The 112,975-nt window shown below is 70.5% G+C and carries 110 protein-coding genes, 1 tRNA gene and 2 pseudogenes (2 of these 113 cut by a window edge); 64 read left to right on the top strand and 49 right to left on the bottom strand.

All coding sequences use genetic code 11. The annotated features are described in order from the left end of the window. On the bottom strand, positions 1–1,194 hold the 5' portion of the coding sequence (locus tag ELY19_RS10350) for a succinic semialdehyde dehydrogenase (RefSeq protein ID WP_126196115.1). It extends 387 nt beyond the left edge of the window; the window shows 1,194 of its 1,581 coding nt (coding positions 1–1,194); the start codon lies at positions 1,192–1,194; the stop codon falls past the left edge of the window. A gap of 45 nt (positions 1,195–1,239) precedes the next feature. Here ELY19_RS10350 and ELY19_RS10345 point away from each other — a divergent pair, with 45 nt between their 5' ends. Continuing rightward, positions 1,240–2,259, top strand: coding sequence for an LLM class F420-dependent oxidoreductase (locus ELY19_RS10345; RefSeq protein WP_126196114.1), 1,020 nt, complete (start codon positions 1,240–1,242; stop codon positions 2,257–2,259). A 3-nt stretch (positions 2,260–2,262) separates the two neighbouring features. Here ELY19_RS10345 and ELY19_RS10340 read toward each other — a convergent pair whose 3' ends face one another. From ELY19_RS10340 to ELY19_RS10330, 3 genes are read right to left on the bottom strand one after another with little or no spacing between them, the layout of a single operon-like run. Beyond that, positions 2,263–2,949 (bottom strand): hypothetical protein, encoded by a 687-nt coding sequence (locus tag ELY19_RS10340; RefSeq protein ID WP_126196113.1) that lies wholly within the window; start codon positions 2,947–2,949, stop codon positions 2,263–2,265. A gap of 10 nt (positions 2,950–2,959) precedes the next feature. Further along, positions 2,960–3,457, bottom strand: coding sequence for a pyridoxamine 5'-phosphate oxidase family protein (locus ELY19_RS10335; RefSeq protein ID WP_126196112.1), 498 nt, complete (start codon positions 3,455–3,457; stop codon positions 2,960–2,962). A gap of 4 nt (positions 3,458–3,461) precedes the next feature. Next, positions 3,462–4,565: an NAD(P)H-dependent flavin oxidoreductase gene (locus tag ELY19_RS10330; RefSeq protein ID WP_126196111.1), complete on the bottom strand. Its 1,104-nt coding sequence runs from the start codon at positions 4,563–4,565 to the stop codon at positions 3,462–3,464. Between the two features lie 118 nt (positions 4,566–4,683). Here ELY19_RS10330 and ELY19_RS10325 point away from each other — a divergent pair, with 118 nt between their 5' ends. Beyond that, positions 4,684–5,478 carry a crotonase/enoyl-CoA hydratase family protein gene (locus ELY19_RS10325; protein ID WP_126196110.1) on the top strand — a complete coding sequence of 265 codons (795 nt, stop codon included), beginning with the start codon at positions 4,684–4,686 and terminating at the stop codon, positions 5,476–5,478. A 76-nt stretch (positions 5,479–5,554) separates the two neighbouring features. Here the strand turns inward: ELY19_RS10325 and ELY19_RS10320 are convergent, their stop codons facing one another. Continuing rightward, positions 5,555–7,108 carry an AMP-binding protein gene (locus ELY19_RS10320; RefSeq protein ID WP_126196109.1) on the bottom strand — a complete coding sequence of 518 codons (1,554 nt, stop codon included), beginning with the start codon at positions 7,106–7,108 and terminating at the stop codon, positions 5,555–5,557. A 161-nt stretch (positions 7,109–7,269) separates the two neighbouring features. Here ELY19_RS10320 and ELY19_RS10315 point away from each other — a divergent pair, with 161 nt between their 5' ends. The 3 genes from ELY19_RS10315 to ELY19_RS10305 are packed head-to-tail and all read left to right on the top strand — an operon-like array spanning position 7,270 to position 10,447. Continuing rightward, a complete protein-coding gene (locus tag ELY19_RS10315; RefSeq protein ID WP_126198785.1) occupies positions 7,270–8,199 on the top strand; it encodes a Zn-ribbon domain-containing OB-fold protein in 930 nt (309 codons plus the stop codon). Then, positions 8,196–9,275 carry a thiolase family protein gene (locus ELY19_RS10310; RefSeq protein ID WP_126196108.1) on the top strand — a complete coding sequence of 360 codons (1,080 nt, stop codon included), beginning with the start codon at positions 8,196–8,198 and terminating at the stop codon, positions 9,273–9,275. The genes ELY19_RS10315 and ELY19_RS10310 overlap by 4 nt, the downstream gene beginning before the upstream one ends. Next, positions 9,275–10,447 carry a thiolase family protein gene (locus ELY19_RS10305; RefSeq protein WP_126196107.1) on the top strand — a complete coding sequence of 391 codons (1,173 nt, stop codon included), beginning with the start codon at positions 9,275–9,277 and terminating at the stop codon, positions 10,445–10,447. Before ELY19_RS10310 ends, ELY19_RS10305 begins: the two co-directional genes overlap by 1 nt. Positions 10,448–10,460: 13 nt before the next feature. On the opposite strand, the gene ELY19_RS10300 is transcribed toward ELY19_RS10305, so the two are convergent. Together ELY19_RS10300 and ELY19_RS10295 are read right to left on the bottom strand one after the other, a co-directional pair. After that, positions 10,461–11,666 carry an MFS transporter gene (locus ELY19_RS10300; RefSeq protein ID WP_227966729.1) on the bottom strand — a complete coding sequence of 402 codons (1,206 nt, stop codon included), beginning with the start codon at positions 11,664–11,666 and terminating at the stop codon, positions 10,461–10,463. Positions 11,667–11,943: 277 nt separating this feature from the next. Then, complete coding sequence (locus ELY19_RS10295; RefSeq protein WP_126196106.1) at positions 11,944–13,167, bottom strand: cytochrome P450; 1,224 nt, start codon at positions 13,165–13,167, stop codon at positions 11,944–11,946. A gap of 247 nt (positions 13,168–13,414) precedes the next feature. Here ELY19_RS10295 and ELY19_RS10290 point away from each other — a divergent pair, with 247 nt between their 5' ends. Together ELY19_RS10290 and ELY19_RS10285 are read left to right on the top strand one after the other, a co-directional pair. Further along, a complete protein-coding gene (locus ELY19_RS10290) occupies positions 13,415–14,575 on the top strand; it encodes a steroid 3-ketoacyl-CoA thiolase (RefSeq protein WP_126196105.1) in 1,161 nt (386 codons plus the stop codon). Positions 14,576–14,579: 4 nt separating this feature from the next. Further along, the gene (locus ELY19_RS10285) at positions 14,580–15,566 is read left to right on the top strand and encodes an NAD-dependent epimerase/dehydratase family protein (RefSeq protein ID WP_126196104.1); all 987 of its coding nucleotides are present in this window, start codon (positions 14,580–14,582) and stop codon (positions 15,564–15,566) included. Between the two features lie 89 nt (positions 15,567–15,655). Here ELY19_RS10285 and ELY19_RS10280 read toward each other — a convergent pair whose 3' ends face one another. After that, positions 15,656–16,561 (bottom strand): SDR family oxidoreductase, encoded by a 906-nt coding sequence (locus ELY19_RS10280; RefSeq protein WP_126196103.1) that lies wholly within the window; start codon positions 16,559–16,561, stop codon positions 15,656–15,658. Positions 16,562–16,588: 27 nt separating this feature from the next. Beyond that, positions 16,589–17,407, bottom strand: coding sequence for an SDR family oxidoreductase (locus ELY19_RS10275; RefSeq protein WP_126196102.1), 819 nt, complete (start codon positions 17,405–17,407; stop codon positions 16,589–16,591). Positions 17,408–17,512: 105 nt separating this feature from the next. On the opposite strand from ELY19_RS10275, the gene ELY19_RS10270 reads away from it, so the two are divergent. Genes ELY19_RS10270 through ELY19_RS10255 form a run of 4 tightly spaced genes read left to right on the top strand, consistent with a single transcriptional unit; the run spans position 17,513 to position 21,016 of the window. Beyond that, on the top strand, positions 17,513–18,346 hold the full coding sequence (locus tag ELY19_RS10270; RefSeq protein WP_126196101.1) for an enoyl-CoA hydratase family protein: 834 nt from the start codon (positions 17,513–17,515) through the stop codon (positions 18,344–18,346). Next, entirely contained in the window at positions 18,343–19,221 is an 879-nt protein-coding gene (locus tag ELY19_RS10265; RefSeq protein ID WP_126196100.1) for a CoA transferase subunit A, read from the top strand. Before ELY19_RS10270 ends, ELY19_RS10265 begins: the two co-directional genes overlap by 4 nt. Further along, positions 19,218–19,961, top strand: coding sequence for a CoA-transferase subunit beta (locus tag ELY19_RS10260; RefSeq protein ID WP_126196099.1), 744 nt, complete (start codon positions 19,218–19,220; stop codon positions 19,959–19,961). The genes ELY19_RS10265 and ELY19_RS10260 overlap by 4 nt, the downstream gene beginning before the upstream one ends. Beyond that, positions 19,958–21,016, top strand: coding sequence for an NAD(P)H-dependent flavin oxidoreductase (locus tag ELY19_RS10255; RefSeq protein ID WP_126196098.1), 1,059 nt, complete (start codon positions 19,958–19,960; stop codon positions 21,014–21,016). Before ELY19_RS10260 ends, ELY19_RS10255 begins: the two co-directional genes overlap by 4 nt. A gap of 96 nt (positions 21,017–21,112) precedes the next feature. Here ELY19_RS10255 and ELY19_RS10250 read toward each other — a convergent pair whose 3' ends face one another. Continuing rightward, positions 21,113–21,805, bottom strand: coding sequence for an MspA family porin (locus ELY19_RS10250; protein ID WP_227966726.1), 693 nt, complete (start codon positions 21,803–21,805; stop codon positions 21,113–21,115). A gap of 363 nt (positions 21,806–22,168) precedes the next feature. Here ELY19_RS10250 and ELY19_RS10245 point away from each other — a divergent pair, with 363 nt between their 5' ends. Further along, positions 22,169–22,864, top strand: a complete 696-nt coding sequence (locus tag ELY19_RS10245; protein WP_164711575.1) for a response regulator transcription factor — start codon at positions 22,169–22,171, stop codon at positions 22,862–22,864. Here the strand turns inward: ELY19_RS10245 and ELY19_RS10240 are convergent. From ELY19_RS10240 to ELY19_RS10225, 4 genes are read right to left on the bottom strand one after another with little or no spacing between them, the layout of a single operon-like run. Then, on the bottom strand, positions 22,861–24,024 hold the full coding sequence (locus ELY19_RS10240; protein ID WP_126196096.1) for an acetyl-CoA C-acetyltransferase: 1,164 nt from the start codon (positions 24,022–24,024) through the stop codon (positions 22,861–22,863). The two genes, ELY19_RS10245 and ELY19_RS10240, sit on opposite strands and share 4 nt — an antisense overlap. Next, positions 24,021–24,626, bottom strand: coding sequence for a TetR/AcrR family transcriptional regulator (locus ELY19_RS10235; protein ID WP_126196095.1), 606 nt, complete (start codon positions 24,624–24,626; stop codon positions 24,021–24,023). The genes ELY19_RS10240 and ELY19_RS10235 overlap by 4 nt, the downstream gene beginning before the upstream one ends. Positions 24,627–24,676: 50 nt before the next feature. Next, positions 24,677–25,465 (bottom strand): SDR family oxidoreductase, encoded by a 789-nt coding sequence (locus ELY19_RS10230; RefSeq protein ID WP_126196094.1) that lies wholly within the window; start codon positions 25,463–25,465, stop codon positions 24,677–24,679. Then, positions 25,462–26,622, bottom strand: a complete 1,161-nt coding sequence (locus ELY19_RS10225; protein WP_126196093.1) for an acyl-CoA dehydrogenase family protein — start codon at positions 26,620–26,622, stop codon at positions 25,462–25,464. Before ELY19_RS10225 ends, ELY19_RS10230 begins: the two co-directional genes overlap by 4 nt. A 113-nt stretch (positions 26,623–26,735) precedes the next feature. On the opposite strand from ELY19_RS10225, the gene ELY19_RS10220 reads away from it, so the two are divergent. From ELY19_RS10220 to ELY19_RS10195, 6 genes are all read left to right on the top strand, one after another. Then, entirely contained in the window at positions 26,736–28,265 is a 1,530-nt protein-coding gene (locus ELY19_RS10220) for a FadD3 family acyl-CoA ligase (RefSeq protein ID WP_126196092.1), read from the top strand. After that, positions 28,262–29,164 carry an enoyl-CoA hydratase gene (locus ELY19_RS10215; protein ID WP_126196091.1) on the top strand — a complete coding sequence of 301 codons (903 nt, stop codon included), beginning with the start codon at positions 28,262–28,264 and terminating at the stop codon, positions 29,162–29,164. Before ELY19_RS10220 ends, ELY19_RS10215 begins: the two co-directional genes overlap by 4 nt. After that, positions 29,164–30,324, top strand: a complete 1,161-nt coding sequence (locus tag ELY19_RS10210) for an acyl-CoA dehydrogenase family protein (RefSeq protein WP_126196090.1) — start codon at positions 29,164–29,166, stop codon at positions 30,322–30,324. The genes ELY19_RS10215 and ELY19_RS10210 overlap by 1 nt, the downstream gene beginning before the upstream one ends. Beyond that, complete coding sequence (locus ELY19_RS10205) at positions 30,321–31,334, top strand: acyl-CoA dehydrogenase family protein (RefSeq protein ID WP_126196089.1); 1,014 nt, start codon at positions 30,321–30,323, stop codon at positions 31,332–31,334. Before ELY19_RS10210 ends, ELY19_RS10205 begins: the two co-directional genes overlap by 4 nt. Further along, complete coding sequence (locus tag ELY19_RS10200) at positions 31,331–32,371, top strand: acyl-CoA dehydrogenase family protein (protein WP_126196088.1); 1,041 nt, start codon at positions 31,331–31,333, stop codon at positions 32,369–32,371. Before ELY19_RS10205 ends, ELY19_RS10200 begins: the two co-directional genes overlap by 4 nt. A gap of 69 nt (positions 32,372–32,440) precedes the next feature. Beyond that, positions 32,441–33,355: an SAM-dependent methyltransferase gene (locus tag ELY19_RS10195; RefSeq protein ID WP_126196087.1), complete on the top strand. Its 915-nt coding sequence runs from the start codon at positions 32,441–32,443 to the stop codon at positions 33,353–33,355. Positions 33,356–33,362: 7 nt separating this feature from the next. On the opposite strand, the gene ELY19_RS10190 is transcribed toward ELY19_RS10195, so the two are convergent. Next, a complete protein-coding gene (locus ELY19_RS10190; RefSeq protein WP_126196086.1) occupies positions 33,363–33,926 on the bottom strand; it encodes a peroxidase-related enzyme in 564 nt (187 codons plus the stop codon). 342 nt (positions 33,927–34,268) lie between these two features. Between ELY19_RS10190 and ELY19_RS10185 the strand changes: the two genes are divergently transcribed. Then, positions 34,269–34,748: a hypothetical protein gene (locus tag ELY19_RS10185; RefSeq protein ID WP_126196085.1), complete on the top strand. Its 480-nt coding sequence runs from the start codon at positions 34,269–34,271 to the stop codon at positions 34,746–34,748. A 4-nt stretch (positions 34,749–34,752) separates the two neighbouring features. Here ELY19_RS10185 and hsaB read toward each other — a convergent pair whose 3' ends face one another. From hsaB to hsaA, 4 genes are all read right to left on the bottom strand, one after another. Continuing rightward, entirely contained in the window at positions 34,753–35,325 is a 573-nt protein-coding gene (gene hsaB / locus ELY19_RS10180; RefSeq protein WP_126196084.1) for a 3-hydroxy-9,10-secoandrosta-1,3,5(10)-triene-9,17-dione monooxygenase reductase subunit, read from the bottom strand. Continuing rightward, positions 35,325–36,230, bottom strand: coding sequence for an iron-dependent extradiol dioxygenase HsaC (gene hsaC / locus ELY19_RS10175; RefSeq protein WP_126196083.1), 906 nt, complete (start codon positions 36,228–36,230; stop codon positions 35,325–35,327). The genes hsaB and hsaC overlap by 1 nt, the downstream gene beginning before the upstream one ends. Positions 36,231–36,247: 17 nt before the next feature. After that, positions 36,248–37,051: a 4,5:9,10-diseco-3-hydroxy-5,9,17-trioxoandrosta-1(10),2-diene-4-oate hydrolase gene (gene hsaD, locus ELY19_RS10170; RefSeq protein WP_227967312.1), complete on the bottom strand. Its 804-nt coding sequence runs from the start codon at positions 37,049–37,051 to the stop codon at positions 36,248–36,250. A 95-nt stretch (positions 37,052–37,146) separates the two neighbouring features. Further along, on the bottom strand, positions 37,147–38,322 hold the full coding sequence (hsaA, locus tag ELY19_RS10165) for a 3-hydroxy-9,10-secoandrosta-1,3,5(10)-triene-9,17-dione monooxygenase oxygenase subunit (protein WP_126196081.1): 1,176 nt from the start codon (positions 38,320–38,322) through the stop codon (positions 37,147–37,149). A gap of 158 nt (positions 38,323–38,480) precedes the next feature. Here hsaA and ELY19_RS10160 point away from each other — a divergent pair, with 158 nt between their 5' ends. From ELY19_RS10160 to chsH3, 7 genes are all read left to right on the top strand, one after another. Then, a complete protein-coding gene (locus ELY19_RS10160) occupies positions 38,481–39,944 on the top strand; it encodes an FAD-dependent oxidoreductase (RefSeq protein ID WP_126196080.1) in 1,464 nt (487 codons plus the stop codon). Between the two features lie 234 nt (positions 39,945–40,178). After that, positions 40,179–40,622: a hypothetical protein gene (locus ELY19_RS23615; protein ID WP_197716011.1), complete on the top strand. Its 444-nt coding sequence runs from the start codon at positions 40,179–40,181 to the stop codon at positions 40,620–40,622. Positions 40,623–40,794: 172 nt separating this feature from the next. Further along, positions 40,795–42,516, top strand: coding sequence for a 3-oxosteroid 1-dehydrogenase (kstD, locus tag ELY19_RS10150; RefSeq protein WP_126196079.1), 1,722 nt, complete (start codon positions 40,795–40,797; stop codon positions 42,514–42,516). After that, complete coding sequence (locus ELY19_RS10145) at positions 42,513–43,694, top strand: 3-ketosteroid-9-alpha-monooxygenase, oxygenase component (RefSeq protein WP_126196078.1); 1,182 nt, start codon at positions 42,513–42,515, stop codon at positions 43,692–43,694. Before kstD ends, ELY19_RS10145 begins: the two co-directional genes overlap by 4 nt. Before the next feature lie 4 nt (positions 43,695–43,698). Next, positions 43,699–44,037: a hypothetical protein gene (locus tag ELY19_RS10140; RefSeq protein ID WP_197716010.1), complete on the top strand. Its 339-nt coding sequence runs from the start codon at positions 43,699–43,701 to the stop codon at positions 44,035–44,037. Beyond that, the gene (locus tag ELY19_RS10135) at positions 44,034–45,122 is read left to right on the top strand and encodes a ferredoxin--NADP reductase (protein WP_126196077.1); all 1,089 of its coding nucleotides are present in this window, start codon (positions 44,034–44,036) and stop codon (positions 45,120–45,122) included. The genes ELY19_RS10140 and ELY19_RS10135 overlap by 4 nt, the downstream gene beginning before the upstream one ends. Before the next feature lie 30 nt (positions 45,123–45,152). Further along, complete coding sequence (gene chsH3 / locus ELY19_RS10130) at positions 45,153–46,010, top strand: enoyl-CoA hydratase ChsH3 (RefSeq protein WP_126196076.1); 858 nt, start codon at positions 45,153–45,155, stop codon at positions 46,008–46,010. Positions 46,011–46,048: 38 nt separating this feature from the next. Here chsH3 and ELY19_RS10125 read toward each other — a convergent pair whose 3' ends face one another. Together ELY19_RS10125 and ELY19_RS10120 are read right to left on the bottom strand one after the other, a co-directional pair. Further along, positions 46,049–46,465 (bottom strand): nuclear transport factor 2 family protein, encoded by a 417-nt coding sequence (locus tag ELY19_RS10125; RefSeq protein WP_126196075.1) that lies wholly within the window; start codon positions 46,463–46,465, stop codon positions 46,049–46,051. A 10-nt stretch (positions 46,466–46,475) separates the two neighbouring features. After that, complete coding sequence (locus tag ELY19_RS10120; protein WP_126196074.1) at positions 46,476–47,342, bottom strand: TIGR03619 family F420-dependent LLM class oxidoreductase; 867 nt, start codon at positions 47,340–47,342, stop codon at positions 46,476–46,478. A 99-nt stretch (positions 47,343–47,441) separates the two neighbouring features. Between ELY19_RS10120 and ELY19_RS10115 the strand changes: the two genes are divergently transcribed. From ELY19_RS10115 to ELY19_RS10095, 5 genes are read left to right on the top strand one after another with little or no spacing between them, the layout of a single operon-like run. Next, complete coding sequence (locus ELY19_RS10115) at positions 47,442–49,721, top strand: acyl-CoA dehydrogenase family protein (protein ID WP_126196073.1); 2,280 nt, start codon at positions 47,442–47,444, stop codon at positions 49,719–49,721. Continuing rightward, positions 49,718–50,722 carry a bifunctional MaoC family dehydratase N-terminal/OB-fold nucleic acid binding domain-containing protein gene (locus ELY19_RS10110; protein WP_126196072.1) on the top strand — a complete coding sequence of 335 codons (1,005 nt, stop codon included), beginning with the start codon at positions 49,718–49,720 and terminating at the stop codon, positions 50,720–50,722. Before ELY19_RS10115 ends, ELY19_RS10110 begins: the two co-directional genes overlap by 4 nt. Before the next feature lie 58 nt (positions 50,723–50,780). Further along, positions 50,781–51,197 carry a MaoC family dehydratase gene (locus tag ELY19_RS10105; RefSeq protein WP_126196071.1) on the top strand — a complete coding sequence of 139 codons (417 nt, stop codon included), beginning with the start codon at positions 50,781–50,783 and terminating at the stop codon, positions 51,195–51,197. Further along, positions 51,194–52,366, top strand: a complete 1,173-nt coding sequence (locus ELY19_RS10100) for a lipid-transfer protein (RefSeq protein ID WP_126196070.1) — start codon at positions 51,194–51,196, stop codon at positions 52,364–52,366. The genes ELY19_RS10105 and ELY19_RS10100 overlap by 4 nt, the downstream gene beginning before the upstream one ends. Before the next feature lie 3 nt (positions 52,367–52,369). Further along, positions 52,370–52,996 (top strand): PaaI family thioesterase, encoded by a 627-nt coding sequence (locus tag ELY19_RS10095; protein WP_126196069.1) that lies wholly within the window; start codon positions 52,370–52,372, stop codon positions 52,994–52,996. A gap of 64 nt (positions 52,997–53,060) precedes the next feature. Here the strand turns inward: ELY19_RS10095 and ELY19_RS10090 are convergent, their stop codons facing one another. Together ELY19_RS10090 and ELY19_RS10085 are read right to left on the bottom strand one after the other, a co-directional pair. After that, on the bottom strand, positions 53,061–53,798 hold the full coding sequence (locus ELY19_RS10090) for a hypothetical protein (RefSeq protein WP_126196068.1): 738 nt from the start codon (positions 53,796–53,798) through the stop codon (positions 53,061–53,063). Positions 53,799–53,957: 159 nt separating this feature from the next. Next, positions 53,958–54,440 (bottom strand): SgcJ/EcaC family oxidoreductase, encoded by a 483-nt coding sequence (locus ELY19_RS10085; RefSeq protein ID WP_126196067.1) that lies wholly within the window; start codon positions 54,438–54,440, stop codon positions 53,958–53,960. Positions 54,441–54,715: 275 nt separating this feature from the next. Here ELY19_RS10085 and ELY19_RS10080 point away from each other — a divergent pair, with 275 nt between their 5' ends. The 6 genes from ELY19_RS10080 (at position 54,716) to ELY19_RS10055 (ending at position 58,037) form a co-directional block, all read left to right on the top strand. Next, on the top strand, positions 54,716–55,636 hold the full coding sequence (locus tag ELY19_RS10080; RefSeq protein ID WP_126196066.1) for an SPFH domain-containing protein: 921 nt from the start codon (positions 54,716–54,718) through the stop codon (positions 55,634–55,636). Beyond that, on the top strand, positions 55,636–55,911 hold the full coding sequence (locus tag ELY19_RS10075) for a type II toxin-antitoxin system antitoxin (protein WP_126196065.1): 276 nt from the start codon (positions 55,636–55,638) through the stop codon (positions 55,909–55,911). The genes ELY19_RS10080 and ELY19_RS10075 overlap by 1 nt, the downstream gene beginning before the upstream one ends. A 66-nt stretch (positions 55,912–55,977) precedes the next feature. Beyond that, a complete protein-coding gene (locus ELY19_RS10070) occupies positions 55,978–56,967 on the top strand; it encodes an ABC transporter substrate-binding protein (protein ID WP_126196064.1) in 990 nt (329 codons plus the stop codon). 67 nt (positions 56,968–57,034) lie between these two features. Next, positions 57,035–57,394, top strand: a complete 360-nt coding sequence (locus ELY19_RS10065; protein ID WP_126196063.1) for a hypothetical protein — start codon at positions 57,035–57,037, stop codon at positions 57,392–57,394. Next, entirely contained in the window at positions 57,391–57,891 is a 501-nt protein-coding gene (locus ELY19_RS10060) for a DinB family protein (protein ID WP_126196062.1), read from the top strand. The genes ELY19_RS10065 and ELY19_RS10060 overlap by 4 nt, the downstream gene beginning before the upstream one ends. A gap of 70 nt (positions 57,892–57,961) precedes the next feature. Then, positions 57,962–58,037 (top strand) — tRNA-Thr (locus ELY19_RS10055). 23 nt (positions 58,038–58,060) lie between these two features. Here ELY19_RS10055 and ELY19_RS10050 read toward each other — a convergent pair. Genes ELY19_RS10050 through ELY19_RS10040 form a run of 3 tightly spaced genes read right to left on the bottom strand, consistent with a single transcriptional unit; the run spans position 58,061 to position 60,044 of the window. Further along, positions 58,061–58,435, bottom strand: coding sequence for an inorganic pyrophosphatase (locus ELY19_RS10050; protein ID WP_126196061.1), 375 nt, complete (start codon positions 58,433–58,435; stop codon positions 58,061–58,063). 34 nt (positions 58,436–58,469) lie between these two features. Next, the gene (locus ELY19_RS10045) at positions 58,470–59,048 is read right to left on the bottom strand and encodes a hypothetical protein (protein WP_126196060.1); all 579 of its coding nucleotides are present in this window, start codon (positions 59,046–59,048) and stop codon (positions 58,470–58,472) included. Between the two features lie 30 nt (positions 59,049–59,078). Then, positions 59,079–60,044 carry an arsenic resistance protein gene (locus ELY19_RS10040; RefSeq protein ID WP_126196059.1) on the bottom strand — a complete coding sequence of 322 codons (966 nt, stop codon included), beginning with the start codon at positions 60,042–60,044 and terminating at the stop codon, positions 59,079–59,081. Between the two features lie 43 nt (positions 60,045–60,087). Between ELY19_RS10040 and ELY19_RS10035 the strand changes: the two genes are divergently transcribed. The 3 genes from ELY19_RS10035 to ELY19_RS10025 all read left to right on the top strand — a co-directional run bounded on the left by ELY19_RS10035 (position 60,088) and on the right by ELY19_RS10025 (position 64,655). Beyond that, positions 60,088–61,323 (top strand): PucR family transcriptional regulator, encoded by a 1,236-nt coding sequence (locus ELY19_RS10035; RefSeq protein ID WP_126196058.1) that lies wholly within the window; start codon positions 60,088–60,090, stop codon positions 61,321–61,323. 118 nt (positions 61,324–61,441) lie between these two features. Beyond that, entirely contained in the window at positions 61,442–62,935 is a 1,494-nt protein-coding gene (locus ELY19_RS10030; RefSeq protein WP_126196057.1) for a flavin-containing monooxygenase, read from the top strand. A gap of 82 nt (positions 62,936–63,017) precedes the next feature. Continuing rightward, positions 63,018–64,655 (top strand): serine/threonine-protein kinase, encoded by a 1,638-nt coding sequence (locus ELY19_RS10025; protein ID WP_126196056.1) that lies wholly within the window; start codon positions 63,018–63,020, stop codon positions 64,653–64,655. Positions 64,656–64,752: 97 nt separating this feature from the next. On the opposite strand, the gene ELY19_RS10020 is transcribed toward ELY19_RS10025, so the two are convergent. Continuing rightward, positions 64,753–65,973: a DNA polymerase III subunit delta' gene (locus ELY19_RS10020; protein ID WP_126196055.1), complete on the bottom strand. Its 1,221-nt coding sequence runs from the start codon at positions 65,971–65,973 to the stop codon at positions 64,753–64,755. 52 nt (positions 65,974–66,025) lie between these two features. On the opposite strand from ELY19_RS10020, the gene ELY19_RS10015 reads away from it, so the two are divergent. Beyond that, complete coding sequence (locus ELY19_RS10015; protein ID WP_227966723.1) at positions 66,026–67,555, top strand: adenylate/guanylate cyclase domain-containing protein; 1,530 nt, start codon at positions 66,026–66,028, stop codon at positions 67,553–67,555. Here ELY19_RS10015 and topA read toward each other — a convergent pair whose 3' ends face one another. The 3 genes from topA to ELY19_RS10000 form a co-directional block, all read right to left on the bottom strand. Next, positions 67,556–70,510 carry a type I DNA topoisomerase gene (gene topA / locus ELY19_RS10010; protein WP_126196054.1) on the bottom strand — a complete coding sequence of 985 codons (2,955 nt, stop codon included), beginning with the start codon at positions 70,508–70,510 and terminating at the stop codon, positions 67,556–67,558. Between the two features lie 171 nt (positions 70,511–70,681). Further along, complete coding sequence (locus ELY19_RS10005) at positions 70,682–71,260, bottom strand: hypothetical protein (RefSeq protein WP_126196053.1); 579 nt, start codon at positions 71,258–71,260, stop codon at positions 70,682–70,684. Positions 71,261–71,394: 134 nt separating this feature from the next. Then, positions 71,395–71,598 carry a cold-shock protein gene (locus ELY19_RS10000; protein WP_068523077.1) on the bottom strand — a complete coding sequence of 68 codons (204 nt, stop codon included), beginning with the start codon at positions 71,596–71,598 and terminating at the stop codon, positions 71,395–71,397. Positions 71,599–71,967: 369 nt separating this feature from the next. Between ELY19_RS10000 and sftH the strand changes: the two genes are divergently transcribed. Further along, positions 71,968–74,283 (top strand): DNA 3'-5' helicase SftH, encoded by a 2,316-nt coding sequence (gene sftH, locus ELY19_RS09995; protein WP_518166001.1) that lies wholly within the window; start codon positions 71,968–71,970, stop codon positions 74,281–74,283. 1 nt (position 74,284) lies between these two features. Here the strand turns inward: sftH and ELY19_RS09990 are convergent, their stop codons facing one another. After that, positions 74,285–74,614: a TfoX/Sxy family protein gene (locus ELY19_RS09990; protein ID WP_126196052.1), complete on the bottom strand. Its 330-nt coding sequence runs from the start codon at positions 74,612–74,614 to the stop codon at positions 74,285–74,287. A gap of 69 nt (positions 74,615–74,683) precedes the next feature. Here ELY19_RS09990 and ELY19_RS09985 point away from each other — a divergent pair, with 69 nt between their 5' ends. Both ELY19_RS09985 and ELY19_RS09980 read left to right on the top strand, forming a co-directional pair. Next, positions 74,684–75,178: a tetratricopeptide repeat protein gene (locus ELY19_RS09985; RefSeq protein ID WP_126196051.1), complete on the top strand. Its 495-nt coding sequence runs from the start codon at positions 74,684–74,686 to the stop codon at positions 75,176–75,178. A gap of 138 nt (positions 75,179–75,316) precedes the next feature. Further along, positions 75,317–78,868, top strand: a complete 3,552-nt coding sequence (locus tag ELY19_RS09980) for an ATP-binding cassette domain-containing protein (RefSeq protein ID WP_197716009.1) — start codon at positions 75,317–75,319, stop codon at positions 78,866–78,868. Positions 78,869–78,874: 6 nt separating this feature from the next. Here ELY19_RS09980 and ELY19_RS09975 read toward each other — a convergent pair whose 3' ends face one another. Genes ELY19_RS09975 through ELY19_RS09950 form a run of 6 tightly spaced genes read right to left on the bottom strand, consistent with a single transcriptional unit; the run spans position 78,875 to position 81,389 of the window. Next, positions 78,875–79,270: an Rv3654c family TadE-like protein gene (locus tag ELY19_RS09975; RefSeq protein WP_232015608.1), complete on the bottom strand. Its 396-nt coding sequence runs from the start codon at positions 79,268–79,270 to the stop codon at positions 78,875–78,877. Continuing rightward, the gene (locus ELY19_RS09970) at positions 79,267–79,539 is read right to left on the bottom strand and encodes a TadE family type IV pilus minor pilin (RefSeq protein WP_227966715.1); all 273 of its coding nucleotides are present in this window, start codon (positions 79,537–79,539) and stop codon (positions 79,267–79,269) included. The genes ELY19_RS09975 and ELY19_RS09970 overlap by 4 nt, the downstream gene beginning before the upstream one ends. Before the next feature lie 59 nt (positions 79,540–79,598). Next, positions 79,599–79,793 (bottom strand): DUF4244 domain-containing protein, encoded by a 195-nt coding sequence (locus tag ELY19_RS09965; RefSeq protein ID WP_126196049.1) that lies wholly within the window; start codon positions 79,791–79,793, stop codon positions 79,599–79,601. A 23-nt stretch (positions 79,794–79,816) separates the two neighbouring features. Then, a complete protein-coding gene (locus ELY19_RS09960) occupies positions 79,817–80,419 on the bottom strand; it encodes a type II secretion system F family protein (protein ID WP_126196048.1) in 603 nt (200 codons plus the stop codon). Next, positions 80,416–81,216: a type II secretion system F family protein gene (locus ELY19_RS09955; RefSeq protein ID WP_126196047.1), complete on the bottom strand. Its 801-nt coding sequence runs from the start codon at positions 81,214–81,216 to the stop codon at positions 80,416–80,418. Before ELY19_RS09955 ends, ELY19_RS09960 begins: the two co-directional genes overlap by 4 nt. Further along, positions 81,213–81,389, bottom strand: coding sequence for a hypothetical protein (locus ELY19_RS09950; protein ID WP_197716008.1), 177 nt, complete (start codon positions 81,387–81,389; stop codon positions 81,213–81,215). Before ELY19_RS09950 ends, ELY19_RS09955 begins: the two co-directional genes overlap by 4 nt. Before the next feature lie 127 nt (positions 81,390–81,516). On the opposite strand from ELY19_RS09950, the gene ELY19_RS09945 reads away from it, so the two are divergent. The 6 genes from ELY19_RS09945 to ELY19_RS09920 all read left to right on the top strand — a co-directional run bounded on the left by ELY19_RS09945 (position 81,517) and on the right by ELY19_RS09920 (position 88,320). Beyond that, entirely contained in the window at positions 81,517–82,308 is a 792-nt protein-coding gene (locus ELY19_RS09945; RefSeq protein ID WP_126196046.1) for a hypothetical protein, read from the top strand. A gap of 61 nt (positions 82,309–82,369) precedes the next feature. Next, complete coding sequence (locus ELY19_RS09940; RefSeq protein WP_126196045.1) at positions 82,370–83,632, top strand: helix-turn-helix domain-containing protein; 1,263 nt, start codon at positions 82,370–82,372, stop codon at positions 83,630–83,632. 33 nt (positions 83,633–83,665) lie between these two features. Further along, positions 83,666–84,913: a tyrosine-type recombinase/integrase gene (locus tag ELY19_RS09935; RefSeq protein WP_126196044.1), complete on the top strand. Its 1,248-nt coding sequence runs from the start codon at positions 83,666–83,668 to the stop codon at positions 84,911–84,913. Next, a complete protein-coding gene (locus ELY19_RS23805) occupies positions 84,906–87,359 on the top strand; it encodes a tyrosine-type recombinase/integrase (protein ID WP_227966713.1) in 2,454 nt (817 codons plus the stop codon). Before ELY19_RS09935 ends, ELY19_RS23805 begins: the two co-directional genes overlap by 8 nt. Continuing rightward, complete coding sequence (locus tag ELY19_RS23465; protein WP_164711574.1) at positions 87,356–87,781, top strand: DUF6262 family protein; 426 nt, start codon at positions 87,356–87,358, stop codon at positions 87,779–87,781. Before ELY19_RS23805 ends, ELY19_RS23465 begins: the two co-directional genes overlap by 4 nt. Before the next feature lie 206 nt (positions 87,782–87,987). Continuing rightward, on the top strand, positions 87,988–88,320 hold the full coding sequence (locus ELY19_RS09920; protein WP_126196043.1) for a hypothetical protein: 333 nt from the start codon (positions 87,988–87,990) through the stop codon (positions 88,318–88,320). A gap of 44 nt (positions 88,321–88,364) precedes the next feature. On the opposite strand, the gene ELY19_RS09915 is transcribed toward ELY19_RS09920, so the two are convergent. Beyond that, positions 88,365–88,751, bottom strand: coding sequence for a hypothetical protein (locus tag ELY19_RS09915; protein ID WP_126196042.1), 387 nt, complete (start codon positions 88,749–88,751; stop codon positions 88,365–88,367). A 260-nt stretch (positions 88,752–89,011) separates the two neighbouring features. Here ELY19_RS09915 and ELY19_RS09910 point away from each other — a divergent pair. The 3 genes and pseudogenes from ELY19_RS09910 to istB form a co-directional block, all read left to right on the top strand. Next, a pseudogene (locus ELY19_RS09910) lies at positions 89,012–89,831 on the top strand (APC family permease); the annotation flags it as partial. Between the two features lie 141 nt (positions 89,832–89,972). Continuing rightward, positions 89,973–91,730, top strand: coding sequence for an IS21 family transposase (gene istA, locus ELY19_RS09905; RefSeq protein ID WP_227967292.1), 1,758 nt, complete (start codon positions 89,973–89,975; stop codon positions 91,728–91,730). Beyond that, a complete protein-coding gene (istB, locus tag ELY19_RS09900; RefSeq protein ID WP_068526535.1) occupies positions 91,727–92,554 on the top strand; it encodes an IS21-like element helper ATPase IstB in 828 nt (275 codons plus the stop codon). The genes istA and istB overlap by 4 nt, the downstream gene beginning before the upstream one ends. Here istB and ELY19_RS09895 read toward each other — a convergent pair. Then, on the bottom strand, positions 92,551–92,802 hold the full coding sequence (locus ELY19_RS09895; RefSeq protein WP_126195759.1) for a hypothetical protein: 252 nt from the start codon (positions 92,800–92,802) through the stop codon (positions 92,551–92,553). The two genes, istB and ELY19_RS09895, sit on opposite strands and share 4 nt — an antisense overlap. Before the next feature lie 88 nt (positions 92,803–92,890). Here ELY19_RS09895 and ELY19_RS23800 point away from each other — a divergent pair. Then, a pseudogene (locus ELY19_RS23800) lies at positions 92,891–93,172 on the top strand (amino acid permease); the annotation flags it as partial. Between the two features lie 83 nt (positions 93,173–93,255). Further along, a complete protein-coding gene (locus tag ELY19_RS09885; RefSeq protein ID WP_126196041.1) occupies positions 93,256–93,588 on the top strand; it encodes an Rv3488 family transcriptional regulator in 333 nt (110 codons plus the stop codon). Between the two features lie 37 nt (positions 93,589–93,625). On the opposite strand, the gene ELY19_RS09880 is transcribed toward ELY19_RS09885, so the two are convergent. Continuing rightward, positions 93,626–94,360: a hypothetical protein gene (locus ELY19_RS09880; protein ID WP_126196040.1), complete on the bottom strand. Its 735-nt coding sequence runs from the start codon at positions 94,358–94,360 to the stop codon at positions 93,626–93,628. Positions 94,361–94,403: 43 nt separating this feature from the next. On the opposite strand from ELY19_RS09880, the gene ELY19_RS09875 reads away from it, so the two are divergent. Both ELY19_RS09875 and ELY19_RS09870 read left to right on the top strand, forming a co-directional pair. Then, positions 94,404–94,838, top strand: a complete 435-nt coding sequence (locus ELY19_RS09875; RefSeq protein ID WP_227966711.1) for an ArsR/SmtB family transcription factor — start codon at positions 94,404–94,406, stop codon at positions 94,836–94,838. Between the two features lie 210 nt (positions 94,839–95,048). Continuing rightward, positions 95,049–95,792, top strand: a complete 744-nt coding sequence (locus ELY19_RS09870; RefSeq protein ID WP_227966709.1) for a VIT1/CCC1 transporter family protein — start codon at positions 95,049–95,051, stop codon at positions 95,790–95,792. A gap of 38 nt (positions 95,793–95,830) precedes the next feature. Here the strand turns inward: ELY19_RS09870 and ELY19_RS09865 are convergent, their stop codons facing one another. The 3 genes from ELY19_RS09865 to ssd form a co-directional block, all read right to left on the bottom strand. Further along, positions 95,831–96,316 (bottom strand): hypothetical protein, encoded by a 486-nt coding sequence (locus ELY19_RS09865; protein ID WP_126196039.1) that lies wholly within the window; start codon positions 96,314–96,316, stop codon positions 95,831–95,833. 179 nt (positions 96,317–96,495) lie between these two features. Next, positions 96,496–97,593, bottom strand: a complete 1,098-nt coding sequence (locus tag ELY19_RS09860; RefSeq protein ID WP_227966702.1) for a TadA family conjugal transfer-associated ATPase — start codon at positions 97,591–97,593, stop codon at positions 96,496–96,498. Then, entirely contained in the window at positions 97,590–98,690 is a 1,101-nt protein-coding gene (gene ssd / locus ELY19_RS09855; RefSeq protein WP_126196038.1) for a septum site-determining protein Ssd, read from the bottom strand. The genes ELY19_RS09860 and ssd overlap by 4 nt, the downstream gene beginning before the upstream one ends. A 148-nt stretch (positions 98,691–98,838) precedes the next feature. Between ssd and ELY19_RS09850 the strand changes: the two genes are divergently transcribed. After that, positions 98,839–99,660 carry an HAD family hydrolase gene (locus ELY19_RS09850; RefSeq protein ID WP_126196037.1) on the top strand — a complete coding sequence of 274 codons (822 nt, stop codon included), beginning with the start codon at positions 98,839–98,841 and terminating at the stop codon, positions 99,658–99,660. A gap of 431 nt (positions 99,661–100,091) precedes the next feature. Here the strand turns inward: ELY19_RS09850 and ELY19_RS09845 are convergent, their stop codons facing one another. Genes ELY19_RS09845 through ELY19_RS09825 form a run of 5 tightly spaced genes read right to left on the bottom strand, consistent with a single transcriptional unit; the run spans position 100,092 to position 106,146 of the window. Then, positions 100,092–100,829, bottom strand: a complete 738-nt coding sequence (locus ELY19_RS09845; protein ID WP_126196036.1) for a Fic family protein — start codon at positions 100,827–100,829, stop codon at positions 100,092–100,094. Between the two features lie 39 nt (positions 100,830–100,868). Further along, complete coding sequence (locus ELY19_RS09840; protein WP_126196035.1) at positions 100,869–102,647, bottom strand: dipeptide ABC transporter ATP-binding protein; 1,779 nt, start codon at positions 102,645–102,647, stop codon at positions 100,869–100,871. Beyond that, a complete protein-coding gene (locus tag ELY19_RS09835; protein WP_126196034.1) occupies positions 102,647–103,597 on the bottom strand; it encodes an ABC transporter permease in 951 nt (316 codons plus the stop codon). Before ELY19_RS09835 ends, ELY19_RS09840 begins: the two co-directional genes overlap by 1 nt. Further along, positions 103,590–104,516, bottom strand: a complete 927-nt coding sequence (locus ELY19_RS09830) for an ABC transporter permease (protein WP_068742362.1) — start codon at positions 104,514–104,516, stop codon at positions 103,590–103,592. Before ELY19_RS09830 ends, ELY19_RS09835 begins: the two co-directional genes overlap by 8 nt. 4 nt (positions 104,517–104,520) lie before the next feature. Next, positions 104,521–106,146, bottom strand: a complete 1,626-nt coding sequence (locus tag ELY19_RS09825; protein WP_227967308.1) for a peptide ABC transporter substrate-binding protein — start codon at positions 106,144–106,146, stop codon at positions 104,521–104,523. Between the two features lie 237 nt (positions 106,147–106,383). Between ELY19_RS09825 and acs the strand changes: the two genes are divergently transcribed. The 4 genes from acs to ELY19_RS09805 are packed head-to-tail and all read left to right on the top strand — an operon-like array spanning position 106,384 to position 111,025. Next, positions 106,384–108,330: an acetate--CoA ligase gene (gene acs / locus ELY19_RS09820; RefSeq protein WP_126196033.1), complete on the top strand. Its 1,947-nt coding sequence runs from the start codon at positions 106,384–106,386 to the stop codon at positions 108,328–108,330. A 46-nt stretch (positions 108,331–108,376) separates the two neighbouring features. Continuing rightward, positions 108,377–109,237 (top strand): ABC transporter permease, encoded by an 861-nt coding sequence (locus ELY19_RS09815; RefSeq protein ID WP_126196032.1) that lies wholly within the window; start codon positions 108,377–108,379, stop codon positions 109,235–109,237. After that, positions 109,230–110,069, top strand: a complete 840-nt coding sequence (locus ELY19_RS09810; RefSeq protein WP_227966699.1) for an ABC transporter permease — start codon at positions 109,230–109,232, stop codon at positions 110,067–110,069. The genes ELY19_RS09815 and ELY19_RS09810 overlap by 8 nt, the downstream gene beginning before the upstream one ends. Continuing rightward, the gene (locus tag ELY19_RS09805; protein WP_126196031.1) at positions 110,066–111,025 is read left to right on the top strand and encodes an ABC transporter ATP-binding protein; all 960 of its coding nucleotides are present in this window, start codon (positions 110,066–110,068) and stop codon (positions 111,023–111,025) included. The genes ELY19_RS09810 and ELY19_RS09805 overlap by 4 nt, the downstream gene beginning before the upstream one ends. Here the strand turns inward: ELY19_RS09805 and ELY19_RS09800 are convergent. Beyond that, positions 110,998–111,522, bottom strand: coding sequence for a nuclear transport factor 2 family protein (locus tag ELY19_RS09800; RefSeq protein ID WP_126196030.1), 525 nt, complete (start codon positions 111,520–111,522; stop codon positions 110,998–111,000). The genes ELY19_RS09805 and ELY19_RS09800 overlap by 28 nt on opposite strands. Before the next feature lie 45 nt (positions 111,523–111,567). Here ELY19_RS09800 and mug point away from each other — a divergent pair, with 45 nt between their 5' ends. Together mug and ELY19_RS09790 are read left to right on the top strand one after the other, a co-directional pair. Further along, positions 111,568–112,146: a G/U mismatch-specific DNA glycosylase gene (mug, locus tag ELY19_RS09795; protein WP_126196029.1), complete on the top strand. Its 579-nt coding sequence runs from the start codon at positions 111,568–111,570 to the stop codon at positions 112,144–112,146. Between the two features lie 563 nt (positions 112,147–112,709). Continuing rightward, positions 112,710–112,975, top strand: the 5' end (the start) of a protein-coding gene (locus ELY19_RS09790; protein ID WP_126196028.1) for a hypothetical protein. It continues 6,754 nt past the right edge of the window; only the first 266 of its 7,020 coding nucleotides appear in the window; its start codon is at positions 112,710–112,712; its stop codon lies off the right edge, out of view.

Here is a 112,975-nt window from a genome sequence, read left to right as displayed (position 1 = left end):
ACCGAAGGTCTCGGCGGAGGCGAGGTGCATGTCCGGAGTGACATCGGTGAGGATCGTCGGCGCGTAGAACGCCGGCCCGATGTCGGTGCGCTCACGGCCGCCGCACAGCACCGTGGCGCCCTTGGCCCGCGCGTCCTCGACGTGGGCGGCGACGCGGCGCAGCTGGTCGGGCGAGGCGAGCGAGCCCATGTCCGGCTCGAAGTCGTAGGTCGCGCCCAGCTTGAGCGCGCCGGCGGCGGCGACGAACCGGCGGGAGAACTCGTCGTAGATCTTCTCGTGGACGTACATCCGCTCGATGTGCATGCAGGCCTGACCGGCGTTGGCGAAGACCGCGAAGATCGCCGACGGGACGGCCTCATCGAGATCGACGTCATCGAGGACGATCATCGGGTTCTTCCCGCCCAGTTCGAGACTGCAACCGATGAGGTTGCGGCCGGCCCGCTCGCCGACCGTGACACCCGTGGCGCTGGAACCCGTGAACATCACGAAGTCCGACTCGTCGATCAGCGCGGGGCCGACGTCCGGCCCCTGCCCGCAGACCACCTGGAACAGCCCGTCCGGTGCGCCGGCGCGGCGCAGCAGCTCGACGCCGTACAGCGCGGCGAGCGCGGTCTTGTTGTCGGGCTTGAGGACCACGCCGTTGCCGGCGATGAGGGCGGGGATCGCGTCCGACAGGGCCATCGCGAACGGGAAGTTCCACGGCGCGATGACGCCGATGACGCCCTTGGGGCGGTGCAGCTCCACGGAGTTGCTCACCACGGGGACCGGGCCGCCGCGGCGGCGCGAGCGGAGCAGCTTGGGTGCGGACTTGAGGTAGTGACTGATCACCATCGGGACGTCGCAGGACTCCTCGAACGCCATCCGCCGGTTCTTCCCGGTGCCGCTCTGGATGAGGTCGACGAGCAGCTCGTTGTTCTCGAGGATCAGCTCGTGCAGGCGCCGGAACACGGCGAGACGCTCCTCGAGGGGCCGCTGCGCCCACTGTCGCTGCGCCTCCCGCGCGGTGGCGAAGGCCGCGACCACGTCGCTCGGCGTGGACTGCGGGAGGGTGCCGATGGCCGCGCCGGTGAAGACCTCGGTCATGGTGAACGGTTCGCGGGTGCCGTCGGCCACCACCAGCGCGGTGAGGCGCTCGATCAGCTCGTCGGTGACGCGCGCGGGCAGGGTGCTGTCGATCTGCGTGGGCGAAGCCATACCGAACTGTAACCCAAACTCTAGAACTTGTTCTAGATTCGGGTCATGGTCAACGATCTCAATCTGGGCATCAACCTCGGCTACTGGACCCGTGGGCCGGAGGACCACACCGCGGCGGTGATCGCCGCCGACGACCTCGGCTACGACTACGTCTTCACCGCCGAGGCCTACGGCTCCGACGCCTTCTCGACGTTGGCCTGGTACGGATCCCGCACCAAGCGGATCAAACTGGGCACCGCCGTGGCGCAGATCCCCGCGCGCACCCCCACGGCGACCGCCATGCACGCCCTCACGATCGACGGCCTCTCCGGCGGCCGCATGGTGCTCGGCCTGGGCGCCTCCGGGCCACAGGTCGCCGAGGGCTGGTACGGGAACCCGTTCGCCAAGCCGCTCGCCCGGACGCGCGAGTACGTCGACATCGTGCGGCAGGTGATCGCCCGGGAGGAGCCGGTCACCAGCGCCGGCCCGCACTACCCGCTGCCGCTGCCCGGGGGGACGGGCCTCGGCAAGCCGCTCAAGTCCATCGCCCTGCCCGTGCGGCCGCGGATCCCGATCTTCCTCGGCGCGGAGGGGCCGAAGAACGTCGCGCTGTCGACGGAGATCGCCGACGGCTGGCTGCCGCTGTTCGTCGATCCGCAGCAGGTCGAGTCGGTCTTCGGCGACTCCCTCGCGGGTCGTTCCCCGGACTTCGAGATCGCCGCGACCGTGTCGGTGATCGTCTCCGACGACCTCGACGCCGCGCTCACGCAGGCGAAGGTCCCGCTGGCCTTCTACATCGGCGGGATGGGCCACAAGTCGACGAACTTCCACCTGGACCTCATCGGCCGGCTCGGCTTCGCCGACGCCGCGGTCGAAGTCCAGGAGAAGTTCCTCGCGGGCGACCGCGCGGGCGCCATCGCCGCCGTCCCGGATGAGCTCGCCGACTCCATCGCCCTGCTCGGCCCGATCGACCGGATCACCGAGCGCCTCGCGCTGTGGCGGGAATCCCCCGTCACGACGGTCCTGTTCAGCGGCGTCCGCGAGGAGTCATCACTGCGCGCGCTGGCCGAGGCGGCCCGGGGCTGAGCATCACCGTCGACCGAAAGTGAAGGCGAGGTCCCAGGGATCGGCGTCCCACCGGCTGATCGCCTCGATCATCACGGTCGGGGCGGTCGCCACGGTCTCGGGGTTCGACGGCGCGCTGATCGTGGCGGTCCGGTCCCACTCGTCGACGTAGGGGGCCCAGAGATCGGACTCCCGCGGTGGCGGCGCGGTCTCGACCACGGTGACGAAGACACCGGGCTCGGCGCCGGCGGGAAGCACCGCGAACAGGCAGAAGGGCTCGCGCTGCGCGTCCCGCGCACCCCGCTCGACGACGAGGTACTCGTCGGTCGCGGCACAGTGCTCGACGGCCCGGGTCAGCACCTCCCGGAAGTCCTCGAAGGTCGAGCGGGAGGCCCGCTTCTCCGGCGCGAGGGCGACGGACTGCGCCTCCATCGTCAGGCTCCCGTCCTCGGCGCGGAGCGGGACGCGGGGCCGGACGAGCAGCGCACCGTCGGCCTCGGACAGCCGCGCGGCTTCGCGGTACCGGCCCTCCCTCCGCGAGACGCGGCCGATCCGGCCCGTCGCCTGGACCTCGCGGAGCCAGCTGTCGTCGGGCACCGACCAGAGGCGCGAGGCGCCGTCGCCCGACCAGGTACGTACGAGCCCCCCGACACAGGGGCTGATCTCGACGAAGCCCGCGGCGTCGTCGTTCCGCGCAGGTGATCCGGGCATCGTCCGCCCCCTACAGGTACGCGGCGGTGCTTCCGCCGACCGGCAGCTCGGGCATCCCGAGCTTGCGGTGATCCCAGGAGCGCACGCGGTCGCCGCGCAGCCGCACGGCGACCCGCTTCTTCATCATCTCGTCGATGGCGGGCTTGAGCTCGTCGGAGTACGGCCCGAAGTAGCGCTCGTAGACCTGCTCGCAGACCGCGCGGACCGTCGCCTCGTCCTCGACGATCTCGGCGGTGCCCTCTATGGTGACGCCACGCAGCTGGTCGTACGAGTGCCCGGCCTCGATCGAGGCGCTCATCACCGGGTTACGGCGCAGGTTCACGACCTTCTGCGATTTGGCCTTGGTCTCGATCCACAGGTCGCCGTCGATGACGGCGTACCACATGGCGACGAGGTGCGGCGCTCCGCTCGCACCGAGGGTGGCGATGGTGGCGGTGCGGCTGCGCTCGAGGAAGTCCGCGATCTCCGCCTCGGTCATCTGGATCTGGCCGCGCTGGTTGGTTCCCATGGGGTCAGCGTGCCAGGTTCAGGCGGTCGACGGCATCCTCGAACTCGCCGACCAGCTCGGCCATGATCTCCGCGACGGGCCGGACCGCGTTCATCCGGCCCACGATCTGGCCGACCGGCATCGCGACGACGGAGGGATCACCCGAGGCGTGGATCCGGCTGTGCGCCTCCCCCACCAGCAGGTTCTGCAGGGGCATGGGCAGGGCCGACGGTGCGCCGGGCTGCTCCCAGGCCTCCGTCCACCGGGTCTTGAGCAGGCGGGCGGGCTTGCCGGAGAAGATGCGGGTGCGCACGGTGTCGGCGCTCGTCGCGGCGACCAGCGCGTCCTGCATGGTCTGCGATTTCGTGTGCGTCTCGAGGTACTCGGTGGTGGTGAGCCAGTACGACCCCATCCACACCCCCTCGGCGCCGAGGGTCAGCGCCGCGGCGATCTGCCGGCCGGAACCGATGCCGCCCGCGGCGACGACGGTCGCATCGTCGCCCACCTCGTCCACGATCTCCGGCAGGAGCACCATCGACCCGATCTCGCCGGTGTGACCACCGGCCTCGTAGCCCTGCGCGATGACGATGTCGACGCCGTTGTCGACGTGGGAGCGGGCGTGCTTGGCGCGGCCGGCGAGCGCGGCGACCTTGACGCCGTGCTCGTGCGCGGCGTCGATGACGTCCTTCGGCGGCGAGCCGAGAGCGTTGGCGATCAATGCGATCCGGTGTCCCAGCGCGACGTCGACGTGCGAGCGGGCCACCGAGTGCAGCCAGCCGAGCACGCCCGCGCCCTCGGCGCCGTCGGGCAGCTCCGGCACCCCGAGTTCCCGGAGGGTCCGCTCGACGAACGCCCGGTGCTCCTCGGGGATGAGCTGCGTGAGGTCGCCCGCGGTGCCCTCGGTGGGCACCTTGTTCGGCATGACGACGTCCACGCCGTAGGGCCGGCCGTCGGTGTTGGCGTCCATCCAGTCGAGGACGGCGTCGAGCTCGCCGGGGTCGTTGAACCGGACGCAACCGAGCACGCCGAGGCCGCCGGCCCGGGAGACCGCCGCGGCCACGTGTTCCGACGGGGTGAAGGCGATGACCGGGTACTGGATGCCCAGGTCCTCGCACAGGGGTGTGCGCATGAAACCTCCTGAAGAGTTCTTTCCTCCAAACTAGAACCTGTTACTGTTTCTCGGAAGCGGATTCCCGCATTTGCCGATCCTCGCTCGGAGGAAGGGCACGACCGAAGGAGCATCCGGCATGACAGACGCCCCGCACGCCCTCGTCGAGCAGCGCGGCCACACGCTGCTCATCACCATGAACCGGCCGGAGCGCAAGAACGCCCTCACCGGCGAGATGCTGCAGATCCTCAGCGACGCCTGGGATCGCATCGACGCCGACCCCGAGATCCGCAGCGCGGTGCTCACCGGCGCGGGCGGCGCCTTCTGCGCCGGCGCGGACCTGAAGAACATGGCGAAGTCCAACCCGGGCGAGGCGATGAAGGAGGGCAGCGCCTTCGACCCGGCCAGGATCCCCGGCCTCATCAAGGGCCGCCGCCCCGGCAAGCCGCTCATCGCCGCCGTCGAGGGTGCCGCGATCGCCGGCGGAACCGAGATCCTGCAGGGCACCGATATCCGCGTCGCGGGCGAGAGCGCGAGATTCGGCGTCTCCGAGGCGAAGTGGAGCCTGTATCCGATGGGCGGCTCCGCCGTCCGGCTGCCGCGCCAGATCCCCTACACCGTGGCTGCCGACCTGCTGCTCACCGGTCGGCACATCACGGCCGCCGAGGCCAAGGAGTACGGGCTGATCGGGCACGTCGTGCCCGACGGCGACGCGCTGGCCAAGGCCCTGGAGCTGGCCGAGCTGATCAACGCGAACGGCCCCCTCGCCGTCCAGGCGATGCTGCGCACCATGCGCGCCACCGAGGGCATGCACGAGGAGGAGGCCTTCGCCATCGACGCGAAGGAGGGCCTGCCCGTCTTCCTCTCCCGCGACGCCAAGGAGGGCCCGCGCGCCTTCGCCGAGAAACGCACCCCCGTCTTCGAGGGCCGCTGACCCTGCAATTGAACACCGTTTCTGTTCGCCCCGACCTGCGGTTTCTCCGAACAGAAACGGTGTTCAATCGGGACGACTAGGCGTACTGGGCGCGGAGGGCCTTCTTGTCCGGCTTGCCGAGGGGGCTGACGGGGATGGACTCGACGAGATCGACGGTCTTCGGGGTGTAGACGGCGCCCTTCCGGTCGCGGACCAGGTCGCGCAGCTCCTCGACGTCGACCGTCGCACCGGCGCGCGGCACCACGACGGCCTTGACCGCCTCGCCCCACTTCTCGTCGGGTACGCCGATCACGGCCACGGACGCGACGGACGGGTGCGTCGAGATCACGTCCTCGACCTCGCGCGGGAAGACGTTGAAGCCGCCCGTGACCACCATGTCCTTCTTCCGGTCGACGATGTAGAGGTAGCCCTCGTCGTCGAACCGCCCCACGTCGCCCGTGTGCAGCCAGCCGTGCGCCGTGGCCTCGGCGGTCTGCTCCGGCTTGTTCAGGTAGCCCTGCATCACCAGCGGCCCGCGCACACAGATCTCTCCCGGCGCGCCGGGTTCGACGGGGCTGCCGGCGTCGTCGAGCAGGGCGACGTTCACCCACGGGACGGGCTTGCCGCAGCTCGCCAGCCGCTCCGGCCTCGACGGGTCGTGGTCGCCTCGGCGGAGCACGGAGATGGTCATGGGGCACTCGGCCTGGCCGTAGAACTGGAAGAACACCGGTCCGATGCGCTCGATCGCCTCCGTCAGCCGAGTGGGCGAGATCGCGGACGCGCCGTAGAAGACGGTCTCCAGGCTGGAGAGGTCGTAGTCGTCGAACTTCGGGTGGTCGAGAAGCGCGTAGATCATGGTGGGCACCAGCATCGTCGCGGTGATCCGGTACTTCTCGATCGCCGCCAGCACGGCCTCCGGCTCGAACCGGGGCAGCACGACCATGGACCCGCCGGCCATCGACGTCGGGTTCCAGAAGGCGCCGCCCGCGTGGCTGAGCGGTGCGCACACCAGGAACCGGATCTCCTCCGGCCATTCCCATTCCGTGCGCTGGATGCGCAACAGCGCCGCGCCGCCGGAGTAGCTGAGCATGATGCCCTTGCTCTTGCCGGTGGTGCCGCCGGTGTAAGCGAGGCTCGCGGTCGACGACGGATCGGCGGTGTGCGCCGTGAGCGGCCCCGGTTCGAACACGGCCGCGACGGCGGTCAGGTCGGTCCCGGTTCCCGTGGGCCCCAGCGATAGGAGCGTCTTCAGGCCCGGGACCCGCTCTCGCAGGTCCGCAGCGCGCTCCTCGTACAGGCGCGGGTCGTAGATGAGGGTCTCGATGCCCGCGTCCTCCATGACGTAGACGTGATCGTCCAGCGAGCCCATCGGGTGCAGCGCAGCGAAACGCACACCGGTGATGAGGTTGGCGGACTGGGCGATCAGCACCTCGTGCCGGTTGCCCGACAGCATCGCGACCGGACTGCCCACCCCCAGGCCGACGGACGCGTAGGCCTGCGCGTAGCGGCTGACCTCGTCGCGCACCTGCGCGTAGGTCAGCGCGGAATCACCGTCGGGGCCCGTGACGTGCACGGCGACGCGGTCCGGGTAGGCGGCGAGGGAGCCGAGCAGGATGTCGCCGGCGAGCGGCTCGCGATGCAGATCGTCCATGGAACACCTCGTGAATCGTGACGGAACACCGGCGCGGAACGCGGTGCGAACTTTCTCCACGGTAAGGGCTGAATACCTTTTCCGGGATACCCTTGCGCCAAAAAGTTAGAACATGTTTCACTCGTCGGGTGACCGCAGAACCGCAGACCCTCTCGGCGCCGATGCATCTGTCCTTCGACTACACCCGGTCGCTCGGACCGGTCCTGGGCGCGTTCATGACGAACCTCCGCGACCGCCGCATCGTCGGCACCCGGGACTCGGCCGGGCGGGTGCACGTCCCTCCGCTGGAATTCGATCCGGACACCACCGCCGCCCTCACCGAGATCGTCCCGGTCTCCGACACCGGGACGGTGACCAGCTGGAGCTGGAACGCGCACCCCGTCGACGGGCAGCCCTTCGATCGGCCCTTCGCCTACGCCCTGATCCGCCTCGACGGTGCCGACACCGCACTTCTGCACGCCGTCGACGTCGCCGGCCCCGAGGGCATCACGACCGGGATGCGGGTCCACGCGCAGTGGGCCACGGAGACCACCGGCGCGATCGGCGACATCGCGTACTTCGTCCCGGGTGAGGGCGACGGCGTCCCCGAGTTCGCCGCACCGTCGGGTCCGCCCATCGAGATCCTCACCACCCCGGTCGCCCTGCGGCTCGAGCACTCGGCCTCCGTACCGGAGACCCGGTACCTGCGGGCCCTGGCCGAGGGCCGCCTGCTCGGCCAGCGGTGCGGGACCTGCGGCAACGTCTACGTCCCGCCCCGCAATGCCTGCCCGATCGACGGTATCCCCACCACGGAGGAGGTCGACCTCCCGGACACCGGCGTCGTCACCACGTTCTGCGTGGTGAACGTCCCGTTCCAGGGTCAGCGGATCAAGCCCCCGTACGTCGCCGCGTACGTCCTGATCGACGGTGCCGACATCCCGTTCCTCCACCTCGTCCTCGGCTGCGATCCGTCCGAGGTGCGGATGGGCATGCGGGTGCGGGCCGTGTGGAGGCCGCGCGAGGAGTGGACCGAGAGTCCCGGCAACATCTCGCATTTCGAACCGACCGGCGAGCCCGACGCCCCCTACTCCAGTTACGAGAAGCACCTGTGAGCACACGTACCTGCACTGATCCGGACGGCTCCGTCGCCGTCGTCGGCTACGCCGCCACCCCGTGGTTGCGCGCGGCCGAGACCACCACCAACGGCGTGGAGATGCTGATCCCGCTGTTCGCCGACGTCTTCGCCCAGACCGGCCTCACCAAGTCCGACATCGGCTTCTGGTGCTCCGGATCGTCGGACTACCTGGCGGGGCGCGCCTTCTCGTTCATCGCCGCGATCGACTCCATCGGCGCCGTGCCGCCGATCAACGAGTCGCACGTGGAGATGGACGCCGCGTGGGCGCTGTACGAGGCGTGGGTGAAGATCCGCACCGGCGAGATCGACACCGCCCTCGTCTACGGCTTCGGCAAGTCCTCCGCGGGCGTCCTGCGCCGCACGCTGACCATGCAGCTCGACCCGTACACCGTCGCTCCGCTGTGGCCCGACTCGGTGTCCGTGGCCGCGCTGCAGGCCCGCGCGGGCATCGACTCCGGCGCGTGGACCGAGGCCGACATGGCCGCGGTCGCCGCGCGCAGCCTCTCCGACGCGACCGCGAATCCGGCGGCGCAGGTCTCGCGCACCGTCGACGCGGACACGCTCCTGGCCGAGCCGCTGTGGGCGGACCCGCTGCGCCGGCACGACATCGCGCCCGTCACCGACGGTGCCGCGGTCGCGATCCTCGCCTCCGCCGAGCGCGCCCGCGAGATCCGGGAGAACCCGGCGTTCATCACCGGCCTCGAGCACCGGATCGACTCCCCCGCGCTGGGCTCGCGCGACCTCACCCGGTCGCCGTCGACCACCGCTGCGGCGCGCGCCGCCGGCGCGGACGGCGTGCAGCTCGCCGAGTTGCACGCCCCGTTCACGCACCAGGAGCTGATCCTGCGGAACGCCATCGGGCTCGGCGACGACGTGCGGATCAACCCGTCCGGCGGTGCGCTGGTGGGGAACCCGATGTTCTCCGCCGGGCTCGCCCGGATCGGCGAGGCCGCCCGTGCGGTGTGGGACGGCGACGCGGAGCGCGCCCTCGCCCACGCCACCGGCGGGCACGCCCTGCAGCAGAACCTGATCGCCGTGATGGAGGCCAAGTGATGGGTAAGCCCACCGCCGTACTGGGAACGGGCCAGACCCGGCACCGCGCCAAGCGCACCGACGTCTCGATGGCCGGCATGATCCGCGAGGCGGTGGACGCCGCGCTGGTCGATGCGGGTACCACGATGGCCGACATCGACGCCATCGTGATCGGCAAGGCGCCCGACATGTTCGAGGGCGTCATGATGCCGGAGCTGTTCCTGGCGGATGCGCTCGGCGCGGTCGGAAAGCCGCTGCTGCGCGTGCACACCGCGGGCTCCGTGGGCGGCTCCACCGCCGCGGTCGCCGCCGCCCTGGTCAAATCGGGCGTGCACCGGAGGGTGCTCACCGTCGCCTGGGAGAAGCAGTCGGAGTCGAACGCCATGTGGGCGCTATCGATCCCGGTCCCGTTCACGGTGCCCGTCGGCGCCGGCGCCGGCGGCTACTTCGCGCCGCACGTGCGCTCCTACATCCGGCGCTCCGGCGCGCCCACGCACGTCGGTGCGATGGTCGCGGTGAAGGACCGCCGCAACGGTGCGCGCAATCCGTTCGCGCATCTGCACCAGCCCGACATCACGCTCGAGTCCGTGCAGGCGTCCCAGATGCTCTGGGACCCCATCCGGTTCGACGAGACGTGCCCCTCGTCCGACGGTGCCTGCGCGATCGTGCTCGGCGACGAGGAGGCCGCCGCGGCGTCGGAGGCCGCGACCGGCAACCGTGTCGGCTGGGTCCTCGCCACCGCCATGCGCACCGAGCCCCTCGCGTACGCCGGCCGTGAGCACGTCAGCCCGCGCGCGGGCCAGGACGCCGCCGCCGCGCTGTGGCGCGACGCCGGCATCACCGATCCGCTGCGCGAGGTCGACGCCGCCGAGATCTACGTACCCTTCTCCTGGTTCGAGCCCATGTGGCTGGAGAACCTGGGGTTCGTCCCCGAGGGCCAGGGCTGGAAGCTCACCGAGTCCGGGGGCACCGAGATCGGTGGCGAACTGCCCGTGAATCCGTCGGGTGGCGTGCTCTCGTCCAACCCCATCGGAGCGTCCGGGATGATCCGGTTCGCCGAGGCCGCGAAGCAGGTCATGGGGCGGGCCGGGGACTACCAGGTCGACGGTGCCCGCACGGCCCTCGGCCACGCCTACGGCGGCGGCTCGCAGTACTTCTCGATGTGGCTGGTGGGCGCGGACAAGCCTGCCTGACGCCCTGGCACCGTCATTCCTCGAGCGCGACGGATCGGATGGGTGCGGGATCGGCGCATCCGCGAGATCGCCGCGCGCACCCGATCGCCCGGCCGACGATCACCGCGCCGGGTATCGCCACAACCACGACCACCGCCGCGAAACCCGCGGGTCCCATGAACCCGCCCACGTGGTCGAGCGCCACGCCCGCACCGACCGGTCCCGCGGCCGCACCGACGTTCAGCGCGGCCGTGGCGTAGGAGCCTGCCATGGTGGGAGCGTCGTGGGCGGCGGCCCCGATCGCGAGGGCGATCAGAGACCCACCGACGGCGAAGGCGAACGCGCTCGCCAGGGGCACGACCGCCAGCAGGATCACGGGGCTTCCGGACCCGGTCGCGAGCGCCGCCCATGCTCCTGCCAGGAGCGGACCGCCGAGAGCGAGGAGCGTCCATGCGCGGGCATCGCCGATGCGGCCGACGAGCGCAACTCCGAGGCACGCGCCCGCCCCGAAGAGCATGAGGACGAGCGGGACCCACGCCGCCGAGAGCACCTCCGCCACGGGCACCGCGAGGTAGGTGAGGGCCCCGAACGTGCCCGCGTTCACCAGTGCGGTGAGGACGAGCAGCGTCGCCGTCCGACCGCCGCACAGCGCGACGAGCTCGGCGCGGAGTGCGGGCCGCGGGTCACCGGCCCCGGCAGCGCCCGGTCCCGCGGTGAGGATCGCGAGGAAGGGCGGCACGCACAACGCCGCGATCGCCCAGAACAGGATCCGCCACCCCGCGGCGGCGCCCACGACCGCGCCTGCGGGGACGCCCGCGACCATGGCGACCGTGGTCCCCGCGAGCAACACCGATAGCGCCCGCGCCCGTCGCTCTGGTCCTACGGCGGCTGCCGCCACCGTGAACGCCACCGCGAGGAAGCCCGCGTTGGCGAACGCCGCCACCACACGCGTTCCGAGCAGGAACGGCAGCGCAGTGGCCGCGGCGCCGACGATGTGCGCCGCGGCGAAGAGTGCCAGGAAACCGAGCAGGGCCGCGCGCGGCGGCCACCGTCGGGCGAGGGCGGCCATGGCGGGGGCGCCGACGACCATCCCGACCGCGAACGCGGAGACGAGGGAACCCGCGGCGGACGGGGAGACCGCGAGATCGGCGGCGAGTGTCGGCAGCACGCCGGCGAGCATGAATTCGGAGGTACCCATCGCGAAGACGGCGAGGGCGAGGAACAGGACGAGCCGAGGCACGGAGGACTCCTGGGACGAGGGAAACGAGGGCGTCGTCTCCGGTCGCCACGGCCGACTCGGACCAGCGGATCAGCGCACCACGGCGCGGTCCGGCACGGGGCCGACGGCGGGACCGGCGACCCCTTCCTCATGGGATTCGGGTGTGCTCACCGGCGCCAGAGTAGTCCGCACACGGCGGCCGGGGCGATCCGTTTTCGGGAGATCCGCAATGAAATGCCCTCCGAAGCCTGATTCGGCTTCGGAGGGCAGCAGAATGCGAAATCCCCGGGAGATCCGCCTATTCGTACGCGACCTTCCAGTGCTTGATGCCGTTGAGCCAGCCGGAGCGGAGTCGCTGCGGGGGCTCCAGCTCGCGCAGGTTCGGCATGACGTCGGCGATGGCCTTGAACATCAGGTCCATCTCGAGCCGGGCGAGATTCGCGCCCACACAGTGATGGGTGCCCGATCCGCCGAACCCGACGTGCGGGTTCGGGTCGCGAAGGATGTTGAAGGTGTACGGATCCTCGAAAGCGTCCTCATCGAAGTTCGCCGACGCGTAGAACAGCGCGACGCGCTGCCCCTTCTTGATCGTCTGCTCGCCGAGCTGGACGTCCTCGAGCGCGGTCCGCTGGAACACCGACACCGGCGTCGCCCACCGCACGATCTCGTCGGGTGCGGTGCGCGGGCGCTGCTCCTTGTAGATCTCCCACTGCTCGGGGTAGTCGACGAAGGCCTTCATGCCGTGGCTGATCGCGTTACGGGTGGTCTCGTTGCCGGCCACCGCGAGCAGCAGGACGAAGAAGGCGAACTCGTCGCTGCCGAGCGACTCGCCGTCGATGTCCGCCTGGATCAGCGAGGTCACGATGTCGTCCATCGGACACTTCCGCCGCTCCTCCGCGAGGTTCCACGAGTACCCCGTGAACTCCGTCATCGCCTCGAGGTAGTTCCCCTCGAACTCCGGATCGTCGTAGGCCATCATCGAGTTGGACCAGTCGAACAGCTTCTTGCGGTCCTGCTGGGGCACGCCGAGCAACTCGGCGATCGCCTGCAGGGGCAGCTCGGAGGCGACCTGCTCGACGAAGTCGCCGCCGCCGGTCTTGCGGGCCTCGTGCACGATCTGTTCCGCGCGCTCCGCCAGCGCGTCGTGCAGGGACTGCACTGCCTTCGGCGTGAAACCGCGCGAGATGATGCGCCGCGTCTTGGTGTGCTGCGGCGGGTCCATGTTGAGCAGCAGCATGCGCTGCATGTCGATCTGCTCGCGCTCGATCTCCGGTCCGAACCGGACGATGGCGCCGTTCTCCCAGTTCGAGTACTGCTTCGGGTTCCGGGAGATGGCCTTGATGTCCTCCAGCTTGGACACCACCCAGAAGCCGCCGTCGTCGAACCCGGTGGTGCCGGGCGGGATGTCCTGCCACCACACCGGCGCCGATCGCCGCAGCTCGGCGAATTCGGCCTCGGGCCGCCGCTCCGACCACAGGTCGGGGCTGGTGAAATCGAACCCCGCGGGGAAGTGCACGCTCACGCCGCCTCCTCAAGCGTCTCCACCCGGTCTCTGGCCAGGCGTATCTGAAACATGTTCTACTCATTGAAGCACAGACGGTCCGCTCGTGAGCTAGATTGCGGAGGACGCTGGCAGCACAGCAGTTACACAGGGACGAACCAGCCACGGTGCCACCACAGGAGGCTCGACAGAGCCGGAGATCGGCGCCACAATCAAGAACGTGCTCTACCCAGTCGGGAGGAGCCGAGAAATGTGAGGAACGATCGATATGGGCATCCCCGTCATCGTCGACGCCGTCCGCAGCCCCATCGGCAAGCGAGGTGGCTGGCTGAGCGGACTGCACCCCGCCGAACTCCTCGGCGGCACCGTCACCGCGCTCCTCGATCACGCGGGCGTCGATCCCGACCACGTCGAGCAGGTCATCGGCGGCAACGTCACGCAGGCCGGCGAGCAGGCCGGCAACATCACGCGCACCGCTTGGCTGAACGCGGGCCTGCCCGAGCTGACCGGCGCCACCACCATCGACGCTCAGTGCGGGTCCGCGCAGCAGGCCACGGGCCTCATCGCCGGCCTCATCGCCACCGACGCGATCGACGTCGGGATCTCGTGCGGCGTCGAGTCCATGAGCCGCATCCCACTGGGCGCGAACCGGCCGGAGGGTCTCGGCAACTCCCGGCCGCCGTCGTGGACGATCGACATGCCCAATCAGTTCCTCGCCGCCGAACGGATCGCGGAGCGCCGCGGCCTCACCCGGGAGGACATCGACGCGTTCGGACTCGCCTCGCAGCGCAAGGCCCTCCAGGCCTGGGCGGAGGGACGCTTCGACCGCGAGGTCGTGCCGCTCAAGGCGCCCGCCATGGCCGACGGCGCACCGACGGGCGAGACGATCGAGGTCTCGCGCGACCAGGGCCCGCGCGAGAGCACGGCGGAGGGGCTCGCCAAACTCAAGCCCATGCTCGACGGGGGTCGGCACACGGCCGGGACCTCCTCGCAGGTGTCCGACGGTGCCGCCGCCGTCCTGCTCATGGACTCCGACCGCGCCGCCGCGCTCGGACTGACCCCGCGGGCGCGGATCGTCTCGCAGGCCCTCGTCGGCGGCGAGCCCTACTACCACCTGGACGGTCCGATCCGCGCCACCGAGCGCGTCCTCGAGCGTTCCGGTCGCTCGCTGAGCGATATCGACCTGTTCGAGGTCAACGAGGCCTTCGCCTCCGTCGTGCTGTCTTGGCAGCAGGTGATCGGCCCCGATCCGGACAAGGTCAACGTCAACGGCGGCGCGATCGCGCTCGGCCACCCGGTCGGCTCCACCGGCGCGCGCCTCATCACCACCGCGCTGCACGAGCTGGAGCGTCGCGACGCGTCGACCGCGCTGATCGCGATGTGTTGCGGCGGCGCGATGGCCACCGGCACGATCATCGAGCGGATCTGAGCCGATGCGGGTAGCAGTCACCGGCGCGGCCGGATTCGTCGGCGGGAACCTCCTGCAACAACTCGTCGAGCAGGGGCACGAGGTGGTCGCCATCGACCGCACCGCCTCCCCGCACGCGCCCGCGGGCGTGCGCTGGGTGCGGGCGAGCGTGCTCGAGCCCGCCGAGATGCGTTCCGCACTCGAGGACGTCGAAGTGGTCTACCACCTGGTCGCCATGATCACGCTCCGGATGCAGGACGAAGCCGCGTGGCGGCTCAACACGGAGGGTGTTCGCGTCGTCGCGCGCGCCGCCCTGGCCGCGGGCGTTCGGAAGATGGTGCACCTGAGCTCGATCCACGCCTTCGACCAGGACCTCGTCGACGTCATCGACGAGACCGCGCCCCGGTCGGTGCGGCCGGAGATCCCCGTCTACGACCGCTCCAAGTGGGCGGGCGAACAGGAGCTGCGCAAGGTCGTCGACGACGGGCTGGACGCCACCATCTGCAATCCCACCGGCGTGTGGGGCCCTGCTGACCACGGGGCCGCGCTCTCGCGCCTGAACCGGCTCGCGCACACCGCGGCCCGCGGCCGGATGCCCGCCTTCGTCTCCAAGGCCGGCTTCGACCTGGTCGATGTCCGCGACGTGGCGACGGGAGTGATGCTCGCGGCCGAGAAGGGCCGCACGGGTGAGAACTACCTCCTCGGCGGCGAGTTCGCGCCGATCATCGACGCCATGCGGCTCTCCGCGCAGGCAGCGGGCAAGTCGGGGCCGCGGGTGGCGGTGCCGATCGGTGCGCTCGCCGCGATCATGCCGGTGCTCGAACCCATCAACGCCCGGCTCGGCTCCGACGTGCTCTCGAAGGCCGCGCTCGGGCCGCTGTTCGCGTCACCCCTGGTCGACATCAGCAAGGCGCGCAACGAACTCGGCTACGCCCCGCGGTCGATGGCGACGACCGCCACCGAACTGGTGCGCTTCTTCGCCGAGTCCGGGCGCCTCGGCGCCCGCGCCTGACCCACAGACTCGGCACCTCCCCTCGCCGAGACGCGGCCGGCCGCACGGAGATCCCCTCCCCGTGCGGCCGGCATCGTCGTCTCCTTCGATCACGCGCCGTACACGGGCTCCGGCACCGGCGCCTCCGCGATCAGGCCCCGCACCACCTCACCCAACTCCGACGGGGCCCACCGCGCGCCCTTGTCCCGCTGCGGGCCGTGCCGCCAGCCCTGCGCCACGGAGACCTTGCCGCCCTCGACCTCGAAGACGCGGCCCGTCACGTCGGCGGACTCGACGCTGCCGAGCCACACCACCAGCGGCGAGATGTTCTCGGGCGCCATCGCATCGAAACCGTCCTCGGGCGCGGCCATGTCGTCGGCGAAGGTCACTTCCGTCATGCGGGTCCGGGCCGCGGGCGCGATCGCGTTCACCGTGATGCCGTAGCGCCCCATCTCGGCGGCGGCCTGGATCGTCATCTCGGCGATGCCCGCCTTGGCGGCGGCGTAGTTGCCCTGGCCGACGCTGCCCAGGAGACCCGCGCCGGAACTCGTGTTGATCACCCGGGCCTCGGGCTGCCGCCCGGCCTTGGACTCGTCGCGCCAATAGCCCGCGGCGTGGCGCAGCATGGCGAAGTGCCCCTTGAGATGCACGCGGGTCACCGCGTCCCACTCCGCCTCCGACATGTTCACCAGCATCCGGTCGCGCAGGAAGCCCGCGTTGTTCACGAGCACGTCCAGCCGGCCGAACTCGTCGATCGCGCTGCGCACCAGTGCCTGCGCGCCGTCCCAATCGGCGACGTCGGAGGCGTTCGCGATCGCCTGTCCACCCGCGGCGCGGATCTCGTCCACGACCTGCTGAGCGGGGCCCGACGAGGCGTCCGCGCCGTCCAGCCCGACGCCGTAGTCGTTGACCACCACAGCCGCACCCTCCGCGGCGTAGGCGAGCGCATGGGCGCGGCCGATGCCGCGCCCCGCGCCGGTGACGATGACGACGCGGCCGTCGACGATTCCTGTCATTGTTCTTCTCCTCGTTCGTGGTTCGGTCTACTGCGCGTCGCGCTCGGCGTTCGCCGCGGCCAGGAAGGCGGGGCGTTCACCGCCGCCGTGCACGAGCAGGGTCGCGCCGGTGACGTAGGACGCGAGCGGTGAGGCGAGGAAGGCGGCGCACGCCCCCACCTCCTCGGGGTCCGCGAGCCGGCCGAGCGGCACGGTCGCACCGATCGCGGCGATCCCGGCATCGTCCCCGTAGTGCTGCTCCGCAGCCTCCGTGCGCACCATGCCGACGTCGAGCGCGTTGACCCGCACCGCGGGCGCCCACTCGACCGCGAGACTCGTGGTGAGCGAGTCGAGCCCGGCCTTCGCCGCACCGTAGGCGGCGGTCCCGGGCGAGGGTCGCGTGGCGCTCACGCTCGAGATGTTGACGATCGCACCGCCACCGGCCGACTGCATGATCGCGTTCGCCTTCTGCGCCACCAGGAGCGGGGCGAGCAGGTTGAGCCCGACGACCTTCTCGTGGAACCGCGGTGAGGCGGTCGCCGCATCCGAGTAGGGGGCGCCACCGGCATTGTTGACGAGCACGTCGAGCCGGCCGTGGCGCTCGACGATGCCGGCGATCAACGCCTCCACCTGCTCGGGCTCGCGGACGTCGGCGGCCACGAACTCGGCGACGGCACCGTCGACTCCGTCAGCACCGCCGCCGATCGCGACCGGGCTCTCGGGCTCTCGCCGGGCGCACACCACCACCGTGGCGCCCTGCCGGAGGAAGACGCGGGCGATGCCCGCTCCGATCCCCCGGACGCCGCCGGTGACCAGTACCACCGCGCCCTCGAGTCCTAGACCGCGCCCCGCAGGTGCGTTCGTCACACGATTCACCACTTCCCATTCCGGCCGACCGGGCTTCGGTGGTAGCGTACCAAGCAATTGCTAGGTTTAGATCACGTTCTACCTGTCTACCTCGAAGGAGTCGGTGTGCCTTCACCGATCACGACCACCGTCGACGAGCCCGGGATCCACACGATCACCGTCGACGCACCCCCCGTGAACGCCCTCACCGTGCAGGGCTGGTTCGACCTCGCGACCGCCATCACCGAGGCCGGCCGCGATCCGTCGTGCCACGTCGTCGTGGTGCGCGCAGCGGGCCGCGGGTTCAACGCCGGCGTCGACATCAAGGAGATCGACGCGGCACAGGCCGCCGGCGACGGCTACGGCGCGCTGATCGGCGCGAACGCGGGCTGCGCCGCGGCCTTCTCCGCCGTCTACGACTGCGCGGTGCCCGTCATCGTGGCGGTGAACGGCTTCTGCCTGGGCGGCGGTATCGGACTCGTCGGCAACGCGGACGTGGTGGTGGCCTCCGACGACGCCACGTTCGGTCTCCCCGAGGTGGACCGCGGGGCCCTCGGCGCCGCCACCCACCTGGCCCGGCTCGTGCCGCAGCACCTCATGCGCACGCTCTACTTCACGGCCGGGACCGTGACCGCCCAGCAGCTGCATCACTTCGGCTCCGTGTACCGCGTCGTGCCGCGCGCCGCGCTCGATGACGCCGCACTGGAGGTGGCGCGGGCCATCGCGGCCAAGGACACCCGGGTGATCCGCAAGGCCAAGGAGGCGATCAACGGGATCGATCCGGTGAACGTCCACACCAGCTACCGGTTCGAGCAGGGCTTCACCTTCGAACTCAACCTCGCCGGCTACTCGGACGAGCACCGGCGGGAATTCGTCGCGACCGGCCGCACCGTCGGCGAGGCGTCCGGTGCCGCGAGCGGGCGGCCCGTATCCGACGACGCAGCACAGGAGAACGCATGACCGACAAGACCATGACCGCCGAGCAGGTGGTCGCCGAGCTCGAGGACGGCATGACGCTGGGGATCGGCGGGTGGGGTTCGCGGCGCAAGCCGATGGCCCTGGTGCGCGCCATCCTGCGCTCCGACCTGAAGGATCTCACCGTGGTGTCGTACGGCGGGCCCGACGTGGGCCTGCTCGCGGCGGCGGGAAGGATCCGGAAGCTCGTGTTCGGCTTCGTCACCCTCGACACCGTGCCCATCGACCCGAACTTCGCGCGCGCCCGGCAGTCCGGTGCGATCGAAGTCGCCGAGTGGGACGAGGGCATGTTCGCCGCGGGGCTCAAGGCGGCGGTGCAGCGCCTCCCCTTCCTCCCCATCCGCGCGGGCCTCGGCTCGTCGGTGATGGACGTCAACCCGGACCTGCGAACGGTGGCCTCGCCGTACGCCGACGGCGAGACGCTGGTCGCCGTGCCCGCACTGCGACTCGACGCCGCCCTCGTGCACATGAACCGCGCCGACGCGCGCGGCAACGCTCAATACCTGGGCCCCGACCCGTACTTCGACGACGACTTCGCCCTCGCCGCCGATCGCTGCTACGTCTCGTGCGAGCGGATAGTGCCGACCGAGGAGTTGGTGGCCGGCGGCCCCGTCCAGTCCTTGCTCCTCAACCGCAGCGCCGTCACCGGCGTGGTGGAGACGCCGAACGGCGCCCACTTCACCACCGCCGTCCCCGACTACGGACGTGACGAGAAGTTCCAGCGACACTACGCCGCGAGCGCCAAGGATCCCGCCGCCTGGGCTGAGTTCGAGCAGCGGTTCCTCTCCGGCGACGAGGCGCACTACCAGTCCCAGGTCGCGGCCTGGGCCTCCGAATCCGCTGCCCAGGAGGCGAAATGACCGACATCACCCGCGCCGAGGTCTGCGTGACCGCGATCGCCGACCTGTTCCGCGGCGACGGCGAGATCACCGCCAGCCCCATGGGCCTGATCCCGTCGCTGGGCGGCCGCCTCGCCCGGCTCACGTTCGCGCCCGACCTGCTGCTCTCCGACGGCGAGGCCTACCTCGTCGCCGACGCGGCGAACCCGTCCGCGGGCATCGAGGGCTGGCAGCCCTTCAAGAAGGTGCTCGACGTCGTCGTCCCGAACGGCAAGCGGCACGTCATCATGGGCGCCAGCCAGATCGATCGGTACGGCAACCAGAACATCTCCGCCATCGGCGAGCACCGCGCACCGTCGCGCCAGCTGCTGGGCGTGCGCGGCGGTCCCGGCAACACCGTGAACAACCGCACCTCGTACTGGATCCCGAAGCACTCGACGCGGGTCTTCGTGGAGTCCGTCGACGTCGTCAGTGGCGTCGGATACGACCGCGCCCGGGCGGCGGGTCCGTCCGCGTCGCGCTTCCACGACATCCACCGCGTGGTCACCGATCTCGCCGTGCTGGGCTTCGCCGACGACGGGACGATGACGCTGCTCTCGGTGCACCCGGGCGTTTCGGAGGCGCAGGTGCGCGAGGCCACCGGATTCGACCTCGGCACCGGCGGCGTGCCCGAGACCCGGGTCCCCACCGCGGAGGAGCTCGACGTGATCCGCACCGTCATCGATCCGAAGAACCTGCGCAGTAAGGAGGTTCCCGCATGACCCTGCGGACGCGCTTCACCGAGCTGGTCGGGGTCGAGCACCCCGTCGTGCAGACGGGCATGGGATGGGTGTCCGGCGCCCACCTGACCGCCGCCACCGCGAACGCCGGTGGGCTGGGGATCCTCGCGTCCGCGACCATGACCTATTCCGAGCTCGAGGCCGCGATCCGCAAGACCAAGGAGCGAACGGACAAGCCCTTCGGAGTGAATCTCCGGGCCGACGCGGAGGACGCGCAGCAGCGCGTGGATCTGCTGATCCGCGAGGGCGTCAAGGTGGCCTCCTTCGCACTCGCCCCGAAGCCGGACATGATCGCGAAGCTCAAGGACGCCGGGTTGGTGGTGATCCCCTCGGTCGGCGCCGCGCGGCACGCGGAGAAGGTCGCCTCCTGGGGCGCCGACGCAGTGGTGGTGCAGGGCGGCGAGGGCGGCGGCCACACGGGCGGCGTCGCCACCACATTGCTGCTGCCGTCCGTGCTCGACGCGGTGGACATCCCCGTGATCGCCGCGGGCGGCTTCTTCGACGGCCGCGGTCTCGCGGCCGCGCTCGCCTACGGCGCCGCGGGCGTCGCGATGGGCACCCGCTTCCTCCTCACCCGCGACAGCCGGGTACCCGAGTCCGTGAAAGCGGAGTACCTGCACCGCGGTCTCGGTGACACGGTGGTCACGACCAAGGTCGACGGAATGCCGCACCGGGTGCTGCGCACCGCGCTGGTGGACGCACTCGAACGCTCCCACGGTGTCGCGACACTGGCGCACGCGGCGGTGAACACCGTGCGCTTCCAGGCCCTCACGGGAGTCTCGTGGAAGGGGCTCGTGACCGAGGGCCTCGCCATGAAGAAGGGCGGCGACCGCACGTGGAGCCAGCTCATGATGTCGGCGAACACGCCGATGCTGCTCCGGGCCGGACTCGTCGAGGGCAACACCGATGCGGGTGTCCTCGCGTCGGGTCAGGTCGCCGGGATCATCGACGACCTCCCGACGGTAGCCGATCTGATCCAGCGGATCGTCACCGAAGCCGAGGCGCGGCTCGACGAACTCGCCCGCCTCCGAGCATGACCTCGTCCCCGGCCGCGATGGTGCGGCCGGGGACGAAGGAACCCGGGCCGGCGGCGGATTCTGCGGAGGACCACCGCAGCCGGCCCGGCCCCGTCATCACGCGAAACGCATGACCTCGCTGTAGACGGTCTTGGAATCGTCGAACGTCCGCGACGACACCTTCAGGGTCGCGTAGGCGACCGCGTCGACGCTGCCGATGCAGCCCTCGATGCTCACGCGCTTCTCACCGAACCGCACGCCGAAGGTCTCCCCCGCCTTCGGCTTCGAGATCTCCTTGGTACCGACGGGGAGGTAGACGATGGCGCCCGGCGCCGTCTTGATGACCTGGTTCTGCGTCAGGCCCAGGGATCCGCCGACGCCGACGAGTGCCGCGCCCGCGGCGGGGATGCTGCCCGCGAGTGCACCGGCGGCGCCGATCGTCTGGTTGCTCCCGATCCAGGACTCGAAGCCACCGTCCTTCACCCCGCACGCCACGACGTACCCGACCTCGACCGAGGCGGAGTCTGCGCCGCCGCCGACCGCGAGAACGGTGGACTCGGCCTTGCCGTCGACGTACGCGAGGCGCGACTTGTTGTCGCCCGCGAGCGGCGGGAACAACTTCGCCTTGAGGTCCTTGAGGGTGATCTTCGCGCGCAGTCCCTCCGGCGAGCTCAGGTTCTGGGTCGCACCCTTCACCGGGCCGGACGGGTTCTGCGGGGTGATCTGCGCGGCCGCCTGGCCGACGACCGCCGTCGACATCATCGCGGTCGCCATGACCGCGCCCGCTGCAATGACGCTGATACGTCGCACTGTTCGACTCCTTCATGTCTTACTCGATCGAGTTGGCCCAACAGAAACACGCGGGCGCCTGATTCACCAAGACGAATCTTGGTCAAAGGCCACACTTGCGACCCACGAGCCGCCTTCGCGACAATTCTGCGACAAACTTCATGATCTCGTCACCCGGAGCTGAGAGGTATCGATACGCGTTCTTGCTGGGATCTTTCACAATCCTTACAAGAATTTCGATTCACTTCCCTCGCGGGTACGATCTTCGGCCGTGAGAGACATGATGGACGCGTCGATCACAGGACCATGTTGCATGCCGTACCGTATACGGATCGTGGGTATAGTCATTTTGCTATCTCGCACTCATCATCGAGGAGGTTTCCGGTGCAGATCGTGTACCTGGCACCCTCGCCCGGGAGTCAGACCCGCCGCGTCGGGGACGCCCTCCGCGCACTCGGGCACCTGATCACGGAGTCGTCGCCCTCCGCGCCGCCGATTCCCGCGCTCGCCGCCGCGGATGCCGTGATCGTCGCCTCCGACGGCGCGGCCGGCACCGACACCTGCCGCGAGGTCCGGCGTGCCACCGGCGCCCCGCTGCTGGTCCTGACGTCGAGGCGCGACGAGGTCGACACGATCACCGATCTCGCCGTGGGCGCCGACGACGTGGTGACCCTCCCCGTCTCCGCACGAGAGATCGACGCCCGGCTCCGGGCGATCCTGCGGCGGACCCGGCCCGCCGGCACGGGGTGCTCGGCCGATTGCGGCGCACACGCGTCTCCCGGCTCGGAGATCGTCGTCGAACCCAGCGGCCTGCGCATCGACGCCCGCCGCCAGTCCGTGACGCGCGACGGCGAGTCGATCCCCCTCACCGCCACGGAGTTCCGACTGCTCCTGGCGCTCGCCGAGCGTCGAGGAGTCCCGCAATCCCGCGAGTCGTTGCTCGCGCTCGCCTGGGGACACGGCTTCCACGGCAAGTCGCGCATCGTCGACAACGCGGTCCAGCGCCTGCGCGGGAAGATCGATACCCCGTCGTGGCGCCACGTGCACAGTGTGCGCGGTTTCGGGTACGTCCTCCGCTAGACCCGTTCGATGATGGTGACGTTGGCGGTTCCACCGCCCTCGCACATCGTCTGCAGGCCGTACCGGCCGCCGCGCCGCTCCAGTTCGTGCAGCAGCGTGGTCATCAGCTTGGCGCCCGTGGCACCGAGCGGATGCCCGAGCGCGATGCCGCCGCCGTTGACGTTCACCTTCTCGTGCGGGATGCCCAGTTCGTCCATCCACGCCAGCGGCACGGACGCGAAGGCCTCGTTGCACTCGAAGAGGTCGATGTCGGCCACGGAGAGCCCCGTCTTCTCCAGTGCGTACTTCGTCGCGGGGATCGGACCGGTGAGCATCCATACCGGGTCCGCGGCGCGTACCGAGATGTGATGGATCCGGGCCCGGGGCCGTAGCCCGTGACGCCGCACGAAATCCGCCGATGCCACCATGACCGCGGCCGCGCCGTCGGCGATCTGGCTGGCGACGGCGGCGGTGATCGCGGAGCCCTCGGCGAGCGGGGCGAGACCCGCCATCTTCTCCAGAGACGTCCCCCGCCGCGGAGTCTCGTCGATCGCGAAGTCCTCGACCGGCGCGATCTCGGCCTCGAACCGGCCGGCGTCGATCGCAGCCAGCGCCCGCTCGTGGCTGGCGAGCGCGAACTCCTCCATCCGTGCCCGGGAGACGCCCCATTTCGTGGCGATCATGTCGGCGCTGGTGAACTGGGAGACCTCGACGTCGCCGTACCGTTCGCGCCAGCCGACCGAGCCGGAGAACGGATCGTCGAACCCGTACTCCCGGCCGGCGAGCATCGCCGCGCTGATCGGGATCGCGCTCATGTTCTGCACCCCGGCGGCGACCACGGCGTCGGCCGTCCCGGAGAGGACTGCCTGGGCAGCGAAGTGGACGGCCTGCTGGCTCGATCCGCACTGCCGATCGACGGTGACGCCGGGTACCTGGTCCGGCAGGCCGGCCGCCAGCCAGGACGTGCGGGCGATGTTGCCGGACTGCGGCCCGATCGTGTCGCAGCACCCCATGATCACGTCGTCGACGAGATCCGGATCGACGCCGGACCGCAGGACCGAGGCGCGCAGGACGTGCGCGCCGAGGTCGGCGGAGTGCACCGTCGACAGCGCGCCGCCGCGCTTGCCGGACGGGGTACGCACCGCGTCGAGGATGTAGGCGCCGGGGGCGAGATCGGTCATGACTGCTCCTTCTCGGGGCTGGCGATCCCGTGCTCGAGGATCGTGAGGTACTGATCGGCCACCGTGTCCACGGACAGTTGCCCGCCGGGTCGGTACCAGCGGACGGCGACCCAGACGGTGTCACGGAGGAATCGGTAGGTGACATCGACGTCGAGGTCCTGCCGGAAGTCGCCGGTTTCGATGCCACGGCTGATGATGCCGCGCCACATGGAACGGAACTCCTGCAGGAAGTCCGCGATGTAGGCGAAGCGCTCCTGCTGGGCGAGTCCGCGGGCCTCGGCCTGGTAGATCGCGACGGCGTCGGGGTTGGCGTCGATCGCGGCGAACGAGGCGATGACGCAGCCGCGCAGTTGCTCCCGCGGCGCGTCCACGGCGGCGAGGACGGTGCGGTACTCGCCGAAGAGGCGGTCGAGGAAGTCCCGCAGGATCTCGTCGAGCATCGACTCCTTGGAATCGAAGTGGTGGTACAGGCTGCCCGACAGGATGCCCGCGGCGTCGGCGATGTCGCGCACCGTCGTCGCGCGGTAGCCGTTCTCGGCGAACAGCTTCGCGCTCAGCGACAGCACTTCGGCGCGACGCGCGGAGGGATCCGGCTTAGGCATCTCGACTGCTCACCGAGACCACCGCGAAGGGCACGTCGGGCGGACACTGACTACGCATGCTGACTGCTCACCGAGACCACCTCGCCGGTCATGTACGAACTGTACTCGGAGGCCAGGAAGACGATCACGTTCGCGACCTCCCAGGGTTCGGCGGCACGCCCGAAGACCTCGCGGCGCGAGAGCTCGTCGAGCAGCTCGTCGGAGGTGACCTTGGCGAGGAAGGCGTGCATCGCGATGCTCGGCGAGACGGCGTTGATCCGCACGCCGTGCGGCGCCGCATCGACGGCCGAGCAGCGGGTGAGCGCCATGACGCCGGCCTTGGCGGCGGCGTAGTGCGCCTGCTCGGCCTGCGCTCGCCAGCCGATCACGGAGGCGTTGTTGACGATGACGCCGCCCCCGCCCTGGGCGATGAACCGGTTGATGGCAGCGCGGGTGGCGCGGAAGGTGCCCGTGAGGGTCACGTCCAGCACCCGGGACCACTGCTCGTCGGTCATGTCCTGCACGGCGACGCTGCCGCCGAGCCCGGCGTTGTTGACCAGCACGTCGATCCGGCCGTACCGCTCCGCGGCACCGTCGAGCAGTCCCTGGACCTGGTCCTCGACGGTGACGTCACAGGTGATCGCGTGCACGCGGTCACCGAACTCCGCGGCGAGCTCATCGCGCTTCTCCCCCAGGCGGCGCTCGTGCCAGTCGGAGATGACGACACTGCCGCCCTCCTCCAGGCAGCGCCGGGCGGTCGCGGAGCCGATACCGGTGCCGGCCGCCGCGGTGACGACGACGACCTTGCCCTCGAGCAGGTTGCGGCCCTGCGGGTACGGAGGTGCGGGAATGGCGCTCATGGGCGGGCCTCTCTCGGCAGGCCGAGCACACGCTCGGCGATGATGTTGCGCTGGATCTCGTTGGAGCCGCCGTAGATCGTGTCGGCCCGGGTGAACAGGTAGAGACGCTGCCAGTCGTCGAGCTCGGGGTCGGCGAGCAGGCCGTCGGTGCCGCGCACCGTCATCGCGAGCTCGCCGAGCCTGCGGTGCCAGTTGGCCCACAGCAACTTCGCGACCTCGGCGGTGCCGGTCTCGGCGGAGCCGAGGGTCCGGAGGGCGTGCGCCCGCATGACGTCGAGCTCGGTCCACGCGCGGCGGAGGGCGTCGGCGACCTCGGGGCGGGCGGCGGCACCGTTGTCGAGGGCGAGATCGGTGAGCGCCTGCAGCTCGCGCCGGAAGCCGATCTGCTGGCCGAGGGTGGCGACGCCGCGCTCGAAGGCGAGCGTCCCCATGGCGACGCGCCAACCCTCGCCCGGAGCGCCGACCACGTTGGCGGCGGCGGTGCGGGCACCGTCGAAGAAGACCTCGTTGAATTCCGACGTGCCGGTGAGCTGCACGATCGGCCGTACCTCGACACCCGGCTGGTCCATCGGGACGAGCAGGTACGACAGTCCCCTGTGCCGGGCGGAACCGGGCTCGGTGCGGGCGACCACGAAGCACCAGTCGGCGACGTGCGCGAGCGAAGTCCAGACCTTCTGCCCGGAGATCACCCACTCGCCGCCCTCGAGGCGCGCGGTGGTGCTGACGTTCGCCAGGTCGGAGCCGGCGCCGGGCTCGGAGTACCCCTGGCACCACAGCTCGCGGACATCGCGGATCGCGGGCAGGAAACGGGCCTTCTGCTCGTCGGTGCCGAAGGCGATGAGCGTGGGGCCGAGCAGCTCCTGCCCGAGGTGTGAGACCTTCGCGGGGGCACCGGCGCGGGCGTACTCCTCGTGGAAGATCACCTGCTGCGCGAGCGACGCTCCGCCGCCGCCGTTCTCGGTCGGCCAGCCGATGCAGTTCAGCCCGGCGGCGGCCAGGTGGCGCTCCCATGCGACGCGCTCGTCGAAGTACTCGTGTTCACGTCCCGGGCCTCCCGCGCCGCGGAGCGCGGCGAACTCGCCGGACAGGTTGGTCGCGAGCCAGTCGCGGATCCGCGCCCGGAATTCCGCGTCCGTCTCACCGCTCGCCGTGGCCACGGCACTCCCTTCGCCATTCCACCAAGCAATTGCTTGGTGGAATCAGGTTACACAGACTCGACTCGCACTGTAACGTGTTCTACCAAGCACTTGCTAGGCAGAAGGGTTTGCGCATGTCACGCACCATCGCAGCGGCTCTGCGCGACGCCGCGGACCGGTTCGGCGAGCACGCCGCCGTGGTCGACGGCGACCTGCGGATCAGTTACGCCGATCTGCACGGTCGCGCCCGCGACGTCGCGCGGACGCTGCTCGCGGAAGGGATCCGACGGGGCGACCGCGTCGCCGTCTGCGCGCCGAACGGCCACGAGTGGATCGAGGCCGCGCTCGGCGCCGCCTACATCGGTGCCGTCCTGGTCCCGGTGAACACCCGGTACACCGGCCCCGAGATCGTCGATCTGCTCGTGCGGACCCGCGCCCGGGCCTTCGTGGTGGCCGGCCCGTTCCTCGGTGTCGACCGACTGGAACTCGTCGTCGAGACCGCGGGCGGCCTGCCCGGCGACATCGTGAGCGTCCTCCGGCTCCCCGAATGGCACGGGGTGCCCGCGCGCGGCGCGCGGATCACGGATGCCGAGCTCGACGGTGCCGCCGCCGCGGTGACGCCCGACGACCCGTCGGACATCTTCTTCACCTCCGGCACGTCGGGCCGCAGCAAGGGCGCGATGAGCACCCACGCCCAGACCCTGGCGAACGCCGCGAACTGGGCCGAGCTGGTCGGCGTCACGGACGCCGACCGCTACCTGATCCTGAGCCCCTTCTTCCACATCTTCGGCTTCAAAGCCGGGATCCTGGCCGCACTCCAGTGCGGCGCGGCGATCTATCCGGCGCAGACCTTCGACGTGGTGCGGGCCTTCGAACTCATCCAACGGGAACGGATCTCGGTACTGCCCGGTGTGCCCACCGTGCACCAGATGATGCTCGACCACCCCGACCGCGAGCAGTACGACCTCTCGAGCCTGCGCGCCGCGACCACCGGCGCGGCCACGATCCCCGTCGTGCTGATCGAGCGCATGCGTGACGAGCTGCGCTACGACCGGGTGCTCACCGCCTACGGGCTCTCCGAGGCCCCCGTCGTCACCATGTGCCGCGCGGACGACGACCCCGAGGTGATCGCCACGACGTCCGGCCGGGCCGTGCGCGACATGGAGGTTCGGATCGCGGACGACGGCGAGATCCTGGTGCGCGGCCCCAACGTGATCACCGAGTACTTCGAGGATCCCGAGGCGACGGCGAAGGCGTTCGACGCCGACGGCTGGTTCCACACCGGCGACGCCGGTTCGATGGACGACGCGGGGAATCTGAAGATCACCGACCGCATCAAGGACATGTTCACCAACGGCGGCTTCAACGTCTACCCGGCGGAGATCGAGCAGGTGATCGCGCGGATCCCGGGCGTCGCGGAGAGCGCCGTCGTCGGTGTGCCCGAACCCCGCCTCGGCGAGGTCGGCAAGGCCTTCGTCGTGCTCACCGCGGGACGCACGCTGACCGAGACCGCCGTGATCGACCACTGCCGGGAGTTCCTGGCCAACTTCAAAGTCCCCCGGAGCGTGGAGTTCGTGAGCGAGCTACCGCGCAACGCGACCGGAAAGGTGCTCAAGCGCGTCCTGCGCGGCGAGCCCGACCCTGCAGCAGGAGAGAAGCGATGACCGAGAACACGCCCCCCACCGCCGACGAGCAGGAGGTGGTGACCTACGAGCTCCGCGGCCCCGTCGCCGTCGTGACGATGAACCGGCCCGAGTACCGCAACGCGCAGAACTCGGCCATGACCTACGCCCTCGACGCGGCCTTCGTGCGCGCGGTCGAGGATCCGGCGGTCAAGGTGATCGTGCTGGCGGGCAACGGGAAGCACTTCTCCGCCGGCCACGACATCGGGACGCCGGGCCGTGACGTGGATCAGCACTTCGAGAACACGGCGGTCCTGTGGTGGGACCACGTCGGCAGGGAGGGTGGCGACCAGCGCTTCGCCCGCGAGTCCGAGGTGTACCTCGGGATGTGCCGCCGATGGCGGGAGATCCCCAAGCCCGTGATCGCTTCGGTGCAGGGCGCCTGCATCGCCGGCGCACTGATGCTGGCGTGGTCCTGCGACCTCATCGTGGCCTCGGACGACGCGTTCTTCTCGGATCCCGTGGTGCGCATGGGCATTCCCGGCGTCGAGTACTTCGCACACCCCTGGGTCATGGGACCGCGGGCCGCCAAGGAGTTCTTGTTCACGGGCGACCGCTTCTCGGCGCACCAGGCCAAGGAGTGGGGCATGGTCAACCGCGTCGTGCCGCGCGCCGAACTCGAGGAGGAGACCCTCGCTCTGGCCGAGCGCATCGCGGACATGCCGAGCTTCGGACTGGCGCTGACCAAGAAGGCGGTCAACCAGTGCGAGGACCTCATGGGGATGCGTGCGGGCATGGACTCGGTGTTCGGCCTCCACCACTTCGCGCACGCGCACAACGCCGAGGTCTCGGGCGGCGACTCCCTCGGCGGCCAGAGCGCCAAATCGATGGCGTCCGGGGCGCGCAGCGCGACCGACGACGCCGCACGGAAGGCCGAGTAGTGGACCTCGAGTTCGACGACGCGACGGTCGCGTTCCGCGACGAGGTGCGCGCCTGGCTGGCCGCTCACGTGCCCGCTTCGCCCCTCCCCTCCTTCGACACCGCCGAGGGCTTCGCCGCACACCGTGACTGGGAGGCGAAGCTGGCCGACGCAGGCCTCGCCGCGGTCTCCTGGCCCGCGGAGTACGGCGGCCGCGACGCGACGCTGCTGCAGTGGGTCGTCTTCGAGGAGGAGTACTACGCCGCGGGTGCGCCGCTGCGGGTGAACCAGAACGGCCTGTTCATGCTGGCGCCCACGTTGTTCAGCCACGGCACCGACGAGCAGCGCGCACGGATCCTGCCCGCGATGGCCCGCTCGGAGAAGGTGTGGGCACAGGCCTGGTCGGAGCCGGAGGCGGGCAGCGACATCGCCTCGCTCCGTTCGACCGCGAGCCGCGTCGAGGGCGGCTGGAGGCTCTCCGGCCAGAAGACGTGGAGCTCCCGGGCGGCCTTCGCCGACGGCGCCTTCGGTCTGTTCCGCAGCGAACCCGGATCGGAGCGGCACCGCGGCCTGACCTACCTCATGTTCGACCTGCGCGCACCCGGTGTCACCGTGCGCCCGATCCCTCAGCTCGACGGCGAGCCGGGCTTCGCCGAGATCTTCCTCGACGACGTCTTCGTGCCCGACGCCGACGTGATCGGCCAACCCGGGCAGGGCTGGCGCGTCGCCATGACGACCGCTAACAACGAGCGGGGGCTCTCACTCCGCAGCCCCGGCAGGTTCCTCTCGGCCGCCGACGCCCTCGTCGACCTGTGGGAGCGCGAGGACGGCGATACCACGAGCGCCGCGGCGCAGCGCGTCGCCGACGCCTGGATCGGTGCCCGCGCGTACCAGCTGTACACGTTCGGCACCGTCACCCGCCTGCAGGACGGCGGCGAGCTCGGGCCGGAATCCAGTGTGAACAAGCTGTTCTGGAGCCATCTCGACGTGGAGCTGCACGAGACCGCCCTCGACCTGCTCGGACCGCGGGCCGAGCTCACCGGCGACTGCGCGCCCGATGCGGGCCGCTGGCCGGCCGGATACCTGTTCTCCCTGGCGGGCCCCATCTACGGCGGCACCGACCAGATCCAGCGCAACACCATCGCCGAGCGACTCCTCGGCCTACCCCGGGGAGCCCGATGAGATTCGCACCGTCGCAGGAGAACGAGGCCTTCGCGGAGTCGCTCGACGACCTGCTCTCGGGAGCCGGCGTGGTGGCCGCGGCGCGCGCCTGGGCCGAGGGTGAGAGCGGCCCCGGACGGAAGATCTGGGCGGCGCTCGCCGATCTCGGCGTGACCGGCCTCGCGATCGCCGAGGAGCACGGCGGCGTCGGCGGCGACGCGATGGACCTCGCCGTCGCCCTGCAGGCCCTGGGCTATCACGGCGTGCCCGGCCCCGTCGTGGAGTCGATCGCGGTGCTGCCCGCACTACTCGGCGACGGCGAGCGCCTCCGAGCGCTCGCGGAGGGGGCGATCGGCACCGTCGCGCTGCCGCCCCGCACGCCGTACCTGCTCGACGCCGACGTCGCGGACCTCCGCTTCGTGGTCAACCCGGGTGGGGCGATCGCGGAGGTGCCCGCACCGTCGACCGCCCCTCTGGGCTCGGTCGACCGGACCCGCCGCCTCTTCGCCACGGAATTGAACACTGTTCCTGACACAGAAAGCCCAGGTCGCGCTGCCGTGAACGGTGTTCAATCGGCGGAGATGGCCGGGGCGTTCGCGGTGGCGGCGCAGCTGCTCGGCGCAGGGCGGCGCCTGCTCGACGACACCGTCGAGTACGCGAAAGCCCGCGCCCAGTACGGGAGGGCGATCGGCGAGTACCAGGCGATCAAGCACCTCCTCGCCGACGTGGCGACGCGACTGGAACTGGCGGCGCCGCTGCTGAGCGGCGCGGCAGTGGCCCTGTCCGGGAGCGCCTCGCGCGGCGTCGATCTCGATCCCGCGCGCGACGTCGCGGCGGCGCGGGTCGCCGCCGCCGACGCGGCCTACCTGGCGGCGCGGACGGCACTCCAGGTCCACGGCGCGATCGGCTACACCGCGGAGTACGACCTGGGACTGTGGATCACCAAGGTCCGGGCACTGCAGTCGGCCTGGGGAACCCAGGCCGAGCACCGCGCGACGGTGCTCGGCGCGATCCGGAAGGCGGCGCGATGACCTCGGAACTGGACGATCTGGCGGGCGCCGTCCGCAGCGTCGTCGACCGGCGGTGGTCGCCGGCCGCGCTCCGCGCCGCGATCGACGCGCCCGACGGCTTCGACCGCGGCCTGTGGTCCGTGCTGTGCGAGCAGGTCGGGGTGGCGGCGCTCGCCGTCCCGGAGGAGCACGACGGCGTGGGCGCAGGGGTCCGCGCGCTGCAGGTCGTCGCCGAGGAGCTCGGGCGGCACCTCGTCCCGTCGCCCCTCCTCGGCTCCGCGGTGCTCGCGACGACCCTCCTCGCGCAGACGGACGAGGCGGAGCTGCTGGCCGGCCTCGCGAGCGGCGCGCGGATCGCGGCGGTCGCCTTCGCCGGCACCGACTTCGCGGACCGGCCCGTCACCGTGGTCGACGGGCGGCTCTCCGGCACGGCGCGTTTCGTCCTCGACGGCGACCTCGCGGACGACGTCCTGGTCGTGGCCGGCGACGAGCTGTACCTCATCGACGGCGCCGCGGCGACCCGCCGGCACACCCCGTCGATGGATCCGACGCGGCGGTTGGCCGAGGTCGTCGTCGACGGTGCACCCGCCCGGCTCGTCCGGGACGGTGCCGCCGCCGCACTCGAGCGCGCTCTCGACGTCGCGTGCGCAGTCCTCGCCGCCGAGCAGGCCGGTGCGGCGGCACAGGCCCTCGCGGTGACCGTGCAGTACACGGGCAGCCGGGTGCAGTTCGGGCGGCCGATCGGCTCGTTCCAGGCGCTCAAGCATCGGATGGCCGACATGTTCGTCCTGGTGGAGTCGGCCCGCTCCGCCGCGCTCGCGGCGGGTGACGCACTCGACCGCGGTGACGGCGCCGCCGCTCTCGCCGTCGCGACCGCGAAGGCCTACTGCTCGGAGGCGTTCAGTACCGTCGCGGCGGAGATGATCCAGCTGCACGGCGGCATCGGCATCACGTGGGAGCACGACGCACACCTGTATTTCAAGCGCGCGCACTCGTCGTCGCAGCTGTTCGGCGATCCGGCGCACCACCTGGCCCGCCGCGAGCTCATCCACTCCTGAAACATGTTCTTGCCGGGCGTCCTCCGGCACGGTACTTTCGTAGGCGAACTACTTGCGAAGGGAACGCGGATGACGGACAGCACGCGCACGGACGGCGATACCTGGACGATCACGACCAGCGTGGGCTTCACCGCGCTGCTGGTCGCCGCGGCGCGGGCCGTGGAGAACGAGCGGCCCGACGCGCTCGCCCACGATCCGTACGCGCGGGTCTTCCTCGAGGCCGCGGGCGACCCCCGCGCGATCGCCCTGGCTGACGCCGGCGACGGTGCCGGCAATCCCATGGCGGCGACCCGCCACCTCGGTGTGCGCACCCGGTTCTTCGACGAGTTCGTTCTCCGCGCCGTCGACGCGGGTGTGCGTCAGGTCGTCATCCTGGCTGCCGGGCTGGACTCCCGGGCCTACCGCCTCGACCTGCCCGCCGCCACCGTCGTGTACGAGCTCGACCAGCCCCAGGTGCTGGCGTTCAAGGAGGACGCCCTCGCGGCCCGCGGCGCGACGCCCGTCGCCGGTCTGCGGCACGTCCCCGTCGACCTGCGGGACGACTGGCCGGTCGCGCTGCGGGCGTCCGGGTTCGACGGTGCCGCCCCTACGGCGTGGCTGGTCGAGGGGCTGCTCCCCTACCTCCCCGCTGCTGCGCAGTCTCTGCTCTTCGAACGGATCGTGGAGCACTCGGCCCCGGGCAGTCGCGTCGCCGTCGAGGGACAGAACGGCCCCCTCGACCTCGCCGGCTTCCGCGCGATCACCGAGAAGTACTCGCAGCCCGGGAATCCGCTCGGTGACTTCGACGTGACCTCGCTGTTCGTGGCCGACGAGGATCGCGCGGACCCGGCCGAGTTCCTGACCGCGCACGGATGGCGCGTCGAGCGTGCCGGGAACCCCGTGGAGCTGGGGCGCGGCTACGGCGTCGAGGACACGGTCCCCGCGGACGCGGAGGTCCTCTCCGCCAGCATCGGCTACTTCACGGCGGAGCTGCCCGCCGGCTGAGGCAGAGTCACCGTGCGGCGGAGTGGTACTCCGGGTTGGGCCGCATGTCGATCGCCGAGGCGAGCCGATTGGTCATGTTGAAGAAGGCCGCGGTGTTGGCGATGTCGTAGACGTCCCGATCGGCGAAGCCCGCGTCGCGCAACCGCTGCCGGTCCGGCTCGTCGATCTTCGACGGTGCCTCCGTGAGCTTCTCCGCGAACTCGAGCATGATCCGTTGCTTCGGCGGCAGCTCGGCGGCGCGGAAGTTCATCACCAACATCTCGCCGAGCACCGGGTCGCCGGACAGCTCCCGCACCGCCGCGCCGTGCGCGGTGAGGCAGTAGAAGCACTTGTTCACCGATGAGACGACCACGGCGATCATCTCGCGCTCGAGCTTGCTCAGCCCCGAGTCACCGAGCATGAGGTCGTTGTACGTGTCGCTGAACGCGCGCAGCTTGACCTCGTCGAAGGCGAGCGACTGCAGGACGTTCGGCACCATGCCCAGCTTCTCGCGGCAGATGTCGAAGTACTTCCGCGTCCCCTCGCTCAGCTCGCCCGCCGGTAGGTCCAGCGCGGTGATCCGGTCCGTCATGTCATCTCCTCGTATCGGCTGCGTCCCTTCGTGACTACCAGGACCGGCGGCGCCGGTGGGCGGAATGCCCGGACCGGCGGCCGCGAGCCGACGCGGCGTATCGTTTCTTCCGTGTGGCACACCCATCGTTCGAGATGGCGACGACCTACGACGATCGGCATCGCCGTACTGGCAGTCGCCGGCTGTGGCCCACAGCTCGAATCCCCCGCGCCGGCGGCCTCTTCGTCACCACGGCCCGCCGTGACACTCGAATGCCCCCGCCAGTACCGGGGCAGCAGCAACCAGGACTGCGTCGCCGAAGACACCGGCTACAGGGTGACGAAACGTCAGCACGACAAGCAGGTGACCGTCACAGTGGAGCACGCTGGGGCGGCGACACAGACGTTCGAGGTTCCCGTCGACGGCTATTCCGGATCGGGTGCACTCCTCCTCCGGCGCCTCCTGGGCGGGAGCGCTCCCGACGTCCTCGTCTCGACCACGTCCTCGGGTGCGCACGGGCAGAACTCCACATGGGCGGTGTGGAGCCTGTCAGGCGACTCCGTCGTCCCGCGCGGAACGTTGTACGGCACCGAGTTCTGGGATGCGGGTTCGGGCCTGGTCGCGTCGTACGCCTCCGGCGGAGGCTGGTCGGTCGAGTTCTCGCGGCTGCGCGACGGTGCGTTCCAGAGCGTGGTCGCCGTCGGCCGGGCGGACACCGCGGGAGTGCGCGACCCGACGGTCCCGGACTGCACGGTATCGCCGTCGTCCGCGGCGCCGGCCTCCGTGACGGATCCGTGTGGACTGGCGATGCGGCAGGCGCAGCGGCACGGCCTGACGACGTGACGAGCTACATCCAGTCGTCGCCGACGGGCCACGTGAGGAACGCGTCGAGCGAGAGGGCGCGCGGGATGGCCTCGCCCGGGTCGGTCACCGTCTGGGTGTAGCGCCCCTTGTAGAAGAGGAGGGGACGCCCGGCGTTCGGCGCACTGAGCTCGAGCACCCTGCCGATCACGATGTGGTGGTCGCCGCCGTCGTGCACCGTCTCCACGGCGCAGTCGATCCAGCTGAGCGCGCCATCGAGCAGTGGAGACCCGCTGCGCGAGGGCTTCCAGTCGACCGCCCCGAACTTGTCGGGATGGCGGGAGCCGAAGACGGAGCTGACGTCCTGCTGGCCCTCGCCGAGCACGTTGACGGCGAACCGTCCGGAACGCTCGATGGTGCGCCACGCCCCCGAGGTCTTCATCGGGCAGAACAGGACCAGCGGCGGATCGAGCGACAGCGCCGAGAACGACTGGCAGGCGAACCCTGCTGGGCCCCCCTCGTCCGCGGCCGTGATCACCGTGACGCCGGTGCAGAAGTGGCCCATCGCGGTGCGGTAGTCGAGCGGTTCGATGGGCGCGGGCGCCGACTGCGTGGTCATCACTGCTCCTTGAAGCCGATGGAGAAGTCGTGACCCCAGAGGCTGACCGCGGTGGATTCCCGCGCGATCCAATCGTCGTTGTCGACTTCGAGTCCCTCGCAGCCGAATTCGATGTCGAAGCCGCCGGGGGTCTTCATGTAGAACGAGAGCATCTTGTCGTTGATGTGCCTGCCGAGCGTCGCGGACATCTTGACCTTCTTGCGGTTCGCGCGGTCGAGGCACAGCCCCACGTCGTCGGAGTTCTCCACCTCGACCATGAGGTGGACGATCCCGGTCGGATTCGGCAGCGGCAGGAAGGCGAGCGCGTGGTGACGCGGGTTGCAGCCGTAGAAGCGGAGCCACGCCGGGTCGCCGTCCGCGGGACGCCCCACCATCTGCGGGGGCAGGCGCATCGAGTCGCGGAGCCGGAAGCCGAGCACTCCCTGGTAGAACTCCTGCGCCGCAGCATCGTCCGTGCAGGTGAGTACGACGTGCCCGAGGCCCTGTTCGCCCGTGACGAACCGGTGCCCGTAGGGGCTGACGAACCGGCGCCCCAGGTACTGCGCGCCGTGGAAGGCCTCGAGCGTGTTCCCCGACGGGTCACGGAAGCGGATCAGCCCCTCGACGCGGCGCTCGGCCTTCTCCTCCGTGGTGCCCTCCTCGAAGGCGACGCCCGCCGCCGTGAGGGTGTCCCGGAGCTCCTGCAGCCCGAGGGCGTCGGTGACCTCCCAGCCGGAGACCAGGAGCCGGTCCTTCTCCCCCGGCACGATCACCAGACGGGCAGCGAAGTCGTCCATGCGCAGGTAGAGGGAATCGGGGTCGTTACCCGTGCCCTCCATCATCCCGAGCACCTTGAGGCCGTACTCGCGCCAGGCCGCCATGTCGGTGGCCTCGATGCGCATGTACCCGAGCGCCTTGATCGCCATGTACGTGCTACTTCCTTTCAGCCGGCCAGGAAATCGGCCGTGAGCCGGTTGAACTCGTCGAACTTCTCCAGCTGCGCCCAGTGGCCGCACTGCCCGAAGACGTGCAGCTGCGCCCGCGGGATCTGCTTGAGCGCGAGGAGGGCCCCGTCGAGCGGGTTGACCCGGTCCTCCCGGCCCCAGATCATGAGCACGGGCTGGCGCAGCTTGTAGGCGTCGCGCCAGAGCATGCCCTTCTCGTAGTCCGCGGAGGCGAAGGACTTGCCCATCGCCTTGAACGCCGCGATCGCGTCCGGATCGAGGGCGAGCTCGAAGCGCTCCTCGACGAGTTCGGGCGTGATCATCTTCTGGTCGAAGACCATGATCCGCAGGAAGTCCTCGAGCCGCTCCTTGCTCGGCGCGGCGTAGAACTTCTGCAGCGTGCGCAGCCCCTCCGTGGGATCGGGCGCGAAGGTGTTCACGCTGAGGCCACCCGGCCCCATGAGGACGAGCCGCCCCGCCCGCTCCGGGAAGTCCAGGGCGAACCGCACCGAGGTACCACCGCCGAGCGAATTACCCACCAGGTGCACGCGTTCGGTGATCCCGAGGGTATCGAGCAGCCCCGCGAGCGCGGTCGCGCTGTGCACGAAGTACTGCGGGTGCTCGGTGGGCTTGTCCGACCGGCCGAAGCCCGGCTGGTCGACGGCGAGTACGTGGAAGCGCTGGGCCAGCACCGGGATGTTGCGCCCGAAGTTGCTCCACGAGGAGACGCCCGGGCCGCTGCCGTGCAGCAGCACTACCGTGCCGTTGGCCCGGTTCTCCTCGCCCGCCTCGTGGTAGTGCAGCGTGAGCCCCGCTGCGGTGGTGGCGAACTTCCCCTCCTTGAGGACGTCGCCCGAGTGCGGAGCACGGCCGGGAGCCGAGTCGACGTCTGTCACGGCTAGACCATCCCGTCCATCACGGGCAGACCGAACTCGCCGGTGCCGAACATCTTGTAGGCGCGCTCGGGGTCGTTCGCGGCGTGCACGCGGCCCGCGTGCGCGTCGCGCCAGAACCGCTGGATCGGCGTGCCCTCCGCCAGCGCACGGCCGCCCGAGTTCTCGAACATGCGGTCCACGGCGAAGATCGCCCGCTCCGTGCCGCGCACCTGGTCGCGGCGGACCTTGAGGCGCAGATTGAACGGGATCTTCTCGCCGGCCTGCACGAGCGCGTACTCCTCGTTGATGTTCGAGATCAGCTGAAGCCAGGCTGCATCGATCTCGCTGCCGGCCTCGGCGACGCGGACCATGGCGAACGGGTCCTCCTTCGCGGACTCGCCGGCGTAGGCGGCGCGCACACGCTTGCGCTGGTGCTCCACGTGGGCGTCGTACGCGCCCTGCGCCATCCCGATGATCGGGGCGGTGATCGTGGACGGGTGCACCGAACCGAACGGCAGCTTGTAGAGCGGGCTGGTGTTGACCTCCTGACCGGGCCCCTTGCACTTGCTCACCAGCTGGAAGCTGAGCGCGCGGTGCTCGGGGACGAAGACGTCGTCGACCACGATGTCGTTACTGCCGGTGCCGCGGAGGCCGACGGTGCGCCACACGTCGTTGATCGTGTAGTCGCTGATCGGCACGAGGTAGGTCAGGAAGTCGACGGGCTTGCCGTCCTTGAAGGCGGGGCCGCCGAGCAGCGCCCAGGTGCCGTGGTCGCAGCCGGAGGAGAAGCTCCACTTGCCGGAGAGGCGGTAGCCGCCCTCGACGATCTCCGACTTGCCCATCGGGGCGTAGGAGGAGGAGATGAGCGTGTCCTGGTCCTCGCCCCACACCTCCTGCTGAGCACGGTCGTCGAACAGGGCGACGTTCCACGGGTGGATGCCGAGGATCGAGGCGACCCACCCCGTGGAGCCGCAGGCACCGGCCAGCATCTTGACGGCGGTGTAGAAGTCCACCGGATCGGCCTCGAAGCCCCCGTAGCGCTTGGGCTGCAACAGGCGGAAGAATCCGCTCTTCTGCAGCGCCTTGATGGATTCGGCCGGGATCCGGCGCGCATCCTCGGTCTCCTGCGCCCGGTCCCGGAGGGTGGGCAGTAGGTCCGCCACCTCAGCCAGCACCGCGTCGACGCTCTGATCGCTCATCTTTCCTCGCCTCCTGAAGACCCTCTGACGAACACCGGAGTCCGTCGCTGGATCGATACTAGAACACGTTCTCATTTTCTGACGCGAAACGCTACATCAAAGGTCAGGATCCGCATATCTTCCTGATGCAACCGGTTACGAGAAGCCCGAGGAGAACCATGCGCGAGAGCCGTCGCCCCGTGCCCGTCGCCGACGTCCCGAACTGGAACATCGAGGCCGACGTGGTCATCGCCGGATACGGCATCGCGGGGGTGTGCGCCGCGATCGAGGCGGCCCGCACAGGCGCCGACGTCCTGGTCCTGGACCGCGCCGGCGGATGGGGCGGCGCCGCCGCCCTCTCCGGCGGATGGATCTATCTCGGGGGCGGGACTCCGCTCCAGCGCGCTCTCGGCTTCGAGGACAGCGCGGAGAACATGGAGACCTTCCTGACCGCCGCACTCGGACCGGGTGTCGACGCGGCCAAGATCCACGCCTACGCACACGGCAGCACCGAGCACTACGACTGGCTGACCGGCTGCGGCGTGGTCTTCAAGGAGGAGTTCTGGGGCGAGCCGGGGTGGGAGGTGCCCCACGACGAGGGGCTCGGCTACTCCGGCGGAGAGAACGCCGCGCCGTTCTCCTCGCTCGCCACCCCGGCACCCCGCGGCCACGTCCCCCAGATGGCGGACAAGCGGACCGGCGTGCGCGGAGCCGGCTACATGCTGATGAAACCCCTGGTCGAGACCGCTGAGGCCCTCGGCGTACGCGCCGAGTACGACATCCGCGCGCGAGCGCTGGTCACCGACCCCGACGGCCGGGTCGAGGGCCTCGTCGCCCGACGGTTCGGCACCGATCTCCACGTGCGCGCCCGCCGCGGGGTGGTTCTCGCGACCGGCAGTTTCGCGTACAACACGGCGATGATCGAGGCCTACGCGCCCCGCCTGATCGGCCGGCCGGCCGCCGCGATCGAGGAGCACGACGGGGCCGGGATCCTCATGGCGCAGGCCGCGGGCGCGGCGCTGGCGCACATGGACGCCACCGAGGTCGCCTTCTTCGGCGATCCACAGATGCTGGCCCGCGGAATCCTGGTCAACGGTCGCGGCCAGCGGTTCATCGCCGAGGACACCTACGGCGGGCGGATCGGGCAGGCGGTGCTGATCCAGCAGGAGAACACCGCCTTCCTGGTCATGGACATGGCGGCGCACGAGGAGGCCCTGGCGACCAAGACGTCGACGCCCTACTTCCGGCAGCCGCCGACCTGGGCCGCGGAGACCGTGGCGGAGCTCGAATCCGACATGGGCCTGCCGGACGGGTCGCTGACGGGCACCGTCGAGACCTACAACCGGCACGCCGCGCACCGCACCGATCCCCTGCTGCACAAGAAGGCGCAATGGGTGCGCCCACTGGACGGCCCCGTCGCCGCGTGGGACATGCGCGGTTTCACCGCGGGATTCACCCTGGGCGGGTTGCGCACGGACGTCGATTCCCGGGTCCTGCACGTCGATGGCACTCCGATCCCGGGCCTCTTCGCGGCGGGCCGGTGCACGTCCGGGGTCTGCGCGGGCGGGTACGCGAGCGGCACGAGCCTCGGCGACGGCAGCTTCTTCGGTCGGCGAGCGGGCATCTCCGCCGCAACCGGATAGGTGTTCGTTTTGCAGTGACCGCGCGAGGAGCGAGGGCTCGACCAGCGTATCGACGCCGTCACCGCCCCTCCGTCGATTCACCCCCGTGCAGGATTGCTGTGACAGCGAACTCGGTGTGCGGCAACCACACTCGAATCCCACCGCCTTCCCCGGCGGCACACCCGGCTGCGAAGATGGACGCATGACTGCGACACCGTCAGCCGCGCCCGCGACCGACCGGAACGGAGGCGCGGCATGACCCACCGGGCGACCCCCTCGAGTTCCACGCGCATCGGCGGCTTCACCGGCCGCGTGCTCGCCATCGCCGCCGCGACCGCGCTGTGCGTGGCCGCCATCGCGGTGACCGTGAGCATGTGCAGCGGACCGTCCACCGACCCGGAGCCCGTGATGGCACCGTCGGGTTCGATCCCGTCGACCGAGACCACGCCGATCAGCACCACCTCGCCCCCGGCGCCCTCGAGCTCCGACCCCACGAGCGCCCCCGTGTCGCCGAGCACCGCACCGCCGCCGCCGACGACGACGACCACGGTCGCGCCGGCCGCCCCCACGACCACGCCCGCACGCACCGCGCCACGGACCACGACGACCGCCCCCGCGAAGCCGCGGTGCACCCCGCAGTCGAAGTGGGTCTTCCGCCCGAGCACCGGTACCTACGAGCGGATCACCATCCCCTGCTGACCGCCTGAGGATCGCACGCACCGGCCGCGCCGCCGCACGGGCGCCGCGGCCGATCACAGCCGAACCCTGGCAAGTGGAACCTGTTCTAGTCTATGCTGCACTTGTAGCGCGTACCTGCTGCCCATCGGCGCAGGTGAGGCTAGAGAACTTGTTTCATCAGCGAGGAGAGTCCATGACGGCGGAGACCACCGAGTACGACGTGATCGTGGTGGGGAGCGGTGCGGCGGGCATGACCGCCGCGCTCAAGGCTGCGGACGCCGGACTCAGCGTCCTGGTCGTGGAGAAGGCGGCGCACTACGGCGGGTCCACGGCCCGCTCCGGCGGCGGCGTCTGGGTCCCCGGCAACGAAGCGCTCGTGAAGGCCGGCATCAAGGACACTCCCGACGAGGCCCGCAGGTACTTGCACGCCATCATCGGCGACGTGGTCCCCGCCGAGCGGATCGACACCTACATCGACCGCGGCCCCGAGGTCATCTCGATGGTGCACCGGATGAGCCCGCTGGAGCTGACCTGGGTGCCGGGCTACTCCGACTACTACCCGGAGGCGCCGGGCGGCCGCGCGCACGGCCGCTCGTGTGAGCCGAAGCCGTTCGACGGCAACCAGCTGGGCGAGGAGCTGAAGAACCTCGAACCCGACTACACCAAGGCCCCCATGAACCTGGTGGTCACGCAGGCCGACTTCAAGTGGCTCAACCTGATCATGCGCCACCCGAAGGGCATCGTGCGCGCGCTGCGCGTCGGTGGCCGCTTCTACGCCGCCAAGGCGCGCGGCAAGCACCTGCTCGGCCGCGGCCAGGCGCTCATCGCCGCGCTCCGCGTCGGACTGCAGCGCGCGAACGTCCCGCTGTGGCTGAACACGTCGCTCGTCGGGCTCACCGAGGAGGACGGCCGGATCACCGGGGTCACCGTGGAGCGGGAGGGCGAGCAGCTGCGACTCACCGCTCGGCGTGGCGTGATCCTCGCCGCCGGCGGCTTCGAGTCCAGCGCGGAGATGCGGGCCCAGTACCAGCGCCAGCCCATCGGCACCGAGTGGACCAACGGTGTGCCCGCCAACACCGGAGACGCGATCCGCGCGGGCGCAGCCGTCGGCGGCGCCCTCGAGTTCATGGACGACGCGTGGTGGGGCCCCTCCATCCAGCTCCCGAAGATGGCGTGGTTCGCGCTGTCCGAGCGCTCGCTCCCGGGCAGCGTCATGGTGAACACCGCCGGCGAGCGCTTCGTCAACGAGTCCGCGCCCTACGTCGAGGCGGTGCACGCCATGTACGGCGGCGAGTACGGCCAGGGTGAGGGACCGGGCGAGAACGTCCCGTGCTGGCTGGTCTTCGATCAGCGCTACCGGAACCGGTACATGTTCGCCGGCCAACCGCCGCGCCAGCCGCTGCCCAAGCGCTGGTTCGAATCGGGCAACATGGTCCGCGCGAACAGCCTGGCGGAACTGGCCGAGAAGATGAACGTTCCCGCGGAGGCCCTGACCGCCACCGTCGAGAAGTTCAACGGCTTCGCCCGTGCCGGGCGGGACGAGGACTTCCACCGCGGCGAGAGCGCCTACGACGCCTACTACGGCGATCCGCGGAACAAGCCGAATCCCAGTCTCGCGGAATTGACCACCGGGCCGTTCTACGCTGCCCGTATGGTCCCCGGCGATCTCGGTACGAAGGGCGGCCTGCGCACCGATGTCGCGGGCCGGGTCCAGCGCGCCGACGGCACCGTCATCGACGGCCTGTACGCCGCCGGCAACACCAGCTCGCCCGTCATGGGCCACACGTACGCGGGGCCCGGCGCCACCATCGGCCCCGCCATGGTCTTCGCCTACCTCGCGGTCGAGGACATGGCCGGCAAGGAATCAGCCCCCGCGGCGGCAGCCCCCGCCCGCGCGGAAGAGGAGATCGCATGAGCACCAACACCGAGACGGCAGCCCGCCTCATCGACAGCGGCACCGCCCCCACCCGGTACGCCCGGGGATGGCACTGCCTGGGCCTGCTGAAGGACTTCGCCGACGGCGAGCCCCACGCCGTCCAGGCCTTCGGCACCAAGCTCGTGGTCTTCGCGGGCGAGGACGGGAAGGTCAACGTCCTCGACGGCTACTGCCGCCACATGGGGGGAGACCTCACGCAGGGCACGGTCAAGGGCAACGAGATCGCCTGCCCGTTCCACGACTGGCGCTGGGGCGGCGACGGCAAGTGCAAGGCCATCCCGTACGCCAAGCGCGTGCCGCTGCGCGCCCGCACCCGGACCTGGCCCACGATGATCGAGAACGACCAGCTCTTCGTCTGGCACGACGTGGAGGGCTCCAAGCCCCCGGAGGAACTCGCCATCCCGAGGATCGACGGTGACGTCGACGGGCCCGAGTGGTCGAACTGGGTGTGGAACGAGATCGTCATCGAGGGCAGCAACTGCCGGGAGATCGTCGACAACGTGGTCGACATGCCGCACTTCTTCTACATCCACTACGGCCTGCCCACGTACTTCAAGAACGTCTTCGACGGGCACATCGCGTCGCAGTACCTGGATACCAAGGGCCGCAACGACGTCACCGACATCGGGCTCTCCGGCGGCGACGACGTGCTGCTCAAGTCCGAGGCGCACTACTTCGGGCCGTCGTACATGATCAACTACCTGCACAACGACTACAAGGGTTTCCAGATCGAGAACGTCCTGATCAACTGCCACTACCCGATCGATCAGCACTCGTTCAAGCTCATGTACGGCGTGAAGGTCAAGAAGCTGCCCGGCTTCGATGACGAGAAGTCGGACTACCTGGCCGGCAAGTTCGCCAAGAACGTCGGCCTCGGCTTCCTGCAGGACGTCGAGATCTGGAAGAACAAGACCCGCATCGACAACCCCCTCCTGTGCGAGGAGGACGGGCCCGTCTACCAGCTCCGCCGCTGGTACGAGCAGTTCTACGTCGACAGCGCCGACGTCACCGAGGACATGACGCAGCGCTTCGAATTCGAGATCGACACCACCCACGCCGTCGAGGCCTGGGAGGCCGAGGTGGCGGAGAACATCGCGCGCCAGGAATCCGAGAAGGCGTCCGCGCAGGCCTCCTCCGACGAGACGGCGAAGGCCTGAGCCCATGTCCCCCACGGTGACGATGTTCGGCGAGCCGGTCACGGTGCCGTCGACGGTGACCGACCGCGAGGGCTTCCTGACCGACGGATTCACCCCGCACAGCTGCGGCACCTGCGGCGTCGCGGTGCAGGTCCGCAAGAACAGCCGGGAGCAGACGTCGATCCAGTGGTGCGGTTCCGCGCGCGAGTGCGCGGTCTTCGCCGCCGACGGTGCCGGGTCCGCCCTGCGACCCACCTGCCCGCGGCTCATGGAATCGATCACGCGCGCCGCCAAACTCGGCGAGGTGCCCGTCCCGACGGACGCCACCCCGCCGGACACCGACCAGGAGAATCTGACCACGTGAGCATCCACCGCCTACTCGTCGCCAAGGTGGTCGCGGAGACGCACGACGCGCACTCCATCGAGTTCGAGGTGCCCCCCGAGCTGGCGGAGACGTTCACCTACAAGCCGGGGCAGTTCCTCACGCTGCGCGTGCCGAGCGAGCAGACCGGCTCGGTGGCACGGTGCTACTCGCTGTGCAGTGCGCCGCACGACGGCGGCCCGCTGCGGGTGGCCGTCAAACGCACCGCGGACGGATACGCATCGAACTGGCTGTGCGACAACGCCACCCCCGGCATGGAGATCGACGTGCTGGTGCCCGCGGGCATCTTCACACCGAAGTCGGTCGACGTCGACATGCTGCTGTTCGCCGGCGGCAGCGGCATCACGCCCATCCTCTCGATCCTGCGCTCGGTGCTCGAGACCGGCACCGGGTCCGTCGCGCTGATCTACGCCAACCGGGATGCGCAGTCGGTCATCTTCGCCTCCGCGCTCGCCGAGCTGACCCGGACGTACCCGGAGCGGCTCGTCGTGGTGCACTGGCTCGAATCGGTGCAGGGCCTGCCCAGCGCCGCGAACCTCGCCGCGCTCGCCGCGCCCTACACCTCCCGCGAGGTCTTCGTCTGCGGCCCGGGGCCGTTCATGGACGCGGTCTCCGAGGCCATGACCTCGCTCGGGAAGGGCCGTCGCGAGGTGCACATCGAGAAGTTCCGCTCCCTGCCGCGCAACCCGTTCGAGGTGGAGGCCGCGCAGGAGGAGGCGGAGGAGAAGGCCGCGATCGCCGAGGCGGAGGACCTCCCCGAGCCCACCGCCGATACCCGCGCGCCCGCGGACGACGGGGGTACCGTCACCGTCGAGCTGGACGGCACGACGACCGAACTCGCCTGGCCCGCCGAGAAGAAGCTGCTCGACGTGATGCTCGAAGCCGGCATCGACGCGCCCTACTCGTGCCGCGAGGGCGCGTGCAGCGCCTGCGCCTGCCGCCTCGTCGACGGGAAGGTCGAGCTCGCCCACAACGAGGTGCTCGACCAGGAGGACCTCGACGACGGGCTCATCCTGGCCTGCCAATCGATGCGCCGCACGCAGACCGTGCACATCACCTACGAATAGCCCCACCAGACCTACCGCCTAGGGAGATCCATGCCCATCGACCCGTCGGTCGCGATCGGTGCCGAGCTCGGCGCCGCCGAATTCTCCTGGAGCACCTCGGACGTGCTGCTCTACCAGCTGGCCCTGGGCGCGGGCGCCGACCCGCTCGCCGCCCGCGAGCTGCGGTACGCCACGGAGCAGGACACCGTCGTGCTGCCGACCTTCGCCACGGTGGCGCAGAACTTCCACGCCACCGAGCCGCCGAAGGTCTCGTTCCCCGGCGTCGAGATCGACCTCGCCAAAGTGGTGCACGGCAGCCAGTCGGTCACGGCGCACCGCCCCCTGCCGGCGTCCGGCACCGCCACCGCGCGGACCCGGATCAGCGACGTGCACGACAAGGGCAAGGCGGCCGTCATCTGGCAGGAGACCGAGGTCGTCGACGGGGCCGGCGAACCGCTGTGGACCGCCCGGTCGTCCATCTTCGCGCGCGGCGAAGGCGGATTCGGCGGCGAGCGCGGACCGTCGGAGCGGATCGAGCTACCGGCCCGGGACGCCGATGTCACCGTCGACGTGCCGACCCTGCCCCAGCAGGCGCTGCTCTACCGGCTGTGCGGCGACCGCAACCCGCTGCACTCGGATCCCGCGTTCGCCCGGGCCGCCGGCTTCTACGCGCCGATCCTGCACGGGCTGTGCACCTACGGGATCGTCGCCAAGTCCGTGACCGATGCGGTGCTCGACGGCGACGCCTCCGCGGTGGGCTCGTGGTCGGCGAAGTTCGCGGGGATCATGCTCCCGGGCGAGACACTGCGCGTGCGGATCTGGCGCGACGGCGATCGGCACCTGGTGACCGCGGAGTCGGTGGAGCGCTCCGCCCCCGTGCTCGCGGACGCGGTGTTCACCGCACGCTGAGCCCAGCGCCGGATACCGGGGCGCGGCCGGCATCGTGCTCAGGAGTCGACAGGGCGGGCGGTGGCCATGGCGCGATCGACCTCCCAGAAGGCGCGCAGCGCCACGATCTTCCCCGCGTCGTCGACCTTGTAGGTGAACACGCCCTCCGCGTCGATGACGTGCCCGCCGATCACGGTGCGGATGAGCCCGGTGAACGCCACCTCGTCACCGCAGGCGAAGCCGTCGTCGAACAGGAACTCCAGGGATTCCGCAACGCCGATCGTCTTGTCGTAGAACGCCGCGATCTCCTCCCGGCCGTGATGCCCCTTGCCCTCGGGATCGAAGCCCGAGGGGCCGACGGGGTCCTCGACCACGCCGTCGGCGGCGAACAGATCGAGCCACTCGTTCTTACGGCGGCCGCTCGCGGCGGCCTGTGAGGCGCGGCCCGCCAGGACGGCGGGGTGATCGTCTTTCATCGGAAGCCTCCTAGAACTTGCTGATGACGGAATCGGCGTAGCGGCGCAAGTGGTCGATCTTCGGCTGCAACGGCTCGGTGTCCGGGCCCACCTGATAGGGCAGCCGGAAGCCGACGATCACGTCGGTGACGCCCTTGTCCTCGAGCCGCTTGATGCCGTCGACCGTGTAGGCGTCCAACGAGATCACGTGGATCTCGAACTCCTTCTTGTCGTGCTCCGCGCGCAGCTCGTCGATCCGCGCGAGCATCCGATCGAGTTCCTCGCCGTCGCCGCCGGCGTGCATCCACCCGTCGCACAACCGCACCGCGCGGCGCAGCGCGGCGTCGGCGTGGCCCCCGACCAGGATCGGCAGCGGCTCCGTGGGCACCGGGGCGATCTTGATCGACGGGATGTCGAAGAATTCGCCGTGGTACTCGAAGTACTCGCCGGTCGAGAGCCCCTTGATGATCTCGATGCACTCGTCCATCCGCTTGCCACGGCGCTCGAAGGGCACCCCCATGATCTCGAAATCCTCCGGCCACGGGCTGATCCCGACGCCGAGCGAGAAGCGGTTCCCGCTCATCGAGGCGAGCGAGGCCGCCTGCTTCGCGACGAGCACCGGCGGCCGGATCGGCAGCTTGAGCACGAACGGGGTGAAGCGGAGGGTCGTCGTGGACGCCGCGAGCGCCGAGGCGAGCACGAAGGTCTCGACGAATTCCTTGCCGTCGAGGAACTCCCTGCTCCCGTCGGGCGTGTAGGGGTACTTCGAGTCGGAGACCTCGGGATACGCGATGCTGTCGGCGACGCACATGCTGTGGTAGCCGGCCTCCTCCGCAGCCTGCGCGAGCGGGACGTAGTACGACGGATCCGTCATCGCCTCGGCGTACGTGAATCGCATGGTCACCCTTTCGTCGAACTGCTTGCGAGCGTTCACTCCACTTGCTAAAAATAGAACACGTTTCACCGTTTGTACGCGGTATCGAGATCAGGAGTGCGCGTGGACTTCCGTCCGGACGAGAACCAGGTGGCCGTCGCCGGCCTCGCGGCCGACGTGCTGGGGCACGCCGCCGCGCGCGAGAGCGGAGGCGCCGACACCGGGGACGCCTGGCGCACGACCTGGGCGGACCTCGCCCGGGCCGACCTCCTCGGCCTCCCGGCACCCGAGAGCCTGGGCGGCGCCGGGCTCGGCGCCGAGGAGGTCGCCGCGGTGCTCACCGAGGCCGGCCGGCTCGCGATCGGCGCCCCGGTGCTCCCCGCACTCGCGCTGGGCATCCTGCCCGTCGCGGCGCACGGCACCGTCGCGCAGCGCGAGCGGCTGCTCCCCGGCGCCCTGACCGGCGACGACCTGATCGTGGGTGCACTCGGAGAGGCCGGGGCCGCCGTGCCCGCAGCACCGTCGACCCGCGCAGTGCGCACCGCGAGCGGCTGGGCCCTCACCGGCCGGAAGGTGGCCGTCGGCTACGCACAGCACGCCGCGCATCTGCTGGTCAGCGCCGCCACCGACGACGGCGCCGCCGTCTTCGTGGTGCCCGCGTCCGCGCCCGGCGTCACCGTCGTGCCGAGCCCCACCTCGGCCGGGACGCCCGAGGGCACCGTCGACCTCGCGGGCGTCGAGCTGCCCGCCGACGCCGTGCTCGGCGGATCGACCGACGGGACCGTCGCGCAGTTCGTCCGGGAGTGCGGGCTCACCGGTGCCGCCGCCGTCGCCGACGGTGCGCTCGCCGGCGCACTCGCGCTCACCGTCGACCACCTGCGTAAGCGCGAGCAGTTCGGGCGCCCACTGGGTGCCTTCCAAGCCGTGGCACAGCAGATCGCCGACGTCTACATCGCCTCCCGCACGCTGCACCTGGCCGCGGTCTCCGCCGCGTGGCGCGTCGGCACCGGCTCCCCCGCCGACGAGGCGACCGCGCTCGCGGCGCACTGGCTGGCCGCGGAGGCGCCGTCGGCCGTACGGACCTGCCATCACCTGCACGGCGGCATCGGGGTGGACGCGACGTACCCGCTGCACCGGTTCTACTCGACGATCAAGGACCTCACCCGCTTCGTCGGCGGCGTCCCGCAGACGGTGCGGGCGCTGGCGACCGCGCACCGCGACGACGCGACGAGCGCCGACGAGAACGGCCGCTTCCTCGCGCTGACCACCGCACAACGCGCCCTGCAGGCCGAGCTGCGCGACTACTTCTCGTCCCTCATGACGCCCGAGGAACGCAGCGCGATGCTGGTGCAGCGCCACGGGGACGTCTTCCGGGACGTGGTGCTGCGCATGGGCCGCGACGACCGCCTCGGCGTCGGCTGGCCCACCGAGTTCGGCGGGAAGGGCTTCGGGCCGATCGAGCAGTACCTGTTCGTCAACGAGGCCGCCCGCGCCGACGTCCAGCTCCCCTCGGTGACGCTGCAGACCGTCGGTCCGACGCTGCAGGCCTTCGGCACCGAGCAGCAGAAGGCGACGTTCCTGCCGAAGATCCTCTCGGGCGAAGTGCATTTCGCGATCGGCTACACGGAGCCGGAGGCGGGCACCGACCTCGCCTCGCTGCGCACCACGGCGGTCCGCGACGGCGACCACTACGTGGTGAACGGGCAGAAGATCTTCACCACCGGCGGCCACGACGCCGACTACGTGTGGATGGCCGTCCGCACCGACCCCGATGCGCCCAAGCACAAAGGCATCTCGATCCTCATCCTGGACACGAAGGACCCGGGCTACAGCTGGACGCCGATCATCACCGCCGACGGCGCGCACCACGTGAACGCCACCTACTACAACGACGTCCGGGTGCCGGTGGACATGCTCGTCGGCGCGGAGAACGAGGGCTGGAAGCTCATCACCACACAGCTCAACCACGAGCGGGTGATGCTCGGCCCGTCGGGCCGGATCGGCGCGCTGTACGACCGGGTGGACGCCTGGGCCCACGAGCAGGAGCTCCTGGGAGAACCCGACGTCGCCGAGGCGCTCGCCCGAGTGCGCGCGGCGGAGCTCATCAACGAGCTGCTCAACTGGCAGGTCGCGGCGGCGGAGGCCGGCGGGCCCGTCGACGTCGCCGACGCCTCGGCCACCAAGGTCTTCGGCTCCGACCGGATCCAGGGCCTCACCGCGCTGCTCGAGGAGACGGTCGGGACGCACGGCGATCCGGCGGATCCCGCCACGGCGGAGCTGCTGCACTGGCTCGACGTGCAGGCCAAGCGTCACCTCGTGCTCACCTTCGGCGGCGGCGTCAACGAGATCCAGCGCGAGCTCATCGCACTCATGGGCCTGCAACTGCCGCGGGTGCCCCGATGAGCGCCCCGGACACGACCGCGGACACGACTGCGGCCGTGCTGGCGGCGGCGGAACGCATCCGCGCGCTCGGCGAGTCCGCGCCGCGCGCCGGGCGCGATCCGGTGAACCAACCCATGATCAACAACTGGACCGAGGCCATCGGCGACACCAACCCGCTGTACTCGGACGCCGCGTTCGCGGAGCAGTCGGTGTTCGGCGGGCCGGTGGCGCCGCCCGCGATGGCACAGGTGTGGTCGATGCGAGGCCTGCACGGCGAGCGCGCCGACGACGACCCGCTCGGCCTCATGACCGCCGCCCTCGACGAACTCGGCTTCACCTCCGTGGTCGCCACCAACTCGGACCAGACCTACCACCGGCACGTGCGGCCCGGCGAGGAGATCACCGCGTCGTCGCGGCTCGAGGACGTGGTGGGCCCCAAGAAGACCGGGCTCGGCGAAGGCTGGTTCTTCACCACCCGCACGCTGTGGCGCGTCGGCGACGAGGTGGTCGCCGAGATGATCTTCCGCATTCTCAAGTTCCGCCCGCCCGCCGCGGAACCACCCGATGCCCCCGAAGCCGTTGTGCCCGAAGCCGGGCCGAGCGGCCGCATCGTGGACGCCTCCGCCTACGCGGGTGGCGTACTGCGGCCGGTGATCTCGCGCGACACCGCCTTCTACTGGGAGGGCGCCAAGGCGGGCGAGCTGCGGATCCAACGCTGGGGCGAGACGCTCCGCCATCCGCCGGGCCCGATGGACCCGGGCGGCGACGTCGATCGAACCCCCGACTACGTGGTCTCCCCCGGCACCGGCACCGTCTTCAGCTTCGTGGTGCATCACCACCCCAAGGTCCCCGGCAAGCGCCTGCCGTTCGTGGTGGCGCTCGTGGAACTCGACGAGGGCGTGCGCGTACTCGGCGAGCTCATCGACGTGGACCCCGCGACCGTGCAGATCGGGATGCCCGTCCGAGCTGTGTTTCTGCGGGTCGATGATGATCTGACCCTGCCCGCCTGGGAGGCCCGGTGACGTACCCCCCTTCGCTCCGCGATGACGACGACCTGACCCTGCCCGCCTGGGAGGCCCGATGAGCTACCCCACCACCCTGCGCGCGGCGGCGGTCACCGTCGGCACCGCGCTGCCGCCCATGACGATCCACGCGAGCACCACCTTCGTGGCGACCACCGCCATCGCGACCCGCGACTTCCAGGACGTGCACCACGACCGCGACGCGGCCCACGCGCGCGGCAGCAAGGACATCTTCGTCAACATCCTCACCGACAACGGCCTGGTCCAGAAGTACGTGACCGACTGGGCGGGCCCGGAGGCCTTCGTGCGGAACATCTCCATCCGACTCGGCGCACCCTGCTACGCCGGCGACACCCTGCACTTCTCGGGCTCGGTCACCGCTGTCGACGGTGCCGCCGTCACCATCGCGGTGACGGCGAAGGACAGCCTGGGCGACCACATCTCGGGCACCGCGACCGTGGTGCTGCCGGCATGAGCGGGCTGAGCGGCAGGGCCGCGATCGCCGGCATCGGCGCCACCGAGTTCTCCAAGGACTCCGGCCGCAGCGAGCTGCGCCTGGCCGTCGAGTGCGTCCGTGCCGCACTGGACGACGCCGGGCTCACGCCGCAGGACGTGAACGGGCTGGTGACCTTCACCATGGACACCAACTCGGAGATCGCCGTGGCGCGCGAGCTGCGGATCCCCGAGCTGACGTTCTTCAGCCGCATCAACTTCGGCGGCGGCGCCGCCGCCGCCACGGTGCAGCAGGCGGCCATGGCCGTGGCGACCGGCGTCGCCGACGTGGTGGTGGCCTACCGCGCCTTCAACGAACGGTCCGGGCACCGCTTCGGGCAGGTCTCGAACGCCGCTGCGCAGCAGGTGAACACGAACGGCATCGACAACGCCTTCCACTACCCCGCCGGGATCGCCACCCCGGCGGCCACCGTCGCGATGGCGGCCCGGCGCTACATGCACGATTACGGCGCCACCAGCGAGGACTTCGGCCGCGTCGCCGTGCTCGACCGCGCGCGGGCCGCGACCAACCCGAAGGCCTGGTTCTTCGGCAAGCCGATCACGTTGGAGGAGCACCAGGCATCGCGCTACGTCGCAGAGCCGCTGCACCTGCTGGACTGCTGCCAGGAGTCGGACGGCGGCGTGGCGCTGGTGATCACGAGCGCCGAGCGGGCCCGCGACCTGAGGCGGACCCCGGCGGTGATCGCCGCGGCGGCACAGGGCAGCGGGCCCGATCAGTACGTAATGACGAGCTACTACCGCGACGGCCTCACCGGCCTGCCGGAGATGGGCGTCGTCGGCGGGCAACTGTGGGCCCAGGCGGGAATGGCACCGTCGGACATGGACCTGGCCGTGCTGTACGACCATTTCACCCCCTACGTGCTCATGCAGCTCGAGGAGCTCGGCTTCTGCGGGCGGGGCGAGGCCCCGTCGTACCTGGCGGCCGGGACCTGCGAACTCGACGGGGCCCTGCCGCTGAACCCGCACGGTGGACAACTCGGCGAGGCGTACATCCACGGGATGAACGGCATCGCCGAGGCCGTGCGACAGCTGCGCGGGACGGCGGCCAACCAGGTACCGGGCGCCGAGCGGGCCGTGGTCACCGCCGGGACCGGGGTTCCGACCAGCGGTTTGGTCCTGAGTAAGGTCTGACGGATGAGCGAGTCGGATGCGGACAAGGTGGACCTGCGGAGCGAGATCCCGCGCTTCAAAGAGGCCACGCCGCCGCCCGCGTTCGGCGAGTTCGTCGAGCACATGCGGCGGCTGCAGGACCTCGCGGTGAGCATCGACGCCCCCGACGAGGTGTACGCCGCCGCGCGCGATCGGGCCGCGGAACTGGTCGAACTGCTCGCGCCCTATCAGGCGCGCGAGGGCAACGGGCCCGCGAACCGCAGCATGTCGCTGCCCGGACGCGGCAGCCTGCTGATGCCGCCCTTCCGCGTCGAGAAGTTCGACGCGGAGTCCGTCGTCGCTCGCGGCGTGCTGCGGCGCTACCACCTGGGCGGCGGTGGCGTCGCCCACGGCGGCGTCCTGCCGCTGATCTTCGACGACAACTTCGGCAACGTGGTGTTCGCCGCGAAGCGGCCCATCAGCCGCACCGCGTACCTGCACGTCAACTACCGCAAGGTGACACCGCTCGACGTGCCGCTGGTGGTCGAGGGCACGGTCGACCGCGTGGACGGCCGCAAGACCTTCGTGACCGCGCGGCTCACCGAGGAGGACGGGACCCTGCTGGCGGACGCCGAGGGTCTCATGGTGCAGCTGCTCCCCGGCCAGCCCTGATCAGCACTCCCCGCACGAACGAACGGCGCGGCCCCGGAGGGCCGCGCCGTTTCGTGGTGCGCCGTTACTTGCCGGCGAGGGCGGCGTCCATGCCGCGCACGTCGCTGATCTTCCAGTCCTGCTTGGTGTCGATCGTCAGCGTGTAGGTGGCCGTCGAGGGGATGCCCTCGGGGCGCTGCGTGCTCTTGGTGATCATGTTGACGAAGACGTTGAGCGTGATCAGGCCGTCCTTGTTGGACGCGACGATGGTGCCGAGCGGCGTCGCGGTGGACTGCCACTGCAGCGGCACGACGACCTGCTCGAACTGCGTCGACGCCTCGCGGAGCTGGTTCGCGAGCTCGTCCGTGGTGCCGGCGGTGAGCGCGGTGCGCCACGCGCCGAGGTTCTGGTAGTCGATGGTGGCGGCGCCGATCGCGTACTTCTTCGCGATGTCCTCGGCGCGGGCGTTCGTCTCCTGCGTCTCGGTGACGGCGGCCACCTGATCGAGGGCGGCGTCCCGATCGGACTCGGCCGACTGCCAGAGGAAACCGAAGGCCGTGGCCGCCACCGCGAGGAGAACGAGGACGCCCGAGAGGCCGAGCATCATCGGGGTGACGACGATGCCGCGCGGAGCCGCCGCGTCGGACTTCTCCGCCGCCGGCCCGGGCCGCCCGCTCGGGGCGGATCTGGACGGCTTCGCGGTGGTGACCTTCGCCGTGGTCTCGGACGCCCCGGGCGTCCGCGCCTCGGACTCGGTCGCCGCGGCGCCGGTCTCGACCGCCTCATCGATCCGGTCGTCGGTGTCGGGCTGTGATGTCGCCATGGTGCTACCCCTCTCCCGCGGCGCCACCGGAAAAGCCCAGGCAGGACAACTCGACGCCCACGGTTCGTGGGCAGAACTGTAACACGTTCCAGTTTTGCGGAGGGGCGGTTTCGCGGGAACACCGAAACGGGCGGCGCCGCGCCGGACGCCGGGCGAACGCTACCCGGCGCGGCGCTCCTGCGCGGCCGGATCGTCGAAGACGGCCGTCGACTGGGCGGCCGCGATGCGCCAGGCGCCATCGTCCTTGGACAGCACGTACAGCGGCGCCGCGTCCGGGACCGCGGGATGCGGCGCACCGTCGGGACCGAGCGGCCGCACCCGCACGCTCACGGCGGCCACGTCCGGACGGATGAACAGCACCCGCTCCACGACGTAATCGGCGGCGCCGCGCGCCATCGAGCCGCTGACCGTGCGCGCGAGGAAGGCGTCGATCGCGGCGCGACCGTGCAGGCGACGGCCGTGGGCGGTGGTCCACACCGCGTCGTCGCGGAACAGGGAGCGCACGCGCGGGACACTGCCGGCGCGTTGCGCCTCGAGCACCTCGGCCACGAAGTCCACGATCGCCGTGGCGTCGCCGGGCGCGCCGTCGCCGAGGATGTCCGGAAGGTCGCGGGAGGGATCCCGCGCGAGGTCGTCAGCCATGCGTCCAGGCTCGCGTATCAACCCCGGTTGAGGTCAAGCCTTCGGTTCAGGCCGATTCGATCGGAAGCCCCTCGGAGCGCCGGTAGTACAGCTCGTTGACCAGGCGCATCAACAGCAGAACGCCCGTCACGATCAGCAGGAAGGTCATGTCTCGGAACGCTATTGCGCGTGCGTTCGGCCGGAAAGGGATGTTGACGGGTCCCTGACGCATCCTTGACATCGCGAAAGAAAAACTGATATCACTTAGTTAAGTGATATCAGAATAAGGAGGGGTGATGACAGGCATCGTTCAACCCGAGGACACGCAGGTGGCGATCACGGAGCGGTCGGCATGGCACGCCGGGGCGGGTGCCGCGGTGGCGGCGTTCTTCGGCTTCCTCACGCTCGTCGGCGGGGCCGTCGGCCTCGTGGTGCTGTCGATATCGGCGCAGACGCCCGCGCTGATCGTGGTGAGCGTGCTACTCGGCATCGCGGCGCTGCTGCTCATCAGCATGGTCGTGGTCGTCGCGCCCGGGCACACCCTCGTCGTGCAGCTCTTCGGCCGGTACGTTGGCACCGTCCGCACCCAGGGCCTCGGCCTCGTGCTGCCACTGACCAGCCGGCAACGGCTGTCGGTGCGCGTGCACAACTTCGAGACCGCGGAGCTCAAGGTCAACGACTCGACCGGCAACCCCGTGAACATCGCGTCGATCATCGTCTGGCAGGTCGCGGACACCGCCCGCGCCACCTTCGCGGTGGAGGACTACGAGGAGTTCATCGTCTCCCAGGCGGAGTCCGCTCTCCGACACGTGACCACCAGCCACCCGTACGACGCCGACGACGCGGTCGCCGGAGCGACCTCGCTGCGCGGATCGACCGATCAGGTCGCCGCGGAGCTGGCCGAGCAGGTCGCCGCCCGCGTCGAACTGGCCGGCCTGGAGATCCTCGAGGCCCGCATCTCGTCGCTGGCCTACGCCCCCGAGATCGCGCAGGCGATGCTGCAGCGGCAACAGGCCTCCGCGCTGCTCGCGGCGCGGGAGAAGATCGTCGAGGGTGCCGTCGCCATCGTCGAGAACGCGCTGACCCGGCTCGAGGCGAACGGCACCGTCGAGCTCGACGACGAGCGCCGCGCCGCGATGGTCTCGAACCTGCTGGTGGTGCTGTGCTCCGACAGCCGCACCACGCCCGTCGTGAACACGGGGAGCCTGTACAGCTAGTGGGCTCGACCGACTCCCCCGAGCGCCCCGCCGCGGGCGAGCGACCGGAGCGGGGCCGCAAGGCGGTCCCGCTCCGGATCGACCCCGAGGTGTACCGGGCGCTGGCCAAATGGGCCGCCGACGACCTGCGGAGCGTCAACGCGCAGATCGAGTTCCTGTTGCGCCGCGCGCTCGACGACGCCGGCCGCATGCCGGCGAAGGCACGTCCCATGCGGCGACCGGGACGGCCACCTGCAAACCCTGACCAGCGCTCATCATCGTTGCCCGACGAGTAAGGCCAGCGTAACCTTCCTTCTCGCGATCCTCGCGGTGCCCGCGGGGAGGAAGGAAACCGGAACCCCATGAAGCTCTCCCTGGCGCGCGTGACGCTCGCCGCGCTCACGATCGGCGCGCTCACGGCGTGCGGCAGCGGCGCACCGTCGGACACGGCGACCAGCAGCGCCACCGGCGGCGCCTTCCCGCGGACCGTCGACCACGCGATGGGTCGCACGACCATCCCCGGCCAGCCGCAGCGCGTCGCCGCGCTGGACGCCTCGTTCACCGACGCGACGCTCATGCTCGACACCAAGGTGGTCGCCTTCACCGAGTACAACACCCTGGGCAGCAAGCTCCCCGACTACCTCGGGGCGTCCGCGACGAACTACGGCGCCGAGGCGCAGAGCGTGGGCAAGCTGGCGGCACCGTCGCTCGAGAAGATCATCGCGACCAAGCCCGACCTCATCGTGAGCGCCAAGGTGCGGCACGCCAAGGAGTACGACCAGCTCTCCGGCATCGCACCGACGGTCTTCAGCGAGACCACCGGCCCGACGTGGAAGGACAACATCCGCCTGCTCGCGAAGGCCCTCGGCAAGGAGACCCTCGCCGACCAGCGCCTCGGCGAGTACGAGGCGCAGGCCCGTCGCGTCGGTGACGCGGTGAAGGCGAAGGCCGGGCCCGACACCACCATCTCCGTGGTCCGCTTCCTCGACGGTCCGACGCGCCTGTACGCGAAGAAGTCGTTCTCCGGCATCGTGCTGCAGGACGCCGGCCTCGCGCGGCCCGCGTCGCAGAACATCGACGAGTTCATGACCGAGATCAGCGCCGAACGCATCCCGTCGGCCGACGGCACGAAGATCTTCGTGACCACCAACGGCGACAAGGGCACCGACTCGCTCAACACCTACCGGCAGAACCCGCTGTGGGCACCGCTCGAACCGAAGACCGTGGAGGTCAAGGACGCCGAGTGGATGAGCGCCGTGAGCGTACAGGGCGCGTACCACATCCTCGCGGACATCGCGAAGGCCTTCGACGTGCCCGGTCCCGCGATCCCGGCATGGATGTCGGCGAAGTAGGCCGACGACACCCGGGCGGGCCGTCGGGCCGGGCGCGCGCGTCGCGCCCGGCCCGTAACATCTGGTCATGACGACGGTGCCGATCCTGGCCGAGTCGGGAATGAGTGAATGCGCACGGCTTCCCGAGGTTCCCGCGTGCAAGGAACTCAACGACGGCCTGTTCCTGATGCTCCTCCTGGTCATCGGGCTGCCCGCGCTCCTCGTCGCGATGGCCGTCTGGATCCTCGCCGCGCGCAGCGCGACGGCGTCGATCCGGCCCACCGCACTGTCGCCCGGACGGAAACGGGAGTGGAGCGCGGCGGCGTGGCTGATCCCCGTCATCGGGCCCGTCGCCTGGGGGATTCGGCAGGTCGCGGCGCCGGCGCCCCCGACACGCACCCCACCCGAGAGGGTGTGGTCACCGGAGCCCGAGGAGCGGTCGCAATGATCCAGCCGACGATCGAGCGCGCGGCCCTCGAAGCCACACTGCGCGAACAGTTCGACGTCTTTCTCGATGAGCACCGCGCACGGCTCGCCGCGACTCTCGACGGCCTGACCGATGACGAGGCGCGCGCATCGCTCGTCCCCTCCAAATCCACACTGTTGGGCCTGGTGAAGCACGCCGCATTCGTCGAACGGGTGTGGTTCGACGAGGCCTTCACCCGGCGCCCGCGCAGTGCGATCGGAATTCCCTCGACACCGGACGAGTCCTTCGACCTCCTCGACACCGACACGGTCGCGTCCGTGCTCGCCGACCATAGCCTCGCCTGCGCAGCGTCCCGACGCGCCGCGGCGACGGTGACCCTCGACGACGTGGTGACCGGAAACCGTCGCGGCCCGCTACCGGTGCGATGGATCTACCTCCACGTCCTGCGCGAGCTGGCACAACACCTCGGGCACGCGGACATCCTGCGGGAGCAGGTACTGGCGAAGCGGATCAGCTGAGCGGTGCATTTGGTGGTCGACGGGGCGGTCAGTACACTTGGTCCTCGGTCCTGCACCCGTGCGGGGCCACGCCGCCTTAGCTCAGTCGGTAGAGCGCTTCACTCGTAATGAAAAGGTCGGGGGTTCGATTCCCCCAGGCGGCTCCACACATGCAGGTCAGGCCGGGTTCTCACCCGGCCTGTTCTCGTTCCGGTGACCGGCGCACGAGCACGCCGCCGATCTCCAGAACCTCCGACACGAACGCCCGCGCCGCAACGATCTCGAGCGCGGAGCAGTCCAGGAGCACCTTCACTTCCACGTCACGCTTCGCCACGTCGGCGGTCAGCAGCACCCCGACCACTCCGAGCCCTTCCTCCACCCCCACGAAGACGTCGATGCCGTCGCCGTCGCCGCCCGTCGTGCCGTCGAGGTATCCGTAGTCGAGGGGATAGATCGCCTGCGGAACGCGGGGGTGCGCGGTTCCGGCGGGACGGTCGATGACGACCCTCGACGTGCCGACCAGTTCGTCGAGTGCTGCGAAGTACCTGTCGGATGTGCCGGTCATCGTCGGATCGTATGAGCTCGGCTCCGCGCTGGGCTCAGTCGATGAGGACGAGCCACCAGTCGTCGGACAGCTTCTCGCCCCGCACCTCTCCGCCGAACTCCGGGGCGCTCCCGTCCGGCCGGTACTCGAGCGTCGTGACACTGAAGCCGCCGCCGAAGATCGAGAACGTGACCACCCCGTCGGCCTTGTCCGTCCCGTACACCTCCTGCGAGCCGATCCGCCTCTTGCCGTACTCGTGGAATTCGGCGCGCGGATCCGCCAGGGTCGCACGGGCGGCGGCTGTGAGGCGAGGCTCGTCGTACGACCAACGGGCCTTCTGCGGTAAGCCTGTGACCGCTGCGGCGATACCGAACAGTCCGATCGCCGGGATGATCAGCAGGTGCCAGGAGAACCGCTTCCGCCGCCTCTCCCACGCCGCCAGGTAGACGATCCAGGCCACGATGAGTACGAATCCGACGAAGAGGGTGACCGGCAGCCACATGAATTCGGCGCCCGCGGTGAGGCCCCACAGCCAGGCCAATACCTCGATCGCGACGAGGACGGCCAGAACCGCGCCGACGACGCCGAGGGGCGTGACCCGCCGAGCCCTTGGCTGACCGGAATCCGCATCCATCACGTCAGAATAGCGATGGGCGAACCGCGACTAGCGGATCAGGCGCGGGATCAGACGGACGAACAGGACCATGACCACCAGCTCGACGAGGGTCTGGGTGACCACCACCAGCGGCGCCAGCGCGTAGGCAGAGGGCAGGGCGAGCACGAGCGGGAGGATCACCAGCGAGTTCCGCGTGACGCCGCTGAACACCACGCTCCGCCGGCTCGGCACGTCCAGGCCGGCGAGTCGGCCCGCGGCCGCGCCGACGGGCGTCATCACCGCCGCGAACAGCACGTACACCGGGACCGTGAGCAGCAGCGACGCGAGCTGGTCGCGCACGCCCGCGATCTGCGAGGCGACGACCACCGCGAGCGTGAGCACCATGATCGGCACCATCGCGCCGGCCACTCCCGCTGCCAGCGCAGCGCCCCATCGGGTCCGGGCCGCCGCCCACTGCGTCACCCCCGCGAGCAGCAGCGGCACCACGATCACCCACCCGAACGCCTCCGCGAACGGCCCGTACTCGACGGTCCGCACCACGTCGGCCCCGACGAACAGCCACAGGTACAGCGGCAGCAGCACCATCTGCACCAGCATGAGCAGCGGCGCGGCGGCGAGCAGCCGGTCCCGCGCGCCGCCCGCGAGGCCGCTGAACACGATCACGTAGTCGACGCACGGCGTGAGCAGCACGAACAGCACCCCCACGAGCAGCACCCGATCGTGCGCGACGAGCCGCGACAGTCCGAACACCACGACCGGCACCGCGACGAAGTTCACCGCCAGCACGGCGCCGAGGAAGCGCACGTCCCGCAGCGCGTCCCCCATCCGCGCGAACGGGATGCCGAGGAACGTCGCGTACAACAGGAGCGCGAGCACCGGGTTGATGACGGCCTCGGCGGGACCCGCCACCGTCGGGACGGCGAGCCCGAGGACCGCCCCGAGAACCAGTCCGGCGACGTACAGCGGGACCTGATGCGCCTCCGCCCAGCCGGCCGCCGTCCGCTCTCCCGTCACGCGCACACCCTAGTTCGGCACTCGGGTCAGTAGGGTTCCACTCATGGGTGCGCCGACGGAGCAGAGCTGGCCCGACCCCTCGGACCGGGTGAAGGAGCTGATCCGCCGCGCCGCGGAGTTCGCGAGCAACGCCCCCGAGGAGTGGGTGACCGCGCTGCAGGACGCCACGCTGACCGGGATCATCCTCTCCCCGATCGCCGCGGACCCGACCCTCGCGGAACTGGTCCGCAACTCCGACACCGCCGTCATGCTGCACTGGGCGACCCACAACCTCGCCCATCCGGGCCGCCGGGTGCCGCCCAACATCGACTCCGCCGACGCCCTCGCCGTCGCCCGGGACCTGGTCCGACGGGGCCTGGACCTGCACGGCATCGACACGTACCGCAAGGGCCTCAACACCGCCTGGACGCTGTGGATGAACGTCTGCTTCGAACTCACCGACGACCCCGCTGAACTGCGGGAACTCCTCGCGGTCACGTGGGCGTCGATGTCGACGTACGTCGACGACACCATCGACGCCATCACGCTCCGCATGGCCGGCGAACGCGAGCAACTGACCACCGGGACGAACGCGGACCGTCTGGCCGCGGTGTCGCTGATCCTCGAGGGCGCCCCGATCACCCGGCCCCGCGCCGAGCAACAACTCGGCTACCGGCTCACCGGGCCGCACACCGCGGCCGTCGTCTGGACCACCGGCGCGGTCGGCGACCTCGACGCCGCGGCCCACGCGCTGGCCCGGCGCGCCGGCACCCCGCGCCCGCTGACCGTCGTCGCGAGCGCATCGGCCCTGTGGCTGTGGCTGCCGGGCACCGTCGTGCTCGATTCCGGCGACCTGGCCCGCGAACTGGCCGACCACCCCGAGGTACGTGTCGCGATCGGGCGGCCCGGCGAGGACCTCGACGGGTTCCGGCGCAGCCACCTCGACGCCGGCACGACGCAGCGCCTCATGGCCCGGCTGCGCACCCGCCGCCGGGTCGCGCGCTACGACGACATCGCCCTGATCTCGCTGGTCACCAGCGACACCGGGAAGGCCGACGAGTTCGTCCGCGACACCCTGGGCGAGTTGCTCACCGCCGACCAGGAGACGCGCGAGACCGTCGCCGCGTACGTCGACGAGCAGTTCAACACCTCCCGCACCGCGGAGCGCCTGTACACCCACCGCAACACCGTGATCCGCCGTCTCACCAGGGCCGACGAGCTGCTGCCCCGTCCCCTCGCGGACAATCCCACCGGCGTGGCCGTCGCGCTCGACGTGCTGCGCTGGCTCGGGGACGCGTGACGATCTGCACCAGAGCGGGCGCCATCCGGGTGCATTCTGCGCTGGCCGCGAGGGCCCTCCGAGCGAGAGAGTAAGTCATCGGTTCTATCACTGAGCCCTCGGACCAGGAGAGACAAGCATGACGAGCACCACCCCCGAGCACCTCGACATCATCGTCATCGGTGCCGGCATCTCCGGCATCGGCGCCGGCCACTACATCACCACCGAGCTGCCCGGAAAGTCCTTCGCGATCCTCGAGGGCCGCTCGACCTTCGGCGGCACGTGGGACCTGTTCAAGTACCCCGGCATCCGCTCCGACTCCGACCTGCACACGTTCGGCTACGAGTTCAAGCCGTGGGAGTCCAAGGACTCCATCGCCGACGCGCACAAGATCCTCGACTACCTGCAGGAGACGATGGTCGAGAACGACCTCGTCGACAAGGTGCGTTACGACCACCGGGTGGTCTCGGCCGACTGGTCGAGCGAGGACGGCCGCTGGACCGTGCAGGTCGACCACGCCGGCGAGCGGATCGCACTCACCGCGAACTGGGTGCTCTTCGGCAGCGGCTACTACGACTACGAGCAGGGCTTCACGCCCGAGTTCCCGGGCCGCGACACGTTCGCCGGTCAGATCATCCACCCGCAGTTCTGGCCCGAGGACCTGGACTACAGCGGCAAGAAGGTCGTGGTCATCGGCTCCGGCGCGACCGCGGTGACCCTGGTCCCGTCGCTCCTGACCAGCGACAAGCCCGCCGCGCACGTCACCATGCTCCAGCGCACGCCGACGTACATCATGCCGGTGCCCAAGCAGGACCCGATCACCAACACGCTGCACAAGGTCTTCGGCCACAAGATCGGCCACGACCTCAGCCGCAAGCGGTTCATCTGGCAGCAGCGCGGCGTGTACGTCTTCGCGCAGCGCTTCCCGGACCTCGCGCGCAAGATCATCCGCAACGAGAACGCCAAGCGCCTCCCCAAGGGCTACCCGGTGGACGTGCACTTCAACCCGCCGTACAACCCGTGGGACCAGCGCCTGTGCGCCGTCCCCGACGGTGACCTGTTCAAGGCCATCCGCTCCGGCAAGGCGTCCGTCGCGACCGACACGATCGTCACCTTCGACGAGACCGGCATCGAGCTGGCGAGCGGCGAGCACCTCGACGCCGACATCATCGTCACCGCGACCGGTCTCAAGCTGAAGCTGCTCGGCGGCGTCACCCTGTCGGTCGACGGGCGCGACGTGGACATCCCCAACGCTGTCATCCACCGCGGCGCGATGCTCTCCGGCGTCCCGAACGCCGCGCTCGCCATCGGCTACACGAACTCGTCGTGGACGCTCAAGGTCGGGATGCTGTGGAAGTACGTCACCCGCCTGATCACGACGATGGACGCACAGGGCCTGGACACCGCCGTCGCGGTCGCCGATCCCGACATGGCGACGCGCCCCGCCCTCGACTTCGAGGCCGGCTACGTCCAGCGCGCCCTCAAGGAACTGCCCCGCCAGGGCGAGGCCGACGACTGGCGCATGTCCATGAGCTACTTCGAGGACGCCAAGCGCCTGACCAGCGAGCTCTCGTTCGGCGAGGAATCCGGCCTGCGCCTGAGCTCGAGCAAGCACGCCAAGGTCGCCGTCTGACCTGCGGCGATCGCCGCGCCCGCCCGTCTACCGCTACCGTTGACTCGGTGCGGCCGACGGGCGGTTGCGTTTGAGGGAGCGGATGAACGAGCAGCAGATCGCGGGCTACCGGGTGGTCCGTAAGCTCGGCGGCGGCGGGATGGGCGAGGTGTACCTCGTCCAGCACCCGCGCCTGCCCCGGCAGGACGCGCTGAAGCTGCTGCACACCTCGGTCAGCAGCAATCCGCAGTACAAGGCGCGGTTCGACCGCGAGGCCTACGTGCTCGCGCAGCTCAACCACCGCAACATCATCCACCTGTACGACCGCGGCGAGGTCGACGGCCGGCTGTGGATCACGATGGAGTACGTCGCCGGGCCGGACACCGCGCGCATGGTCGCCGAGCGCGGCCCGATGCCGCTGTCCCTGGCGATCGACATCGCCGACGGTGCCGGCGCCGCCCTGGACTACGCCTACCGCCGCGCGAACATCACCCACCGCGACGTCAAGCCCGCCAACATCCTCGTGGCCTTCGACTCCGACGGTGCGCCGCAGGTCAAGCTCGCCGACTTCGGCATCGCCAAGGCCGCGGGCGACGCGGTGGGCGTCACGTCGACCGGGATCACCGTCGGGACCATGGCGTACATGTCGCCCGAGGCCTTCGACAACAAGATCCTCGACAACCGGGCCGACCTCTACTCGCTCGGCTGCACCGTCTTCGAGCTGCTCACCGGCGAACCGCCCTTCCCCGGCGACTCCCCCGCCGCGGTCATCGCGGCGCACCTGAACCAGCCCGCGCCGAAGATCACCTCCCGCAATCCCGCGCTGCCCGGGCACCTCGACGCGGTCTTCCGCAAGGCCCTCGCCAAGCGGCCGGAGGACCGGTACGCCACGTGCGCCGAGTTCGTCGCCGGGCTGCGCGGCGAGGCACCGTCGTCGATCCCGGGCACCGCACAGCAGCCGATCCCGGCCGGCACCGCCCAGCAGCCCGTGTACACGGGCGAGCACACGGGCGCCCACGCCGGGCCCGGGACCGCGCCCTACCCGGGGCCGCCGACGGGGCAGTACGTCCCGACCGGCGAGTACCCCGGCCCGCACACCGCGGCGCAGCCCGCGCCCACGCGCGCGGAGCAACTGCCCGCCTCGGCCCGGCAGGAGCCCCCGGCGGCGCCGGCGCCCGTGCAGCCCCGCCGCTGGGGCCGGGCCTTCGCCGCACTCGCCGCCGTCGTGCTCATCGCACTGGCCGCCGGCGTCGTCTACCTGGTGAAACCGTCGATCGGCGGTGGGTCGTCGGGCGGCGGCGCGACACTGTCCGCGTCGTCGATCAAGCTCGTGAACTTTCAGGGCACCAACGATTCGTCGCCGAACCTCAAGAACGTGCTGACCGGCGACTCACCGTCGTGGCGCACCGATCAGTACTTCAGCGGGCCCAAGTTCGGCGGGCTCAAGTCCGGTGTCGGTTTCCTCATCACCCTGGACCGGGAGGCCTCGGTCACGTCCGGCACCATCTCCTCGCCCAGCGCGGGTTCGACGGTGGAAGTGCGGACATCGCCGTCCGCTTCGGTGAGCTCGCTCGATCAGACCGAGACGATCTGGGACGGCGAGCTGCGCAGCGGCGACACCGAGTTCTCCGCGAGCAATGCTGCGAAGACGCGCTACGTGCTGGTCTGGATCACCGGGCTGTCGCAGAGCTCCGGCAAATGGCAGACCACCATCGAACGGGTGCAACTCCGCGGGAACTGACGAACGCTGCCGGCACCCGTGAGCGCTGCCGGCTACCGGTCGCGGTGGTGGATATCGGCAGCGTTGCGGCGTCCCCGCTGTCGCGCGGCGCGGCGGGTCAGCGGCGGTGGTCCCGCAGCGCGGTGGAGACGCCCGCGGCCATCGCGTCCAGCGCGACGACGGGCTTGACGTTGAGGTCGATGGCCTCGCGGCACTCGAGCACCGACTCCACGCAGCGCAGCAGCCCCTCGGGCCGCGCGTAGCCGGCGAGCCGGCGGGTCTGCTCCGCCTCGTCGGGATGCATCAGCGTGACCTGCGCGCCCGTGCCCTGCACGAGCGCGTCGCGGAACAGCGCGGCGAGGTCGATGAGGGCGCGGTCGAGGGCGTCGCGCACGGCGCGGGTGCCGCGCGCCTTCTGCCGCTTCTCCAGGTCCTTGAGCTGCCCGGCCGAGCCGCGCATCACGCCCGCGGTGCCGCGGCCCACGCCGCCGGCCCCGAGCGCCGTTTTGAGGTCCTCGGTCTCGCGCTCGTTGAGGTCGGCGTTGAGCTCCTTGGCCGTGCTCTCCGCGTCGCGCAGCAGTTGCTCGACGACGCCGTACACGCCCTCGGAGGTGGCCGCCCGCGCCAGGCCCAGCGCCTGCTTGCGCTGCTTCTGCGCCTCCGGGTCGGTCGCGAGCCGCTTCGCCCGCCCGACGTGCCCGCCGGAGACGCCCGCCGCCCAGGCCGCGCGCTCGGCGTCGATGCCGTCCCGCTCCAGCACCGCCGCGATCGCGGGCGCCGAGGGTGTGACGAGCGGCACGTGCCGGCACCGGGACTTCAGCGTGACGGAGATGTCCTCCGGGTCGACGGTCGGCGCGCACAGCAGCACGATCGTCTGGGCCGGCGGCTCCTCGACCATCTTCAGCAGGGCGTTGCCCGCCTGCTCGGTGAGCCGGTCGGCGTCCTCGATGAGCACGATCTGCCAGTGCCCGACGGACGGCCGGCGCGACGCGTCGGCCACCACCTCGCGCATCTGCTTGACCGCGATGGAGAGGCCGTCGGGCGCGATGGACCGCACGTCGGCGTGGGTGCCGGCCAGCACCGTCGTGCAGGCGCGGCAGCGGCCGCAGCCGGGCTCCTCGGGATCGTCGCACTGCAGGGCGGCGGCGAGCGCCCGGGCCGCGACGGACCGCCCCGAGCCGGGCGGACCCGTGAACAACCAGGCGTGGGTCATGGACGATCCGGCCAGATCGGCGACCGTGCCTCCGCTCGCGACGACCTCGCGCGCGGCGGCCGCGGCGGCCCGCAGGCCCGCCACCACCGCTTCCTGCCCCACCAGGCGATCGAACACTGAGCTCACCCCCACACCCTAGCCCTCCCGTCCGACGCCGAGCGCAGGCTAAGTTGGAGCGGTGGCAGCACCGAAGAGCAGACTCAGTCGCGCACTGCGACTGGCGCGGTGGCTCGCCAAGACCCCCTGGCCGATCTTCGCGCTGGACATCCTGCGCTCGAACATCCTGGGTGCGGTCTTCGTCTTCGGCTTCCTCCGGTTCGCCCTGCCCGTGCAGCAGTCGGTGCAGCTGCAGGAGATCAGCGGCGTCAACCTGCTGGTCTTCATCACCTACCTGGTGGCCGCGAGTGTGCTCGGCATGCTCATCGGGCTGCGGCTGGTGCTCCCCGTGCTGCGCTGGCACCGGCGCAGCGCCCCGTACGACCCGGCCATCTCCCGCCGCGCCCTCGCCATCCCGCTGCGGATGGCGCTCATGCAGGCGATCTTCTGGCTCATCGGCGGCGCGATCTTCGTCGTCATCAACTACCACTCGCCGGGCGGCATCCGCGTCGTCGTCGCCCTGACGGTGCTGCTCGGCGCCACGACGACGTGCGCGCTCAGCTACATGCAGACCGAGCGGGTGCTGCGGCCCATCACGGTCGCCGCGCTGGCGCAGGAGCCGCAGGGGTCCGCGGGCCTGTCGGTGACCACGCGCATCCTGCTCAGCTGGGTGCTCGGCACCGCGACGCCGATCGTCGGCATCATCATGGTCATCGTCTCGCAGGAGATGGGCGTCATCGACCCGGACGCCCCGACGCTGGTCAACCCGGTGTTGCTGCTGTCGGTGGTCGCGCTCGCCGCCGGCCTGCTCGGCACCGTCCGCGCCGCGAAGTCCATCGGCGATCCGATCCGCGACCTGTTCCGCGCGCAGCGCAAGGTCCGCGACGGCGACTTCACGGCGTCGGTGAAGATCTACGACTCCAGTGAGCTGGGCCTGCTGCAGGCGGGCTTCAACGACATGGTGCACGACCTGGCCGAGCGGCAGCGGATGCGCGACATGTTCGGCCGGTACGTCGGGCAGGACGTCGCGCGGCAGGCTCTCGAACACGGAACCCACCTGGGAGGCGAGATCAACGAGGTCAGCGTGCTGTTCGTCGACCTCGTGGGATCGACGAAGATCGCGGTCACCGAGGAGCCCGCGGCCGTCGTGGACCTGCTCAACGACTTCTTCAAGGTGGTCGTCGACCTCGTCGACCTGCACGGCGGTTTCGTCAACAAGTTCCAGGGCGACGCGGCGCTGGCCATCTTCGGCGCCCCGCTGCCCCACCCGGACGCCGCCGGCGCCGCGCTGGCGGCGGCGCGGGAGATGCGGATCCAGCTCGGCGACGTGCTCGGCGGCACCGGCTTCGGCATCGGCGTCTCGGCGGGCCAGGTGGTTGCCGGGCACATCGGCGCGAAGGCGCGGTTCGAGTACACCGTGATCGGCGATCCGGTGAACGAGGCCGCCCGCATCACCGAGATCGCCAAGTCGGAGCCGTCATCGCTGCTCGCGGCCGGCCGGGCGGTCGAGGCCGCGACGCCCGCCGAGCAGGCCCTGTGGGTGCTCGGCGAGGCGATCGAGCTGCGAGGGCGCGGCCAGCTCACGCGGCTGGCGCGCCCCGTCGACGACTGATCAGACGGTCTCGTCCGCGGGCGCCTCGACGGCCTTCGTGGGGGCCTTCTTCGCGGCGGTGGTCTTCTTCGCGACCGTCTTCTTCGCGGTCGTCTTCTTCGCCGCCGCCTTCTTGGCCGTGGCCTTCTTCGCCGGAGCCTTCTTCGCGGGCGCCTTCTTGGCCGCCGCCTTCTTGGTGGCCTTCTTCTTCACCGGTCCCCGCGCGCGACGGTCCGCGAGCAGCTCGGAGGCGCGCTCGTCGGTGATGGTCGCGACCTCGTCGCCCTTGCGCAGCGAGGCGTTGGTCTCGCCGTCGGTGACGTACGGGCCGAAGCGGCCGTCCTTGATGACCATCGCGTTGCCCGAGACCGGGTCGTTGCCCAGTTCGCGCAGCGGCGGCGCGGCGGCCGCGCCGCGGCCCCGTCGCTTGGGCTCCGCGTACAGCTTGAGCGCCTCCTCGAGGGTCACCGTGAACATCTGCTCCTCGGTGGCCAGCGAGCGGGAGTCGGTGCCCTTCTTCAGGTACGGCCCGTACCGGCCGTTCTGGGCGGTGATCTCCTCCTTGGACTCCGGGTCGACGCCCACGACGCGCGGCAGCGACAGCAGTCGGAGCGCGTCCTCGAGGGTCACGGTCTCGATGTCCATGGACTTGAGCAGCGAGCCGGTGCGCGGCTTCGGCGCGTCGGCCTTCTTCTTCCGCGTCTTGGGCTTCGCGGCCTCGGCGTCCAGGTCCTCGGCCTCGGGGTCCTTCTCCGGCTCGGGGAGGATCTCGGTGACGTACGGGCCGAAGCGGCCCTCCTTGGCGACGATCTCGTGGCCCGTGGCCGGGTCGATGCCCAGCGGGCGGCCGTCCTGCGGGGTCGCGAAGAGCTTCTCCGCGACCTCCTCGGTGAGTTCGTCGGGGGTCATCGACGCCAGGATGTTGGCGCGCTGGACCTGGGGTTCCCCCTCGCCGTCCTTCGGTGCGACGGTGCGCTCCAGGTACGGGCCGTAGCGGCCCACGCGCACGTACACGACGTTGCCGTCGGGGTCGGTGTAGAGGGGGATCGAGTTCACCGCGCGGGCGTCGATGGCGTCGAGGTTCGCGGCGACGAGGTTCTTGAGGCCGGGGCTGTCGGGGCCGGGGCCGTCGGCGCCGGAGACGGCCGCGCCGTCGCCGTCGGGCCCGCCGTCGCCGAAGTAGAACCGGGTGAGCCAGTCGACGCGGCCCTCGCGGCCGCCGGCGATCTCGTCGAGATCGTCCTCCATCGAGGCCGTGAAGTTGTAGTCGACGAGGCCGCCGAAGTGGCCCTCGAGCAGCCCGATGACCGCGAAGGCCACCCACTGCGGGACGAGGGCGTTGCCCTTCTTCACGACGTAGCCGCGGTCCTGGATGGTCTTGATGATCGACGCGTAGGTCGACGGTCGGCCGATGCCCAGCTCTTCGAGGGTCTTGACCAGCGAGGCCTCGGTGTAGCGCGCGGGCGGGCTGGTCACGTGATCGGCGGCGGCCAGTTCGGCGGCCGTGACGGTCTGGCCCTTGACGAGCTGCGGGAGCCGCGATTCGGCGTCGTCGGCCTCGCCGCCGGCCTGGTCGTCGACGGTCTCGACGTAGGCGGAGAGGAAGCCGGGGAAGGTGATGGTGCGGCCCGACGCGGCGAACTCGACGTTCTCGCCCGACGACGCGGTGCCGCCGATCCGCAGGCTCAGCGTGGTGCCCTTGACGTCGGCCATCTGCGACGCGACGGTGCGCTGCCAGATCAGCTCGTAGAGCCGGAACTCGTCGCTGTTGAGCACGGATGCGAGCGCGCCCGGCGTCTGGAAGGTCTCGCCGGCGGGGCGGATCGCCTCGTGCGCCTCCTGCGCGTTCTTGACCTTGCGGGTGTACTGCCGCGGGGTCGGGTGCACGTACTCGGCGCCGTACAGCTGCCGCGCCTGGTCGCGGGCCGCGGCGATGGCGGTCTCCGACAGCGTGGTCGAGTCGGTACGCATGTAGGTGATGTAGCCGCCCTCGTAGAGCCGCTGCGCGATCTGCATGGTGCGGTCGGTGTTGAACCGCAGCTTGCGGCTCGCCTCCTGCTGCAGCGTCGAGGTCATGAACGGCGCGTAGGGCTTGCGGGTGTACGGCTTCTCCTCGACGGAGGTGACCGTCAGGCTGGCGCCCTGCAGGCCTGCCACCAGGGCGTTCGCCCGGGCACCGTCGAGCACGGTGATGCCGGTGGGCTTCTTGAGCTGCCCCTGGGCGTCGAAGTCGCGGCCGGTGGCGACGCGGTCGCCGTCGACGGTCACGAGGCGCGCGCCGAAGGTGCGCGGGGTCGCCTCGGCGCCCGCGTCGAGCTGGGCGGCGATGTCCCAGTACCCGGCGGTACGGAAGGCGATGCGCTCGCGCTCCCGGTCGACGATGATGCGGGTCGCCACGGACTGGACGCGGCCGGCGGAGAGGCCCTGGTTGACCTTGCGCCACAGCACGGGGCTGACCTCGTAGCCGTAGAGGCGGTCGAGGATGCGGCGGGTCTCCTGCGCGTCGACGAGGTTCATGTCGAGTTCGCGCGGCTCCTGCGCGGCGGCCTGGATGGCCTGCTGGGTGATCTCGTGGAAGACCATCCGCTTGACCGGCACCTTGGGCTTGAGCACTTCCTGCAGGTGCCATGCGATCGCCTCGCCCTCGCGGTCACCATCCGTCGCGAGGTAGAGCTCGTCGGCCTGCTTGAGCAGGGACTTCAGCTCGGAGACGGTGGAGCGTTTGCTGGCGGAGGTGACGTAGTGGGCCTCGAAGTCGTGGTCGACGTCGACGCCGAGGCGGGCCCAGGGCTTGCCCTGGTCGGCCTCGGGGAGCGGGTTGTCGCGGCTCGGGAGGTCGCGGATGTGGCCCATCGACGCCCGGACCGTGTAGTTCGGGCCGAGGAAGTCGCCGATCTTCTTGCCCTTGGCGGGGGACTCCACGATCACCAGGCGCTGCAACCCGTCGCCGCCTGCTGCCTTCCCACGTGCCGCCATGGACCCTCCTGATCTGTTCCGGTGGCACCTGCGTCACCACCTCGACCCCTTGCGTCACTTCCGACGTAGGCGGTCACTCCGGTGCTCATTCTGCCGCACCTCGGGCCCCACCTTATATACAGGGGCCGCTGCACGCCTCATGGATTGTCGAGCGACGATCCGATCCGCGCCTCAGGGCTGCGGCCAGTGGGCGGGCGCGTCGGGGTGCGCGGGCGGGTCGCCGATGCTCTCGCGCAGCCGCAGGAGGCGACGGTGCCCGGACACCCGCAGGGCGGGTTTCGTCCCGCGGGTGCCCACCAGGGTGGGTGCCACGCCGGCGCGCATGAGGGCGGTGGCGAGTACGGGCGCGCTCTCGGGCGCGTGCGGGTCGAGCGCGAGCAGGTAGTGCACGCCGTCGACGTCGCCGCCCGCGAGCGCCCAGGCGCGGAGCGCGCGCGGGCCGGGCACCCAGGTCGACGGTGCCGTCTTGATCGCGCCGCGCGTCCAGGCGACGGCCATCGGCTGCAGCTCGGGCGTCGCGAGCGTCCGGACCAGGGGGTTCCCCTCCTCCGACGTGTCGAACTGCGACCGCAGGCCGGCCTCCTCGATCATCACGGCGATGGCCTCGGCGCGCCACTGGTCGGCGACGACCACGGAGACGCGCGCGCTCCCGCCCACCTGCACGATCTGCCCCGTCGACGCGAGCAGGCCCGCGAGGTCGCGGGGCGACGGCTCGGTCTGCTCCGCGGAGAAGAGTGACAATTGGGACACGTGATGAGCCTAGAGGGCCGTGAGGTGTCGCGGCACGGCCGACACGTCGATCGCGCCGTGAAATGCACAGCACCCCTCCACCGGGAAGGCGGAGGGGTGCTGCGAGAAACTCTTATCGCGTGGTGCGGGGTTTCTTAGAGAGCGCGGACGCCGGTGGCCTGCGGGCCCTTGGTGCCCTGGCCGACCTCGAACTCCACGAGCTGGTTCTCCTCGAGGGTACGGAAGCCGTTGCCCTGGATCTCCGAGTAGTGGACGAACACGTCATCCGAGCCGTCGGCCGGTGCGATGAAGCCGAAGCCCTTCTCCGCGTTGAACCACTTCACAGTTCCCTGTGCCATTGAGATGTTTCCTAACTTGTCTTTCTACCGGTGTAGGAACCGTTCCCCGAGATAGGGCGCGGCTCCTGGCCGGTTCCGGCCGCCATACTTTCTGGAGCCGTTTGCGGAGACCGCACACAAAAACCTTCAGTACCACGCCCGCAACATCGATCCCCCGATGGTCCCTGACGGACCCCCGGCGGGAGCTGCGACCGCATACAGTCAATCACGATTTCCGGGCGAGCGACAGCGGGCGGAGCGATTTCGCCTTCCGTTAACCCGCCGTCCCACCGGACGACGGTCCGTTCTCGCCGCGACTAGACTGGACGATCGGGTCGTTCCGGGCCGCTCCGGCCGCACGGACGCCAGGTCGATTCGGGGGCGAACACGGTGGAGCACAACACCTTCGGCAGGGAGCTACTCGCCCGTGTCATGGCGGGCGCGGGTCCCGGCACCGAGAGCCTCACACATGTGGCGGACATCCCGTCACGCCGAGCGGAATTCGCCCCCTGGCCGGACTGGGTACCGCCGCGCGTGCGCGCGGGCCTCGTCGACGAGGGCGTGCGGGAGCCGTGGCGACACCAGGCCGAGGCGGCGGAGCACGCGCACGCGGGCCGGCACGTCGTGATCTCGACGGGGACCGCCTCCGGCAAGTCCCTGGCCTACCAGCTGCCGGTGCTGGCGGCGCTCGCCGAGGATCCGCGGGCCACGGTGCTGTACCTGTCACCGACGAAGGCACTCGGCACCGACCAGCACCGGGCGGCGGTCCGGCTGACGACGGCGTACGGCCCGGCCGATGCCTCCCCCGCCATGTACGACGGGGACACCTCTCAGGAGATGCGCCGCTGGGCGCGCTCCGACAGCCGTTGGGTGTTCACCAATCCGGACATGCTGCACGTGGGAATGCTTCCGCGGCACGCGAAGTGGGCGCGGTTCCTGCGCGGCTTGCGGTACGTGGTGGTCGACGAGTGCCACCACTACCGCGGTGTCTTCGGCTCGCACACCGCGCTCGTCCTGCGCCGGTTGCTGCGGGTGGCCGCGAAGTACGGCAGCACCCCCACGGTGATCTGCGCGTCCGCGACCACGTCCGACCCGGCCGGCGCCGCCTCGCGCCTCATCGGCGCGGAGTGCGTTGCCGTGACCGAGGATTCGTCGCCGCACGGGCCGCGGACCGTCGCGCTGTGGGAGCCGCCCCTGCTGCCCGACCTGGAGGGCGAGAACGGCGCGCCGGTACGGCGCCCCGCCACCACCGAAGCGGCGCGGATGCTGGCGGATCTGGTGGTCGAGGGGGCGCGGACGCTCGCCTTCGTCCGGTCCCGACGGTCCGCGGAGACCGTCGCGCTCTCCGCCCGGCGGATGCTCGCGGAGGCGACGCCCGAACTGGCCGAGCGGATCGCCGCCTACCGGGCCGGCTACCTCGCGGAGGATCGCCGCCGGCTGGAGCAGGGCCTGAACGACGGCGCGCTGCTCGGCGTGGCCACGACGAACGCGTTGGAGCTGGGTGTGGACATCGCCGGCCTGGACGCGGTGCTCATGGCGGGCTTCCCCGGCACCGTCGCCTCGTTCTGGCAGCAGGCGGGCCGCAGCGGGCGACGAGGCCAGGGCTCGCTGATCCTGTTGATCGCGCGCGACGATCCGCTGGACACCTACTTGGTGCACCATCCGGAATCCCTGCTCGGACGGCCGGTGGAGGCGACGATCACCGACCCGTGGAACCCGTACGTGCTGGGCCCGCAGTTGCTGTGCGCCGCGAGCGAGATCCCGCTCACCCGTGCGGAGGTGGCGAGGTTGGGCGCGGTGGACGTGGCGGGCCGGCTGGTGGCCGACGGCCTGCTGCGCGAGCGGCCCGCGGGCTACTTCCCGGCGGCCGGGATCGATCCCCATGCGGGCGTGAACATCCGGGGCGGTGCGGGCAGCGAGATCCTCATCGTCGAGGAGGCGACCGGCCGGCTGCTGGGGACCGTCGACTTCACCCGGGCGTTGTCGACGGTGCACGAGGGCGCGGTGCACGTGCACCAGGGCGAGTCCTACGTCGTCGACGAGCTGGACCTCGACGACGGGCTGGCGCTGGTGCACGCGGAGGAGCCGGAGTGGACGACGTCGGCGCGCGAGGACCTGGACGTGCACGTGACCGCCGTGCACGCCACGGAGGTGCTGGGCGACGTCACGGCGCGGTTCGTCTCGGTGCAGGTGACCAGCCGCGTGGTCGGGTACCTGCGGACGCTGCGCAGCGGCGAGGTGATGGACGCCGTGGAGCTGGACCTCCCGGAGACGACCCTGGCGACCCGCGCCGCGCTCATCACGCTCAGCCCGGAGGTGCTGGAGGGCGCCGGCCTGGTGCCGGAGCGGTGGCCGGGCGCGTTGCATGCGGCCGAGCACGCGGCGATCGGCCTGCTGCCGCTCGTCGCCTCGTGCGACCGCTGGGACATCGGCGGCCTGTCGACGGCGCTGCACGACGACACCGGCCTACCGTCGATCTTCGTCTACGACGGTTACCCCGGCGGCGCGGGTTTCGCCGAGCGGGGCTACGAGTCGATCGCGACCTGGCTCGTCGCGACGCGGGACGCGGTCGCCGCCTGCGAGTGCCCGTCCGGCTGCCCGTCGTGCGTGCAATCACCCAAGTGCGGCAACGGGAACGACCCGCTCGACAAGGAGGGCGCCGTGCTCGTGCTCGACCTGGTGCTCGCTGCGGTGGCCGCGGGCTGACTCACGTGCGCGACAGGGACCGGGCGTAGTCGACGGTGCGCCGCACCCACTCCGCGAGCTCGGTGTCCGAGGCCGTGGCCTCGGAGTCGAGGTCCAGCCAGCCGCGCATCTCCCTGCCCCGCATGATCGTGCGCGTCACGTGCGGGCCGAGCAGGTCATCGGTGGTCTCCGGGTCCAGGTGCACCATGGCCTCGCCCTTGCTGTTCGCGGCGATCGCCATGTGCCCGTCGACCAGGAACGCGAGCCCGCCGAACATGCGCTTCTCCACCACGCCGGGCCGGCCGTCGATCGCGTCGCGGATCCTGTCCGCCAGTCCCTCGTCGTACGCCATGAGTTCAGTGTGCGCCGGTACCGGCCCGGATGCAGCAGTCCGCCGGTACCGGGAACTACGGTTGATCGCATGACGGGCGGCCGAACGGCGTGGGAGGACGAGATCGAGGCGACCTGGCGACGCCTGGGGACCGAGGAACCCGCGGCGTTCCTCGCCCGGATGGAACGGACCGTCGCGCGCCCCGGCGTCCCCGAGGGCGTCCGCCTGTTCGAGATCGCGGGCGCGCACGACGCGCTCGACCAGCCGGATCTCGCCGTGCGGGGTTATCGCGCGGCACTGGATTCCGGCCTCGACGACCACCGCGCGCGCCAGGCGACGATCCAGCTCGCGAGTTCCCTGCGCAATCTCGGCGAGCCGCGAGAGGGACTGCGGCTGCTCGAGACGCTCGGCACCGGTCACGGTGACGGCCTCGACGACGCGATCGTCGTCTTCCGCGCGCTCATGCTCGCGGACCTCGGGCGCGAGCGCGAGGCCCTCGCCGCCACGATGCACGCCCTGGCGGAGCACCTGCCCCGGTACGGGATCTCCGCCCATGCCTACGCCGACGCCCTGATCCGCGACTGAGCGAACGGGATTCAGGGAGCCCGCGCGCACCTCGACCGCCGCCGGCCGCGTCGGGTCCGGCCGGCCGGAAAACCACGCGACACCGCTCCGGGCGCGCTCTACCGTGAAAGCACGATGTCCAGTTCGACCCTTTCCGCCGTGCCGGTCCCGCTGCCGGCCGCCCCGCCGATCCATCCCGACCGCCGGGTGACGTGGCGACGGCTCCGCAGCCCCGCGGCCCTCGGCGCGATCGCCGCCGTCTGCGTGGCCTCGATCGGCACCACCCTGGGGACCGTCATCGCCGGACGGCTGGCCGAGAACCCCGTCGGCGGACTGATCGGCGCCCTCGCGCTCTGCCTGGTCGGTGCCGCGGTGGTCGAGTCCGCGGGGAAGCTCGTGTGGGTCACGGTGGTCGACCGCGCCGAGGGCCGGCTCCGGGACGACGTGCTGCAGGCGGCGATGCACCAGCCGCTCGGGGCGCTCACAGAGCAGGCCGTCGGCGAGATCCTGGACCGGGTCGACGACGACACCCACGAGATCGGGAACCTGGCCCGCTGGCAGCTGTGGAGCCTGTTCCGCACCGTCTCGTCGAGCCTGCCGATGTGGATCGTCGCCGCAGTCGCCTGGTGGCCGGCCGCCGTGCTGTTCCCGGTGCTGGCGGCCGTCACCTGGTTCGCGATCCGCCGGCTGCTCGGGGAGATCGCGCGCCGCAAGGTGATCGAGGAGATCGCGTGGACCGACCAGGCCGCGGCCCTCGAGGAGGGCATCGCGGGCCGCAACGACCTGCGCACCAGCCTCGGACAGGCGCACGTGATCGCGCGGCTCGCCCGCCTCTCGGCCGAGATCCACACCCGGTTCCACGCCGTCATCAGCGTGGAGTCGCGGATGGCGCGCCGGGCGGGCGTGCTGCTGCACGCGCTGCTCGCTGCGATCACGGTCGCCGGCGTCGCCCTCACGATCGACGGCTCCATGTCGGTCGCCCGCCTGGTGACACTCTTCCTGGTGACCTCCCTGTTCGTGGGCCAGGTCGCCCAATTGGCGGAGCAGCTCCCGGACCTGCAGGCCGGGATGGGCGCGATCCTCCGGATCCGCCACATGTTGGCCGCGCCACCGGAGCCCGAGGGCGGCGACGACGTTCCCTCGTCCGGCGGGGAGGTGACCGGAATCGAGATCGACATACGCGGCCTCGATTTCGCCTACGCGGAAGGCACGTTCGCACTGGCCGGCATCGATCTCACGATCCCGGCCGGATCCACGGTCGCCCTCGTCGGACGCACCGGATCGGGCAAGTCGACCCTCGCGTCGCTGCTCTCGCGGGCGGTCGACCCGCCGGCCGGCACCGTCTTCCTCGGCGGACGGGACATCACCTGCATGGACCTCCAGCGCCTGCGCTCCCGGGTCGGTGTGGTGACCCAACGGACCGAGATCCTGATCGGGTCGCTGGCGGACAACATCGCACTGTTCGACCCCTCGATCACCGAGGAGCGGATCGCCGCCGCGATCGATCGGCTGGGACTGCGCACCTGGGTCGACGGCCTGCCCGCCGGCCTGCACAGCCGGCTCGGACCGGGCGGGACCACCCTGTCGGCCGGTGAGGAGCAGCTCGTCGCGTTCTGCCGCCTCATGGTCCGCGAGGTGGACGTGGTGATCCTCGACGAGGCCACCGCGCGGATGGATCCGCTCACCGAAAGGCTGGTGATCGCCGCATCGGACCGCCTTCTGGCCGGGCGCACGGGAGTGCTGATCGCCCACCGGCTGACGACCATCGAACGCGCACCGCTGGTGGCCGTGCTCGACGGCGGGCGGATCGTGCAGCAGGGGCCGCGCACGGCGTTGGCCGCGACTCCGGGTCCGTTCGCCACTCTCCTGGCCGCCGGCCGGGCCGAGACCGTGCCCGCATCGCCGGGCTCGGCACCGGCGCCCGGTCCCGCGTCGCCCGCGGCACCGGCGATCCCGGCGGCGCCGCTGGCGACGGGCGTCGGCGGAAGACGGCGGGCGGGGCCGCCCCCGGTACTCAGAGAGATCGGCACCGGGCCGTCGCTGACCCGCGGCATCGTCCATGCGCTGCTGGTGCGGCCCGCCTGGGGCGTGCTCGGGGCGGTCCTCTTCCTGCTCGCCGCTCTGACGGGCGCTCAGGGCGCCGTGACCGGACTGCTCTGGGGCGAGACCGTCGAGGCCGTCGGCGCGGGCGAGCGCCCGGGGATGCTGGTGTTCGGTGTGGTGATCTCGCTGATGGTCGCGCCGTTGGCGATCGCCGAGGCCTTCCGCCGCTATCCGCGGTGGTGGATCGAGGTCATGCTCCGTGTCCGGGTGACCGTTCTGCGTGGCCAGACGCAGCCGCGCCGGCTGTCCAACACTCCGGCGGGCGAGGTCGTCGCCCGGACGATGGACGCCGACCGCTTCGCCCGATACGCCGACCGCTGGGTGGATTTCGGCAACGGGATCGTGATCGCCGCCGCGACGGCGGTGCTCGGCGGTACGTGGCTCGCGGGCGCGGTGCTGATCGTCGTGCTCGTCGCGTCTGCGCTGGCGTCGAGCGCCGGGCGGCCGATCGCCGGGCGGTCCGCCGCGGCCGCGTCCAGTGCGCGCGCCCGGTTCGGTCGTGCGCTGGTGTCCGCGCTGGAATCGGCGCGAACGGTCAAACTCGCAGCGGCGACTCCGTCCGTTCTCGCGCACCTGCGCCGCGTCGACTCCGGTCGCGTCGACGCGGCCGTGAAGGAGCACCGGGTCCAGGCCGTCCTGGAGGGCGTTCCCGTGGTGATGGTCAGCGCCGGCGTGGTCGCCGCCTGGGCGGCGTACTCGAGCGGGGTCTGGGCGCTGTCGACGGCTCTGCTCGTCGCGAACGCGGTGAGCGGCTTCGGCTGGTTCGGCCGGGTCGCCGGCAGCGTGGTCACCGAGGCTCCGGGCACGCGGGCGTGGCAGGCGGAGACGAGCCGCTTCGCGGGCGGCGTCGACCTCATGGACGTCCCACCGGGCGTCGACCTGGTCACCGGTGCCGCGCCCGCACCGCCCGAGGCGCCCCGGACTCCGCTGGCCGAGCTGGTCCTGCGCGACGTCACCGCCGTCCACGACGACGGCACGATCGGCGTCGACCACGTCGACCTGCGCGTGGCGGCCGGGGAGCTGGTGCTGCTGGTGGGCCAGGTCGGCTCCGGCAAGTCGAGCCTGCTGGCGGCCCTCGCAGGCCTGGTCGCGCACCGCGGCGACATCCTGTGGAACGGCCGGCCGGTCACCGACGCCGAAGTCTTCCTGCGCCCGGGGCAGGTCGCGCACATCGCCCAGGTGCCGCGGGTGCTGTCCGGGACGTTCTCCGACAACGTCCGACTCGGGCACCCGCGTGCCTTCGACGGACCCGTCGCCGACGCCCGTCTCGGTGCGGATGTGGCCGCGGCCGGCGGGCGCGACGCGCTCGTGGGCCACCGGGGCGTGCGACTGTCCGGCGGCCAGGTGCAGCGGCTCGCGCTCGCGCGGGCCCTCGCGACCGACGCCGAGCTCCTCCTCGCCGACGACGTCTCCAGCGCGTTGGACGCCACCACCGAGATCGAACTGTGGACGGCGCTGCGCGAGCGTCGCGCCACCGTGATCGGCGCGACGTCCAAACGCGCCGCGTTGGCCCGGGCCGATCGGGTGGTGGTGCTGGTCGACGGGCGGATCGCCGCAAGCGGGCCGTGGGCGGACCTGGCCGGCGACTGGGGGTTCCTGGCCGGCTGAGGTCGTTCACGCGGGACCCGCGCGGGCGACGGCGACGGCCTCGTCGGATCCGAAGACGGAGAGGGAGACCGGGACACCCACGCGCACCGTCACGTCGAAGCCGTCGACGCCGCACGCGCGAAGCGATCCGGCGTTGGCCCGCGCCAGTCGCTCCGCCGCCGCGCACGCCTCCTCGGCGTCGATCGCGCTCGCGGCACCGGCGAGGGCCGCGAGATCGGCCGCCGCCTGTGCGCGGTGGCGGGCGGAGACGGCGGCGCCGACGTCGACCACCATGACCGCCACCACCACGATCGCAGCGACCATCACCGCGGCGAGGACGGTCGCCACACCGTCCTCCCGCCCGCCCCGCGGACGCCCGCGGCGCGGCGCGCTCGGCCGCCCCGCACGGGACGTCCCGGTCACGACGAGGCACCCGGTTCCGCCGCGGCGACCGCCGTCGCGGAGACGGTGAGCCCCGGCAGCAGCGCCACCGGGGCGCGGACCTGCACCGTCACGGTGTCCTCGTCGCGGCTCACCGCCGACGTGGCACCCGGCGGGCCGACCTGCGCGACCGCGCGGGCCGCGCGCGCGTCGTCACCCCGGGCCGCGAGGCGGGCGGCCTCGCGAGCGGCGTCCACGCACCGCACGTGAGCGGTGACGCCGACGACCGCGCCCACGCTGAGCACGAGCACCGTGATCAGGCTGGCGACGGCGAACGCGGCCTCGACGGTGACCGCGCCCGCCTCCCCCTTCAGCCGGTGGAGGTGCTCAGTGCCTTGCCGATGATGTCGGTCAGGCCGCTGATGATGTTGTCGCCGGTGACCACCCCGTAGAGAACGGCACCGAAGGCCGCGGCGGCGATCGTGCCGATCGCGTACTCGACGGTGCTCATGCCGTCGTCCTCCAGCAACAGCTCGGTCATCCTGCATCGCAGTCGAATCCACATTCCATCCCCCTTCCGTCGGGCCACTAGAGCAGCCCCTCCCCGAGCACCTTGCCCGCGAGTCCCATCACGACCGGCACGATGCCCAAGCACACGAACGCCGGCAGGAAGCACAGCCCCAGCGGCCCCGCGACCGCGACGCCGGCGCGTTCGCCCGCAGCCACGGCGCGATCCTCCGCCTGGGCGCGCTCGGTGCGCGCCAGGTCCGCCAGCCCTGCGGCCGGTGACGAGCCGGCGCGGGCGGATCGTCGAAGCATGCGCGTGAGCCCGACGACCTGCGGATCGACCGATTCCGTTCGCCACGCGGTCTCCGCGTCCGACCCGAGGGCGAGCATCTCCGCTGCGCGGGTGAGGATCTCGGCCAGCGCGGGCGGCGCTCCCACGGCGACGGCGCGCGCCGCATCCGCGGTGGGCATGCCCGCACGCAGGCAGACGGCGAACAGGTCGTAGGCCGCGGCGGCCTCGAACGGGTCGGACGCCGCGGCCCGCCGCGGTAGCCAAACGCCGCGCAGCCGCGCGACCTCCCCGGAGACGGTGGCGGACACCGCCGCACGCGCCGCCACCGGGAGTACGAGCAGTGCCGCCGCGAGCAGCGCGAGCGCTGCGGCCAGCGGACCGTGGCCGCTCACGCCGGTGCCCCCGGACCGGTCCCCCCGGCCCGGTCCGCAATGGCCCGCGACCACAGCAGCCCTGCGCAGGTCAAGCATGTTCCGACGACCAGCAGCGCGCCGCCGGCGCCGGTCCCGAGGAGCGTGCCGAGCGGGTCCGCCCCGATGAGTTGGCCCATCGCGACGCCGAGCACGGGAAGCGCGGCCAGCACCTGCGCGGTGGCCCGCGCTCCCGCCAGCGCCGAATGCGCCCGCCGCTCGTACCGCCCGCGCGCCCGCAGGTCCTCACGGACGGAGGCCAGCAGTTCGCCCATGCCGATGCCGTGCCGGGTCCCCGTGTCCCAGGCGGCCGCGATCCGCGACCACGCGGCACTCTCCCCCACGTGCGTACGGAGCCCGGCCGCCACGTCGCCGCCGAGTTCCGCCCGTCCCGCCATCTCCGTGAAGACGGCCCGGACGTGCGGGTCCCCGGCGTCGCGACCGGCGGTGGTGCAGGCGGCCGCCGGGTGTGCGCCGACGGACATCTCGGCGACCATGGCGTCCACGCCCGCGAGGATCGCCGACAGCCGGGACGTCCGTTCCCGTGCTGCGCGGTTGCGCGACCGCAGATCACGGACGGTGCCCGCGGCGAGCGCGGCGGCCAACGCCTGGCCGGGCCCGATGAGCAACGCGCCCAGGGGCACCGCGACGGCCAGCCACCCCCAGCGCACCGCTACCCGCGTCGCGGCGGGCGGGCGCTCCGCCCGGAGGCGGGCCGCGGCGGAACCTCCCGGCCACACCAGCGCCGCCGCGGCGAGCAGCACGATCGCGGCGGTCACGGGGCACCCCGCTCCGCGAGCAACCCGTGCACGCGTTCCGCCGCCGCGGTGAATCCTCCGCCGCGTTCCCAGGCCGGGACCACCCGCACGTAACCGTCGTCGCCGCGGTCGACGACGCCGATACTGCGCAGCCCGCGGCGCCCCGACGGCCAGCGATGCACCGCGAAGACCACCTGCCCCGTTTATCCGTAATTATGATGAGCGACACGACGATTCATGCAGTTCAGAGCTAGTTTTTATCGTCCTAGACATGTAACATTAGATGCATGTCAGTGGTCGGATCTACCGTGAACAACGGCAGTGAGCGAGCCTCTTGCGAGTGGAGGGTTTCCGTGCAATTATTTCGCTATGGCACTCCATGCGGAGCTTCAGAAGACGCTCGAGAAGTTCGTCGAGCAGCATCGCCCCGAGTTGGCGACGGTGCGCCTCGATCTGCCGGCGGCGATCACCGAGGTCGGGAAGATGTGGGCGGCGCGGCACGCGGATCCGGCGGAGGTGCCCGGCGAGACGTTCTGCGCGGACGTACGGCACACGATGCGCGACACCTGGAAGAAGGAGCGCAACGGCAAGGCGGGGATCAACCTGCAGTGCAACCGGGGGCAGGGTGGCGGCGCGGTATTCATGAGCCTGGGCACCGAGTTTCGGCTGCGGAAGTTCCTGCTCAGGCACGTGCAGGCGGCGGTCGACCGGGACGTGGTACTTCCGCCCGAGGTGGAGAAGGCGCTCGCGAGCGGCAGCTTGCAGCCGAAGCAGATGAATCTGTTCACGAACTGGGGTCGGGTCGAGTCATCCTCCGGCATCGACGACGAGGCGGAGCCTGTTCACGACGGGATTTTCGCCTTGTGGTCGACGAAGGACCACACCACGTTGGAGTCGCTCAACCTGGCTGTGGTGCGCGGCCTGAAAAGTCCTGCCAGTGCGGAGATCTTGGCGTTGGTGGAGTTTCCGCCGGCGACGGAGTCGCCGTTCTACGGACTGGAGAAGCCGAAGCCGGTCGGCGGCGCTCCGTCGGAGGACTTCGGGGGTTACGAGAAGCGCATCCAGGGCACGGGCGACGACGACGGGCCCGATCCCGCGCCCACGCCTGCGTAGCGGTCGCAGCAGGGGGAAACTGGTATGCAGCGGGGACCTGCAGCGTCGAATCGGATGAGCAATGAAGGCGACGGTGAACGTTTACGGACGCCGGGTGCGTCAAGCCCGGATCATGCGGAAGATGACCGCGAAGGCACTGGCAGCTGAACTGGGGTGGCCGTCAGCAGCTCGGTTGACCCGTCTGGAGAAGTCGATCACCAGCGAGATCAACGCGGCGGAGCTGGAGGCGTTGACGACGATCCTGCGGTTCCCGCCCCGGTTCTTCACCACTGAGCCGCCGATGCGAATTCATGCGTCGGACTTGCTGTTCCGTGCACCGCAGTCGACGACGAAGACTGAGCAGGAGTACCTGGCGGACTTCGCGTCGATGGTCGGGGAGTTCCTCGACGAGCTGCACTCGCGGTGGCAGTTGCCCGCGGTGAAGATCCCAATGGTCGATCCGTCGGCGCCTGTCGAAGAAGCGGCGGCGCGGGTGCGTGAAGCGCTCGGTGTGGCCTGGGACGAGCCGATCGACTACCTCACCCACAACATCGAGCACGCGGGTGTGCCGATCGTGATGCGGCGGATGCTCGCCGCCGCCACGCTGCGCGACGGCGACGGTGGAGCCGCGTCGGAAAAGCACCTGGGCTACTCGACGCGGGTCGGCGAGTTCAAGGCCCGCCCGCTGATCGTGGTTCGGCAGTCGACGTCGTGGGAGCGGACGCGGTGGACGCTCGCGCATGAGTTGGGGCACCTGAGCTTGCATTGGAGCGGTGACGTCACCGAGGACAAGGAGGAGCAGGCCTCACGGTTCGCGTCCGAGTTGCTCGCACCTCTCGCGCAGATCCGCAAAGAGGTCTCACCGACGCCGTCGTTGATGTCACTGGTGCCGGTCAAGCAGAAGTGGGGCATCTCGATCGGCGCGCTGCTGCGGCACCTGCACACCGGTGGTGTGCTCGACGATGATCGGTTCCGCAGCTTGCAGAAGCAGCTCTACCAGCGCGTGAACCCTGATACCGGGCGGACCTGGGGCCGGACTGAACCGGGCTGGGATGACCGCGCCGTGGAACGGCCCCGGTTGCTGAGCAAGTGGGTCGAGCTCGGCTTCGCTGTGCCGTCCGCGCAGCTGCTGTCGACCTACGACCTGATCTTCCCGGGCGATATCCTCGGGGACTTCCTGGTCGGGCAACGCCCCGCGCCGTCGACCAGCACATCCCCCGCGGCTCCCGCTTCACCGGCGGTCGACACGACCGCCGGTTCGCGGGGCGGCGATCGCGGCGCCGGGGACGGTACGGCCGATGTGATCGACTTCCGCCGGTTCCAGCAGCGTTCCCGGCGAGCCTGACCCAGGCGAGCCAGGGCGAGGAGGTGCGGGGCGGTGGCGAAGGTGCAGCGGGTGCGATACTCGGACCGGCCCGGCACGTACGTCGTGGTCGACGACCTCGATCGGCCGATCAAGCCGGCCCGAGAATACCTGCGGTTCCTCACGGCGAGTGCGGCGTCACCGAACACCGTCCGCGCGTACGCAGCCGGGCTGGCGTTGTGGTGGACGGTGCTCGATCACAGCGGGCACCGCTGGGATGAGTTCCCCACCACCTTGTTCGGGCAGTTTCTGACGTTCCTGCGGACCGGGGATCTGCCGGGGACCCGGCGGATCGGCCCGGAGGTCGTCGGCGGCTCGTCGACCGCGACGGTGCAGCTGCGGGCGACCGCGGTGCTCAGCTTCTACCGGTTCCAGGCCGACGCGCACCATCTGCTGGGCCCGTACGAGAAGCTGTTCACCTCGCACGGGCAGTGGCGGCGCCGGTCCCGATACGTCGGGTTCCTCGACGGCGTCGGCCCGCACCACAGCGCCGATCACCCCATCTACCGGGTCCGGCAACCCAACCGGGCTGCCACCCCGGTGCTGCTGCCCCGGGAGGTCACCGCGATCCTCAACGCCTGCGCCACCCACGACGGCACCAGCTGGTCCGGCGGCGGTACCGGGCTGCGGAACCGACTGCTGTTCGCGGTCCTCGCCGAGACCGGTATGCGCCTGGGCGAGGCATTGTCGTTGCGGCATCACGACTTCCACATCGGCGGTGGCGGCACCCCCTGGGTCGAGGTCGCCGGCCGCCAGGACCACCCCCACGAAGTGCGGAGCAAGACCGGGCCGCGGCGGATCTACGTCGGCGACGACCTGGCCGCGCTGTACTCGGAGTACGTGTGGGCGCTGATCGACGACGGCGCCGACCTGGAAGTGCCCAATTTCACGACGCATTTCGTGTTCGTCAACCTCACTCACGGGACACGGTTCGCGCCGATGCGCCCCGAGACGGTCTACTCGGCGGTCCGGTCGATCACCCGCCGATGCAACAGCCATGCCGCCGAGCCCGCTCACACGGAGCCCCGCTCGGCGGCGCAGGTGCTGCAGCCGGGGTGGACGCCACACTGGTTACGGCACACCCATGCCACCGCGTTGCTGCGCTCCGGTGTCGCGCCTCACGTGGTGATGCGCCGTCTCGGTCACGCAGACGTGCAGACCACCCTGTCGACGTACGGGTGGGTCACCGAGGACGCCGAGATGCGCTCGATCGCGCAGTGGCGCAGCTATGTTGCCGGATGGAAAGGGCTGCACCATGACTGAACCCGGGAGGGCTCCACGACTGTCCCCGGCTGCGGCGACCGCGTTCACCTGGCAGGCGCAAGCAGCCCTCGTGCCGGCGGCGTGGCGCGAGCCGATCTACCAGATCGACGCGCCCGAGCACCGGGAGGTGTTTCGGCAGAATTCGCGGTACCTCGGCCGGCGGCTGGACTTCACCCCCGCGGACTGCCCGCCGCGGTTCGGCCGCGAGGTCGCGTGGTTCGTGTGGCTGTGCGCCACCGACCAGATCGGCAAGATCGAACCTGCCTACCTGCGCTGGTGCTGCGAGGCGATCTCCCTGGCCTGCCAGAGCTACACCCATGAGCACGGGCACGCTCCGGAGTCGATCACCGACATGAGCTCCTCGGTACTGCTTCGGCACGCTCTGCTCGCGTATCAGGCCCGCAACAAGCGGCTGCCGCCGGTGAACACGCGCCGCGGCATCACGCACCTGATCGAGCAGTTGCACCTGTACTTGTCGGTGCGCTGCACCGACCGCTGCTGGTGGGAGCACGACATCTGGGATCTGCGGGTTGATCCGCGGATCCCCCAGCGTGAGCACGAACCCGCCCACGACATGGCCGCACGGCTGGGTGGTATCGAACCGGTCTGGCTGCGCGAAGGGGTGCGGTTCTGGTTACGGGTGTCCATCACCGCCGAGCTGCTGCGCTGGTCCTCGGCGGTGGAACGCTCGAGGATGGCGGCCAGGCACCTGGGGCGATTCCTCACCGACACCGGGCACCTGACCGATCCGGTCCTCGCCGACGATCCGGCCCAGCTGCGGATGGTCTTCACCGATTTCGCGGCGTGGCTGCGGAGCCCCGGAGCGTCAGCCCGCCCGGACCGGCGGCTGACCGGCACGGCGATCGAGGCGACTGTGTCGCAGACGCAGGTGTTCTACACCTTCATGGTCGACCACGCTGACGAGGCCGCCGCTGCCACCGGTATCGCCCGGTGGGGCGCGGTCGGGCCCGCGCACACCCGGCTGTGGGGCCCGGCGTTCCGCCGCCGCGCCGCGCCGCGGAACCGGGAACTGACCTGGTACAGCACCGGGGAACTGCAACAGATGCTCTGCTACCTCGATGTCCTCGCCGCCGATCGCGGCCGGCACGTAACCATCACCCATCCCGACGGGACGGTCTCGCTCATCGCCGGCCTGGGCGATCCGCAGGCGGCCCGGATCTGGCTGTTACAGGCCCTCACCGGACGGCGGGCCTCGGAGATCCTCATGCTCGACCTCGACCCGATCGAGCCGATCCCCGGGTTCGAGCGACCCGCCGCCGGCGCCGCGCCCGGCGCTGGTACGAGCAGCGGGCACCCGGACAGGACAGGCAACAGGTCCAGCGACGGGGTTACCCACGGGGTTACCGACCGGGGCAGCGACAGGGTTATCGACGGGGTCAATGGCGGGGCCACCGACGGGGCTGCCGGTGGCGATGACGCGGTGTTCGTGGCGAAGCTGCGATACCAGCAGACCAAGGTCGACGGCGTCATCCCGACGATCCTGATCGAACAGGCCGTGGTCAACGTGATCGCCGAGCAGCGGGCCTGGCTCGCCGCCGAGCACCCGGACTGGTCGCCGCGGTACCTGTTCGTGCCGCTGCGCGATCACCACCAGGGCCGCCGACACCGCCCCTACAACAGCTACCGGACCGCCCTGAGCAAGCTCGACCGGATCCACGGCCTCACCGACAGCACCGGTCGGCCCCTACGGTTCACCCAGACCCATCGGCTGCGGCACACCCGCGCCACCGAGCTACTCAACGACGGCGTACCACTGCATGTCGTGCAGCGCTATCTCGGGCACAAGAGCCCCGAGATGACACTCCGGTATGCCGCCACGCTGGCCGCGACGTCGGAGGCGGAGTTCCTCAAGCACAAGAAGATCGGCGCCAGCGGCATCGATATCGCGCTCAGCCCCAGCGACATCTACGACATGACGCAGCTGTCCAAACGCACCGACCGGATCCTGCCCAACGGTGTGTGCTTGCTGCCGCCGGTGAAGACCTGCGACAAGGGCAACGCCTGCCTGACCTGTGGGCACTTCGCCACCGACCTCTCGCACCTCGATGAGCTGCGCTCCCAGCACGCCGCGACCACCGCCCTGCTGCAGGTCCGCCGCGAGCAGTTCCACGCCCGGACCGGCCGGACCCTCACCGATGACAACATCTGGGTGCACCAGCGGCTGCGGGAGCTGCATTCCCTCGAGCAGATCATCGCCCGCCTCACCGCAGCCGAGGACGACGCATCAGCGGGCACGAGCTCCGCAGACACCGCGACGGTGACCGGCGCCGGCGCCGCCGATCGGCTGCCGATCCTGCAGATCCAGACCCGCGGAAGCCACGAATCGGCGCTCCGCGCCGCCCCCGGGATCGATACCGATCGCCGCGGCATCAACGACGCCCGCGAGGACGGCGGCGAGATGGTGGGCCGGGCGGGCGAATCATGACGGCCAACGAAGCCTCGCTCACCGCGCTGGCCGACAGTGCCGCATCCCGATCCGAGGAGTCCAGGCGCAGCATCGAGAAGGCGCTCAAGCAGATGCGCCGCGACGGTGAGGCCATCAGCGTCGCGGCCGTCGCCCGCCGGGCCGGTCTGGCCCGCGCCACCGTCTACCGGCACGAGAAGCTGCTCGAGAAGATCCACCGCCAACGCCGGACCGCCAGAGCGCCCGATCGTCCCGCCGGCGGCTCAGCTGTGGCCGGGCCGCCGCAGGGAGCGGCCGATCCTGACGCCGGGGTCATCGCGGGAATGCATCTGCGGCTACGCCACAAGGACGCCAAGATCGCCGAGCTCACCCGGCGGATCAAGCAGCTCGAGAGCACCATCGCCCGGCTGCACGGGGAGATCGACGACCTCTCACCGGACTGACCACCCGGGCCTCGCAGCTGATCGGCTCCTGCAGCAGCCGAGTGCAGTCCTCACCCGGCCCGGGCCTGTCCCGGGTCACCGACCTCAGATCCTGCACCGCGGGGCCTGCGGTGTCGGTGACGTCCTCGTTGGCGCGGCTGATGATCCGCGACGCGCGCAGGTCTGTCGCTCCCGAAACCGGGTCCCTGGGGTGGATACTGGCGGCTATGGCGAGAAGCGACAAGCCCGCGCAGTTCGTCTCCGGCAACGACCGGTTGACCCAGATCCTGTCCGATCCGCAGCTGCGGACCCGCGTGGACACGATCGTCGACGAGATGAGCCTGATCGACCGCCGGTACCGCGCGGCCGTCCAGGCCCTCGACGGCGCCGTAGCCGCGACAAGATCACCGATCGAGCCCGATGGCGCCGCCGCGGTGCTCGAGGAACTCCAGCGGCATCTCATGGCCGCCGGTGTGCGGGAGGTCGGCATCACGCTCACGTTCGCCGATCACGAGGTGACGGTGCCCGTGCACCAAATCCTTGCCGAGCGCGGCAACTGAAAACCTCTGCCAGGGGCGAGGTTCGTTTGTCGGCCGGGGCTGGTTTAGTCGGCCGGTGCTGCGTCCGGGACGAAACCGCTCGCCGCGGCGTCGGCGGCGCACAGTGTCCTGGCCCAGCTCCCGCGATGCGAGGGCGCACCCTGCGCGCCGCATTCCTCACAGATCCGCTCCGATCGCCGCTCGGCCGCCCGAATCAGATCATCGAAGCCGGGCCGGGACTTGTCCGGCTCGAACTCGACGTAGTAGCGCAGGCCGCCGAACTTCTCCTTGACCTGCACCAGCTGATAGTCGGGGTCGATCGCACTGAGCTCGTGATCGAGGTCGATGATCAGCTGGTACCAGCCCGCTCGGATGTCGAGCGACGGATAGGCGCCCGGAAGGAAACGGGCGCGGATCCGCGCCAGTGAAGCATCGGTCAGGTCCTCGGTCATGGTCTGAGCCTGCCAGCCCGCAAACCGGCGGTCCACACCCCGCCCGCGTCCGGGCTCGGGACTGCTGGAACTGCCGCCCGAGCGTGAACGCTGCATGAACACCAGGTCGGCGGGCCACCAACGATCTGGTATCGGATTTCGATATCGACTACCGTTCTCGAAGTCGGCAGGTCGAGAGCAGAGGAGGATCGGTGTCCGAACAGGCTGCGCTGCAACGAAGGCTCGGTGTCGGTGACGCGGTGGTCATCGGCTTGGGGTCGATGATCGGAGCGGGGATCTTCGCCGCGTTGGCGCCCGCGGCGTCCGCGGCCGGTTCCGCGTTGCTGATCGGCCTTGCCGTCGCGGCGGTGGTCGCGTACTGCAACGCGGTCTCGTCCGCGCGGTTGGCCGCGCGGTACCCGCAGTCCGGCGGTACCTACGTGTACGGGCGTGAGCGCCTGGGCGCGTTCTGGGGGTATCTGGCCGGGTGGAGCTTCGTGGTCGGCAAGACCGCCTCGTGTGCGGCGATGGCGTTGACGGTCGGTGCGTATGCGTGGCCGGAGCACGCGCTGGCCGTAGCGGTCGGCGCGGTCGTGGTGTTGACGGCGGTCAACTACCGCGGGGTGCAGAAGTCGGCGCTGCTGACCCGGGTGATTGTGGCGGTGGTGCTCGCCGTGCTCGCTGCGGTCGTGGTGTCGGCGGCGGGGTCCGGAGCGCTGCACGCGGAGCGGCTGGCGATCTCCTCGCCGGTGTCGGTGTACGGGGTACTGCAGGCCGCAGGCCTGCTGTTCTTCGCGTTCGCCGGGTACGCGCGGCACCATCCCCCGGGCCATTCCGATCGCGTTGGCGATCACGCTCGTCGTGTACGCGGTGGTGGCGGCGACGGCACTGGCGGTCCTGGGCCCGGAGCAGATGGCGGCCTCGGCGGCGCCGCTGACCGACGTCGCTCGCGTGGCCGGCGTTCCGGGGATCGTCGCGCTGGTCAGTGTCGGCGGCGCGATCGCCGCCGTGGGGTCGCTGCTGTCGCTGATCCTGGGCGTGTCCCGGACCAGCTTGGCGATGGCGCGTGATCGCCACCTCCCTGCAGTTCTGGTGGCTATGACAGCTTGAAGAGGCCCCGGCTCGACGGCTAGACCTGGCCCCGTTTGCGACTCGCCGGTGGTGTTGCGACGGTTTGATCTGGCCCCACCTGATGGTTGCTCGTGAACATCGTTTCCGAGCCGAAGCAGGTGGTGGCCAATGATGGGATCGAAGGTGGAGCTGTTCGCGCAGATCCGGCGGGACGCCCGGGTCGAGGGCATGAGTATCCGGGCGTTGGCTCGCAAGCATGGCGTGCACCGGAGGACGGTGCGGCAGGCGTTGTCATCGGCGGAGCCGCCGCCGCGGAAGACGCCGGAGCGGTCGTCGCCGCGGTTGGACCGGTTCAAGGCGGCGATTGATGAGATGTTGCGGTCGGATCTGGATGCTCCGCGTAAGCAGCGGCACACCGCGACGCGGATCCGGGAACGCCTGGCGATCGAGCACGATGCGGTCGAGTTGTCGTATTCGACGGTGCGGGACTACGTGCGGGTCCGGCGGGCGCAGATCGAGGTGGAGGCCGGCCGCCGCCGGGAGGTGTTCATCGCCCAGGACCACGCATCCGGGGCGGAGGCGGAGGTCGACTTCGGCGAGGTCTGGGTGATCCTGGGCGGGGTGAAGACCAAGTGCCACATGTTCGTCTACCGGCTCTCGCACTCGGGCAAGGCCATTCACCGGGTCTATCCGACCGGCGGGCAGGAAGCGTTCCTCGAAGGGCACGTCGAGGCGTTCCGCGAGCTCGGCGGGGTCCCGACCCGGCATATCCGCTACGACAATCTCACCTCGGCGGTGGTCGCGGTCCTGCAGGGCGGAGACCGGCGGCGACAGGAGAACCCGCGGTGGACGTTGTTTCACTCGCACTACGGATTCGATCCGTTCTACTGCCAGCCCGGCATCGCCGGGGCGCACGAGAAGGGCGGCGTTGAAGGCGAGGTCGGATGGTTCCGCCGCAACCGGCTGACCCCAATGCCGCAGGTCGAGTCCCTCGATGAGCTCAACGAGCAGATCAAAGCCTGGGAGGACCGCGACGAGGGCCGCCGGATCGACGGACGACTGCGCACCATCGGCCAGGACTACGAGCACGACCGAGCAGCGCTCGCGCCGCTGCCGGTGGAGGATTTCGACCCGGGCCTGATCCTCACACCACGGGTCGATCGGTCGGCGATGATCACCGTTCGGATGGTGAAGTATTCGGTGCCGGCGCACCTGATCGGCCGCCGAGTCCGCGTCTCACTACAAGCCTCCCAGCTGCTGGTCTACGACGGCCGGACCCTGGTCGCGCGGCATCCACGGGTCGCCGGCCGCGGCACCGCGAAGATCGACCTCGACCACTACCTCGAGGTGCTCAAGTTCAAACCCGGTGCCCTGCCGGGATCAACGGCGTTGGCGCAGGCCCGCGCTGCCGGGGTGTTCACCGCCAGCCATGATGCGTTCTGGGCCGCCGCCCGACGAGTCAACGGCGACACCGACGGCACCAGCGAGCTGATCGACGTCCTGCTGCTGCACCGCAGCCTGCCCGCCGCGGCGGTGATCGCCGGCATCGATGCTGCATTGCGGGTCGGGGCGGTGAGCGCCGAGGTCGTCGCCGTTGAGGCTCGCCGCGCCGAAGCCCGCCTGCTCGCGCACGCCTCGGTCGCTGCCGACCAGACAGGTGGGGCCAACGCTGGCCGTCATCTCGATCGCCATGCCGAACGACGCGAGCAACGAGTTGTCAGCCTCACCCAACGACGGCTCGCAGACCCCGCGGCGGTGATCGCCGGCCTGCCACCCGACCGGCGACCGCTGCCCAGCGTTACGGCCTACGACCGCCTGCTCCCGCAGCACCGGCGACGCACTGCCTCCGACGCGCTACCTGCGTCGCTGGACCCACCACCGATTGAGTCGCTGGACCCACCACCGATTGAAAGGCCCACCCGGCTATGACCGCAACCGCCAATAAGAACCAGACGAATGCGCTGGCCCCGTCGTTGCGCCGCCGGGGCGGCCTCACCGAAGAAGCCGCCCTCGCCGCCGTTGACCAGGCCTGCCGGCGCCTACGCCTGCCGACAGTGCGGTCGATGATCGACCAGCACCTCACCGCCGCCGCCAAGCAGCAATTGTCCTACCAGGGGTTCCTCGCCGAACTCCTGCTCGCCGAAGTCGACGACCGGGACCGCCGCTCCACTGTTCGCCGCGTCAAAGCCGCGGGGTTCCCGCGGGAGAAGTGGCTGGCGGACTTCGACTTCGACGCCAACCCCGACATCGAACCCGCCACCATCCACCAGCTCGCCACCGGCGACTGGATCCGCCACGGACTGCCGCTCTGCCTCATCGGCGACTCCGGAACCGGCAAATCCCATCTGCTGATCGGATTGGGAACCGCTGCCGCCGAGCAAGGCTTTAGAGTCCGCTACACCCTCGCCACCAAACTAGTGAACGAGCTGGTCGAGGCCGCTGACGAGAAGCAGCTCGCGAAGACCATCAACCGCTACGGCCGCGTTGACCTGCTCATCATCGACGAGCTCGGCTACATGGAACTCGATCGCCGCGGCGCCGAACTGCTCTTCCAAGTCCTCACCGAACGCGAAGAGAAGAACAGCGTCGCGATCGCTTCCAACCAGTCCTTCTCCGGCTGGACTGACACCTTCACCGACCCACGACTCTGCGCCGCGATCGTCGACCGGCTCACCTACCGCGGCACCATCATCGAAACCGGCACTCACAGCTACCGCCTGGCTCACACCGAAGCAGCAGCTACCGCGGGCTAAGCGCGGCGTTCGTCCTTGACTACCGACAGATGCCGGCGCAAGGCCCGGTTCTGGTGAGTGACATAAACCACGGTCCACCGGGTCGTCAGGTTCGGCAGTCGCTCCCCGTCTTTAATCTTCACCCGGACCGATACCTGATCACCGAGCTGATCATCACGCGCGATCACGAACTCGGCATACGCACGCACCGACTCGCGATCCCAACCAGTCGGCGCAACCACACTGCGCACCCGCGGCCGCCCATCCACACCCCGGACTCTAGCGGCTCAGGGCCCCACTCAGGTGGGGCCGAATGAAACCGCCCTACCGGGGCCAGATCAACTTGACATAGCCATTCTGGCGGCGGTGCACCCGAAGTTCGGGGTGCCGCATCACGCGGAGATCGCTGTCGGTGTGGTCGTCGCCGTTCTGGCCGCCACCGTGGACGTGCGTGGCACGATCGGTTTCTCCTCGTTCGGGGTGCTGGTCTACTACTGCATTGCCAACGCCTCGGCCTGGACGCTCCGCGAATCTGAGGGCCGCCCCCCTCGGCTGGTCCCGATCGTGGGCGCGATCGGCTGTGTCGTGCTGGCGTTCACGCTGCCGCTGACCTCGGTGCTGACCGGGGCCGCGGTCATCCACCCTCGGCGCCCTGGTCTACTACGCACGCCGGCAACTGCAGACCCCGCTGATCGGTCCCGGTTTCGGTATCGTCGACCGGCATGGACCTGGTACGTGATCTGCTCCGCGGAGTCGTCCCCGTCCACGTCCTGCACCATGCCGCCGAAGACGGCGGCGTCTACGGCGCATGGATGGCCGACGAGCTCGCCCACCACGGGTACCGCATCTCACCGGGCACCCTCTACCCGCTGCTGCAACGGCTCGAAGACGCCGGCCTGCTGACCTCGGCGGAGCAGACCGTCGAGGGCCGCGTTCGGCGCATCTACACCGCGACGGTCGCCGGCATCGACGAACTGGGCAACCTGCGCCGCGTCATCGCGGAACTGTCCGGCGAGCTCCTCGAGGGCACCGCGAGCGCCGGCAACCCTCGCTGACCGAGTCCAGCCCATGTTCGTGCATACCAGGCCAGGTTCAGATCGTCCCCGTCGTGACCAGCACACCGATAAGCAGCAGGACCGCGGCGGTGATCAGGTTCGCGCCCTTGTCGATCCACGCCCCGTGCAGCTGATACCCGGCAGCCGCGCCGAGTATCGTCAGCGCGACGATGGTCCCAACGGTCACCAGCGAGAACGCCACCAGCGATCCGACAGCGGTGGTGACGCCGAGTCCGCTCGCGGCCAGGAACACTGGCAGGATCGTCAGATCTGGCGAGGCCGCCGCCCCGAACGGAATCACGAACGCCAGCAACCGCGAAACCCGACCACGCTCCGAATCCTCGTGCACCTGACCGTGATGCTCGCCGCTGTCGTGGTCGTGGTCACCGTGCGCGTGTGGGGCGTGGTCATGATCGTGGGCGTGGCTATGGGCACCGTGCTCGTCATGGCTGTGGGTATGCCCCCGGCCGAGGATCTCCATCACGGCGAATACAACGCCGGTGAGGATCAACAGCCCGCCGATAATCAGGTTCTCATTGCGCTCCACCACGGACCGGAACTGCAGCCCGATCGCGATGATCACCGCACCTAGCAGCAGCGAGAAGATCACGTGCGCTACGCCCGCGAGCGTGGCCAGCCGCAGCACCCGCCGCATTGGGTATCGCTGCGTGCGGGCGATCACCGAAAGCGGCACCCAGTGATCGGGCATAACGGCGTGCCCGACACCTACACCCGCAGCGGCGGCGATGAGGGCGGGGGCGGCAAGGCTCATGCCCCACACCTTAACGCATATCCGCGCATTAACGAATATATGCGTGTATGACGTGCTCAGGTGTAACCTGGAAACGGACGTATCACTACGAACAGCGGAGGGAGGCGCGGCGGCGATGAGTCACGCGGCCACCGACATTCAGAGCGCCTCGGCACACCGGCCCGCGCAGCTCAGCGGCGAGCAGGTCGATGCCGCAGTCTCGATGTTGGCGATGCTGGCCGAGCCCACCCGACTGCGGCTGCTGTGGGCCCTACGGGACGAGGAACTCGGCGTCGGCACCCTTGCGGATAGGGCTGGTTGCACGCCGAGCGCCGCGAGTCAGCACCTGGCGAAGCTGCGTCTGGCCGGAGTGGTGGTCAACCGCGCGGACGGCACCGCCCGCCTGTACCGCCTTGCCGGAGGGCACGTGCTGCGGCTGTTGTTGGAGTCTGTCGCGCAGGCCGATCACACCGTCACCGGTATCCCGGATCACCTCTGACGGTCACCGGGTTCGATCGGATTCTCTCCACCGCAGCACTGTTCACGCGATCCAGCTAGCGCAGTCGAAGCATGATCTATTCTCGTCCGGATGTAGCGCAGGGTACAGAGAGCAGAGCGTCGGCTTGCCTCACCAAGCGCTGGCACACCTGCGCTAGGGCAGCCTTTCGTTCGTTGAATTAGCCGCTGACCAGCGCCTAGCCTGATCGCTGTGACCAACAATGACGAAATCGCCGATACCACGACAGCCCCCTCGGGACACGACGGTGAGCCGCACAGCGGCGCGGTCGGGAGCAAGCTGAATTGGCTCCGAGCCGGAGTCCTCGGAGCGAACGACGGCTTGCTGTCTACCGCAGGACTGGTGATCGGCGTCGCCGCGACTGCCGCCACCCCCGGAGCGATCGTCGTCGCCGGCGTCGCCGGTCTATCAGCAGGTGCATCAGCGATGGCCCTCGGTGAATACGTGTCCGTGAGCACGCAGCGTGACACTGAGAAGGCGTGGATCGCGAAAGAGCAACGGGAACTACGGGAGCAGCCTGAAGAGGAGTTCGACGAGCTCGTCGGGCTCTACACCGCCAAGGGACTTAGCGAGGCGACCGCCCGGCAGGTCGCGACAGAACTCACAGCGACTGACCCCCTGCGAGCCCATCTTGATATTGAACTGGGGATTGACCAGGAAGAGCTGACCAACCCCCTGGCAGCGGCGTTATCGTCAGCGGTCGCGTTCAGCCTCGGCGCCCTCGTCCCTATCGCAGCCTCACTGATCGCCTGGCACCGCATGCTCTGGATTGTGCTCGCCGTCGCTGTCGGTCTCGCCGTCACCGGGTACGCCTCAGCAGTACTCGGCGGAGCGGACCGACGCACAGCGGTGATCAGGCTCCTCGTCGGCGGCGCGGCCGCCATGGCGATCACCTACGCGATCGGCCGACTCCTCGGAACCACAAGCCTCACCTAACCGGCCTCGGCCACTAAGGCGCGTGCCGCGGACAATCTTCAGGTGCCTGACCAAACCATTGTCGCGCCCGAATGCCCCGCAAGAACTACCCCGGCGATTCCACCGATGGCAACAAGAACCGACAATACCCCCAGTATGACGGTGCCTGCCCGCTCACCAAAAGCGGTGATCACCGGAACCCTCCGACCGACCCACGAATTCGAACCGGCCCACACCAACACTGCAAGAGCGAACAAGACGACGGACCAAACGAACGTGACCGTGCCCTGCGTCGAGTGGTCCTCAATCTGCGCGCGCATCGAAGCCATCGCCGGCGCCTTCTCCAACCGCTCGCCCGACTCCTTGGCCAAATAGCACCCGATCACCGCTGCCAACGCAAGCGCCGGGAGCACAACACCCGCGCGACTGCGAGCACGACCCGACCACGCACAGACGACCAGCAACAACGACGCAAGCGGTACCAGCACCACAGCTCCGTGAACGAACAAGGGATGCGCAGGAATCCTGGCAATATCAGTCAACACACCGAAAGAATGCCACCCAATCCTGGCAATCCACTGTCAACGAAGCCGAAACTCACCGGAGTGCGTGCACGAGGCTCGAGGCGAACATCCCGCACCGGGCGAGGACTCGGAAGCGTGGGAACTCCCCGACGACCACGGGTAGCGGGCGACAGCCGCACCACCCCGCCCCGTGCACCGTCTCAGGCACTACAGATAACTCTGTAGCGAACGATGCAGCGGCGGAGCATCGCACCGATCGAGACAGTCTGATACACCGTCAGTTCCGGTACAGATAAGAACGCCGCGGCCAGCTGCGCGTGCAACGCCTCTCGGCCCAGGCCGCCGAGCGCCGCGAGCGCCTCCAACCGGGCCGGCACCTCGCGCGGGGAGTTGGCGTGAACCGTGCCGGCACCGCCGTCGTGCCCCGTGTTCAACGCCGTCAGCAGGTCGACCACCTCGGCGCCGCGGACCTCGCCGACGACGATCCGGTCGGGCCGCATGCGCAGCGCCTGACGCACCAGGTCGCGCACCGTCACCTCGCCGACGCCCTCGACGTTCGCCCCGCGCGCCAACAGCGAGACGACGTGCGGGTGCACCGGATCGAGCTCGTGCGCGTCCTCGACGCACAGCACCCGCTCCGCTGGATCCACCGCGCCGAGCAGTCCGTTGAGGAGGGTCGTCTTGCCGCTGCCGGTGCCGCCGACCACGAGGAAGGCGAGCCGGGCCGCGACGACGCGCCGCACCAGGCCCGCCACCTCGTCGGGTACCGCGCCGCCCGCGACGAGCGCGTCGAGCGTCTGCGTCGCAGGCCGCAACACGCGCAGTGAGATGCAGGTCCCGCCGTGCGCGAGCGGCGGTAGCACCGCGTGCAGCCGGATCCCGCTGCCGGCGCGACCGCCCGGCCCGGCGGGCAGGTGCCCGTCCACCCACGGCTGCGCGTCGTCCAGCCGGCGACCGGCCGCCAGCGCGAGCCGCGCGGCGAGGCGGCGCACCGCATCGTCGTCCTCGAAGACCACGCCCGCGGGCTCGAGCCCCGCACCCCGGTCCACCCAGACCTTCCGCGGCCCGCAGACCAGGACGTCCGCCACGTCCGGGTCGGCGAGCAACGGCTCGAGCCGCCCCGCACCGACGAGTTCCGTCTCGAGGTAGGCGAGACCGTCCAACAGGTCGGTATCGCCGAGCACCCCGCCGCACTCGGCGCGGAGCGCGGCCGCCATCACGTCCGGCGTGAGCACTGCAGCGGTGTGGGCCAGCCGCTCTCGCACCCGGGCCAGGAGGTCGCCGTCCGGTGCAGTCATGCCGCACCCCGCCGCACACCGTCGAGGACCCGCCCCGCCGCGACCGCCAGCGGCGTGCCCCGCCGCAGCCGCAGTCCGCCGTCGTCCAGTTGGGCGGCCAGGCCCGGTTGCGGACGCATCGACGCGAGGAGCGGCGCCCCGACGGCCCGCTCGACGTCCCGCGCCGAGAGCCCACCGGGAGCCGGCCCGCGCACCACGAGTCCGATCCGCCGCGCGCGCCCGCTCATCCCGTCGACCACCGTCCGCGCCGCGGCGCACCCCCGCACCGTCGCCGCCGCCACGACGACCACGACGTCCGCGACCTCGAGGCAGGCCGACGTCGCCGGGTCGTCGCGGCGCGGCAGATCGACCACGGTGACCCCCACGCTGCGACGCCCCGCGTCGATGACGGCGAGCAGGCCCTCGACCGGGATGTCCGGCGACGGTGCTCCTGCGGTGGCGTCACGCCCGCCGGGCCCCGTACCGCCCGTGGACAGCACGGCGACGGCTCCCGCCCGTCCGGGGAGCGCCGCCACCAGGGCGTCCGACGGTACGTGTCCACCACGCAGTGCGAGATCGCCCCAGCGCAGACCGGGCATGTCGGCGCACCCGAGCAGCAGGTCGAGGCCGCCGCCCCACGGATCGGCGTCGACCGCGAGCGCGGTGATCCCGCGGCCGGGCGCGGTCACCGCGACGGCCGCCGCCAGCACGGAGGCACCCGCTCCCCCGTGCCCGCCGACGACGGCGAGGACCCGGGACCGCGCACCGTCGTCCTGTTCCCGGGCTGCGAGGAAACGGGCCAGGTCACGCACCTGTTCCGGCAGGACGAAGACCTGCGCCGCACCCACCTCGACGGCCGCCGCCAGCTCCGCCATGCCCGCCTCGGCGGCGACGATCGCGACTCCGTCGCGCCGTGGGAGGCCGCCGGCGCGGGCCGCGTCGGCCATCGCCGTCGCGGCCGCGAGGTCCAGCACGACCCCCGCGGCCGAGGCCCAGCACGCGCGCGGCCTGCCCCGATCGATGTCCGTGACCGACCGCGCGGCAGCGGCGGCGGCCCGGCGCACGTCGTCCGCCAGGGCACCGTCGGCCACCGCCATCCCGATCTCGATTCCTCGCATGGGCACAGCATCGCCCCGGCATCGGTCCGGTTCGCCCGCTCCGGCCCCGCCCTGTGGAGGAACATGTCCGATTCGAGAAACCTGTGGAGCGATCCCGGCTCGGCTCTTGCGCAGTGCGCGGCTCTGTGGCACCGGTAGGCTGGTCCGCGTGAGCCCTACCGCGCCCGACGAGGCCCCGGTGCGCCGGGTCGCCGCCTTCTTCGACCTGGACAAGACGATCATCGCGAAATCGTCCGCGCTGGCCTTCTCGCGTCCCTTCTTCGACGAGGGCCTGCTCAACCGCCGCGCGGTCCTCAAGTCCAGTTACGCCCAGTTCCTCATGATGCTCACGGCGGCCGATCACGACCAGATGGAGCGCATGCGCGACCACCTCACGCAGATGTGCGAGGGCTGGAACGTGGAACAGGTCTCGACCATCGTCCGCGAGACCCTGCACGACGTGGTCAACCCGCTGGTGTTCGCGGAGGCCTCGGAGTTGATCTCCGGGCATCACGCGCGCGGGCACGACGTGGTCATCGTCTCCGCATCGGGCGAGGAGATGGTGCGGCCGATCGCCGAGATGCTGGGCGCCGACTACTCGGTCGCCTCGAAGATGAAGGTCGAGGACGGCAAGTACGCCGGCGAGGTCGAGTTCTACTGCTACGGCGAGAACAAGGTCGTCGCGATGGAGGCGCTCGCCGCCGAGCACGGGTACGACCTGGCGCAGTGCTTCGCCTACTCGGACTCGATCACGGACGTGCCGATGCTGGCGGCGGTCGGGCACCCCACCGCGGTCAACCCCGACCGCGGCCTGCGCAAGGAGGCCGCCGACCGCGGCTGGCCGGTGGTGTCCTTCTCGAATCCCACGCCGCTGCGGGATCGGATACCCACACCGTCGCGGAATTCGGTGCTCGCCAGCGCGGGGCTCGGCGCGGTGGCGGCGACCGCCGGTATCGCGACTTACCTTGTGCTGCACCGGAAGAAGCGTTGATACCGGCCGGTAGCAACTGATCCGAGAAATTTCCGGACTACCCCTTGATGTGACGGCCCTCACAGGGTAGAAAGGAGTCACGGAGCGGCGCAAAGCCAAACCCCCACCGGAAGAGAAGGTCGAGGGTTCCTGAGCGTCAAGGCTCCCAGCACGGACACCAGGCACCCACGCGGAGCTCGCCACCTATGGCGGAAAGCGCTGTGAGCCTGCGCCACCGGGGAAAATAGTGGTCAGCACAAGATCTGCGGATAGTGGATCTCTCCACCGGATGACGCCGAGGCCGTAATACAGCCCACCCTGACGCACGCTTGGTAACCGGGATCCGTGCTAGCGAACGGCGATTCGGACCCGTTCTGAGGAAAGCACTTCGAGTGCCCCTTCCTCAGCTCAGGCCGGGTCGCCGTTGCGCATGTCCGGACTGGTCCGGGTGGTCAGCGCTCCGCGAGGGCCAACGCCTCCAGGCCGCCGGCTTCGAGCGCCTGGCAACACAGCACGACCCAGGCGACCACACCGTCGGGGTCACCCATCCCGAACGCGTCCGCCGCGTCGGCGTAGCTCGGGGCGAACTTCAGCCACGTGGTCTCCGGGATGCCGAGCGCGTGCGGATCGAGACCCGACGCCACCGTCACCAGACGCGAGGCCGCGCGCGCGACCACGCCGTCGGCGACCTCGAAGGGTCGCAGCGACAGCAACTCCCCGTGCACGATCGCCGCGAGTACCGGCGCCGGCGCCTGCGTGCCTCCGGTCACCAGCTGCGCGAGCAGGCCGAGACGCTCCCCCGCGCCGGCCCGGGGGCGGCCCAGGCGGGTGTCGTCGCCGTCGACCAGATCCGCGGCGGCCAGGGTGTGGAGACGGGCGAGGACCTGCAACGGTGCGCGCCGCCACACTCCCACGGTCGCATCCAGCAGGTCACCGTCGATCGCCTGGTACGCGCGCATCGACCCCGCGAGCACCGGGTCGTTGATGAGCTCGTCGCGGCTCAGGGCGACGGCGCCACCGTCGAGGGCCGCGGAGGCGCGGGCTCCCCGCAACGACGATTCCGTCGCGGTCGCCCGCCACTCGCGGCGGTTGGCCGGGTGACGGTGCACCTTGGCGAGCGCCTCCCGCGCGGCGGCGGCCGCCTCAGCGACGGCGGGGACGGCGACGAGCGGGCTCAGCGGGTCGGTCACGCACCCCACCCTAGCCCGCGCGCCGCGCGTCCCCGCGGATCAGCCCGCCAGCTCGATCGAACCGCCCGGGATGGCGTCGATCAGCTTGCGCGTGTAGTCGGACGACGGGTTGTCGTAGACCTGATCGGTCGGCCCCGCCTCCATCACCTTGCCGCCCGCCATCACCAGCGTCTGGTGCGCGATCTGCTTGACCACCGCCAGATCGTGCGTGATGAACAGGTAGGTCAGGCCCAGCTCCTGCTGCAGCCCCTCGAGGAGGGTGAGGATCTGCGCCTGCACGAGCACGTCGAGCGCCGAGACCGCCTCGTCGAGGACGATCACCTCCGGGTTCAACGCCAGAGCGCGCGCAATGGCGACGCGCTGCCGCTGCCCGCCCGACAACTCGTTCGGGTACCGGTGCATGGTGTCCGCCGGCAGCGCCACCATCTCGAGCAGCTCCTTCGCCCGCTCCACCCGCGAGGCCTTATCGCCGATGCCGTGCACCACGAGCGGTTCGGTGATCGCCCGGTAGATGGAGTACATCGGGTCCAGGGAACCGTAAGGGTTCTGGAAGACGGGCTGCACCCGCCGCCGGAACGCCTTCGCCTCCGCACCGCGCAGCGTGGTCACGTCGCGACCATCGAATTCGACGGTGCCGCTGGTCGGTTCGAGCAGGCCGAGCACCATGCGAGCGACCGTCGACTTGCCGGAACCCGACTCGCCGACCACCGCGGTCGTCGTGCCCCGCAGCATGGTGAAGCTGACGTCGTCGACGGCGCGGAAATCGGTGCTCTGGAAGGGCAGCGAGCCGCGGATCGGGAAGTCCTTCACCAGGTTCCGGGCGACCACGACCTCGGCCGGGCCCGTCGCGGCGGAGTCCTTGAGCTCCGCCTTGACGGTCTCCAGAGCCGCCTCCGAACCGCCGGCCTCCGACTCCATGACGTCCGTGACCGCGGCCGCCGCGGCCGGGATATCCGACCGGCGCGCCGACAGCGACGGCGCGGCGGCCACGAGCCGCTTGGTGTACTCGTGCTGCGGATCCTGCAGGATCTCCAGCGCGGGACCGGACTCCACCACGCGGCCCTTGTACATCACCACGAGGTGACTGGCGCGCTCAGCCGCCAGTCCCAGGTCGTGCGTGATGAGCAGGACCGCCGTCCCGAGGTCCGATGTGAGCGTGTCCAGGTGGTCCAGGATCTGGCGTTGCACCGTGACGTCCAGCGCCGAGGTCGGCTCGTCCGCGATCAGCAGCTTGGGCCGGCAGGCCAGGCCGATCGCGATGAGCGCACGCTGCTTCATGCCGCCGGAGAACTCGTGCGGATACTGGTTCACCCGCTTGTCGGGATCCTTCATCCCCGCCTCGGCGAGCAGCGCGACCGCCCGCTTCTTGGCGTCCCCCTCCTCGGCGTTGTTGGCCTTGAGGGTCTCCCGGATCTGATAGCCCACGCGCCACAACGGGTTCAGGTTCGTGTTCGGGTCCTGCGGGACCAGGCCGATGCCGTTGCCGCGGATCTTCTGGAAGTCCTTCTCGGAGGCCTTCGACAGGTCCTGCCCGTCGAAGACGATCTGCCCGCTCGCCACCCTGCCCGTGCCCTGCAGCAGGCCCATCACGGCCGCGGCCGTGGTGGACTTGCCCGAGCCGGACTCGCCGACGATCGCCACCGTCTGGCCCGGGTAGACCGTGAGGTTGGCGCCCCGGACCGCGGGGACAGGTTTGCCCTGCACCTCGAATTCCACGACCAGGTCGCGGATCTCGAGGAGCGGCGACGGTGACCTGCCGAGCGCCGAAGCGACCTTGTCCTTGACCTTGCTCAGGCCGTGCTTGTGCTCATCGGACATCAGCGCTTCCTCGCCTTCGGATCGAGTGCGTCGCTCAGCACGTCACCGAGCATCATGAACGTGAGCACGGTGATCGCCAGCGCGGCCGCGGGGAAGAACAGGATGGGGCTGCCCTCACGCAGACGCGGCTGCCCCGAGGCGATGTCCATGCCCCAGGAGATCGAACTCTCCGGAAGACCGATGCCGAGGTACGACAGCGTGGCCTCGGTGACGATGAACACGCCCAGCGCGACCGTGGCGACCACGATGACGGGCCCGAGGCAGTTGGGGATCACGTGGGTGAACAGCGTGCGGATCTTGGAGGCGCCCAGGGACTTCGAGGCGTCGATGAATTCCTCGTTGCGGATGGAGATGGCCGCCGACCGCGCGATGCGGGCGATCTGCGGCCAGCTGAAGATCGCGAGGACGAGTACCACCGAGTAGACGGTGCGCGAGGTGACCATCTGCATGACCACGACGGCGGCGAGCATGAGCGGGACGCCGAAGAAGACGTCCGACAGGCGCGCGATGAGCGAGTCGAGCCAGCCGCCGAAGAAGCCGGCGGTGGCGCCGAGCAGTCCGCCGATCACGACCACCGCGGCCGTGGTGAGTACCCCGACGATGACCGAGGCCCGTGCGCCGTAGACGGTCCGGGCGTAGATGTCGTGGCCCTGCATGTCGGTACCGAACCAGTGCTCGCCGCTCACCGGGAGCATGGACCGCTCCAGGGTCGCGTAGTGCGGGTCCTTGCCGAAGGCGAAGACGCTGGGGAACAGAACCACGAGCAGGATGAGCGCGAGCAGCGCGATGCAGACCCAGAACAGGGGGCGCACCTTCAACTGCAACCACGCCGTCCTCCAGAAGCCCGTGGGCTCCGCATCCTGGTCGACGGCGTCGATCGCGCCGACCACGACGTCGTCGGCCGCGGCGACGAACCGTTCCTGTCCGGGATAGGTGTGAATGTCAGGCATAGCGGATCCTCGGGTCGAGGGCGGCGTAGAGCAGGTCGACCACCACGTTGCAGATGAGATAGATGACGATGAGCACCGTCACGAAGGAGACCACGGTGGCGGCCTCGCCGCGGATGATCGCCTGGTAGATGGTGCCGCCCACGCCGGGGATGTTGAAGATGCCCTCGGTGACGAGCGCGCCGCCCATGAGGGCCCCGATGTCGGCGCCCAGGAACGTGACCACCGGGATCAGCGAGTTCCGCAGCACGTGCACCAGGACGACGCGCGAGCGCGGCAGGCCCTTGGCCGTCGCGGTCCGCACGTAGTCGGCGGTCAGGTTCTGCGAGACCTGCGATCGGGTGAGCCGCACGACGTAGGCGAAGGACACCAGGCCGAGCACGATGCCCGGCAGCAGCAGGTGGTAGAAGTCCAGGTTGCCGCCGACGGTGACCGGGAACCACTCCAGCTTGATGCCGAAGACGAACTGCGCGACGAAGCCGAGCACGAAGATCGGCACGGCGATGATGATCAGGGAGACGAACAGGATCGACGTGTCGAACAGCTTGCCCTTCTTCAGGCCGGCGATCACGCCGAAGAAGATGCCCAGGATGGTCTCGACCGCGAGTGCGATGAGCGCGAGGTTCACCGTGACCGGGAAGGCCCGCTTCATCACGTCCCACACCGGCTGCCCGGAGAACGAGGTGCCGAAGTCGAGCGAGAAGACGCCCTTGATGTAGTACCAGTACTGCACCAGGAAGGGCTGGTCGAGGTGGTACTGCGCGCGCAGGCCCTCGACGATCTCCGGCGGCAGCTTGCGGTCGCCGCCGAGCGCCGCGATCGGGTCGGCGGGCACGAGGAAGACGAGCGCGTAGATGAGCAGCGTCGCCCCGAAGAAGACGATCACGAGCTGCCCGAGGCGGCTCAGCAGATATCTCGCCATGCGCCTACTCCTTCGTCATGTTCGGGTAGTCGGGACGGCCGTTCCAGGTGAGTTCGCCGTGGACGCCCTCACCGAGCACGGCGGCCTGGATGTAGTCCCACATGGGGACGATCGGCAGGTCGCGGAGCAGGATCTCCTGCGCCCGGTTCACCAACTCGGTGGACTTGACCGGATCGAGGGTGCTCTCCGCCTGGTCGATCAGCGCGTCGAACTGCGGGTTGCTGTAGTCGCCGTCGTTCGAGCCACCGCCGGTCACGTAGTTCGGCACCAGGAAGTTCAGCTGCGTCGGGTAGTCGCCCTGCCAGCCGTTGCGGCCCGCGGCGGTGAGCGTCTTCTTGGTCAACTCGTCGCGGATCTGCTTGAACGTGGCGTAGGGCTTACCCGAGGCCTCGATACCCAGGGTGTTCTTGACCTGGTTCGTCACCGCGTCGACCCACACCTTGTGGCCGCCGTCCGAGTTGTAGGCGATCTGGAACGCGCCGGTCCACGGCTTGATCGCGTTCGCCTGGGCCCAGCGCTGCTTCGCGAGCTCCGGGTTGTACTTGACGGTCTCGTTGCCGGGCAGGTCCGCCCGCCAGCCGGGGATCGCCTGCGCGGTGAAGTCCACCGACGGGTTGCGCATGCCTCGGAAGACCTTCTCGATGATCTGCGGCCGGTTGATCGACATGGAGATCGCCTGGCGGCGCAGGCGGCCCTCCTCGTCGGGGCCGAAATGCTCGAGGAACTGCGGGATCACGAACGACTGGGTCTGTGCGGTCGGCCGGGTGATGGCGCGATCGCCGAAAGTCTTGCGGAAGGAGCCCAGCGCGCTGTCGGGCAGTTCGTCCTGCAGGTCGAGGTTCCCCGACAAGATGTCCGTGTACGCGGCGTCGTAAGACTCGTACATGATGAACGTGATGCCGCCGTTCTTCGGCTTCGCCCCCTTGTACGCCGGGTTGCGCACGACCTCCAGCTGGACGTTGTGCCGCCACTGCTTGAGCTTGTACGGGCCGTTGCCCACGGGGTTCTGGCCGAACTTCTCCTTGCCCTCAGTGAAGAAGACGTCGGGCAGCGGCGAGAACGGGTAGAAACCGAGTGCCAGCTTGAAATCGATGTTCGGGGCCGCGAGCCGAATGGAGAAGGTGTAGTCGTCGATCACCTTCAGGCCCCGCATCTCGGTGGCCGGCGAGTCCTTGCCCTTGACCTCGTCGAAGCCCTCGATCGGGGCGAAGAAGTCCTGCTGCTTCTGCAGGTTCTTCCCTGAGGCGCCGAAGTTCCAGGCGCGCACGTAGTTCGAGGCCTTGACCGGCGTGCCGTCGGTGAACGTCCAGTCCCGCTTGAGCTTGACCAGGAAGTTCTGGTTGTCAGTGGTCTCCACCGACTCGGCGTTGGCGAGTTCGGGCGTGCCGTCGGGTCGGTAGTCGTAGAGACCGTCGAAGAGCATCTCGATGACCTGGCCGCCGCCCTTCTCGTTGGTGTCACTCGGGACGAGGCCGCTCTGCGGCTCGGTCGAGTTCACCCGGACGGTCGCGTCGGGCCCCTTGGTATCGGCCGATTTCGCGCCGTCCATGCTGCACCCGGACACCGCCAGGCTCGCGGCGACCGCGGCCGCGAGGATCGCCCGCGTCGTCGACCACCGCTTACTTCGTATTCTCACTACTACCTCCGCCGGAGTTGGCCAGTTCAGTGCACAGCACTTTAAGCCCACCTCACTACTCTGTCCCGGCAATGCGCCCCGTCGACCCCGCGCCCGAGGTATCCGCCCCCGGATCGCCGCCCCGGGGACGCCCGGCGCGCACGGGGAGCAACCCCGTGCAACCCCGCTCCGGCGCGCCCCAGATTCCGGAAAGCTCTGTTCGGGTCGTGGCGGGATCCCTACGATTGACCCATGACTGATTCCGCGACAGCCGCATACCCGCCCTCCGCAGAATTCGCAGCTCAGGCCAACACGCAGGGCCGCGACCTGTACGACCGTGCCGATGCGGACCGTCTGGGCTTCTGGGCCGAGCAGGCGAACCGCCTGCACTGGGACACCCCGTTCGGCGAGGTGCTGGACTGGAGCGGGGCGCCGTTCGCCAAGTGGTTCGTGGGTGGCAAGCTCAACGTCGCGTACAACTGCGTCGATCGCCACGTGGACGCCGGCAACGGTGACCGGGTCGCGATCCACTGGATCGGTGAGCCCGGCGACAGCCGCGACCTCACCTACAACGATCTCAAGGACGAGGTCAGCCGCGCGGCCAACTACCTGAGCTCCCTGGGCCTGCAGGCCGGCGACCGCGTCGCCATCTACATGCCGATGGTGCCCGAGGCCATCGTCGCGATGCTCGCGTGCGCCCGGCTGGGCCTGACCCACTCCGTGGTGTTCGGCGGCTTCTCCGCCGCGGCCCTGCGCTCGCGCGTGGACGACGCCGAGGCCAAGGTCGTCATCACCACCGACGGGCAGTTCCGCCGTGGCAAGCCGGCACCGCTCAAGGCGAACGTCGACGAGGCGCTCGACATGGACGTCGACGGTAAGAAGGCGGAGTCGGTCGAGAAGGTCATCGTCGTCCAGCGCTGCAAGAACGACATCGACTGGCACGACCGCGACGTCTGGTGGCACGAGTCGGTGGGTGCCGCATCGCCCGCGCACACCCCCGAGCCCTTCGACGCCGAGCACCCCCTCTTCCTGCTGTACACGTCCGGCACCACCGGCAAGCCGAAGGGCATCGTGCACAGCTCCGGTGGCTACCTCACGCAGGCGGCGTACACGCACTACTACCTCTTCGACCTCAAGCCCGAGAAGGACGTGTACTGGTGCACGGCCGACATCGGCTGGGTCACCGGGCACACCTACATCGTCTACGGCCCGCTGGCCAACGGAGCCACGCAGATCGTCTACGAGGGCACGCCGAACTCGCCCAACGAGCACCGCCACTTCGAGGTCATCGAGAAGTACGGCGTCTCGATCTACTACATCGCGCCCACCCTGGTGCGCACCTTCATGAAGTGGGGCCGCGAGATTCCGGACGCGCACGACCTGAGCTCGATCCGCGTGCTCGGCTCCGTGGGTGAGCCCATCAACCCCGAGGCCTGGCGCTGGTACCGCGACGTCATCGGCGGCGGTTCCGCCCCGATCGTCGACACCTGGTGGCAGACCGAGACCGGCGCCGCGATGGTCGCCCCGCTCCCCGGCACCACCTCGCTCAAGCCCGGCTCGGCGATGGAGCCCGTGCCCGGCATCAGCGCGAACATCGTCGACGACGACGGGAACAGCCTGCCCCGCGGCGAATCCGGCCTGCTCGTGCTCGACAAGCCGTGGCCGGCGATGCTGCGCGGCATCTGGGGCGACCCGGAGCGCTTCGTGGACACGTACTGGTCGCGCTACGCCGATCAGGGCTGGTACTTCGCGGGCGACGGTGCGCGGTACGACGAGGACGGTGCCCTCTGGGTGCTGGGCCGCGTCGACGACGTCATGAACATCTCGGGCCACCGCATCTCGACCGCCGAGGTCGAGTCGGCGCTCGTCGGGCACCCGGCGGTCGCCGAGGCGGCCGTCGTGGGGGCCTCCGACACCACCACCGGCCAGGCCATCGCGGCGTTCGTGATCCTGCGGCAGGGCGTCGACGACTCCGATCCCGACAAGCTCGTCGCCGAGATGACGGCGCAGGTCTCGAAGGACATCTCGCCGATCGCCAAGCCCCGCGAGATCAACATCGTGCCCGAGCTGCCGAAGACGCGCTCCGGCAAGATCATGCGCCGCCTGCTCCGCGACGTCGCCGAGGGCCGGGAGTTGGGCGACACGTCCACGCTGGTGGATCCGACGGTGTTCGAGAACATCCGCAAGCAGCGGAGCTGAGAAACTCCTCGCGTCCCGCGAACGAGGGCGGTAACGTCCGGTAGCTGTGTCGTCGCAAACCGCGGCCGCAGTTCCCGGGCGTGCCGCCCTCCTCGCTGTCCGAACCGCCCTCCGGCCGTACGTCCGCCTGACGGTGGCCGGCTTCCGCCAACAGTCGACCTATCTCGGTGCGGCGGCGGCGGGCGTGTTCACCAACGCCGTCTTCGGATTCATCAAGATGGCCATCCTGCTCGCCACGCTCGCGGGCGCGGGCGGGGTCGCCGGCGGGTACACGCCCGAACTCATGGTCAGCTACATCTTCCTCTCGCAGGGGATGCTGACGGCGATCGGCGCCTTCGGCGGCGACGGGGCCCTCGCCGAGCGGATCCGCACCGGCGATATCGCAGTCGACTTCCTGCGGCCCGTGAACGTCCAGTTCGCAACGCTGGCAACGGTGCTCGGCGGCGCGGTGTACTCACTGATCCCGCGGGCAGTGCCGCTCGCGGCCATCGGCGCGGCGACGTCGATGATGGCGTGGGCCGGCGAGCCCGTCGCGTACCCGCTCGCGCTGGTGAGCGTCCTGCTGTCGATCGTGCTGGCGCAGGCGCTGCTCTACTGCGTCCAGGTCCTCGGCTTCTGGGTCGTGGACACCCGCGGCATCCAGATGTTCTACGTGGTGGCGGGCACCTTCCTCATGGGCATGTTCGTGCCGGTCGGCCTGTTCCCCGGGTGGCTCGCCCGGGCCGCGGAGTTCACCCCGTTCGCGTGGATCCTCATGCCGCCCTGCGACATCCTCTCCGGCCGGATCGACGCCGCTGCGGGTGCGACCGCCGTCGCGGCCCAGGCGGCGTGGACGGCGGCGGTGCTCGTAGTGGGCGCCCTGCTCACCGCGGCGGGGCGACGGCGCCTGGAGGTGCAGGGTGGCTGACACCGCCTCCGACATCGCCTCCACCGCGCGGCCGGGGCCGCTCGCCCCGTACCGCGCGGTACTGACGTCGCGCGTCCAGGCGCAGGTGAGCTACCACGCGTCGCTCGCGATGGATCTGGTCGCGGCGATGCTCCTGGGCCTCGTCGAGCTCGCCGAGGTCTGGCTGTTGTTCCACAATGCGAAGGTCATCGGCGGCCTCACGTTCTCGGCGGTGCTGCTGGTCTTCGCGCTGGCCGACCTCTCGTTCTGCACGGCCGACATCCTGTTCGGGCACCTCGACAAGCTGCCCCGGTACGTACGAGCCGGCACGATCGACGTCTTCTACCTCCGGCCGCAACCGATCCTGTTGCAGCTCATGACCAGCGACATCCGCATCCACCGCCTGACCCGGCCCGCCGTCAGCATCTTCGCGCTCGGCTACGCGCTCACGCACAACGCGATCACCTGGGGGCCCGGCACCGTCGGGATGCTCGTCCTGGCGCTGGTCTGCGGCCCGATCATCTACTCGGCCGTCTTCGTGATCGCCGCGGGTCTGCAGTTCGTACTCGTGAACGGTGCCGAGTTCACCAGCTCGTTCGTCTACGGCGGCCGGTACGCGGCCTCGCAACCCGCGTCGGTATGGCCGGGAGCGATCAAGGTGACCTTCGGCTTCGTCCTCCCACTCGCCTTCACCGGATACCTTCCCGCCCTGTACATCCTGGGCCTGCCCGGCGACGGGATCTTCCAGCCCGCAGTGGCGTGGGCACTGCCGCTCGCGACGGCGTGGGTGGTGCTCCTGGCGGGGGCGACCTGGCGCTGGGGACTGCGGCACTACCGGGGAGCGGGCGGATGACCGAGCACATCGTCGAAACGCGCGGCCTGACGCGAACCTTCGTCAAGCGGGGCTGGAACGGGCGTGCCAAGACCGTCACGACCGCCGTCGACCACCTGGATCTGAGAATCGCGCCGGGCGAATCCGTCGGTTACATCGGCGCGAACGGGGCGGGCAAGTCCACCACGATCAAGATGCTCATGGGCATCCTGGTGCCCACGTCGGGGACGGTGCGCACCGTCGGGCTCGATCCGCTGGCCCGGCGCCGCGACGTGGCCCGGAAGGTGGGCGTCGTCTTCGGGCAACGGTCGCAGCTGTGGTGGGACCTCCCCACCGGCAGGTCGCTGGAGATCCTGGCCGCCGTGCACCGCCTTCCCGACGCCGTCGCGCGGGAGCGCGCGGGGCGGCTCGTGGAGCAGCTCGAACTGGGCGATTACCTCGACCGGCCGGTGCGCCAGCTGAGCCTCGGCGAGCGGATGCGCGCCGAGGTCGCCGCGTCGCTGATGCATTCACCGGAGCTGTTGATCCTCGACGAGCCCACCATCGGCCTCGACGTGCTCAGCAAGCAGCGCCTACGCGAGTTCCTCATCGCCGAGCGCGCCGAGCGCGGACTCACGCTGCTCCTCACGACGCACGACATGGGTGACGTGGAACGGCTCTGCGAGCGCATCCTGGTCGTGGACCACGGACGCACCGCCTTCGACGGCACGCTCGACGCACTGGTCGGCACCGTCGGCGCCGCTCGGGTCCTCGTGCTCGACCTGGACCGCCCCACGCCCGACCTCGAGGTCGACGGTGCGCGGCACCTCGCCAGTGAGGGCGGGGGCCTGCGCCAGCGACTGGAGCTGGACGCACCGCTCCCGCGGGTACTCGCCGCGGTCGCCGAGCGGGCGACGGTGCGCGACCTCACCGTCGAGGAGCCCGACATCGAGGATGTGGTGCGGCGACTCTACGAGCGGTCGCGGCCCAGCACCTGAGCGCGCAGGGCGTCCACTGGATCGGCCCCGCCGCGCGCGGGCGGCGGCCCGGCCTCGGGCACGCCGAGCGGGCCGGTCAGGTCCTTCTCCCACCGCGTCCAGTCGGTCACCGCCCAGCGCTCGGCGATCGCCCACCGGCCGGCACGGCGTTCGAACCGGTCCACGTACCGCAGGCCCAGGGTGAGGTACGCCTGGAGTTCCGCGCCCGGGGCGGACCAGTGCGTCGCGGTGCAGTAGGTCTCGACGACGGCGACGTCGCCGGCCGTCTCGCAGAGGTGGTTGCCGACCTGATGATGCGTCCCCCCGAGCGACTCCAGCTGTCCGCGCACCCAGGGCACGTACTCCTCGACGGGCCCCTCGAAACCGGTGTGGTGATCGACGGCTCCGGGGTGGTAGCAGGCCCGGACGGCGTCGAGGTCGAGGCGGTCGATGCCGCGGCAGTACCGCAGCACCACGTCGTGGATCGCCGCGCGGGCGAGCAGCTCGTCGGCGGTCATGCCCCTCAGTGGACCACGCATGGGGTGAGCGGGTAGGCAGTATCCATGGGTTTCACCCGCGAGCAGCTGCTCGCCTACTCGGACACGACGGTGCCTGATCTCCTCGGCCCGGACTGCCGGCTGCTGTTCGCGGGCATCAACCCGGGCCTGTGGACGGCGGCGACGGGTGCGCACTTCGCCCGGCCCGGTAACCGCTTCTACCCCGCGCTGTACGAGGCCGGGATCGTGGACCACGTCATCGATGCGACGGACGGGATGTCGTTCGCGGACCGGAACGCGCTGGTCGACGCGGGTGTCGGCATCACCAATGTCGCGCCGCGCGCCACGGCGAAGGCGAGCGAACTCAGCACCGACGAGCTCCGGGAGGGCGGCGAGGCCCTCGTGGAGCGGGTGCTGCGGGTCGCGCCGCGGGTTCTCGCGGTGCTGGGGATCACCGCCTACCGCACGGCCTTCCACGAGCCGAAGGCGGTGCCGGGCCCGCAGGACCGGATCATCGGGGAGACGCGGGTGTGGGTTCTGCCCAACCCGAGTGGGCTCAATGCGCATGAGACGGTGGCCAGTCTCGCCGCGGCGTACCGGGAGGCCGCGGTAGCAGCAGGAGTCGCGCGGCTGAACAGTCGGTGAATAACAACCTGACGCTAACGAACAAACCCTGGATTTCGAGTCGGTTCATCGATAGTGTTTTCGATTTTACAGACTCTTGGTTTGACGTTTCAAAAACACTGTGAAGATTCTGCGTGATTGATTGCAAATTGTGGACGCTGAACCTTTGATGCATCCACGATGAATTGGCGCTGCACCACCACGTCGGCGCTCCTCCCTCTTTCGCAAGGACAGAACTCCACATGTCGATCGCACGCGCCGCAGCCGCAACCACCACCGTCGTCGGGCTGGTGACCTCCGGTTCCCTGGGGACCGCCAACGCCCAGGACACCACCCCGGCAGGCGCCTCGGCGCGCGACGTGTCGGCCGCCTCCATCAACAACGCACGTTGGTCAAGCGCTCCGTTCTCCGTTGCGGTGCCATCGGGAGCCGGGATCGGTCGTGCAGCCGCAACGACGGCGGGTGCACCCGCGACGCCGTGCTACCCCACCCGCCTCGTGTAGCTGGGCCTGCGGGGCGCGAACACGCCGCTGGACCTCAGCTGTGGGTTCGCCATCGGGGGGATCAACAGCAACGGCGCCTACGTGATCGCCAATGCCGCCGACTTCGGGTGGATCGGGGCCGGCCCGTGGGTCGGCGTCGGGGCACCGAAGGGCGGGCCCGGTGTCGGTTTCGGTGGCGGGATCGGATTCGGTCCCGGACTCGGCTTCGGTACGGGCGTCGGCTTCGGCGCCGGGCTGGGTGACGGGTTCGGCTTCGGCACCGGCGCCGGGCTGGGTGCCGGCTTCAACTCCGGCTACGGGTTCACCCCCGGCGTGCGGTTCGGCCTCACGCCCGGCTACGGGCCCGC

Source organism: Tsukamurella paurometabola (genome assembly GCF_900631615.1).
In the GTDB taxonomy this organism is placed as follows: Bacteria; Actinomycetota; Actinomycetes; order Mycobacteriales; family Mycobacteriaceae; genus Tsukamurella; species Tsukamurella paurometabola_A.
Note: the sequence above shows the minus strand (reverse complement) of the source record. Positions and strands in the feature narration are given on the sequence as shown.

Bases quoted from the DNA above. Each gene is read 5' to 3' on its own strand.
- ELY19_RS10345 (WP_126196114.1), top strand. From the start codon at position 1,240: ATGGTCAACGATCTCAATCTGGGCATCAACCTCGGCTACTGGACCCGT.
- ELY19_RS10340 (WP_126196113.1), bottom strand. From the start codon at position 2,949: ATGCCCGGATCACCTGCGCGGAACGACGACGCCGCGGGCTTCGTCGAG.
- ELY19_RS10335 (WP_126196112.1), bottom strand. From the start codon at position 3,457: ATGGGAACCAACCAGCGCGGCCAGATCCAGATGACCGAGGCGGAGATC.
- ELY19_RS10330 (WP_126196111.1), bottom strand. From the start codon at position 4,565: ATGCGCACACCCCTGTGCGAGGACCTGGGCATCCAGTACCCGGTCATC.
- ELY19_RS10325 (WP_126196110.1), top strand. From the start codon at position 4,684: ATGACAGACGCCCCGCACGCCCTCGTCGAGCAGCGCGGCCACACGCTG.
- ELY19_RS10320 (WP_126196109.1), bottom strand. From the start codon at position 7,108: ATGGACGATCTGCATCGCGAGCCGCTCGCCGGCGACATCCTGCTCGGC.
- ELY19_RS10315 (WP_126198785.1), top strand. From the start codon at position 7,270: ATGCATCTGTCCTTCGACTACACCCGGTCGCTCGGACCGGTCCTGGGC.
- ELY19_RS10305 (WP_126196107.1), top strand. From the start codon at position 9,275: ATGGGTAAGCCCACCGCCGTACTGGGAACGGGCCAGACCCGGCACCGC.
- ELY19_RS10290 (WP_126196105.1), top strand. From the start codon at position 13,415: ATGGGCATCCCCGTCATCGTCGACGCCGTCCGCAGCCCCATCGGCAAG.
- ELY19_RS10285 (WP_126196104.1), top strand. From the start codon at position 14,580: ATGCGGGTAGCAGTCACCGGCGCGGCCGGATTCGTCGGCGGGAACCTC.
- ELY19_RS10280 (WP_126196103.1), bottom strand. From the start codon at position 16,561: ATGACAGGAATCGTCGACGGCCGCGTCGTCATCGTCACCGGCGCGGGG.
- ELY19_RS10265 (WP_126196100.1), top strand. From the start codon at position 18,343: ATGACCGACAAGACCATGACCGCCGAGCAGGTGGTCGCCGAGCTCGAG.
- ELY19_RS10260 (WP_126196099.1), top strand. From the start codon at position 19,218: ATGACCGACATCACCCGCGCCGAGGTCTGCGTGACCGCGATCGCCGAC.
- ELY19_RS10255 (WP_126196098.1), top strand. From the start codon at position 19,958: ATGACCCTGCGGACGCGCTTCACCGAGCTGGTCGGGGTCGAGCACCCC.
- ELY19_RS10240 (WP_126196096.1), bottom strand. From the start codon at position 24,024: ATGACCGATCTCGCCCCCGGCGCCTACATCCTCGACGCGGTGCGTACC.
- ELY19_RS10235 (WP_126196095.1), bottom strand. From the start codon at position 24,626: ATGCCTAAGCCGGATCCCTCCGCGCGTCGCGCCGAAGTGCTGTCGCTG.
- ELY19_RS10230 (WP_126196094.1), bottom strand. From the start codon at position 25,465: ATGAGCGCCATTCCCGCACCTCCGTACCCGCAGGGCCGCAACCTGCTC.
- ELY19_RS10220 (WP_126196092.1), top strand. From the start codon at position 26,736: ATGTCACGCACCATCGCAGCGGCTCTGCGCGACGCCGCGGACCGGTTC.
- ELY19_RS10215 (WP_126196091.1), top strand. From the start codon at position 28,262: ATGACCGAGAACACGCCCCCCACCGCCGACGAGCAGGAGGTGGTGACC.
- ELY19_RS10205 (WP_126196089.1), top strand. From the start codon at position 30,321: ATGAGATTCGCACCGTCGCAGGAGAACGAGGCCTTCGCGGAGTCGCTC.
- ELY19_RS10200 (WP_126196088.1), top strand. From the start codon at position 31,331: ATGACCTCGGAACTGGACGATCTGGCGGGCGCCGTCCGCAGCGTCGTC.
- ELY19_RS10195 (WP_126196087.1), top strand. From the start codon at position 32,441: ATGACGGACAGCACGCGCACGGACGGCGATACCTGGACGATCACGACC.
- ELY19_RS10190 (WP_126196086.1), bottom strand. From the start codon at position 33,926: ATGACGGACCGGATCACCGCGCTGGACCTACCGGCGGGCGAGCTGAGC.
- hsaB (WP_126196084.1), bottom strand. From the start codon at position 35,325: ATGACCACGCAGTCGGCGCCCGCGCCCATCGAACCGCTCGACTACCGC.
- hsaC (WP_126196083.1), bottom strand. From the start codon at position 36,230: ATGGCGATCAAGGCGCTCGGGTACATGCGCATCGAGGCCACCGACATG.
- hsaA (WP_126196081.1), bottom strand. From the start codon at position 38,322: ATGAGCGATCAGAGCGTCGACGCGGTGCTGGCTGAGGTGGCGGACCTA.
- ELY19_RS10160 (WP_126196080.1), top strand. From the start codon at position 38,481: ATGCGCGAGAGCCGTCGCCCCGTGCCCGTCGCCGACGTCCCGAACTGG.
- ELY19_RS23615 (WP_197716011.1), top strand. From the start codon at position 40,179: ATGACCCACCGGGCGACCCCCTCGAGTTCCACGCGCATCGGCGGCTTC.
- kstD (WP_126196079.1), top strand. From the start codon at position 40,795: ATGACGGCGGAGACCACCGAGTACGACGTGATCGTGGTGGGGAGCGGT.
- ELY19_RS10145 (WP_126196078.1), top strand. From the start codon at position 42,513: ATGAGCACCAACACCGAGACGGCAGCCCGCCTCATCGACAGCGGCACC.
- ELY19_RS10140 (WP_197716010.1), top strand. From the start codon at position 43,699: ATGTCCCCCACGGTGACGATGTTCGGCGAGCCGGTCACGGTGCCGTCG.
- chsH3 (WP_126196076.1), top strand. From the start codon at position 45,153: ATGCCCATCGACCCGTCGGTCGCGATCGGTGCCGAGCTCGGCGCCGCC.
- ELY19_RS10125 (WP_126196075.1), bottom strand. From the start codon at position 46,465: ATGAAAGACGATCACCCCGCCGTCCTGGCGGGCCGCGCCTCACAGGCC.
- ELY19_RS10120 (WP_126196074.1), bottom strand. From the start codon at position 47,342: ATGCGATTCACGTACGCCGAGGCGATGACGGATCCGTCGTACTACGTC.
- ELY19_RS10110 (WP_126196072.1), top strand. From the start codon at position 49,718: ATGAGCGCCCCGGACACGACCGCGGACACGACTGCGGCCGTGCTGGCG.
- ELY19_RS10105 (WP_126196071.1), top strand. From the start codon at position 50,781: ATGAGCTACCCCACCACCCTGCGCGCGGCGGCGGTCACCGTCGGCACC.
- ELY19_RS10100 (WP_126196070.1), top strand. From the start codon at position 51,194: ATGAGCGGGCTGAGCGGCAGGGCCGCGATCGCCGGCATCGGCGCCACC.
- ELY19_RS10095 (WP_126196069.1), top strand. From the start codon at position 52,370: ATGAGCGAGTCGGATGCGGACAAGGTGGACCTGCGGAGCGAGATCCCG.
- ELY19_RS10090 (WP_126196068.1), bottom strand. From the start codon at position 53,798: ATGGCGACATCACAGCCCGACACCGACGACCGGATCGATGAGGCGGTC.
- ELY19_RS10085 (WP_126196067.1), bottom strand. From the start codon at position 54,440: ATGGCTGACGACCTCGCGCGGGATCCCTCCCGCGACCTTCCGGACATC.
- ELY19_RS10080 (WP_126196066.1), top strand. From the start codon at position 54,716: ATGACAGGCATCGTTCAACCCGAGGACACGCAGGTGGCGATCACGGAG.
- ELY19_RS10070 (WP_126196064.1), top strand. From the start codon at position 55,978: ATGAAGCTCTCCCTGGCGCGCGTGACGCTCGCCGCGCTCACGATCGGC.
- ELY19_RS10065 (WP_126196063.1), top strand. From the start codon at position 57,035: ATGACGACGGTGCCGATCCTGGCCGAGTCGGGAATGAGTGAATGCGCA.
- ELY19_RS10060 (WP_126196062.1), top strand. From the start codon at position 57,391: ATGATCCAGCCGACGATCGAGCGCGCGGCCCTCGAAGCCACACTGCGC.
- ELY19_RS10050 (WP_126196061.1), bottom strand. From the start codon at position 58,435: ATGACCGGCACATCCGACAGGTACTTCGCAGCACTCGACGAACTGGTC.
- ELY19_RS10045 (WP_126196060.1), bottom strand. From the start codon at position 59,048: ATGGATGCGGATTCCGGTCAGCCAAGGGCTCGGCGGGTCACGCCCCTC.
- ELY19_RS10035 (WP_126196058.1), top strand. From the start codon at position 60,088: ATGGGTGCGCCGACGGAGCAGAGCTGGCCCGACCCCTCGGACCGGGTG.
- ELY19_RS10030 (WP_126196057.1), top strand. From the start codon at position 61,442: ATGACGAGCACCACCCCCGAGCACCTCGACATCATCGTCATCGGTGCC.
- ELY19_RS10025 (WP_126196056.1), top strand. From the start codon at position 63,018: ATGAACGAGCAGCAGATCGCGGGCTACCGGGTGGTCCGTAAGCTCGGC.
- topA (WP_126196054.1), bottom strand. From the start codon at position 70,510: ATGGCGGCACGTGGGAAGGCAGCAGGCGGCGACGGGTTGCAGCGCCTG.
- ELY19_RS10000 (WP_068523077.1), bottom strand. From the start codon at position 71,598: ATGGCACAGGGAACTGTGAAGTGGTTCAACGCGGAGAAGGGCTTCGGC.
- ELY19_RS09990 (WP_126196052.1), bottom strand. From the start codon at position 74,614: ATGGCGTACGACGAGGGACTGGCGGACAGGATCCGCGACGCGATCGAC.
- ELY19_RS09985 (WP_126196051.1), top strand. From the start codon at position 74,684: ATGACGGGCGGCCGAACGGCGTGGGAGGACGAGATCGAGGCGACCTGG.
- ELY19_RS09965 (WP_126196049.1), bottom strand. From the start codon at position 79,793: ATGTGGATTCGACTGCGATGCAGGATGACCGAGCTGTTGCTGGAGGAC.
- ELY19_RS09940 (WP_126196045.1), top strand. From the start codon at position 82,370: ATGAAGGCGACGGTGAACGTTTACGGACGCCGGGTGCGTCAAGCCCGG.
- ELY19_RS23805 (WP_227966713.1), top strand. From the start codon at position 84,906: ATGACTGAACCCGGGAGGGCTCCACGACTGTCCCCGGCTGCGGCGACC.
- ELY19_RS23465 (WP_164711574.1), top strand. From the start codon at position 87,356: ATGACGGCCAACGAAGCCTCGCTCACCGCGCTGGCCGACAGTGCCGCA.
- ELY19_RS09920 (WP_126196043.1), top strand. From the start codon at position 87,988: ATGGCGAGAAGCGACAAGCCCGCGCAGTTCGTCTCCGGCAACGACCGG.
- ELY19_RS09915 (WP_126196042.1), bottom strand. From the start codon at position 88,751: ATGACCGAGGACCTGACCGATGCTTCACTGGCGCGGATCCGCGCCCGT.
- istA (WP_227967292.1), top strand. From the start codon at position 89,973: ATGGGATCGAAGGTGGAGCTGTTCGCGCAGATCCGGCGGGACGCCCGG.
- istB (WP_068526535.1), top strand. From the start codon at position 91,727: ATGACCGCAACCGCCAATAAGAACCAGACGAATGCGCTGGCCCCGTCG.
- ELY19_RS09885 (WP_126196041.1), top strand. From the start codon at position 93,256: ATGGACCTGGTACGTGATCTGCTCCGCGGAGTCGTCCCCGTCCACGTC.
- ELY19_RS09880 (WP_126196040.1), bottom strand. From the start codon at position 94,360: ATGAGCCTTGCCGCCCCCGCCCTCATCGCCGCCGCTGCGGGTGTAGGT.
- ELY19_RS09860 (WP_227966702.1), bottom strand. From the start codon at position 97,593: ATGACTGCACCGGACGGCGACCTCCTGGCCCGGGTGCGAGAGCGGCTG.
- ssd (WP_126196038.1), bottom strand. From the start codon at position 98,690: ATGCGAGGAATCGAGATCGGGATGGCGGTGGCCGACGGTGCCCTGGCG.
- ELY19_RS09840 (WP_126196035.1), bottom strand. From the start codon at position 102,647: ATGTCCGATGAGCACAAGCACGGCCTGAGCAAGGTCAAGGACAAGGTC.
- ELY19_RS09835 (WP_126196034.1), bottom strand. From the start codon at position 103,597: ATGCCTGACATTCACACCTATCCCGGACAGGAACGGTTCGTCGCCGCG.
- ELY19_RS09830 (WP_068742362.1), bottom strand. From the start codon at position 104,516: ATGGCGAGATATCTGCTGAGCCGCCTCGGGCAGCTCGTGATCGTCTTC.
- acs (WP_126196033.1), top strand. From the start codon at position 106,384: ATGACTGATTCCGCGACAGCCGCATACCCGCCCTCCGCAGAATTCGCA.
- ELY19_RS09805 (WP_126196031.1), top strand. From the start codon at position 110,066: ATGACCGAGCACATCGTCGAAACGCGCGGCCTGACGCGAACCTTCGTC.
- ELY19_RS09800 (WP_126196030.1), bottom strand. From the start codon at position 111,522: ATGACCGCCGACGAGCTGCTCGCCCGCGCGGCGATCCACGACGTGGTG.
- mug (WP_126196029.1), top strand. From the start codon at position 111,568: ATGGGTTTCACCCGCGAGCAGCTGCTCGCCTACTCGGACACGACGGTG.